The organism is Corynebacterium jeikeium, from assembly GCA_003955985.1.
Taxonomy (GTDB): domain Bacteria; phylum Actinomycetota; class Actinomycetes; order Mycobacteriales; family Mycobacteriaceae; genus Corynebacterium; species Corynebacterium jeikeium_D.
In genome coordinates this window covers 2364534-2479876 of record CP033784.1, presented here as the reverse complement: position 1 = coordinate 2479876, position 115343 = coordinate 2364534, and the positions used below count along the sequence as shown (strand labels likewise).

General features: G+C 58.8%; 88 protein-coding genes, 1 tRNA gene, 1 pseudogene and 1 CRISPR repeat array (2 of these 91 cut by a window edge). Of the genes and pseudogenes, 45 read left to right on the top strand and 45 right to left on the bottom strand.

The window, feature by feature from the left end; all coding sequences use genetic code 11:
• From EGX79_10905 to EGX79_10890, 4 genes are all read left to right on the top strand, one after another.
• Positions 1–837 carry the 3' portion of an L-lactate dehydrogenase gene (locus EGX79_10905; protein AYX82634.1) on the top strand. It extends 111 nt beyond the left edge of the window, so the window shows 837 of its 948 coding nt (coding positions 112–948); its start codon lies off the left edge, out of view; the stop codon is at positions 835–837.
• Positions 838–975: 138 nt separating this feature from the next.
• Complete coding sequence (locus EGX79_10900; GenBank protein AYX82633.1) at positions 976–2937, top strand: pyruvate kinase; 1962 nt, start codon at positions 976–978, stop codon at positions 2935–2937.
• A gap of 118 nt (positions 2938–3055) precedes the next feature.
• Positions 3056–3934 carry a hypothetical protein gene (locus EGX79_10895; GenBank protein AYX82632.1) on the top strand — a complete coding sequence of 293 codons (879 nt, stop codon included), beginning with the start codon at positions 3056–3058 and terminating at the stop codon, positions 3932–3934.
• A gap of 48 nt (positions 3935–3982) precedes the next feature.
• Positions 3983–4900 (top strand): preprotein translocase subunit SecA, encoded by a 918-nt coding sequence (locus EGX79_10890; protein ID AYX82631.1) that lies wholly within the window; start codon positions 3983–3985, stop codon positions 4898–4900.
• 104 nt (positions 4901–5004) lie between these two features.
• Here EGX79_10890 and EGX79_10885 read toward each other — a convergent pair whose 3' ends face one another.
• Positions 5005–6492: a LytR family transcriptional regulator gene (locus EGX79_10885; protein ID AYX82630.1), complete on the bottom strand. Its 1488-nt coding sequence runs from the start codon at positions 6490–6492 to the stop codon at positions 5005–5007.
• Between the two features lie 47 nt (positions 6493–6539).
• On the opposite strand from EGX79_10885, the gene EGX79_10880 reads away from it, so the two are divergent.
• Positions 6540–7349, top strand: a complete 810-nt coding sequence (locus tag EGX79_10880) for a fructosamine kinase (GenBank protein ID AYX82629.1) — start codon at positions 6540–6542, stop codon at positions 7347–7349.
• Here the strand turns inward: EGX79_10880 and EGX79_10875 are convergent.
• Entirely contained in the window at positions 7346–8734 is a 1389-nt protein-coding gene (locus tag EGX79_10875; GenBank protein ID AYX82628.1) for an amidase, read from the bottom strand. The genes EGX79_10880 and EGX79_10875 overlap by 4 nt on opposite strands.
• 33 nt (positions 8735–8767) lie before the next feature.
• Between EGX79_10875 and pheA the strand changes: the two genes are divergently transcribed.
• Both pheA and EGX79_10865 read left to right on the top strand, forming a co-directional pair.
• Positions 8768–9703, top strand: coding sequence for a prephenate dehydratase (pheA, locus tag EGX79_10870; protein ID AYX82627.1), 936 nt, complete (start codon positions 8768–8770; stop codon positions 9701–9703).
• A gap of 3 nt (positions 9704–9706) precedes the next feature.
• Positions 9707–10498 (top strand): histidine phosphatase family protein, encoded by a 792-nt coding sequence (locus tag EGX79_10865; GenBank protein ID AYX82626.1) that lies wholly within the window; start codon positions 9707–9709, stop codon positions 10496–10498.
• A gap of 34 nt (positions 10499–10532) precedes the next feature.
• Here the strand turns inward: EGX79_10865 and EGX79_10860 are convergent, their stop codons facing one another.
• The 3 genes from EGX79_10860 to EGX79_10850 all read right to left on the bottom strand — a co-directional run bounded on the left by EGX79_10860 (position 10533) and on the right by EGX79_10850 (position 12820).
• The gene (locus EGX79_10860; GenBank protein AYX82625.1) at positions 10533–11078 is read right to left on the bottom strand and encodes a DUF1707 domain-containing protein; all 546 of its coding nucleotides are present in this window, start codon (positions 11076–11078) and stop codon (positions 10533–10535) included.
• Positions 11079–11156: 78 nt separating this feature from the next.
• On the bottom strand, positions 11157–11501 hold the full coding sequence (locus EGX79_10855; protein ID AYX82624.1) for a metallopeptidase family protein: 345 nt from the start codon (positions 11499–11501) through the stop codon (positions 11157–11159).
• Positions 11502–11548: 47 nt separating this feature from the next.
• Positions 11549–12820, bottom strand: coding sequence for a hypothetical protein (locus tag EGX79_10850; protein AYX82816.1), 1272 nt, complete (start codon positions 12818–12820; stop codon positions 11549–11551).
• 116 nt (positions 12821–12936) lie between these two features.
• Here EGX79_10850 and EGX79_10845 point away from each other — a divergent pair, with 116 nt between their 5' ends.
• Together EGX79_10845 and EGX79_10840 are read left to right on the top strand one after the other, a co-directional pair.
• A complete protein-coding gene (locus EGX79_10845; GenBank protein AYX82623.1) occupies positions 12937–13587 on the top strand; it encodes a LysE family translocator in 651 nt (216 codons plus the stop codon).
• A 47-nt stretch (positions 13588–13634) separates the two neighbouring features.
• Positions 13635–14906, top strand: coding sequence for a serine--tRNA ligase (locus EGX79_10840; protein ID AYX82622.1), 1272 nt, complete (start codon positions 13635–13637; stop codon positions 14904–14906).
• Between the two features lie 334 nt (positions 14907–15240).
• Here the strand turns inward: EGX79_10840 and EGX79_10835 are convergent, their stop codons facing one another.
• From EGX79_10835 to EGX79_10810, 6 genes are all read right to left on the bottom strand, one after another.
• Entirely contained in the window at positions 15241–16083 is an 843-nt protein-coding gene (locus EGX79_10835; protein ID AYX82621.1) for a hypothetical protein, read from the bottom strand.
• Entirely contained in the window at positions 16080–16415 is a 336-nt protein-coding gene (locus EGX79_10830; GenBank protein ID AYX82620.1) for a PadR family transcriptional regulator, read from the bottom strand. The genes EGX79_10835 and EGX79_10830 overlap by 4 nt, the downstream gene beginning before the upstream one ends.
• 258 nt (positions 16416–16673) lie before the next feature.
• On the bottom strand, positions 16674–17846 hold the full coding sequence (locus tag EGX79_10825; protein AYX82619.1) for an alpha/beta fold hydrolase: 1173 nt from the start codon (positions 17844–17846) through the stop codon (positions 16674–16676).
• A 142-nt stretch (positions 17847–17988) separates the two neighbouring features.
• Complete coding sequence (gene glpK, locus EGX79_10820) at positions 17989–19545, bottom strand: glycerol kinase (GenBank protein ID AYX82618.1); 1557 nt, start codon at positions 19543–19545, stop codon at positions 17989–17991.
• A gap of 84 nt (positions 19546–19629) precedes the next feature.
• On the bottom strand, positions 19630–20370 hold the full coding sequence (locus EGX79_10815) for an aquaporin family protein (protein AYX82815.1): 741 nt from the start codon (positions 20368–20370) through the stop codon (positions 19630–19632).
• Between the two features lie 250 nt (positions 20371–20620).
• Positions 20621–22357: a glycerol-3-phosphate dehydrogenase/oxidase gene (locus EGX79_10810; protein ID AYX82617.1), complete on the bottom strand. Its 1737-nt coding sequence runs from the start codon at positions 22355–22357 to the stop codon at positions 20621–20623.
• 441 nt (positions 22358–22798) lie between these two features.
• Here EGX79_10810 and EGX79_10805 point away from each other — a divergent pair, with 441 nt between their 5' ends.
• Together EGX79_10805 and EGX79_10800 are read left to right on the top strand one after the other, a co-directional pair.
• The gene (locus tag EGX79_10805) at positions 22799–24448 is read left to right on the top strand and encodes a 1-acyl-sn-glycerol-3-phosphate acyltransferase (GenBank protein ID AYX82616.1); all 1650 of its coding nucleotides are present in this window, start codon (positions 22799–22801) and stop codon (positions 24446–24448) included.
• 6 nt (positions 24449–24454) lie between these two features.
• Positions 24455–25288, top strand: a complete 834-nt coding sequence (locus EGX79_10800) for a Cof-type HAD-IIB family hydrolase (protein AYX82615.1) — start codon at positions 24455–24457, stop codon at positions 25286–25288.
• A 53-nt stretch (positions 25289–25341) separates the two neighbouring features.
• On the opposite strand, the gene EGX79_10795 is transcribed toward EGX79_10800, so the two are convergent.
• Together EGX79_10795 and EGX79_10790 are read right to left on the bottom strand one after the other, a co-directional pair.
• Positions 25342–27765 carry a hypothetical protein gene (locus tag EGX79_10795; GenBank protein ID AYX82614.1) on the bottom strand — a complete coding sequence of 808 codons (2424 nt, stop codon included), beginning with the start codon at positions 27763–27765 and terminating at the stop codon, positions 25342–25344.
• Positions 27766–27849: 84 nt separating this feature from the next.
• The gene (locus EGX79_10790) at positions 27850–29355 is read right to left on the bottom strand and encodes an N-acetylmuramoyl-L-alanine amidase (protein AYX82613.1); all 1506 of its coding nucleotides are present in this window, start codon (positions 29353–29355) and stop codon (positions 27850–27852) included.
• A gap of 329 nt (positions 29356–29684) precedes the next feature.
• Between EGX79_10790 and glf the strand changes: the two genes are divergently transcribed.
• From glf to EGX79_10735, 11 genes are all read left to right on the top strand, one after another.
• Entirely contained in the window at positions 29685–30881 is a 1197-nt protein-coding gene (gene glf, locus EGX79_10785) for a UDP-galactopyranose mutase (GenBank protein ID AYX82814.1), read from the top strand.
• 93 nt (positions 30882–30974) lie between these two features.
• A complete protein-coding gene (locus tag EGX79_10780; GenBank protein ID AYX82813.1) occupies positions 30975–31847 on the top strand; it encodes an EamA family transporter in 873 nt (290 codons plus the stop codon).
• A 182-nt stretch (positions 31848–32029) separates the two neighbouring features.
• Positions 32030–33043 carry an esterase family protein gene (locus tag EGX79_10775; protein ID AYX82612.1) on the top strand — a complete coding sequence of 338 codons (1014 nt, stop codon included), beginning with the start codon at positions 32030–32032 and terminating at the stop codon, positions 33041–33043.
• Between the two features lie 200 nt (positions 33044–33243).
• Positions 33244–35304, top strand: coding sequence for a glycosyltransferase family 2 protein (locus tag EGX79_10770; protein AYX82611.1), 2061 nt, complete (start codon positions 33244–33246; stop codon positions 35302–35304).
• Positions 35288–35878, top strand: a complete 591-nt coding sequence (locus tag EGX79_10765; GenBank protein ID AYX82610.1) for a phosphatase PAP2 family protein — start codon at positions 35288–35290, stop codon at positions 35876–35878. Before EGX79_10770 ends, EGX79_10765 begins: the two co-directional genes overlap by 17 nt.
• A gap of 29 nt (positions 35879–35907) precedes the next feature.
• Positions 35908–36927, top strand: a complete 1020-nt coding sequence (locus EGX79_10760) for a decaprenyl-phosphate phosphoribosyltransferase (protein AYX82812.1) — start codon at positions 35908–35910, stop codon at positions 36925–36927.
• 473 nt (positions 36928–37400) lie between these two features.
• Positions 37401–38444, top strand: coding sequence for an esterase family protein (locus EGX79_10755; protein ID AYX82609.1), 1044 nt, complete (start codon positions 37401–37403; stop codon positions 38442–38444).
• 547 nt (positions 38445–38991) lie between these two features.
• The gene (locus EGX79_10750; protein AYX82608.1) at positions 38992–41103 is read left to right on the top strand and encodes a hypothetical protein; all 2112 of its coding nucleotides are present in this window, start codon (positions 38992–38994) and stop codon (positions 41101–41103) included.
• A 37-nt stretch (positions 41104–41140) separates the two neighbouring features.
• The gene (locus EGX79_10745; GenBank protein AYX82607.1) at positions 41141–41629 is read left to right on the top strand and encodes a DUF732 domain-containing protein; all 489 of its coding nucleotides are present in this window, start codon (positions 41141–41143) and stop codon (positions 41627–41629) included.
• 5 nt (positions 41630–41634) lie between these two features.
• Positions 41635–42558, top strand: a complete 924-nt coding sequence (locus EGX79_10740; protein AYX82606.1) for a cutinase family protein — start codon at positions 41635–41637, stop codon at positions 42556–42558.
• Between the two features lie 213 nt (positions 42559–42771).
• The gene (locus EGX79_10735) at positions 42772–43329 is read left to right on the top strand and encodes a TM2 domain-containing protein (protein ID AYX82605.1); all 558 of its coding nucleotides are present in this window, start codon (positions 42772–42774) and stop codon (positions 43327–43329) included.
• 18 nt (positions 43330–43347) lie between these two features.
• Here EGX79_10735 and EGX79_10730 read toward each other — a convergent pair whose 3' ends face one another.
• The 7 genes from EGX79_10730 to trmB form a co-directional block, all read right to left on the bottom strand.
• Positions 43348–44712, bottom strand: coding sequence for a PFL family protein (locus EGX79_10730; protein AYX82604.1), 1365 nt, complete (start codon positions 44710–44712; stop codon positions 43348–43350).
• Between the two features lie 14 nt (positions 44713–44726).
• Positions 44727–44996, bottom strand: coding sequence for an ACT domain-containing protein (locus EGX79_10725; protein AYX82811.1), 270 nt, complete (start codon positions 44994–44996; stop codon positions 44727–44729).
• 252 nt (positions 44997–45248) lie between these two features.
• Positions 45249–46775 (bottom strand): peptide MFS transporter, encoded by a 1527-nt coding sequence (locus EGX79_10720; GenBank protein AYX82603.1) that lies wholly within the window; start codon positions 46773–46775, stop codon positions 45249–45251.
• A gap of 87 nt (positions 46776–46862) precedes the next feature.
• Positions 46863–47234 (bottom strand): DUF3054 domain-containing protein, encoded by a 372-nt coding sequence (locus EGX79_10715; GenBank protein ID AYX82602.1) that lies wholly within the window; start codon positions 47232–47234, stop codon positions 46863–46865.
• A gap of 62 nt (positions 47235–47296) precedes the next feature.
• Complete coding sequence (locus tag EGX79_10710) at positions 47297–48268, bottom strand: UPF0104 family protein (protein AYX82810.1); 972 nt, start codon at positions 48266–48268, stop codon at positions 47297–47299.
• Positions 48269–48399: 131 nt separating this feature from the next.
• Complete coding sequence (locus EGX79_10705) at positions 48400–49083, bottom strand: NYN domain-containing protein (protein ID AYX82601.1); 684 nt, start codon at positions 49081–49083, stop codon at positions 48400–48402.
• 4 nt (positions 49084–49087) lie between these two features.
• Positions 49088–49873, bottom strand: coding sequence for a tRNA (guanosine(46)-N7)-methyltransferase TrmB (trmB, locus tag EGX79_10700; protein ID AYX82809.1), 786 nt, complete (start codon positions 49871–49873; stop codon positions 49088–49090).
• Positions 49874–50261: 388 nt separating this feature from the next.
• Here trmB and EGX79_10695 point away from each other — a divergent pair, with 388 nt between their 5' ends.
• From EGX79_10695 to EGX79_10670, 6 genes are all read left to right on the top strand, one after another.
• On the top strand, positions 50262–50801 hold the full coding sequence (locus EGX79_10695) for a hypothetical protein (protein ID AYX82600.1): 540 nt from the start codon (positions 50262–50264) through the stop codon (positions 50799–50801).
• Positions 50783–51811 (top strand): hypothetical protein, encoded by a 1029-nt coding sequence (locus EGX79_10690; GenBank protein AYX82599.1) that lies wholly within the window; start codon positions 50783–50785, stop codon positions 51809–51811. Before EGX79_10695 ends, EGX79_10690 begins: the two co-directional genes overlap by 19 nt.
• A gap of 34 nt (positions 51812–51845) precedes the next feature.
• A complete protein-coding gene (locus EGX79_10685) occupies positions 51846–52271 on the top strand; it encodes a hypothetical protein (GenBank protein ID AYX82598.1) in 426 nt (141 codons plus the stop codon).
• Positions 52272–52569: 298 nt separating this feature from the next.
• The gene (locus tag EGX79_10680) at positions 52570–54405 is read left to right on the top strand and encodes a phosphoenolpyruvate carboxykinase (GTP) (protein AYX82597.1); all 1836 of its coding nucleotides are present in this window, start codon (positions 52570–52572) and stop codon (positions 54403–54405) included.
• A gap of 112 nt (positions 54406–54517) precedes the next feature.
• Complete coding sequence (locus tag EGX79_10675) at positions 54518–54991, top strand: transcriptional regulator, BadM/Rrf2 family protein (GenBank protein ID AYX82596.1); 474 nt, start codon at positions 54518–54520, stop codon at positions 54989–54991.
• Positions 54992–55182: 191 nt separating this feature from the next.
• The gene (locus EGX79_10670) at positions 55183–56379 is read left to right on the top strand and encodes a hemin transporter (protein ID AYX82595.1); all 1197 of its coding nucleotides are present in this window, start codon (positions 55183–55185) and stop codon (positions 56377–56379) included.
• Between the two features lie 115 nt (positions 56380–56494).
• On the opposite strand, the gene EGX79_10665 is transcribed toward EGX79_10670, so the two are convergent.
• Together EGX79_10665 and betA are read right to left on the bottom strand one after the other, a co-directional pair.
• The gene (locus EGX79_10665) at positions 56495–57601 is read right to left on the bottom strand and encodes a 2-nitropropane dioxygenase (GenBank protein AYX82594.1); all 1107 of its coding nucleotides are present in this window, start codon (positions 57599–57601) and stop codon (positions 56495–56497) included.
• A 109-nt stretch (positions 57602–57710) separates the two neighbouring features.
• On the bottom strand, positions 57711–59450 hold the full coding sequence (gene betA / locus EGX79_10660; protein ID AYX82593.1) for a choline dehydrogenase: 1740 nt from the start codon (positions 59448–59450) through the stop codon (positions 57711–57713).
• Between the two features lie 348 nt (positions 59451–59798).
• Here betA and EGX79_10655 point away from each other — a divergent pair, with 348 nt between their 5' ends.
• From EGX79_10655 to EGX79_10645, 3 genes and pseudogenes are all read left to right on the top strand, one after another.
• Positions 59799–61979, top strand: a complete 2181-nt coding sequence (locus tag EGX79_10655; protein AYX82592.1) for a BCCT family transporter — start codon at positions 59799–59801, stop codon at positions 61977–61979.
• On the top strand, positions 61980–63548 hold the full coding sequence (locus tag EGX79_10650) for an aldehyde dehydrogenase family protein (protein ID AYX82591.1): 1569 nt from the start codon (positions 61980–61982) through the stop codon (positions 63546–63548).
• A gap of 188 nt (positions 63549–63736) precedes the next feature.
• Positions 63737–64459 (top strand): annotated as a pseudogene (locus tag EGX79_10645) (phosphatidylcholine synthase).
• Here EGX79_10645 and EGX79_10640 read toward each other — a convergent pair.
• Positions 64446–65411: a hypothetical protein gene (locus EGX79_10640; protein ID AYX82808.1), complete on the bottom strand. Its 966-nt coding sequence runs from the start codon at positions 65409–65411 to the stop codon at positions 64446–64448. The pseudogene EGX79_10645 and the gene EGX79_10640 sit on opposite strands and share 14 nt — an antisense overlap.
• 249 nt (positions 65412–65660) lie before the next feature.
• Between EGX79_10640 and EGX79_10635 the strand changes: the two genes are divergently transcribed.
• Positions 65661–67145 (top strand): hypothetical protein, encoded by a 1485-nt coding sequence (locus EGX79_10635; protein ID AYX82590.1) that lies wholly within the window; start codon positions 65661–65663, stop codon positions 67143–67145.
• Positions 67146–67233: 88 nt separating this feature from the next.
• On the top strand, positions 67234–67893 hold the full coding sequence (locus EGX79_10630) for a DUF1541 domain-containing protein (GenBank protein ID AYX82807.1): 660 nt from the start codon (positions 67234–67236) through the stop codon (positions 67891–67893).
• A gap of 201 nt (positions 67894–68094) precedes the next feature.
• On the opposite strand, the gene EGX79_10625 is transcribed toward EGX79_10630, so the two are convergent.
• The 11 genes from EGX79_10625 to EGX79_10575 all read right to left on the bottom strand — a co-directional run bounded on the left by EGX79_10625 (position 68095) and on the right by EGX79_10575 (position 84081).
• Positions 68095–69777, bottom strand: a complete 1683-nt coding sequence (locus tag EGX79_10625; protein AYX82589.1) for an ABC transporter ATP-binding protein — start codon at positions 69775–69777, stop codon at positions 68095–68097.
• A complete protein-coding gene (locus EGX79_10620) occupies positions 69774–70772 on the bottom strand; it encodes an ABC transporter permease (protein ID AYX82588.1) in 999 nt (332 codons plus the stop codon). The genes EGX79_10625 and EGX79_10620 overlap by 4 nt, the downstream gene beginning before the upstream one ends.
• Positions 70765–71691, bottom strand: a complete 927-nt coding sequence (locus EGX79_10615) for an ABC transporter permease (GenBank protein AYX82587.1) — start codon at positions 71689–71691, stop codon at positions 70765–70767. The genes EGX79_10620 and EGX79_10615 overlap by 8 nt, the downstream gene beginning before the upstream one ends.
• Before the next feature lie 4 nt (positions 71692–71695).
• Positions 71696–73441 carry an ABC transporter substrate-binding protein gene (locus EGX79_10610; protein AYX82586.1) on the bottom strand — a complete coding sequence of 582 codons (1746 nt, stop codon included), beginning with the start codon at positions 73439–73441 and terminating at the stop codon, positions 71696–71698.
• Between the two features lie 499 nt (positions 73442–73940).
• Complete coding sequence (locus EGX79_10605) at positions 73941–75569, bottom strand: hypothetical protein (protein AYX82585.1); 1629 nt, start codon at positions 75567–75569, stop codon at positions 73941–73943.
• A 140-nt stretch (positions 75570–75709) separates the two neighbouring features.
• Positions 75710–77941: a 3-hydroxyacyl-CoA dehydrogenase gene (locus EGX79_10600; protein ID AYX82584.1), complete on the bottom strand. Its 2232-nt coding sequence runs from the start codon at positions 77939–77941 to the stop codon at positions 75710–75712.
• Between the two features lie 74 nt (positions 77942–78015).
• Positions 78016–79251, bottom strand: a complete 1236-nt coding sequence (locus EGX79_10595; GenBank protein AYX82583.1) for an acetyl-CoA C-acetyltransferase — start codon at positions 79249–79251, stop codon at positions 78016–78018.
• A 670-nt stretch (positions 79252–79921) separates the two neighbouring features.
• Positions 79922–80635: a type I-E CRISPR-associated protein Cas5/CasD gene (cas5e, locus tag EGX79_10590; GenBank protein ID AYX82582.1), complete on the bottom strand. Its 714-nt coding sequence runs from the start codon at positions 80633–80635 to the stop codon at positions 79922–79924.
• Complete coding sequence (gene cas7e, locus EGX79_10585) at positions 80628–81749, bottom strand: type I-E CRISPR-associated protein Cas7/Cse4/CasC (protein AYX82581.1); 1122 nt, start codon at positions 81747–81749, stop codon at positions 80628–80630. Before cas7e ends, cas5e begins: the two co-directional genes overlap by 8 nt.
• Positions 81750–81796: 47 nt before the next feature.
• Positions 81797–82477, bottom strand: coding sequence for a hypothetical protein (locus EGX79_10580; protein ID AYX82580.1), 681 nt, complete (start codon positions 82475–82477; stop codon positions 81797–81799).
• Positions 82477–84081, bottom strand: coding sequence for a type I-E CRISPR-associated protein Cse1/CasA (locus EGX79_10575; protein ID AYX82579.1), 1605 nt, complete (start codon positions 84079–84081; stop codon positions 82477–82479). The genes EGX79_10580 and EGX79_10575 overlap by 1 nt, the downstream gene beginning before the upstream one ends.
• Positions 84082–84300: 219 nt before the next feature.
• Here EGX79_10575 and cas6e point away from each other — a divergent pair, with 219 nt between their 5' ends.
• From cas6e to cas2e, 4 genes are read left to right on the top strand one after another with little or no spacing between them, the layout of a single operon-like run.
• Positions 84301–84984, top strand: a complete 684-nt coding sequence (gene cas6e / locus EGX79_10570) for a type I-E CRISPR-associated protein Cas6/Cse3/CasE (GenBank protein AYX82578.1) — start codon at positions 84301–84303, stop codon at positions 84982–84984.
• Positions 84981–87722: a CRISPR-associated helicase/endonuclease Cas3 gene (locus tag EGX79_10565; GenBank protein ID AYX82577.1), complete on the top strand. Its 2742-nt coding sequence runs from the start codon at positions 84981–84983 to the stop codon at positions 87720–87722. The genes cas6e and EGX79_10565 overlap by 4 nt, the downstream gene beginning before the upstream one ends.
• The gene (gene cas1e, locus EGX79_10560; protein ID AYX82576.1) at positions 87722–88660 is read left to right on the top strand and encodes a type I-E CRISPR-associated endonuclease Cas1; all 939 of its coding nucleotides are present in this window, start codon (positions 87722–87724) and stop codon (positions 88658–88660) included. Before EGX79_10565 ends, cas1e begins: the two co-directional genes overlap by 1 nt.
• A 17-nt stretch (positions 88661–88677) precedes the next feature.
• Entirely contained in the window at positions 88678–88992 is a 315-nt protein-coding gene (cas2e, locus tag EGX79_10555; GenBank protein AYX82575.1) for a type I-E CRISPR-associated endoribonuclease Cas2, read from the top strand.
• 18 nt (positions 88993–89010) lie between these two features.
• Positions 89011–90992: direct repeats of the CRISPR family, unit length 29 nt; unit sequence CTCTTCTCCGCACACGCGGAGGTATTTCC.
• Between the two features lie 50 nt (positions 90993–91042).
• On the opposite strand, the gene EGX79_10550 is transcribed toward cas2e, so the two are convergent.
• A complete protein-coding gene (locus EGX79_10550) occupies positions 91043–91879 on the bottom strand; it encodes a class I SAM-dependent methyltransferase (protein AYX82806.1) in 837 nt (278 codons plus the stop codon).
• Between the two features lie 120 nt (positions 91880–91999).
• Here EGX79_10550 and EGX79_10545 point away from each other — a divergent pair, with 120 nt between their 5' ends.
• The gene (locus EGX79_10545; GenBank protein AYX82574.1) at positions 92000–93178 is read left to right on the top strand and encodes a glycosyltransferase family 1 protein; all 1179 of its coding nucleotides are present in this window, start codon (positions 92000–92002) and stop codon (positions 93176–93178) included.
• On the opposite strand, the gene EGX79_10540 is transcribed toward EGX79_10545, so the two are convergent.
• Entirely contained in the window at positions 93158–94990 is a 1833-nt protein-coding gene (locus EGX79_10540; protein AYX82573.1) for a hypothetical protein, read from the bottom strand. The two genes, EGX79_10545 and EGX79_10540, sit on opposite strands and share 21 nt — an antisense overlap.
• 81 nt (positions 94991–95071) lie before the next feature.
• The gene (locus EGX79_10535; GenBank protein AYX82572.1) at positions 95072–96232 is read right to left on the bottom strand and encodes a DUF3068 domain-containing protein; all 1161 of its coding nucleotides are present in this window, start codon (positions 96230–96232) and stop codon (positions 95072–95074) included.
• Between the two features lie 196 nt (positions 96233–96428).
• Here EGX79_10535 and EGX79_10530 point away from each other — a divergent pair, with 196 nt between their 5' ends.
• Positions 96429–97709, top strand: a complete 1281-nt coding sequence (locus EGX79_10530; GenBank protein AYX82571.1) for an acyltransferase — start codon at positions 96429–96431, stop codon at positions 97707–97709.
• Between the two features lie 6 nt (positions 97710–97715).
• Here EGX79_10530 and EGX79_10525 read toward each other — a convergent pair whose 3' ends face one another.
• The 3 genes from EGX79_10525 to EGX79_10515 all read right to left on the bottom strand — a co-directional run bounded on the left by EGX79_10525 (position 97716) and on the right by EGX79_10515 (position 102205).
• Positions 97716–101306, bottom strand: a complete 3591-nt coding sequence (locus EGX79_10525) for a DUF3367 domain-containing protein (protein AYX82570.1) — start codon at positions 101304–101306, stop codon at positions 97716–97718.
• A gap of 29 nt (positions 101307–101335) precedes the next feature.
• Positions 101336–101530 carry a DUF2613 family protein gene (locus EGX79_10520; GenBank protein ID AYX82569.1) on the bottom strand — a complete coding sequence of 65 codons (195 nt, stop codon included), beginning with the start codon at positions 101528–101530 and terminating at the stop codon, positions 101336–101338.
• A 195-nt stretch (positions 101531–101725) separates the two neighbouring features.
• Positions 101726–102205, bottom strand: coding sequence for a universal stress protein (locus EGX79_10515; GenBank protein ID AYX82568.1), 480 nt, complete (start codon positions 102203–102205; stop codon positions 101726–101728).
• Positions 102206–102390: 185 nt separating this feature from the next.
• Here EGX79_10515 and EGX79_10510 point away from each other — a divergent pair, with 185 nt between their 5' ends.
• Genes EGX79_10510 through EGX79_10500 form a run of 3 tightly spaced genes read left to right on the top strand, consistent with a single transcriptional unit; the run spans position 102391 to position 105586 of the window.
• A complete protein-coding gene (locus EGX79_10510) occupies positions 102391–103722 on the top strand; it encodes an MFS transporter (protein AYX82567.1) in 1332 nt (443 codons plus the stop codon).
• A gap of 56 nt (positions 103723–103778) precedes the next feature.
• On the top strand, positions 103779–104948 hold the full coding sequence (locus EGX79_10505) for a histidine kinase (GenBank protein AYX82566.1): 1170 nt from the start codon (positions 103779–103781) through the stop codon (positions 104946–104948).
• A complete protein-coding gene (locus EGX79_10500) occupies positions 104945–105586 on the top strand; it encodes a DNA-binding response regulator (GenBank protein AYX82565.1) in 642 nt (213 codons plus the stop codon). Before EGX79_10505 ends, EGX79_10500 begins: the two co-directional genes overlap by 4 nt.
• Positions 105587–105707: 121 nt before the next feature.
• Here the strand turns inward: EGX79_10500 and EGX79_10495 are convergent, their stop codons facing one another.
• Together EGX79_10495 and EGX79_10490 are read right to left on the bottom strand one after the other, a co-directional pair.
• Positions 105708–108098: an MMPL family transporter gene (locus EGX79_10495; protein ID AYX82564.1), complete on the bottom strand. Its 2391-nt coding sequence runs from the start codon at positions 108096–108098 to the stop codon at positions 105708–105710.
• 170 nt (positions 108099–108268) lie between these two features.
• Positions 108269–108342, bottom strand: a tRNA-Gly gene (locus EGX79_10490).
• A 265-nt stretch (positions 108343–108607) separates the two neighbouring features.
• Here EGX79_10490 and EGX79_10485 point away from each other — a divergent pair.
• Together EGX79_10485 and EGX79_10480 are read left to right on the top strand one after the other, a co-directional pair.
• The gene (locus EGX79_10485) at positions 108608–109189 is read left to right on the top strand and encodes a dCTP deaminase (GenBank protein AYX82805.1); all 582 of its coding nucleotides are present in this window, start codon (positions 108608–108610) and stop codon (positions 109187–109189) included.
• A 201-nt stretch (positions 109190–109390) separates the two neighbouring features.
• Positions 109391–110773: a UDP-glucose/GDP-mannose dehydrogenase family protein gene (locus tag EGX79_10480; protein AYX82563.1), complete on the top strand. Its 1383-nt coding sequence runs from the start codon at positions 109391–109393 to the stop codon at positions 110771–110773.
• Here the strand turns inward: EGX79_10480 and EGX79_10475 are convergent.
• The 3 genes from EGX79_10475 to EGX79_10465 form a co-directional block, all read right to left on the bottom strand.
• The gene (locus EGX79_10475) at positions 110770–112257 is read right to left on the bottom strand and encodes a YibE/F family protein (GenBank protein AYX82562.1); all 1488 of its coding nucleotides are present in this window, start codon (positions 112255–112257) and stop codon (positions 110770–110772) included. The two genes, EGX79_10480 and EGX79_10475, sit on opposite strands and share 4 nt — an antisense overlap.
• A gap of 496 nt (positions 112258–112753) precedes the next feature.
• Complete coding sequence (locus EGX79_10470) at positions 112754–113995, bottom strand: pyridoxal phosphate-dependent aminotransferase (GenBank protein ID AYX82804.1); 1242 nt, start codon at positions 113993–113995, stop codon at positions 112754–112756.
• A 277-nt stretch (positions 113996–114272) separates the two neighbouring features.
• Positions 114273–114809 carry a polyisoprenoid-binding protein gene (locus EGX79_10465; GenBank protein ID AYX82561.1) on the bottom strand — a complete coding sequence of 179 codons (537 nt, stop codon included), beginning with the start codon at positions 114807–114809 and terminating at the stop codon, positions 114273–114275.
• A gap of 303 nt (positions 114810–115112) precedes the next feature.
• Between EGX79_10465 and EGX79_10460 the strand changes: the two genes are divergently transcribed.
• A protein-coding gene (locus EGX79_10460) for an LLM class flavin-dependent oxidoreductase (GenBank protein ID AYX82560.1) crosses the window boundary here: on the top strand, positions 115113–115343 show its beginning. It continues 891 nt past the right edge of the window; the window shows 231 of its 1122 coding nt (coding positions 1–231); its start codon is at positions 115113–115115; its stop codon lies off the right edge, out of view.

Below are 115343 nucleotides of genomic sequence, written 5' to 3'. Positions count from 1 at the left end.
GACATCGACGAAAAGAAGACGATGGGCAACGTCATGGACTTAAACCATGGCGTCGTGTGGGCGTCGTCGCGCACCAAAGTCACTCAGGGCACGTACGCCGACTGTGACGATGCCGCGCTGGTAGTCATCTGTGCAGGCGCAGCACAAAAGCCCGGCGAGACTCGCCTACAGCTGGTGGACAAGAACATGAAAATTATGAAGTCCATCGTCGATTCCGTCATGGCCAGCGGTTTTGATGGGCTCCTACTGATCGCCTCCAACCCCGTCGACGTACTCACATACGCCGCGTGGAAGTACTCCGGGCTGCCACACAACCGTGTCTTCGGCTCCGGCACCATCCTGGACACCGCACGTTTCCGTTACATGCTGGGTGAATACTACGATGTTTCCCCGATGAGCGTGCACGCATACATCATTGGTGAACACGGCGACTCCGAGCTGCCGGTGTTGTCCAGCGCCAACGTTGCAGGCGTCAGTCTGTCCAAGCGCCTCGCCGCCGACCCCACGCTTCACGACGAGCTGGAGGACATCTTCATCCGAACCCGTGATGCCGCCTACGAGATTATCGATGCCAAGGGCTCCACTTCCTACGGAATCGGTATGGGGCTGGCCCGCATTACGCGCGCCATTTTCCAGAACCAAGAGGTAGCTCTGCCGGTCTCCGCATACTTGCAAGGTGAATACGGTCATGAGGACGTGTTCATCGGAACACCAGCCATTGTGAACCGTCGAGGAATTCGCCGCGTTATCGAGCTTGAGCTGGACGAATACGAAAAGAAGCAGCTGGACAAGTCCATTCAGACGCTCCGAGATGTGCAGGATCCATTCTGGAAGTAACTGCTGGTAGCGAGAGTAGATGTCTTCTCGACATGCGCTTTCGGCCGTCTCATTTGAGAATGAGAATGCCCACCTTCTATTGGCCCGCGTGGCCGACTCTGGCCAACGCTTCGTCTTCAACACAGGAGTGCCTTCTCTATGGCAGCGCAGAGCCCTCAAGACACAGCAACTGACAACACTGAAAGCGGCGCGGCCGTACCGCGTCTGGATGACCTCATCAGCAAGGTCACTGATCTGATCACAGAGTTGGACGACGTCTCGGTGGAGGCTTCTGCACTGCTCGCAGAGGTGCCGGAAGAGCGCCGTCGGCACGCGGAAAACCTGCTGCACTACGCACACCTGCGCACAATTGACATCCGTGAGCTGCAAAACAGCTTGCACGACCTCGGCGTGACCAGTCTGACCACGGTGGAGACTTTCACCCGGGGGCGCCTTGAGCTCGCTCTCAACGCGCTGTTGGCGCTGGCGGGGCGCACCTCAGACATCGATGTCGCCCGCATTATTGCCGACGATGAGCGCGCGGATATTGCCCTGGATAACAACGCCACCGAGCTGTTCGGTCAGGAGCGCGCGGATGTCACTTCGCACATTATGGTGACCCTGCCCGCCGAGGCCGCCGACGATGCAGAGTTGGTGGAGAGCTTCGCTGCCGCTGGCATGGATCTCGCTCGCATCAACTGCGCCCACGACGGACCTGAGCAGTGGAGCCGCATGATTGACAACGTCAATGCTGCAGCTGAGAAGGCCGGTCGCCGCATCTTCGTGTCCATGGATCTGGCTGGTCCGAAGCTGCGCACGGGCGATATCGAACCGGGGCCGCGTGTGGGGCGCGCCCGTGTTGTGCGTGACGACGCTGGCACGGTCATCTCCAAGTCCAAGATTTGGCTGACTCCGCGACTGGATGAGCACCCCAAGCCAGCTCCGAGCGATTTGCCGGGGCGTCCCGCACTGCCGTTGGAAGCAGATCAGGGGTGGTTGGAACAGCTGCAGCTTGACGATGTCATTACGCTGCATGACTCCCGCTCGGCGAAGCGTCACTTCACTGTTGTGCGCATCGACACCGACTCCGAGGGCGAGGTCGAGGCTGTCCTCGCCGAGGGCGAAAAGAACGCCTGGATTGCCGAGGGAACACACCTGCGCAGCAACTACGAGGTCACGCGCGCTGGTGGCGTGCCACCGACCGTGCAAAAGCTGCGCTTCCACACCGGTGATGAGTTTATTCTCACCAGCCGCGAGGAAATCACCACCATTCCACGCACTGACGATGAAATTCCACGCGTCTCCTGTTCGCTGCCGTCTGCCGTGGCGGCTCTGAAGCCGGGCAATCCGGTGCTTTTCGACGACGGTGCGCTCGGCGCTGAGGTGGTTGAGGTCTCCGAGACGTCGTCAAGCGAAGATAGTCACGTCGATGCCCGGCTGCGTGTCCTGCGTACGAAGCCGAATGGTCAGCCGCTGGCGGCGCATAAGGGCATCAATCTGCCGAACACCGACCTGCCACTCAATTCGCTTACCGACGAAGACATTGAGCACCTGCGCTTTGTGGTGGAGCATGCGGATATTGCTGCGGTGAGCTTTATTCGCACGCAGGGGGATGCTGAGTACGTTTACAAGGTGCTCGATGAGATTGCGGCGGAACATGAGGCTGCGGGCCGCGAGGACCTGGCGTCGAAGGCTCGGAACCTGGGTGTTGTGCTGAAGATTGAGACTATTCCGGCATTCCAGAATCTGCCGGGAATCATCATCGCCAGCATGAAGCGCGCCAAGTCCGGTCTGATGATTGCTCGTGGTGACCTGGCTGTGGAGCTGGGCTTCGACCGTATGGGTGAGGTCCCAGGCCAGATTCTGACGCTGGCGCAGGCAGCCGGTGTGCCGACCATTCTGGGTACTCAGGTGCTGGAGAACATGGCCAAGGCCGGCCTGCCGTCCCGCGCGGAGATTACCGATGCGGCCTTCGCCCTGCGTGCCGAGTGCGTGATGCTGAACAAGGGGCCGCACATTACCGAGGCCATCGCGATTTTGAACAACCTGGCCCGGAAGATGGGACGTTCGCAGCGTAAGAGCCGCATCATGCTGCGGAAGATTCGCAGCTGGTCGGACTAGTGGCTGGGGTAGGGGCCGGGCTAGTTTAGGTAGGTTAGGGGGAGCGCACTTAAAAACACCGTGGGAGAAAAGACTGCGGAAGAAGCCGGCCGCGCGTACGAGAGGAGCCCTGCGGAAAATGTCTAATGAACAGGCAGAAAACGCGGGGTGGGCTGTGCCGCCGCAGTCTCCAAAACAGCAGCCACAGCAGTCCCCACCTCAGGTGGTGCTGCCACCGCAGCAGAGCTGGCAGCCGACTGTCTCGGATTCGGCCATCACAGGTGCGACGCCGCGCTGGAAGGCCGATGAGATTGTTCGCAAGCGTGCGGACAGTGTCTTTCGATGGGCAATGAGCGGCGCTGGCGTATTCGCCGCATTTACCGTATTCATCTGGATGAGCATTCTGAGTCCAGGTCAGGATCTGGTGGTTTCCCTCCTCGGCGAACTGGGAGCATGGGCTTTCGGTCTCTGCGGAATGGTTTCCCTCATTGGGCTGGGTTTTTCGGTCTACAAGACCCTCCAGGTGCTGCGTGACCGCGCAACGTATGCCCGCCCACTGCTGTCGCGCACGGCAACGGATGTGCGCACGATGCACATGTGGCCAGTGCGCAACATCACGGGGCCCGTGGTCGCGTTGGCTGAAACAGGAGTCACTGCCGTAATGGGGCCAGGTCGCTTTATCTGGTATCTGGCCTGCGTTTTGTGGCCCCTTGCAACGGGTTGGTTTATCGCTGCCGACGTGTCCAGGACGTACTTCCAGGCCGGAATCATCACTGTTTTAGCTTGTGTGACAACTGCCCTTACGGCGCGGCTACTCCGCTACGTGTTGGCTCCCGAGGAAGTGCATCGCAACATTCCCGTTGGGGCAGGTCGCGAGCGCACCCAGCCCGGTTTTTGGTCCAAGGGCTTCATCCCCAGCGAAGCTACCGATGAACAGGGGGAGGCGGGCGCGTTGGCCGTCGACAAGCAGCTTTTCGAAGGAACGGCGAGCGAATTCGTCGACGATTTTTATAAGTAGCCCAGGCAGTCGCGAATTACGGACTGCGAATAGGTATTCTGTGGCCTTGTGGGAAAGAAATCTCGTAAGAAGAATAATCAGGCCCCGGAGGGCATGAGCCGCCGTCAGGCGAAGCTGGCAGCCCGCGCTGCTGAGCGTGCAGCGTTGCTGGGCAATCCGCGTCCGTTCAAGGACTTCGACGAAGAGGCTGACATCGTGGCTGTCCGCGAGTTCGCACCGGCTGTGGTCATTCCGGTCACGGTCGCTGACGCTGAGCGTGACATCAAGGTCTGCACCGTGCTGCCGGGTGGCGTAGCCGCACTGACGCGTGCCGCTGACCAGGGCAATGAGGCTTTCGTCGCGCTGCAGACGCAGACTCGCACCAATGACGGCGCTGCGGATCTCTCCCGTGCGCTGGCGTGGGCTCGCGACGCAGAGTCGGGTCAGCAGCTCTCCGCCGCTACTGACGGCGAGGCTGCACCGCTTACCGACGTCCTGACCGCCGTGGATCTCGACAACATGGAGGTCCACCAGGACTTCGAGTGGTGGATTCCCAAGGGCATTGAACGCACCCCGATGATCGAGCAGAACCTGGCCGTGGCTAACGACGCGATTCTCCCGTCATACCGCCTGGACGCGAAGGTCGCTGGCGCTGTGTGGTGGATTGATCCGGGCGAGCGCGCTCACATCCGCTGGGTGCGCCGTGAAGATGAGAAGCCACTGCTGGACGCCTTGGCACGCGTGCACGCTGCGGACAACCTTTCGCTGGGAGAGGGCACTAAGTTCGCTGGTGTCTTCCGCACCGATGGCCTGCTGGTGCCGGTCTGGGACCTGGATAACACCAAGCCGCACGACCACTGGATTGCTGCCGTGGAAGAGGCCGACAAGCGTATCGCTGAGGCGCTGGCCAGCGAAGAGCCGCTGACCGCCGAAGAGCGCAAGTCCCGTGAGACCATCGTGTCCCGTCAGGTGACCATTCGGAACTAGGCGTAGCTGGTTTAAGAACTAACGCGTGTGGCTCAGCAAAATGCTAAGTCACACGCGTTAGTTGTCTCGAAAGCTATCCGAAGCTGTTTTAGCTGCCCTCTTGGCTATCTCAGCTCCGCAAAAAGTGCTGGCGCTTCGACTTCGTCCCAGAGCAGCACATTGCCCGCATAACCGGTATCCATGGCGCCTGAGGTAGGCACGGTAAGGGAATCGGAACCGAAGAGCATGCGCAACATCAGCCAGGTCAGATGCCAGACATGGTCACCATCGCCGACGAACACGGCCTTAGTGCCAGCATTGGCCAGGCGAATCCAGCGGTAGGGGTTGAGCCATACCGCAGGTGATTTCAGCCGTCCCATCAGCGCACTCATGAATTCACGCTGCCGCTCTACGCGGTCCAAGTCTCCCTGGGCGGTAGCACGCGTGCGCACGTAACCCAGGGCGCCCGCGCCGTCGAATTTCTGGCAACCGGCCTGGATATTCAGGCCTGCCAGCGGATCGTCGATGGCTTCTTCAGGGCACATCTCGATACCACCGACAGCGTCGACGACACCGGCGAAACCGCCAAAGCCAATTTCGGCGTAGTGGTCGATGTGAATTCCAGTGTTTTTCTCTACAGTGTCGATGAGTAGCTGGGGGCCACCAAATGCGAATGCCGCATTGATCTTGTTCTTGTCATTGCCCGGGATATCCACGAAGGAGTCACGCGGGATACTGACCAACTTCGGCTTACCGAGCACCGGAATGTGGGCAATCATGATGGTGTCGGTGCGCTGGCCGAAATCACCACTGCCCGTCGACAGCTTGGCGGCATCTTCCTCTGACAAGCCCGTACGAGAGTCCGAACCGACAAGCAACCAGTTGGAGGACATCGTATTGGCAGGGCGATCTGCCAGACCGGAGAACGCATCGACCCTGGTCAGGCGGATGTCGACAAGTGCCATTGTGACGACAAGGAAGATGACGAGAAGCAGGATGATGGATTTAAAGCGCAAGCGTGGCAGTCGCAAGCGTGGCATGCGGAACCCAGACCTGACGCCGGCGCCGCCACGACTGCCACGGCGTCCACCACGGCCAGAACTCGCTGCTTGTGGGGCACTGTAGTAGTCCTGTGACGAGCCGTGCGAGGAAGATTGGAAATCCGCATCCGGGTTATATCCGGGCGGGGGAAACCGCGGATCGCTGCCAGCGCGTCCGCTACCGGCCCGGTTCACCGGTGGACGGGACTCAATGCGCGTTTCGTTCAGTGGCGCCTGCCGACGTTCCGGTTGCGGCCTAGACCTGCGCGGAGGCATAGGCGCTGGGCGGGCTGCCCCTGCCCTAGATGGGCGGTCGGAACGGGGCGGGATGGGGCGTCGTGAAGCGCCACGCGAATCGGCCTCACGGGGGCGGGCATGCTTCGGCGACGCCTCGTCCACACGGCGGTAGATGGGGCGGCCATAGCGATCTTTAAGCGGCCTACCGTATCGGTCGCGGGCAATGCGCGAGTCGTCGAAGTTGCCTTCCATACCAATAAAGAATAGGCAACGACAGTGGACTAAGAGAACCGAGACAGCAATACAAGTCTTGGTAGCGCTGGCGTTACCCTGCATGCGACGTGCTGAAAGGGGTTGGGAACGAAGAAGAATATGCTGGAAATATGTCCGCAATGAACCAGAACAACGAACGTGCAGTCAACGAGTCGGATGTTTATGTCAAGAGCCGGCATGGTGTCCCTAGGGATTTCTTCGCCTGTGAGGCGGCGGGGCTGGGTTGGCTGCGCGAGGGTGAAGCTGACGGCGGTGCGCGCGTAGTGGAGGTGCTGGGCGTGAGCGGGCATGCGCTGAAATTGCGTCGAATTGAGTCGACGGTGCCGACTCCGCAGGCAGCGTACGATTTCGGAAAATCGTTGGCCATTACCCACAATCTGGGCGCTGCTGGCTGGGGTGCCGGCCCCGATGGGTGGGAGGGGCACGGTTACTTCGGTCCACTGGATCAGCCCCTGCAGATGGACCTGACTCCACGGGAGAGCTTCGGTGAATACTGGGCCAAAGGGCGTCTGCTGCCAGCGCTGGGAAAGTTGGAAAGCTCCTACAATAACCGTCAGCTAGATATCTTTGACCAGCTCATTGAGCGCCTCTTGGCTGGGGATTTCGACAACGAGCCAGATGCTGCGCGTGTCCACGGTGACCTGTGGTGGGGAAACCTTATGTGGGATGCAGACGGCGCGATCTTGATTGACCCCGCGGCGCACGGCGGAGCCCGCGAGGAAGATCTGGCACTGCTGGCGCTATTCGGGGCAACGCATTTCGACGAGATCTTGCGTGGCTACGAATCCGTACATCCGCTGCCGGATTTCGCCGAGAGCTGCGAACTCCATCAGCTCTACGCCGTGCTCATGCACGCGGTGCTTTTTGGTGGCGGATACGCCGGACAGGCGGCGGCAATGGCGGCGAAGTACGTGCGCTAGTTGGCGTTAGCAGCCTCCAGCACGCTAGCCATCTCCAGTAGCTCTGCCTCGCCGCAGCGCACCGCACCGATATTGACGCTGGTGGCGGGGTGCACTGTGCTGGCGCTGGCACCGCTCGTACCCGGCACAGCAATCGGCACCGACACACTCGCCCACCCAGTCAGATTCCACAGCGACAACCACGGTGTCCACCGGGTTTGCTCGTCAAAGTCCTCCGACGGCGCCAACGCAGAGAAATGCCCAATACGCGGCGGATCAAACGCCAGCGTTGGCGTAATCACCGCATCGACTTCCCAACGCGACCGAATCGCGCCGGGCAGAGCCATCCGCTGCTGATGTGTCGCCGTCGCCTCCGCTGCGGAAATCTCCTGGCCACAGGCTCGAATCCACTGCACAATCTCGGAGTAGTCCGCGCGCGGCAATTTCGTGGCCATTCGCGTGATGGTCCGTCGAAAAATCTCGAACACGTCCGGACCTGCCGGATCGTAGGGGCTGGGCACTTCCACCACGTCGTACCCGGCGTCGGCAAGACGGTCAGCCGCCGCCCACGCACCGTTTGCCCAGCGCTTATCGACGTCCACCTCAGCATGAAAAGGGCTGACAGTGACACCGATGCGAAGGGGACGCTGGAAACGTCGGAAAACATGCGGGGTTGAGGAAAGTGGCACCCCGGCCAGTAGCGCTGCGTCATCGACTGTGCGAGTGAGGAAGGCGGGCGTGGAGAGATTTCCACCCGCAATATCGTGTGCTGGCTTCAACCCAACGAGGCCACAGCAGGCGGCGGGCACACGGATAGAACCGCCGCCGTCAGAGCCCAGAGCTGCGGGAACGACACCAGTTGCGACAGCCACCGCGCTGCCGCCCGAGGAACCGCCGGGAGTGCGTGGCGTGGTATCCGGCTGATTGGACAGCTGATTGGGCGTGGCGAAGTAGGGGTTTTCTGGGGCCGGGTAGCCAATCGGCTCGGTGTAGGCCGTCATCCCGACCTCGGAGGTGTGCGTTGTCGCCGTGAGGACCGCGCCGCGAGCCAGCAGTTTCGCCACGGGTTCCGAGGTTTCGGTGGCGGTGAAAGCCAAGTTGGTCGAGCCCATCGTGCATTCGACACCAGCGATGGTGAATAGGTCCTTGATTGCCACTGGCAGACCTAGGAGGTCACGCGGGAGTCCGTGGCTAGCGCGCCGGGCGGGTTCGGATTCGGCAGTGAGGCTGCGCGCGCGGTCGACAGCGTGCTCGGCCAAGGACGTGGCAATACCGAAACGGGCGGGATTGGTCGCGGCGTCGTCGGCAAGCGTGGCGAATTCCGAAACGATCTCCGATACCGAGATTGCGCCACTGCGCACGGCTTCAGTGAGGGCGCGGGCGGGCATCTCGGAAGAAAAGGTCATGCAATAAGTGTAGAAGCCCTCTAATCTGAGCTTATGACGACGGTTACTTATTTGGGTCCTGCGGGCACATTCACCGAGCAGGCGCTGTGGGACATGGCGCGTGCTGGCGAGATTGATCCGGCAGGGGAATCCGCGGTCAATGCGGTGCCGGTGGATAGTCCCGCGGCCGCGCTTGGAGCCGTGCGCCGAGGGGAAGCGGACTTTGCCTGCGTGGCTATCGAAAGCAGCGTGGACGGTCCCGTCACACCAACTTTTGATGCCCTCGCTGCTGGGCCGGAGCTGCAGGTTTTCCGTGAAACCGAGGTCGGGGTGGTCTTCTCTATCCTGGTCCGTCCCGGTACGACGGCGGAACAGGTGCGTACTTTTACGACACATCCTGTGGCGTATCCGCAGGTCAAACAGTGGGTGGATGCCAACCTTCCGGGCGTGGAAGTTCATCAGGCCAGCTCCAATGCGGCGGCGGCTCACCAGGTCGCCGAGGGTACCCACGACGCTTGCGCTGCCCCGGCCCGCGCGGGTGAGCTGCTCGGACTTGAGGCGCTGGCCACTGAGGTCGCCGACGTGCGCGGTGCCCGAACCCGTTTCCTGCTGGTGGGGCGCCCTGGTGTGCCGACGCCGCGCACCGGTGCCGACCGGACCTCGGTCTCCTTCACGCTGCCGAACCAGCCCGGCACACTGATGCGCGCCATGAATGAGTTCGCAGTGCGACAGGTCAACCTCACCCGCATCGAGTCGCGGCCGACACGAGAGCTCTTCGGCCTCTACCGCTTCTACATTGACTGCAACGGCCACGTTGATGATGCACAGGTTGCGGCGGCTCTCGCGGCACTGCACGAATACGCCGAAGACCTGCGGTATCTGGGATCTTGGCCGGTCGCTGAGGGCGGTCGCCGCAGCATTATGACCCCGCCGCCGGATATCTCCCAGTCAATTGAATGGGTCGACGCGCTCAAGGAAGGACGAAGGTAAAACATGACACCCGCCGCGCCCGAAAATCCAGTTGGACAGCTGCCTTTCCTCGATGACCGCCCAGACCGCCCTGAATCTGTCATGCCGGTTGATTCCCAGCGCATCATTTTCATCCGCCACGGGCAGACCACCGGCAACATCAACCGCCGCCTGGATACCGCATTGCCGGGCGCACCGCTCACCGACCTCGGTGTGAGGCAGGCGCGCAGTCTGGGACGTCTTTTGCTTCCCGACGTCCACAGAATCGGTGACATCGTCACATCCCATGCCCTGCGTGCACGCCAAACTGGTGCAGGCGCGGTCGCGAGTCTGCACCGCCTGGGAGAGACTTCCGTTCGCATCCGCCATGAGGGTGGTCTCCACGAGATTCAGGCCGGCGACCTTGAGGGGCGCAATGATCGCGATGCGCACATGGAGTACATGCGCGCCTTCTACCAGTGGCTCAATGGGGAGCTGGAGTATCGTCTTCCCGGCGGTGAATCCGGTGCTGACGTGCTGAACCGATACCTGCCGACGCTACAGCAGCTGCTGGAGCAGGCAGGAGCGACAGGTGGTGAATCCAAGGAGTCCAGGGAGGGCAGCAGCAAGGATGTCGTCATTGTCAGCCACGGCGCGGCTATTCGTCTGATTGGGCAGTATCTGACCGGGGTGGATCCGGAATACGCACTGCGACACCGCATTGCCAATACCGAGCGAATTGAGCTGGTTCCGAACGCAGCGGCCGTCGGCAAGCGTGCTGGCATTGAACCGCGCGCGTGGGATGTGCGTCGCTGGGGCGACAGCGAGTTGCCCTAGAAGGGAGCGAAACGGCGACCGTTACTGCTGACCGTTACTGCTGGCCTTCCTGAATCTCGCGGCGCTTCTGCGCTGCCAGGCGTAGGCGTTCCGTGCGACGCTTGGATTCCTCTTCGTTGATTTCGTTGAGGAGCTCTTCTTCGTCATCATTGATGTTCAAGGCGGCGCGCCCGATAAGGGCAACGGCCGCAGCGACGATGAAGCCGAGCCACGCGTTATCGATATTGGTGAAAAACATCAGAACGATAGTGACACATACGATAACGCCTGCAGCAGAATCAACAATGTTGAGCTGGCGGCCCTTTTTCATCAGGTTTTGCAGCTCTTGATCGACACTTTGATGCTGCGGATTAGCCGGGGTGCCCTGTGAACTCTCGGGGGAGACCTCAGCGGGCAGGTCCGCGAAGAGAGTTTGCAGTTCTGCCCGAGTTTTAGCGGAAGCAGCACTTTCGGCGCGTTTGGAGAACTCATCGACATCCAAGTAGCCATCAGCGAAATGATTGCCGAGACGCTCCATGGCAGCGTTGCGCTCCCTGTCGCCGACCCTGATTTCTGGCTTCTCGCTCGAGTTGTCGCTCATGGTTATTAAGGCTACAGGGAAGAAGAGGGGAGGGGACAGCATCGCGAGAGGGACGAGACCGTGCACGGCGGGACAAACTTATCCGTAGCCGAGTCGGTCCAGATCCTCCTCCTCGAGGCCGAAATAATGCCCGATCTCATGCAGGAGAGTGACCCGAATCTGCTCCACCAGCTCCTCTTCGGTGCGGCTGATGCGGCAGAGCATGTCGCGATACAGGCTGATTTGGTCAGGCGGACCCCAGTGGTTGTTAGAACGCTCGGTCAGAGGTATGCCCTCGTAGAGGCCCAGCAGTGTGGGTTCGTCGAGGTTATACGGGTGGACCTGGATGATGACCTGATCGAGCTGGTCGAGAAACTGCGTGGGGATGCGGTCGATGGCCTCATCGACAAGTGCATCGAACCGCTCCGGGCTAACGTCAACCATTTATGGTGCTGCCTCGCAATGTCCTCTTGTTTTACTGGCCGATTGTTCTATTGTCCGGCGGGAGCGACTGCGTTATCCGCAGCGCCTGCTCCTGCGCCAGTACCGTCGGCACCGACCTCACCGACGTCACCTGTGCCAGCGCCAGCGCCAGCGTCACCCTGCTCCTCCCGCAGCGGATTGCGCGGTGGCGGAGCTACGGGCGGCTGGCCGTCGATAGTGAAGGACTCGTTAGCGTGGCCGTTGAGAGTGGAGAACCCGCCCTGGCCATTGTCCTTAATCAACCAGCAGTTCACACTGCGCGAGCCGGCATTGAGCGACTCCTGCGACAGTGATGTCCAAAATGGCAGCAGCGTGGAGTTATACAGCGGGTCGTCACCGCCGAGGTAATTCTGCGCGAGAGTCACACACTGTTCCGCGAGCACATCATTTTGCTCCTGGTCAGTGGGGACGTTGTCACCGAAATGGTCGCGGAGATTGACAACTCCCGTCGACTCCATCAGATGATCTTCCACGCACGGCACCTGGCGGATGGCGCCGTTTTCGTCCAATGTCACGCAGCGGCCGCCCTCGAACACGCGGGACTGGTCCTGCCCGGCCGCAGGACCGGACATGTGCGCCGTGTTGCCGTCTTCATCGACGACCTGGATACCGCACAGGAAGGTTCGGTCACCCTTTTCCCACTGGCTAGGTGAAGGAATGATCGGCGCCGTGATAAATCGACCGTCTGGATCGTACTGGCCGCCCAGGTATTCAGTCACAGTGTTGCGACACACGCCATTTTGCAGAGCCACCAAATTGTCCGCTGTCGGGTAGTTGGCAGTTTTGGCGTATTGCCCCGGATGTTCCTCGTAATCGGCGAGATTCAGTTTCTTGGCGACCTCATAAGCGTGCGGCTGCTCACAGGGCACGACGCGGAAGTCAGAAACATTCAAATCTTCTGCCAGATTCCAGTCCAGACAGTTGCCCGCGGTTGCGCTGGTGAACGCCGTCGTCTCCTTGTCGACGATGGTCGTCGTTGTCGACGATGACGCGCTTGCCGACGAACCCTTGCCCCCAAGTGGCCCACTCGGTGGCTCGATGACTCCCGCTTGCAGCGCGAATGCCATTCCCGCGGCGCCAACCAGCATTGCCGTCGACAAAGCGCGCATTCCCCAGCTTCCACGGGAGTTATTCGAAGCGTTGGCATCGTTGCCGGCTGCGGAGGATGCACCAGCGCTGGCATCTGCGCCAGTACCTGCACCGGAGTCAGTGTCTGTGGCGGCAGCGTGCTCGCGATCCTGGTTCATATTGTCATCAGCCATAGTGACCCCATTGTGCACCGCCAATGAGCCTGTGGACAAGGTAACGCTCTGTCCGAGTTTGCGGTCCGAGTTTGCTCAATAACTTCAGGCACTACAATAGTCCGGTATTTGTTCGCTACCCGAGGACACGAGTCTTGACCTGGACTGCACTACTCAGCCTGCTGGGCGTCCACATTATTGGTATGGCCTCACCAGGGCCTGACGTCTTCTTAATCCTGCGCCTTGCCACCAAATCCCGAAAGCACGCGATCGCAGCGGTTGCGGGTATCAGTACTGGCGCCACTATCTGGATGACCCTCACAGTTTTTGGGTTCGCAGCTGTCATCACCGCCAATCCTTTGCTGATGGGCGTAATCCAGCTTGTCGGTGGCTGTTATCTCATTTACATGGGTATCAGTATGGCCAAGGCAGGCATCAATACTCTCCGCGAACTGCGCGCCGGTGCCGCACCAGCCCTGGGAAGCGAGGCGCTCCGGTCGCCGAAGGCGACGTTCCGCCAGGGCTTTTTCACCAACATGTCGAACCCGAAGATTGTTCTCTTCCTCGCGGCAGTGCTTTCACAGTTCATTCCCGCAGGCGCATCCGTGGGGACGCTTGTGCTTTGTACGTTGGTGCTAATCGTCTCCCAAATCGCTTTCTTCCTATTTATCGCAATCGTGGTGTCGACGGATGCCGTCGTCAAGCGAATGGTGCTGGCAGGGCCGTGGATTGACACTGTCGCCGGCGTGATCTTCCTCGTCCTCGGCGCGCTGCTGGTCGCCTCAGGAGCGGAAGCGGCACTCTAGCAAGCCTTGTGCCTGCTTGCCGACGTAAACCAGGTACTCTAGGGGACGTGATTGATCTCAAATTTCTTCGCGAAAACCCTGAAGTAGCCCGCGAGTCCCAGCGCACCCGTGGTGAGGACCCGGCATTGGTCGATCAGCTGCTGGAAGCTGACGCTAAGCGCCGTGAGGTTATTGCCTCCACCGACGCGCTGCGTTCAGAGCAGAAGGGCTTCGGCAAGAAGATTGGTCAGGCGTCGAAGGAAGAGCGCCCGGCCATGCTGGAGAAGGCCAAGGAGCTTTCCGACGCCGTGAAGGCAGCCGAAGCGGAGCAGAAGGAAGCCGAGGCTGAGGTCGAGCGCCTGCAGTACCTGATTGGCAACATCGTTACGGGTGCGCCCGCCGGCGGCGAAGATGACTTTGTCGTGCTGGAGGAAATCGGTGAGATTCCACAGTTCGACTTTGAGCCCAAAGATCACCTGGACCTCGGTGAGTCGCTGGGTCTTATTGATATGGAGCGTGGCGTCAAGGTCTCCGGTTCCCGCTTCTACTTCCTGACCGGTTACGGTGCCATGCTGCAGTTGGCCATGATGAACCTGGCTGCTCAGAAGGCAACTCAGAATGGCTTCCAGCTGATGGTGCCGCCGGTGCTGGTTCGTCCGGAGACCATGTCGGGTACTGGCTTCCTCGGTGCGCACTCCGATGAGATCTACTACCTGCAGGAAGATGACCTCTACCTGGTCGGTACCTCGGAAGTCGCGCTGGCCGGCTACCACTCCAACGAGATTATTGACCTGTCGGAGGGGCCGCGTCGCTACGCTGGTTGGTCTTCCTGTTTCCGTCGTGAAGCGGGCTCTTACGGCAAGGACACCCGCGGTATCCTGCGCGTACACCAGTTCGACAAGCTGGAGATGTTCTCCTACTGTCCGCCGGAGCAGGCGGAGGCAGAGCACCAGAAGCTGCTGAACATGGAGCGCGAGATGCTGGCCGCGGTCGATGTTCCGTACCGCATCATCGATGTTGCTGGTGGTGACCTGGGTGCATCGGCTGCCCGCAAGTTCGATACCGAGGCATGGGTGCCGACGCAGAACACCTACCGCGAGTTGACCTCGACTTCGAACTGCACGACTTTCCAGGCTCGTCGTTTGAAGACCCGCTACCGCGATGCCGATGGCAAGTCTCGGTACTGCGCCACCCTAAATGGCACGCTGGCCACGACGCGTTGGCTGGTCGCCATTCTGGAAAACCACCAGCAGGCCGATGGTTCTGTGGTGATTCCGGAGGCGCTGCGCCCGTTCATGATGGGCAAGGAAGTTCTCGAGCCGGTTAAGCGAGCCGGTTAAGCGAGCCGGTTAAGCAGGTGCGGCCCCGCCCCAGTTCATCCGCGACTTCACGACACCTATGTCACCTCATGCCACCTCCACAGCTGGCATGAGGTGACGCCTGTGTCGTGAAGTGGCTTTTTTCAGGCGTGACTTGTTTAGCTGCGCTAAAAAATTAATTGGGGGATTGAGAAGGTAAAAACACCAGGAAGGTTGAGAGTAGAAACACAACCGAAAACACAACTGAACCAGGGGGATAGCCTCACTCGAGGTGGTAGAGGTTGTGTACAACATTCGGGATTACAGCAATTTTGCTGATGTGTCTTTCACCTGCTGATGTATCCTGCACCGTGATTTAAGCTGCTCCAGCTTTCTTCCACGCAGCCTTCAGCCCAGCTCGGAGGGGCAGGACGAGGCAGGCAGACGAAGCCACGGCCGAAGTGAGGGCAACGCCAGCTCGCACAAATGCTGGATTGAGCTTGGAGTTTTCTTCCGTGAGAATGCCGATCAGCTGAGATGGCGCAATTGTGCTTGCGAGCGCGCCTAGGGACGCAACGCGCAGCGCGTCTTCACGGTCATCTGCCTTGAGCAGCGAAGCAGCTGAAAATCCAGCTCCGACCGTAGAAACCACGAAGGGAAGAAGCAGAGTTTCCTTCGGTGCTGTCTTCTGAACTGCCTCGCCGTTTAGCTTCCATTTGGTGTGGACTTCTGCAGGCAACTGCTTCCAGGACATAGCCAGTGCGACTCCGTGCGCAACCGTCACGGCCGCGGGGAGAAGAGCGGTCGCCTGCAGTGTGCGAGCTGGAATTTCAGAGATAACCTCACCGTCAATATCGTCCGGTCGGACAATCCCCAGCTTGGTCGCTACTGCGGCCCAGTTGATAGACCAGCCAAAACCCAACAGGTGAGGTTGGAGGATCCGCGGGTCGTCCATGTTCCACAGGGAAGCGCGACCGCTTTTGGTAAATACCCGAAGCGGTTTGGAGAGGTACCTGCGCAAGGTGTTTGGTTCGCCAACTTGTTCGGCTACGCAATTTGCGTAGTCGGTCGCCGTTCCCAGCTCTTCGGTCAGGTCCGCGTGGACGTCGTTAAGCTCTTGCAGAAGACTCTCCTGCTCGGCGATGATCGCCTTGCGTTGTGCGTGCGATATGCCGATTTCGCGCAGTTTGTGGTCAATGGCAGTGAGGTAGGTGTTCATTGGGGCTCCTCGGAAAATAGTGCGGTCATGTCGGCGGATAGGTCGATGAAGTCCTGATGCAGTTGCGTGAGTGTTTGCTTTCCTTTGGCTGTCAGTGAGTAGTACTTGCGCGGCGGCCCTTTGGGGGATTCCTCCCAGCGATTGCTAATCAAGCCGTTGGTGGTCAGCCGCGAGAGTAGGGGGTAGACGGTTCCCGCGGGCGCGCTGAGGTGGGGGTAGGCGTTGAGCTTTGCGACGAGTGCCGCGCCATAGAGCTCTTCGCGAGAAATCAGCTTGAGAATGGCGAGCTCAAGTACCCCTTTCTTCAGTTGTGTCTGTGGACGTTTGGGCATAGCGTTGTGCTTTCTTTCCGGCGGTATGGAGGAATCTGCCCAGGCAGAATACTTTTCATACCTAGTACCTTGTAATACCAACTATACGCACAGTAGTTTGTATTGCCAAGTACTGCATGCTTTATACGGCGCGGAGAGGGCAGGGCAAAGAAAATGAGGGGCAATTGCCAGAAGGCAATCGCCCCTCATTCCACCGGGTTAGCTCTATGGAGAACTCGTAACTGCTAGGAAGCGGTTCGGTTCCTATTTAGCGTTCAATTAGATACGCGCATCAAGCCAGGCAATAGCCGTCGCAATGGCCTCGTGCTGTGCCGGCTCGTTGAAGGTCTCGTGGAACTGGCCTTCGAACTCGATCAGCTGCTTGTCGGTGGACGAGATGCCGTTGTACCAGTCGCGCGAGAAGAACGGCGGCACAATCTCATCCTGGCCGCCCATCATGACCAGGGTCGGCTCAACAAAGTCGACGGAGTTGGTGCCGTTGTAGGTGGCGGCAAAAGCCATCTGCTGAGCCATGCCGAGCGAGAGCTTGGAGTTGTTGTACGGATCAGTTTCGTACTCATCACGCACTGCCTGCGAAGAAGAGGTCTTCGAACCCAGCGGGTTGCCAAGCTGAATCAAGTCGCTGCCGGGTAGTGATGGCACGCGCATCTCGGTGCGGTTCGGCACTTCCTTGAGCATGCGAGTGTTGAATGTGGTCATGTCCTGGAATGGCAGGCGCTGGTAAATCGTCGGCTGCGCCTCGCGCTGGACATCGGTCATGGCCTCTGGGGTGATGGTTTCGCCCTCGTCCGTGCCACCGTAGGGGTTGAAAAGAGCGCCACCACCGTTGGCGACAATGCCATCGACACTGCCCGGGTACTTGATGCCGTGGAAGTCCACGGCAAGGCCGCCCATGGAGTGGCCGAGCAGGAAGGTCTTCGTGCTCGGGTTCTCCGCCTTGGCCTTTTCGACGAGCATGTGCAGGTCATCGACAAGCGAGTGGAAATCATCAATATGGCCACGGGCAACTGGGGTTCCTTCGACCTGGCCCGAGTGGCCGTGCCCACGGTGGTCAATGCGGTAAACGTTGTAGCCGGCGTTCAGCAGCTTGCCGGTTACCCACTCGTAGCGACCCAGGTGTTCTGCAGCGCCATGCACGACGACGACAGTGGCTTTGGCATTCGGGATGGTGTTGGACTTCCAGTAAATCTGGGTGCCCTTGCCATCCTGTGAGGTCATGTAGCCGTCGGTGACCGTAACGTGGCGTCCGTCAACCGTAGTGGTTGGTGCCGGGGTGGTGGGCAGCTCGACCATTGCAGTGGACTGCGGGTCGGGAGTTGGTTCCAGCGGGTTCTTGATGAAGTCCGTTGGGGCTGCTGATGCTGCCGGGGTGGCCAGGGCCAAAGTCAGGGCGGTGGTCACACTCGCAGTGAAAATTGATGCGCGACGCATGATTGCTCTTTTCTGTTTTCAATCGAGGAGTGGATGATAGTTATAATAATTTTATTATAACAAACAAGCCCTGAATTTATAATAAAAATAGCCCGGAAAACCGAATAGGTTTTCCGGGCTATTTTTCGGCTCTTACGAGGACTTATTCAGGCTTCGGTGCCTCCTCAGCATCCGTATCCTCGACCCAACCATAGGTGCGCTCAACGGCACGGTTCCACTGGTGGAACAGGCGATCGCGCTCTTCGGCCTCCATCTTCGGACGCCACTTCTTGTCAATCGTGATGTGAGCCTTGACCTCATCCAGGTTCGACCAGAAGCCAATGCCAAGGCCCGCAGCGTATGCCGCACCAAGGGCCGTGGTTTCAATGTTGTTCGGGCGTGTGACAGCGACATTCAGGATGTCGGACTGGAACTGCATGAGGAACTCGTTCATGGTCATGCCACCATCAACGCTCAGCGTTGTGATGTCCGTGTCGGATTCTGCGACCATGGCGTCGAGGACCTCGCGGGTCTGGTACGCAGCAGCCTCCAGCACAGCACGGGCAATGTGGTTTCGGTTGACGAAACGGGTCAAACCGACGATGACGCCACGAGCGTCCGGCTGCCAACGAGGAGCAAAAAGACCGGAGAAGGCCGGCACGATGTACACGCCGCCGTTATCCTTGACGCTCTTTGCCTTGTTCTCAATGGATGCCGCATTCGGAATCATCTGCAGCTCGTCACGCAGCCACTGAACAAGTGCGCCGCCCATGGAGACGGAGCCCTCGAGCGCGTAGACCGGCTTCTCTCCCTCGACCTGGTAGCAGACGGTGGAGATGAGTCCGTGGTCAGACCACTTCGGCTTCTCACCAGTATTCATTAGCATGAACAGCCCAGTGCCGTAGGTGTTCTTGGTGTCGCCCTCGCCGAAGCAGCCCTGGCCGAACATGGCGGCCTGCTGGTCGCCGAGGATGCCAGTAATCGGTCGCTCCGCAAGAGAACCGCGGGCGCGGATACGGCCGAAGTCGCCTACCGACGGTCGGATGTCAGGCAGCATCGACATCGGAATGCCAATTTCACGGCAAATGTCCTCATCCCACTCGAGGGTCTTGAGGTCCATCAGGAGAGTACGGGAGGCGTTGGTGACGTCGGTTGCGTGAACTGCGTCTTCGCCGTTGTCGCCCTCTGCACCACCGGTGAGATTCCACAGCAGCCAAGTATCGATGGTGCCGAAGAGTAGATCGCCAGCCTCAGCCTTTTCGCGAGCTCCCTCGACGTTGTCGAGAATCCAGCGCACCTTCGGGCCAGCTGGGTAGGAGTTGATACGTAGGCCCGTGGTCTCACGCCAGCGGTCAGCGCCTTCATCCCCCATGAGTTCCTTGCAGATCTCATTCGTGCGGGTGTCCTGCCAGACGATGGCATTGTAGACCGGTTCACCAGTGTTCTTGTCCCAGACGACAGTGGTTTCACGCTGGTTGGTGATACCGATGGCATCAATATCCTGGGAAGCAATGTCGACATCGGCGAGAGCTTCGCTGACTACTCGACGAGTGTTGGTCCAAATCTCCTGAGCGTCGTGCTCGACCCAGCCCTCTTCCGGGAAAATCTGCTTGTGTTCCATCTGTGCAACAGTGACGATTTCTGCGTCATGGTTGAAGATGATGCAGCGGGTGGAAGTAGTTCCCTGGTCAATGGCGAGGACGTATTTGCTGTGCGTCATGGGGGATACTCCTAGCGAAATTGTGTGTAAATGTGAGTGTTCAGGCTTGCGATATTTTATTGTGCGATATCTCTCATATTCCCGTTATCCGATGGCAAAGGCAAGAGCGCCTGCAGCCACGGCTGCCAGCATCGGTGCGACAATCGGAACCCATGCATAGGCCCAGTTCGCATCGCCCTTGCCCTTAATCGGGAGCACGAAAGCGTAGGCCAAACGCGGGCCGAGGTCACGAACAGGGTTGATGGCGTATCCGGTCGGGGAACCAAGGGAAAGACCAATCGACACAATGATGAACGAGACACCGAAGTAGGTCAGCGGGCCAAGTTCGCCGCCGGCTGGGCCGAACAGGATGAATGCGAGCAGAACGAAGGTCGCGATGAACTCGGTGACGGCATTCCAAAAGTTATTTGGGTGAACCGGCGCGGTGAAGAAGTTGCCGCCAGTTTCGGCATTCGCATTGGTTGGGTTGCCGTTTTCGTCGACACCATTGGCGTCGAACAGCTGCTTAAAAGCGGCCCATGCCAGGATTGCACCTACGAATGCGCCCAACAGCTGACCTGCGACATAGTAAGGGACCAGGCTCCAGGCCAGGCTGCCCTTGATTGCTAGGGCAACGGTTACCGCTGGGTTCAAGTGGCCACCGGATACGTCGGCAATCGATGCGCCAGCGAAAACTGCCATACCCCAACCGAAGGCGATGCCCATCCAGCCAGCGTTTGCTGCGCGAGTAGTCCGGAGGTTGATAGAGGCACAGACTCCGTTACCGAGCAGAATTAGAATGGCGGTTCCGAAAAACTCCCAGAGGAATGCCTGGGATCCTGTGATTGTCTCCATGAGATGTGAAACTCTCTGTGCGTCGTGACCGGGAAAGGCCACGAGGAATCGTGCAACGTAAACTTTTAGGTATAAGAAATGCCGGCGAGAACTGATTCTTTTCGCCGGCACTTTTATTTCGAGCCCATTAGCCCCTTGAAGTGCAAAGCCGTTTTCCCAAGAGGGAAAGCTATTTCGTTATGGCTACAGCGTTGGTGGCCATCTAAGAACTAACTAGTACGGCCACCGGGGGAGGGGCAAACTAGCGGTCGAGGCTGACATCGACGTCCGCGCGAGTCTCCACTGCATGAGCAGCAATCTCGTTAGCGGCCTTGTCAGTCAGCTCACGTTCAGCTGCCAGAGTTGCTTCGACACGCTCGATGAAGACCTTAATCTCCTTCTCCATCGTGTCCTTGTCCCAACCCAGAGCTGGGGCAACCAGTTCAGCGGTGGCCCGGGCGCTGTCGACACCGCGGTGTGCGTACTCCATGGAGACACGCAGGCGGCGCTCCAGGATGTCGTCGAGGTGCATTGCGCCTTCGTGAGTCACGGCGTAGAGAACCTCAGCGCGCATGTACTGCTCAGCAGCCTCCAGCGGCTCGAGCAGGGACTTGTCCTCGGCTGTCGGAGCCAGAACCTCGTAGATGAGGGAGCCGTAACGGTTGAGCAGGTGCTCGACCTGCTTCTCGGTGATACCGAACTGCTTGGCCAGGGCTGGCTTCTGGTTGTTCAGTGCGTGGTAGCCGTCAGCGCCGAGCAGCGGGACATCTGCAGTGACGGACTCCGGTACCTTGCGGGGGACGTCCTGGACTGCAGCGTCGATGGTGTCAGCACCGATGACGCGGTAGGTGGTGTACTTACCGCCTGCGACGGAAACCATGCCCGGGGCAACGTGGGCAACAGCGTGGTTGCGGGAGAGGTTGGTGGTGGAGTCGGAGTCGCCTTCCACCAGTGGCCGCAGACCCGAGTAGACACCGACGATGTCGTCGTAAGTAATTGGACGGCGAACCTTGGCGTTGACGTGATCGAGGATGTAGTCGATGTCAGCGCGGGTAGCTGCCGGGTTGGCCAAATTCATGGTCCAGTCGGTGTCGGTGGTACCGATAATCCAGTATTCACCCCACGGGATAACGAACAGGACGGACTTCTCGGTCACGAAGGTCATTGCCACCGAGCCCTCAAGAGCGGACTTCGGAATAACAATGTGGACACCCTTGGAGGTGTGGACGCGGAACTTGCCCGTGACGCCAGCCAGCTTCTCAATCTCATCGGACCAAATACCGGTGGCATTGACGAAAACGCTGCCGCGGATGGTGGTGGTGGCGCCGGTGTCGGTGTCAAGGAGCTTCGCGCCGACGATGCGCTCGCCTTCCTTCACGAAGTCGACAACCTGAGTGGAGGTGCGGACATCAGCGCCGAAGTGAGCAGCGGTGCGCAGGACAGTCATGGTGTGACGGGCATCGTCAACCAGGGTGTCGTAGTAGCGAACGCCGCCAACCACGGCATCTTCCTTCAGGCCCGGAGCCTGCTTCAGGGTTCCCTTGCGGGAGTAGTGCTTCTGCATTGGAACCTGCTTGGCGCCACCCATGACGTCGTAAAGGAAGAAGCCCGATGCCATGAACGGGCGCTCCCACACGCGGTGGGTCAGCGGGAAGACGAAGCGCAGTGGCTTAACCAGGTGCGGTGCCAGGTGCGACATGGACAGTTCGCGCTCGCGCAGGGATTCAGCTACCAGGCGGAAGTCCAACATCTGCAGGTAGCGCAGACCGCCGTGGAACATCTTGGAGGAGCGGCTGGAGGTACCGCCTGCGAAGTCACGAGTTTCAATGACCGCAGTCTTCAAACCACGGGTTGCGGCATCGAGTGCAGCGCCAGCGCCTACAGAACCGCCGCCGATAATGACGACGTCGTATTGCTCGGTACCGAATTTCTCCCAGGTCTTTTCATGCTGTTCCTTATTTAGAACTGCAGATGGGGCGAGAGATGAAGAGGACGACATTTTCCAATCCTTCCCGGTGGGGGCGTTGATTTTTCGTCGAAGAGAATTTCTCGGCTCACGGCTCAGGTTACCAAAACTCGGCTTACTTGTGAGCGCCAACCTACGGTTACGTAGATATAAATAATGGGGCAAAAAGTCACGAAAATCGCGCCAGTAATGTTGTCCGATTTTCCGCAGGTAGATGGCTATGTTAATAGAGGTTTTCCACTTTTAGACTGAAAGTCGGCTGGCAATGAACCCCCCCATAATGGGGGTATCAAAGATGGCTGATGGGTGGGCAATGGGTGCACGGCGGGCGTGTGGCGTATTTGAGAGGCGATGACTGGAACTGCGCTCGCATTTACACATGAATATGAGCCTGTAACGACATTTATTCACGAGTCTCAGATACCAGTACATATTGCCCCGCTAAGGGGTGCGAAAGATTGTAGAGTAAAGGCCATGTTCAAGGATCCTGTGTACTTAACGATTATCGGATTGGCGCGCACCGTCTTCTTTGCCCAAGGTTTGAAGTTCACCGTTAAGGGCTGGGAAAACGTGCCGAAAGACTCTGGCGCCGTTCTCGTTACTAACCACACCGGATACATGGACTTCACCTATGTCGGTCTTCCATTCCGCAAGCACCGCCGTTTTGTCCGTTTTATGGCGAAGAAGGAAGTCTTCGACCATTCGATCGCAGGACCAATCATGCGTGCTTGTAAGCACATTCCGGTCGACCGCACCGACGGCTCCAAGTCTTTCGAAGAGGCCTGCGCAAAGTTGGAAAACGACGAGTTGGTAGGCATCTTTCCGGAGTCGACTATCTCGCGCAGCTTTGAAGTCAAGAATCTGAAGTCGGGTGCGGTGCGTATGGCGCAGCGCACCGGCAAGCCCATCATCCCAGTGCTGATTGTGGGATCCCAGCGCGTGTGGACGAAGGGGCACCCCAAGCATCTCGGCCGCAGCAATACTCCGATTCATATTACGGTTTTGCCGCCGTGGACCCCGGAGGGCGATCCGGCAGAAGCCACCGAAAAGCTACACGAAATCATGGATCAGGGTGTCCGTCAGCTCTGGGACGAGTACGCAGCTGAAGAAGGTCCCCTGCCGAAGGGCGCCTACTGGGTACCGGCTCGCCTTGGCGGCGGCGCACCGACTTTCGAAGAGGCCCAGGCAGAGGACCTGAAAGTCGAAGAAGAGCGTCAGCGTATCCGTCATTTGCGCGGTGATCTGGCCGCATTCAAGGAAAAGCTAGCTGAGTCGGCACGTGAATTCGGCGATAGCGCTCGTGAGTTCGGCGATCAGACCAGGCAGCAGTTCCTCGATGCCTCGCAAACGATGAGCGCGGAATCTGCTCGCCGAAGGGAACAGACGACCGCCTTGTTGGCGCAGTTCCGTCAGTCTGTGGAACAGATGGCTGATGATGTCGTCGCCGGTGCCAAGGAGAGCAAGGAGTCCGTGCGTACTGCCACGGATTCGATGCGCGTGACGTTCCGCGAAGCGTACGTGCAGCTAGAGAAGGCCTCCGCCTCCGGTGTCGAACAGACGCAGCAGACCGTTTACCGTCTTATCGGCCAGTCGATGATGATCCGCGACAAGCTTCCACAGCGCTTGAACAGGCTCATCACCGCTCAGCCGGAGACGTTCATCTTCGATTACCCCGCATCGCTTGCCGACGACGCGGGCAATATCAGCGAAGAAAACATGAAGGCCTTGCAGCAGCTCGGCGATGCCGGAGCCACAATCGTTGTTCTGCACGAACCGGGAGATAAGCCGAATCTATCGGCTTTGGAGTCGGTTGACCTGCAGGTCGTGGAACTCCCGGAGGGCGCCAGCAAACTGGACGTCACAAATGCGGTGGTTAGCACGCTGCGCAAGCAGGCTCGCAAGGAAGAAACCGCGATTCTTTTTGCCGGTCGCTCGAACTTTGAGGAAGCCACACAGCGTGTCGGCATGCCGGTAGTTATGGCCGATGCGGACTGGTCCCTGCTGAAGAACGCGGATTGGGTAATCGACACGGTCGAGCATGGGGGAGTAGCCGCAACGCTGCAGTTGTTGCACGACCGGTTCTGCGATGACGGTGAAGATGACAACAGTGAGGACGGCAAGTAGTTCGAAGTGACCGAGAGACTACATCCACTACTCGTAGCTTCGGATATTGACGGGACGTTCATCGACTCGCGGGAGCGGGTAACTCCCCGCCTGCGACAGGCCGTCACGCGAATGCTACGCCGCGGAACCCCGTTGGTGCTGGCCACGGGAAGGCCGGCTCGGTGGTTGCAACCAGTGCTCGAGCAGCTGCCGGTTCAGCCGTTGTGCGTGTGTGCCAATGGCGCCGTGATTTACGACTCCGGCCGTGATGAAGTGGTTGCCGCCAACACACTGAAGCCGGAGACGCTGCGATACGTCGTCAAGCATGCGCGCGAAGCGGCGCGATCCATCGGTGGAATCGGCATTGCGGCAGAGCGCGCTGGGACGTCGGCGAATGATGCCATCGATGAGCTTTTTGTGGTGGCGCCGTCCTATGACCATGCGTGGGAATCGGATGAGCACGGTGAGCTTGCTGAAGAGGCCGTGTTGTCAGAACCCGCGACGAAACTCTTGCTGCGAAACTCAGATGTGAACAGTGCCCAGCTATATGAGCTGGTCACTCCCGCAATTGACGCGAGCTTGGCGCACGTGACCTACTCCATGCCGGACGGGCTGTTGGAGGTGTCCGCGCCGGGCGTGACTAAGCGCGCCGGGCTGGAATACGTGTCTGAACTGGTCGGAGCGACCGCGAAAGATGTGGTCTGCTTCGGTGACATGCCGAACGATATCGAGATGCTGTCGTGGGCGGGCACGGGTGTGGCCATGGGCAATGCGGCTGACAACGTCAAGGAGATTGCAGACGAAATCACCGCCACCAATGATGATGACGGTGTTGCTCGTGTGCTGGAGCGCTGGTTCTAGCTAGCCTCGAGGGTTTCCTCGCGCCAGCTAGCTCACCCAGCGCTCGACAGCGTTTACTTCAGCTCGGTCTTGACTTCGCCGGTGGTGCGGTCGAAGGTGATTGAACCGTTCTGGAACTCAGCGCGCTCGATGTTTCCATCGACCACCTGGGTCTTCGTCGGAGCGCCCAGCTTGCCGACCTCGAAGCCCTGGCGGGCCCACTCATCAGCAATCTTGCCCCAGATAGCGTGAGCGCCGGTGGTGTCGGAGTCGGTGATTACGCCGTTGGAGAACTTCACGTAGCGCAGGGCATCGGCCTGGCCAGCATTGTTCGCCACGGTAGAACCGCTCTGGATACCGGACATTGCGTAACCGAGAACGGAGCCCATTTCCTCGGAAACTTGGCGCCATTCGGCAGCCAGGTCGTTCTGCTCATTGATAGTGATGATCTGGTCAATCAGGACCGGCAGGTCAGCGATCGACGGGCCGTTTTCAATCGAGCGTCCAACGGCACCCAGAATCGCATCGGCGGTCTGTCCGAGCCCCGGTGCGCCGAGCATGCCCAGCGCCGAGGCCAGCATCGAACGTGCACCCGAGACTGTCTCCAGAGCTTGTGCCTTCTGCTGCTCGTCGGATGCGCTCGGCGAGGAGGAGTTGCTCTGCTCGCTTGCCGACGGTGCGGAGGAGTCAGCCGTAGCAGTGTCACTGGTGTTCGTGGCGTCGGTTGGCTCCGAGGTATCCGAAGTGCCCGAGGTGGTCGAGTCGGAGCTCGACGTTGTCGACGAAGTGGTGCTCGATGCGCTCGATGCGCTCGAGGACTTCTCGGAGGACGAGGTCGTGGACGTACCCGTCGATGCCGAGGTGGTCGAAGTGGTCGAGGTAGTAGAGGTCGACGTGCTCGACTGCGAGTCTGTGTTCTCGGTGGTCTTATCGTCCTTTTCATCCTGCGGAACGAGGAGATCAATCAAGCCGTCAGGGCCCTCATTATCAATCTTTCCGCTGGTGAGAGAGTTGTACTTCTTCTCGGCAATCGAGCGGATCTTGCTCATCTGGGCGTAGCCAGCATCACCTGGGCAGGTGGTGTTACCAACGTCGCGGTGCGCGAAGATTGTCGGCAGAGTGACCTGCTGGCCGTATCCATACTTGGAGTAGCTGGTGCCACCCGAAGTCATCTGAATCTGGCCGGTCGGCTTGATGCCGGCGACCTTCAGGCGCCAACCGATCATATTGCCCACCGAGTTCAGTGCAGCCTCACTGGGAGCAACCGAAGAGTAGTTACCCATCATGGAGATGCCGAAAGTACCGGTGTTGAAGCCACCTGCGTGTGCGCCCTGGACATTCTTATCCAGGCCACCGTAGCGGCCCTCGTAGATGTTGCCGTACTTGTCGACAAGAGCGTTGTATCCGATGTCGCACCAGCCCAGAGTCTGTGCGTGGTACTGGTAGATGCCGCGGACGATACCAGCGGACTGGCTCTCGGTGTAGTTGTTTGAACCAGCGGTGTGGTGCACGGTGGCACCGACAAGCTTGCTGTCGTAGTCCGCGCCCTTACAGCGGTTGTTTTCGTTGGCGCCCCAGCCGGCACGGGTAATGACCTTCGGCATGCCCGTGACATTCTTGGCATCCACAATTGGGTCGATGCCGGATGCAGCAGCCTGGCCGTCGATTAGCACTGCGTCGACCTGGTCGATCGGCAGTTCATCGGCGACCGGTTCGATGTCCGTCCACTTCACTGGGAGATTCGGCGAGTCCAGATTTGCAGCGTCGTTAGCGCTCGGAGCAGTCGGGTCATCGAGTGCGTCCCCAGGAGCTGCATCCGGAGTCAGCTGGTAGTCGGAAGCGGCCTCGGCGACATCCTTGGCCGCATCCGTAGCGGAATCCTTTGCATCCTCCACGGCCTTCTTCGCGCCCTCAGCATTAATTTCGTCGAGGTTGAGCTTGGATAGATCCAGCTTCTCAGCGCCCTTGATGTCCTTCAGATCCACGCCGGAACCCGGACCGAAGATGTTAAGTCCGTGGGTGGAAACCTGAACGCGCTTGGTTGGCTCGATGTAGATGAGCTCCGTTCCGTTCAGGCCGTTGCCATTGCCTTCAGCGGGGTAGTCCGGGTCAACGCTGAACCAGTCGGACCAGGAGCCGTCTGCTCGCTCGGCGCGGACGAAGCTGGCGATATCAGGGTCACCGGCCCACGTCAGCGCAAACTGGGAAAACTCGGTATCGGAGGTAATTTCCTTGACGACACCGCGGTTGGGATGAGCTTCGTCGGCAAGCGACTGCGTTGCGATTGCTGCATCTTCGACGAGAACGGAGACGCTGTCTGCAAGCGACTTGCTCTGGACAACCGGGTCGATGGGGCCGGCGCCGTTTTCCTCAATGAGGTCATAAGCGGCACCTGCGCCGACAACGGCAACGGGTGTCAGGGCAAGGGTCGCCACGGCAGCGAGTACCAAGGATTGCTTGGCACCTGCGCGGCGATTGATGCGGCGGCGACTAAACACGGTAATAACTCCTGGGTGATTACGAAAATCTGGTGTTACACCACAAATGTGATGTGGTTATGCCTGGATTAGATAAGCGGGGGCTTAGTTCTGAGGTGCGAACCAGGCCTGCGTAGCTTCGGCAGGGTTGGTTGGCAGGGATTCAGTTAGAAACTCACCAACAACCTCGCCTGGCGTGGGCGTTTCCACGTTTCCGAGGGAACCGCCGTTGTCGCCCGACTCGCCGGTGCCCGGAATCGGCGGAATGCTGGCGGCCTCTCCGTCCTGGTTGTTCGGATCCGTCGAGCGGCCGGCGATATCCGCTCCACCGGCACCATCAAACTTGGCTTTGGCTGCAGCGCGGATGGCATCCATCTGCTGGTAGCCGAAGGTGCCCGGGCAGGAGGTGTAGCCGGTGTCGCGGTGACCGAAGATGGCCGGGAGGTTCACGGTCTGGCCGGAGCTGTAGCGTGCCTTCGAGTAGCCGGCGCTGGTCAGCGCGGCGGTGGACATCGGATCGACGCCACCGACCTTCATGCGCCAGCCGACCATCTCGCCGAGTGCGGTGACGGCCGCATCCGGAATCTCCAGCTGGTCGTGATTGCCCATCACCGAGATACCGAAGGTGCCGTTGTTGAAGCCACCTGCGTGTGCGCCCTCGATGTTCTTGTCCAGGCCACCGTAGCGGCCCTCGTAGATGTTGCCGTACTTATCGACCAGCGCGTTGTAGCCAATATCGCCCCAGCCCAGCGTATTTGCGTGGTAGGCATAAATGCCACGGACAATGGCTGGTCCCTGGGACTCTGAGTAGTTATTGGAACCCGCGGTGTGGTGGATGCACGCGCCCTTGAAAGTGCTGTAGGAGCTCGAACCGCTGCGGATGGACTCATCTGCGCCCCACGCTGCACGGCTGATTACATTTGGCGCGCCGGCAATCGACGACTCGTACGCAACTGGCTGAATAACCTCGCCGACCTGCTCTACGCCGTCGATGAAAACTGCCTGGACAGCGTTGAGGGACAATGCGGCCGTAGCGCTGACGAGGTCCTGCAGGGAACCGCCGATAGTGGCGGGGTCAAGGTTGTCGATACCAATGATGTTGCGGGGATCCAGGCCTTCGAGGAGGTTCAGGCCGACAGTCGACACCTGCACGCGACGGGTGGGCTCAACGAACAGCAGCTCGGTGCCGGACTGCCCGGAGTTATTCATCGGACCGTGTGAATCAGCGTGGAACCACGGGCCAAAGCTGCCGTCTTCGCGCTCGGCGCGAACGTAGAGCTGCAGATTGTCATCGCCCGGCCAGGTGAGTGCGAACTGGGAGAACGGTTCGTCGCGGGTGATGTCCTTCACGAATCCGCGAAGCGGGTGCAGGGCATCGGTAATGGCATGGGTGCCGACGGCTGCGTCGTCAATCATCATCGTGACAGCGTCAACCAGCGGCGATGTTGAGATCTTGGCCGCGATGGGGCCTACGCCTGGGCTTTCAACCAGAGTAGGGGCCTGGCGAATACCCCATGTTGCTAGCGGAGCTGCGGCAGTAGTAGCTGCCAGTCCATAGAGGAAGGTGCGACGGCCCATCGACGGGGCATTGATGCGACGGCGAGTTGGCACGGTAAAAGCTCCAAAAAAATGGGGTACAGGGTTATCGACCCGAGGTCTACCCGGGGTCGAAAGGAAGGAAAGTTGCAAAGCAACAGAAAATTCTGAGGAGGATGTTACCAGTGTGACTAAAAAAATCTAGTGAGACATCTGTGTTTCTTCGTTAATTTTGGGAAAATTATCAAATAATGTGACCAAACGAACGTTGGGCTGGGCTCACGTGGACGTCGTAAAGCCCGCGTGTACACCCGCAAACCGGATGGAAATGCAATAGGTTTTAAGGCGTGAGTAGCGAAAAGAACACCACTGCCAATGAATTTGCTCCGAAGTCCCTACAGGACATCAAGGACAACACCTACGACCTCATCGTGGTCGGTTCGGGTTTCTTCGGTTTGACCGTTGCTGAGCGGACCGCCACTGAGCTGGGTAAGCGCGTGCTCGTTGTCGAACGCCGCAACCACATCGGCGGCAACGCCTACTCGGAGGCAGAGCCGGAGACTGGCATCGAGGTGCACAAGTACGGTGCGCACCTGTTCCATACCTCTAATAAGAGGGTGTGGGACTACGTCAACCAGTTCACGGACTTCACCGACTACCAGCACCGCGTGTTCGCTATGTACAAGGGCACCGCGTACCAGTTCCCGATGGGGCTGGGGCTGATCAACCAGTTCTTCGGCAAGTACTACAGCCCGGACGAGGCGCGCCAGCTGATTAAGGACCAGACCGATGGTCTGGATCCGCGTGACGCGAAGAACCTTGAGGAAAAGGCAATCTCCCTGATTGGTCGCCCGCTGTACGAGGCATTTGTCAAGCACTACACCGCCAAGCAGTGGCAGACCGACCCGAAGAACCTGCCGGCCGGCAACATCACCCGCCTGCCTGTTCGCTACACCTTTAATAACCGCTACTTCAACGACACCTACGAAGGTCTGCCTGTCGACGGCTACACCGCCTGGCTGGAAAACATGGTGACCTCCGACAAGATTGACGTCGTTGTCGATGCCGACTGGTTCGAGGTGCGCGACGAACTGCGCGCTGTATCCCCGGACGCCCCGGTCGTCTACACCGGCCCGCTGGACCGCTACTTCGACTACGCCGAGGGCAAGCTGGGTTGGCGCACGCTGGACTTCGAGATGGAGGTTGTCAACACCGGCGACTTCCAGGGCACTCCAGTGATGAATTACAACGACGCGGATGTGCCGTACACCCGTATTCACGAGTTCCGCCACTTTCACCCGGAGCGCGATTACGTCAAGGACAAGACGGTAATTGTTAAGGAATACTCCCGCTTCGCCGACGATGGCGACGAGGTCTACTACCCGATCAACACCCCGGAAGACCGCGAGATGCTGGAGGCATACCGCAAGCTCGCCGCAGCAGAAGCGCAGGAGAACAAGGTTCTCTTCGGTGGTCGTCTGGGCACCTACCAGTACCTGGACATGCACATGGCCATCGGCTCCGCACTGTCGATGTTCGACAACAAGATTGCGCCGTTCTTCAACGACGGCGAAGCAATCGAGCAGGAGCGCGGGCACTAATTTGCCGCTTCCGGCTCCCGCGCTAGTATTGCGCGAGTGTCGCGTGAGAAAACCCAAACCGAAGTTCCCCAACAGGGGCCATTGCTGCAGCGTGTGAACAAGTTTCTCACCCTGCCAGTGGCACCTGTCATTCTGGTTCTTATCGGTTCTCTTGGTACCCAGGCTGCAGCCGTGCTGGTCACTGGCATGCTTTCCACGGTCGGCGCGCCGGGCATATCGGGCCTGCGCATGACCGCCGCCGCCATCATTATGGTGGTTCTGTTCCGGCCAAAACTGTCCGGGATGACCCGCGCCCGCGCCATCAACATCGTGGTCTACGGCATCGCCATGGGCATGATGAGCATGATGGTGTACGCAGCCATCGCGCGCCTCCCGCAGGGCGTCGCCGTCACCATCGACTTCCTCGGCCCCTGCGTCGTGTCCTTCCTGGGGCTGAAAATGTGGCGCTCCCGCCTATGGGCCATCGTCGCTTTCATCGGCGTTGCCCTGATTGCCCAGCCCTCCAATGACCTTGACATTATCGGCATTGGTTACGCCGCAATCGGTGCAATCTTCTTCGGCGCTTACACGCTCTTCTCCGCCCGAATGGGCAGCACCGAGGGCGGCGGCATGCCCGACCTGGCGCTGTCAGTGGTCGTCGCAGCAATCGTGCTCGCGCCATTTTCTGTTTCCGCTGCACCGCTTGTCGACGGTTCGATGTGGGCCACCATCGTTATTTCCGGGTTTATTGGCGCTGTTATTCCCTACGTGATGGACACCATCGCTGCGGGGATTGTCTCAGCGGCGGTCGTCGGCACGCTCTTTGCACTGGACCCGGTCATCGGTGCAATCCTGGGCTGGGCGTTTTCCGGTGACCGAGTGACTTGGTCCATGGCGCTGGGCATCGTGCTAATCGCGGCGGCTGGCGCGATTATTACCTGGCGCGGGGCGCGGGAGTCGCGCGAGCTGCGGGGGCTTGCGCAGTAAAAATGCGGATACCAGAACCCGCCGAAAAGTGGGGTCTCGACGTGTTCTGCTGGAAAACGACAGTGAATGCGGGTAAGTTTGTCGAAGATTTATTGTTTCTTAAGGTAATTCCCTGAAGCGGAAACACGCCTGATAGTTCCCACCGGCCGTGGGGAATCGCACATTGTGAGGAGAATGCACACGTGAAAATCACCTCTACTTTCCGTGGTTGGCGTCGAAAGGTTGCAGCCGTTGCGTCCGCGGTAGCTGTGGCCGCGTCTGCATTGACCATGGCGCCGGCCGCGAGCGCGGCGGGTGACCGAGGCTCGCTGCGCCCGGGTTGTGAGTGGGATTCGTACCAGTACTTCACCCAGAAGTGCCAGGTTTATTCGCCGGCCATGGACCGTAATATTCCGGTTCAGATTGTGGCCTCTGCCAATGGTGGTAACAAGGCTCTCTACCTGCTAGATGGCCTGCGTAGCCCGGCTGATGCCTCTGACTGGGTGGAGCACGGTAACGCCCCACGTACTTTTGAAGGATCCAACGTCAACCTGGTTATTCCAGGTGGTGGCGGCGGTAGCTTCTACACCGACTGGAAGCGTCCGTCGGTTAGTGTGCACGGTCCGTTTGTAAACATGTGGGAGACCTTCTTAACTCAGGAACTGCCGGTTTACCTTGAGCGTGAGTTCGGCATTTCTCGCACTGGTAACTCCATTGCAGGTCTGTCCATGGGTGCATCTGCTGCACTATCGTTGGCATACAACCACCGAGACCAGTTCGGTCAGGCTCTTGCCTTCTCCGGTTACCTACACACCACTGCGCCGGGTATGACCACTGCAATTGAGGCCGCTCAGCTGTCGGCTGGCTACAGCTCCTTCGACATGTGGGGTGCGCCTATGTCAGCGGAGCGTGTCCGCAATGATCCGTACCTGAACGTCGAGAAGATGAAGGGGCTGGATCTGGTTATTACCTCGGCAAATGGTGTTCCGGATGAGGTTCGTGACCCGAAGAATCTCTACCGGGTCGTCCCGAAGGCCGGCGGCGTTGCGCTGGAGTCGCTGTCCCGCTTGTCCACCCGCGAGTTTGAGTTGCGTGCTCGTACCTCCGGTCTGGATGCCACGTTTGAATACGAGCAGACCGGTATCCACGATTGGCCGACCTGGGATCGTAACCTCCAGAACTCCAAGGCCCGCATCGAAGGTTTCCTCGGAGCTTAAAACTACAAACTGAACGAAAAAGCCCCTATGTGCAGCAGATAGTCCGCAGCGCGTAGGGGCTTTCACATTCTGGGCTGTCGCTAGCGTGGCAACAAGAGGCAATCCGCCACGGGCACTAGGATGCTATGAGATAGAAACGTCGGTAACTTATCGGCGGCAACACCCCCGGTAGACCTTTCGGAAAGTGGTTGATACGTCTCATGGCATCACAGCCTGAACAAAAGCGGACACATACCCCGACAACGTCGTCAAGCCTTGCCGTTGAACGCCTGCAGCGGATTTTGCTGCCAAAGTTGGGTGAGCCCCGTGATGTCCGCTCGCTCTACTTGGTTGAGCCGGAGACTAATGCCGGTCGTGTGCAAGCGCATTCGCGCACGTCAGCCACTGTTCCGGCGGGTGATGAAGTTAGTTTTGAAACCTACTTCAATGCTTTTCCGGCCAGCTACTGGCGCCGGTGGACGAATCTGGACAATGTTGTCCTGCGCCTGGAGCTGTCCGGTACTGCGCGCGTAGACATCTACCGTTCGAAGATTGACGGTGCGCGCATCGCCGTGACCGGCGAAGTTGTCGGTGATCTGGGTGCGGCGGCTGAAGGCGCGGAAGCCAAGGTGGACGGCAAGGATGTGCACGTCTGCGAAATCCCAGTACCGCTGACGCAGTTTGAAGACGGCGGCTGGATTTGGTTTGACCTCACCTGTGAGACGGACGTGGTAATCCACTCCGCAGGTTGGTACTCCGATATCGAGGCACCGAGCCAGACGTACCCGGACGGCACAGAGCATCCGGCGCCGGAGGGGCGCGTCACTATCGGTATCCCGACGTTCAATCGCCCGACCGACGCAGTTGCTGCTCTTGAGGCGCTGTCCTCGGATTCTGAGGTCGATGCCATCATCGATGCTGTTTTGATGCCTGATCAGGGCACTAAGCACCCGGCAGATGAGCCGGGCTTCGATGCTGTCGCCGAGCACTTTGGTGACCGCCTGCGTATTTTCCCGCAGGGAAATCTCGGTGGTTCCGGCGGGTACTCCCGCATTATGTATGAGGCCCTGGGCGGTCCGGATTCGGATTCGAAGCGTGCGACCGATAGTCCGTTCATTCTCTACATGGATGACGACATCGCCATCGAACCGGATTCCATTCTGCGTGCGGTTGCTGTCGGCCGGTTCGCGAAGTCCCCGATGCTGGTCGGCGGTCAGATGCTGAACCTGCAGGAGCGCAGCCACTTGCACTCGATGGGTGAAGTCATCGGCCGCCATGACTTCATGTGGACTTCCGCTCCGCACGTCCACTATGACCACGACTTTTATGCGCACCCACTGCGCGATCGCGGGGAGCACGGCACTAACGCAACCGGTGAGGTTGTCGATTCGAAGGATCTTCACCGTCGCATCGATGTTGAGTTCAACGGCTGGTGGATGTGCCTGATTCCACGCGTCGCCGCTGAGACAATCGGTCAGCCGCTGCCACTGTTTATTAAGTGGGACGATGCCGAATACGGTTTGCGCGCAGGCACGGCAGGCTTTCCGACGGCTACGTGGCCGGGCGTAGCAATTTGGCATATGGCCTGGTCGGACAAGGACGACGCCATTGACTGGCAGGCGTACTTCCATCTGCGCAACCGCTTGATTGTCGCGGCTCTTCAGCACGAGGGCGATGCTGCCGGTATCGTGCGTTCCATGCGCAAGGCCACTTTCAAGCACCTTCTGTGCCTGGAGTACTCCACTGTTGCCATCCAGAACGAAGCCATGAAGGACTTCCTGGCAGGTCCGGAGCACCTGTTCGATATTCTCGAGTCCTCGCTGCCGCGTATCAATGCCCTGCGTAAGAGCTTCCCCGACGCGGTTGTGCTGCCGAGCGCAGGCGATCTGCCAAAGCCCTCCGGTATTCCGGGGGTTCCGACAAAGGATGTCGGTGGTCGTCTGGGCAAGCTGAAGAAGGTCGGTTGGCTGGCCAAGGGTCTGCTGCACAGCGTGCGCCCGGAAAACTCCGAGCACCATGCGGTGCCGCAGGCAAACCTGGCGCCGCTGGAGGCTCGTTGGTTCTCCCTGTCGCGTCTGGATGGCGCAACGGTCACCACCGCTGACGGCCGTGGCGTGGTGTATCGCCAGCGTGACCGCGACAAGGCCAAGGCTCTGCTGGAAGAATCCTGGGAGCTGCAAAAGCAGGTTGAGGAGCGGTTCGAGCAAATGCAGGCACGCTACCGCGCAGCCTATGACGATCTGACCAGTAGGAAGGCCTGGGCGAATGTCTTCGAAAATTAAAGGCGATCCGTTCGGCGAGTCCGACGTTCTCGTTAATATTCAGCACACGCTTAACGACGTCCCGGGTGTGCTGCCCACCGCGCGTGCCATGAGCTATTTCGGTGAGCACGCCCTTGGGTGGATGGGGCTCGCTGCCCTCGGGGCGGCGGTGGATAAGGAGCGACGCATTAGCTGGGCAAAGGTCGGTGTGGCCGCCTTTACCTCGCATGCGGCATCGGTGGTGCTTAAGCGCATTGTCCGTCGCCCGCGTCCCCATGACCGTCGTATAGCAATCGGCGTTGGTACGCCAAGCAAGCTGAGTTTCCCGTCCTCGCACGCGACGTCGACGACGGCGGCGCTGGTGGGGATTGCAAAGTTGGGTTACCCGGCAGCACCGGCCGTGGGCGTGCCGGCGATTATGCTCTCCCGCCTGGTGCTGGGAGTTCATTACCCAACCGATGTCGCTCTCGGAGCAGCGCTGGGTACAGCCACTGCTCTTGCGGTGGACAAGATAGGTGATAAGGTCATCGAGCCGAAAAAGGCGCAGCATAACCAGGGTGGACAGCCCTCCATTGCGGAAAGGAATGCACAGTGACACAGGCGGAGAACGACAACTTGGCCAATGTGTCGGCCAACCAGCGGCAAGCTTCTCAATCAAGGATTGGGTCCGAGCCGCACACTTCCGGTATCGATGAGCCTGCGCACCCGCAGGGGCATCCGCCGAAGAATCTGCTGGACGGCATGATCAAGGCGCTTCGCCCGAAGCAGTGGGTGAAGAATGTCCTAGTCATTGCGGCTCCACTGGCAGCCGGCAACGAGATCATGGACTCGGGACGTTCGATCGGCACGCTGACCGTCGACATCCTGGTGGCGTTTGTGGCCTTTTGCTTGGCAGCATCGTCGATTTACCTGATTAATGATGCCCGCGATGTCGAGGCTGACCGTGCGCACCCAACCAAGCGCTTCCGCCCAATTGCCGCTGGCGTACTGCCGGTGAGCATGGCGTACATTATGGCGGTCGCGCTGATTATTGGTTCGATTGCGGTGTCCTGGTTTGCCTCTGAGGGGCCGGGGCTAGCAATTGTTGTGGCTGTATACATTGCGCTGCAGCTCGGTTACTGCTTTGGTCTGAAGCATCAGCCGGTGATTGATATTGCGCTGGTGTCCTCGGGTTTCATGCTGCGTGCAATGGCCGGCGGTGTTGCTGCCAACATCAACCTGTCCCAGTGGTTCTTGCTGGTTGCCGCCTTTGGTTCGCTGTTTATGGCAGCCGGTAAGCGTTACGCTGAGCTGCTGTTGGCGGAGCGTACAGGTAAGAAGATTCGTAAGTCGTTGCAGGGTTACACCGCGACTTACCTGCGCTTTGTGTGGACCCTCGCTGCGACCGCCGTGGTACTGAGCTACGCGCTGTGGGGCTTCGAGATGGGGCGCGCACCGGGCACTTCGTCCACTTCGGCTATTTGGTACGAGATTTCGATGGTTCCATTCACTGTGGCCATCCTGCGCTTCGCAGCCGACGTCGACCGTGGTGATGCGGGAAGCCCGGATGAGATTGCGCTCAAGGACCGTCCGCTGCAGGCACTGGCCGTCCTGTGGCTGCTGTCCATTGCCATCGCTGTCTACGCTGTTCCGGCTCTGGGGTAGTTCCTTGTTCTTTTCCCATTAAGCGAACTACGGTTTCCGTCGGGTTCTCGTCGGTTTCTCGTCGGTTTCGGTTGGTAGCTGAAGGCCCATGCATCGAGGGGTGCATGGGCTTTTTTCTGTATCTCGTTAGTACTTAGGTTGTGTTTGGGGTTCTTGTAGGCGTGTTTTAGATGTCTCAGTCAGTCCTACGGGTCAGTCGGGGGCAGAATTACAAATCTGTAATTCCTCGCTGGTAAACAGTGTTTCTCCTTGTGGCGAATAGTTTTGTCGGGAAATGTGAGAAATATTACGGAATGGTTACGATTTTAACTTGGTTGTAGGGAAACGATTGAGTATCGTTACATACTCGAGATTCTTTTGTGGAGTCTCCAGTTGTCGCGTCACAACTGGAAGCAGAAAAGCGAAAGCTCGCGCAAGCGACTGCCTCCGAGAAGTCTGGCGCGGAGGTAAGTCCGAAAGTAAAGAGGAGAACGATGAGCTTTACTGCAGTGAGTCGTAACTTCACGGTGAAGGTCGTAGCTGCCCTCGTAGCGGTTGCGATGGTCTTTGGCGGCATCATGCTCGCATCCGCGAAGGACGCGAGTGCTGATCCAAACCGTGATCGACTGCGCCCAGGCTGTGAGTGGGATCCATACAACTGGTGGGTTCAGTACTGCCAGGTTTTCTCGCCAGCTATGAACCGCAATATTCCGGTTCAGATCAAGGCGGCTACTGGTGGCGGCGATGCCTCCCTGTACATGCTCGACGGTCTGTGGGGCTTTAATAAGGGTGCGTCCGGTTGGATTTGGTCGGGCCATATTGCTCAGACTTTTGCCAATGACAACATCACTCTGGTTGCGCCGGCTGCTGGCGACGGCTCCTTCTATGCCGACTGGAACGCTCCGGCAGTGACCGCTGAAGGGGTCAAGACCCAGAAGTGGGAAACCTTCCTGACCCAGGAGCTCCCGGTCTATTTGCAGCGTGAGTTTGGTGTCAACCCGAACCGCAACGCAATCGCTGGTCTGTCCATGGGTGCGGCTGCGGCGGTTTCTCTGGCGGCCCGCCACCGTGATCAGTTCAAGCAGGTTACTTCGCTGTCCGGTTACTACCAGATGTCCAACCCAGTTGTTGCGACCGGCGCTACTGCAATGGTGGCTAGCACTGGTGTAGTGAATCCGACTGGCATGTGGGGCCTTCCGGTTCCTGCTTCGGAGCAGTGGCGTGCTCATGATCCATCGCTGCAGCTGGACCAGCTCCGGGGGCTGCCGATGTATGTTTCCTCCGCCCAGGGTGTTCAGAGCCTGTGGAGTGACCCGGAGGTTTTGAACCGTCCGGTGCCGCAGCTCCCTGACACTGTCTGGCGTGCCGTAATGGAGTCCGTCTCCCGCGCTTCGACGCAGCGCTTTGAGCAGGACGCTCGCGCTGCCGGCCTCAATGCGCAGTTTGTCTACAGCCCGAACGGTATCCACTCGTGGGAGCTGTGGGGCCGTGATGCCGCGCTTGCTCGCCCGCACATTCTTGGGGCGCTGGGGCTCTAGGTCGGTAGTTATTTCAGGGCGCTCTGGCGCGCTGACCTAGCTCTGGTGCTGGATGGCTTCTTAAAGGGGCTAGCTTCTTAAGAAGTCTCAATTTTGAAAAAGACCAATCCTTTTGTGGGGTTGGTCTTTTTTCTGTGTCGAGTCCGGGTTTGGATGCTGAGTGGAAGGTGTGGGTAACGGCCTACAGAGGGGCGCAAAGAGTTGCGCTGTCAAAGCTTGAATTCAGTTCCTTTTGCGTGTGTCTCCACGGTTTTTACCCGTAAGAGGGTAAACATGAGAGTCGAACCTTAAAGTAAAGGGTGAAGCTATTCAGGTAGCTATACCGTATGTTTCGCAGATCGTGTGTGAGATTCTTCTTGCAGCGGCACGCCGGAGGAGGGGAACCTTCGGATACGTTGCTGGTCACTACGTAATTCTGCGAAGCCGAACGGTAAACGCATAGCTCAAGCGCCGCGTGATGCTATCTGCAGGTGCCTAATCGGTGCCGGTGCAACACTCAACGTCTCAAATAATTTCAACCAGCGACTTTGTAAAGGGAAGCCCTCTTATGCGCGTAACCGCTAGATTCCTCCGTGGTGGACTCGGCAACAGCCGGAAGTCATCACGGGCGTTGACCGCACTTTTGGCACTACCGTTGACTCTCGCTCTCGGTGCCCCTGCTGCAGTGGCGGCTCCCGAGCCAGCTCAGCCAGGTCTGCCTAGCTACGAGGAACTTCAGGCCGTTCAGGGGCAGTTGGCGCAATCTGGAGACCTGGGAGACCTTGCTAAGGCCGCTGAAGCAGCGCAAGCTGCTGGTGCGCAGCTACCTGGCCTGGGTATGCCGAAGCCGATGCCAGGGCCGGAGCGTACGCCATTTAAAGTCGATACTCCCGCAGTGGCGAACCTCCCCAGTGGAGTCAGCGTAGACAAGGTCGAGTGGTACACAGATCACCACGTCATTGCGCACATTCGCTCGGCTGCCATGCCGGAGAAGCCAATCCAGGTTGAGATTTTGCTGCCGCGCGATTGGTACCGCGACAAGGAGCGCACATTCCCGAGCGTCTACCACCTTGACGGTATGGCATCGTTTGATGACTACTCCGGTTGGATTCGCGCTACTAATATCGAACGCTTCTACGAGGACAAGAATGTCCTGGTGGTTATGCCTGCCGGCGGTACATCGTCCTTCTACTCTGACTGGGATCAGCCGGATAACGGTCAGAACTACAAGTGGGAGAGCTTCATCACTAAGGAGCTCGTGCCGGTTATCACCAACGGCTTCCGCGGCAACGATGAACGCGGCATTATCGGTATCTCCATGGGAGCTACCGGTGCTTACAACGTTGCAGCACACTCTCCGGAGCTGTGGAAGTTTGCCGGTAGCCTCTCTGGTTACCTGGATATGACTTCGCCGGGCATGCCGCAGGCAATCTCTCTGGCGATGAAGAACACCGGTGGCTATGACGCGACGAAGATGTGGGGCCCGCTCGGTTCGCAGCGTTGGAAGGACAATGATCCGAAGCTGAACATCGACAAGCTCAAGGGCATGTCGCTGTACATCTCGGCGGGTAACGGCAACACCGGTGAGTGGGACGTGCCGTCGCAGATCGATCCGACGAAGCCGGACAATCCGACCGGTTACGCATTGGAAGTGCTTTCCCGCATGACCAGTGAGACCTTCATCCGAAATGCTCGCGAAAAGGGCGTCGAGCCGGTTGTGAACTTCCGGAGCTCGGGTACTCACACTTGGCCGTACTGGCAATTCGAGGTCAGTCAGGCCTGGCCAACGCTGGCCGATGCACTGCAGTTGCCGGAGTCCGATCGTGGCGCGGTCTGCCGTGTAGGCGGCGAGATTGAGAAGGCCGTCGCATCGCTGCCAGGAATTGGCACCTGCCTGTCGGATGAGTATGGCGTCGCCAAGAATGGCGTGGCTCAGGACTTTACCGGCGGTACCGCCTACTGGCACCCGGATTCCGGGGCACATGTGGTCTGGGGGCGCATCGGTTCGCGTTACAACGAGCTCGGTGGTCCGTCCTCGCCGCTCGGCTACCCAGTGACCAACGAACTGGCTACGCCGGATGGCTCGGGACGCTTCGTTCACTTCGAAAAGGGTTCGATTTACTGGACTCCGGAAGGCGGAGCCCACGAAGTCACCGGCGACATTATGAACGTCTGGGGCAAGGCCGGCTTCGAGACCGGTCCGCTGGGCTACCCAGTCGCCAACCACCGCGATATTCCGGGCGGTGTCGCCCAGGACTTCCAGGGTGGCACCATCGTCAAGATCGGCGGCGAAGAACCTCGCATCGTGCGTGGTGAAATCGGCCGTGTCTACAAGGAGCTCGGTGGCGCTGAGTCCGATCTGGGTCTGCCTGTCGACGGCGACGAGGTCAAGCTCGCCCGCGGCGCTTTCCAGCGCTTCGAACACGGTGCCATTTACTGGACTCCGGAAACTGGTGCACAGCCGGTGCGCTCCAACGACATCACTGACCACTGGGGCAGCACTGGCTACGAAAATGGCCCGTTCGGTTACCCGGTCGGCCCACTGCAGCCAGTCAAGGCCGGCGGTCTTGAACAGCAGTTCGAGGGTGGCTGGATTCGCCAGCTCAACGGCAAGATTGTTGAAGAGCGCAATAAGCCAGAAGCACCAGCCCCAGCCGCCGACAACGGTGATGACAAGTAAGCCAACCAAAGCAGGGCACTGAATAAGGGATAGACAAATGTCCATGAACAAGTCCTTCCGGACACTGGCTACAACCACAGCTGTTGCGCTGCTGACCTTCGGAGTGGCCGCCTGTGGCAGTTCCACAGTGGAGTCTTCGGAGGTCACCTCGTCGACGACTACGAAGACCTCCACGACGTCGTCAAGCACGAAGACTTCTGCGCCGAAGTCGAGCGAAAAGTCTGCGCCGGAGATCACAGATCCCCAAGCTAAGCGCGTGGACGAAGCGCCCGATGGACAGATGAAGCTCAGTGAGGCGGATGATTCATACCTCGAAGCGCTGGAAAAAGCGGGAATTGATGTTGCTGGGGTGGAGGATCAGCTCATCGGCACAGGTCGCGCGGCATGCGCAGACGCACCGGAGGAGGAGCGTCAGGTCATCGCGCTGGCGATTGCCGGACAGCTGGTCGCACAGGGGCGCTCACAGGAAAGCGCTGAGGAAGTGGCGAAGACTATTGCAAGCTCCGCTAAAAAGGCGTATTGCTAGCACTCATGCGTAAAGTGGTGACAATTCTGGCGGTCATTGTGCTGGTGGCCGCTATTGGCTTCGGCGTAGTGCAATGGCTTAACGACGACCAAGGCGGTCAAACCCCACCGACCCCCGGTGACGATGGTGGGGTTCTGGCCGAACAACCCGAGTGGTGCCCGGCGGTAGAAGTTATCGCGGTGCCCGGAACTGCGGAATCGCGTGCTGACGATGATCCGATGGCCCCGACCGCGAACCCGCATTCGCTGCTGCTTGGCCTGACGAACTCGATCTCAGGGTCCTACTCGGAGGGCGATGTCAAGGTCTGGACTACGCCGTACCCGGCACAGATTAAGACGCATCAGCTGCCCGACCAACTCACTTACGATGATTCGCAGGCAGTCGGGCGCGATGTCACCGCTAAGGAAATGGCTGACTTGCACGGGCAGTGTCCGCTGACGGACTTCGTCCTGATGGGCTTCTCCCAGGGGGCAGCTATCGCAGGTGATTTGGCCTCTGACATCGGCAATGGCCGCGGTGTAGTTCCGGCCGAGCGCATCGCGGGCGTGGCTCTGTTGGGCGACCCGCGGCGTGACCCCAATCAGGGCGTGAACCAGGGCGTTCCGCTGGCTGGTGTGGGCGTCGAGCTGTCATTGCAGCCGCTTGGCGGCATTGTGCAGGCTGTGGTTCCGGGCGCAACGATGCGCGGTCCACGAGACGGCTTTGGGCCTCTTAATGACAAGGTCCAGAATGTCTGCGTGCCATCGGACTCCTTCTGTGATGTGCCTCCGGGAGTGGCCGATGCGATTGCACGAGCGCAGGAGATGATTACCGGCGCGGGTGCGCACGCGACCTACGCCACGAATGATGTGGCAATTTCGGGGACGACTCCGCTGGCCTGGACTGAGGGCTGGACTCGCGAACTGATTGAGCAATCGCTGGCGCGGTAGGGGGCAGCTCAAAATGTGCGAGACGCCCCCGACGGGGACTTGCTGTTAGAATCTTGCTCAAGAACTGGTGTTTAATGTTTCAAAACAACAGTTTCGCTAAAATTTCGAAAGAAATTGACGAAGTTGCAGGAAGCAGTCTGACGGAACCGGTTATTATCGCCCAAGGAACTGCTGTTCATGACCGGGGAAATCTAGGCGAAAAGGTAGGGTGCAATGACGAATCCGACAAACCCATATGGAGATTTCGACGAAGACGGTATGCCGAGGTCCAAGGGGAAGTTCGCTAACAGCTCGGGTGCTTACAGCTCCGGTATGCCGTACTCGGATCCGTACCCATCGCAGCAGCCGAACATGGGGCAGGGCTATCAGGACCCGAGCCAGCACAATTTCCACAACGGGTACTCGAACCCGTATCAGAGTGGTTACCCAAACCAGCAGGCGCCGGCGTATTCCGCTGGCTTCGGCGGCCCGAACCCGCACCAGGGCTACGGGGTCGTAGGGTCCCCTGTCTCGGATAAGTCCAAGATTGCAGCGGCTCTGCTTGCTTTCTTCCTGGGCACCCTGGGTGTTCACAATTTCTACCTGGGGCACAACTCGCGTGGTGCTATTCAGCTAGCACTGACGGTATTCGGCTGGATTACCGCCATCTTCCTGGTTGGCTTCTTCCTCATTATCGGCGTCAGCATTTGGGCATTTATCGAGTTCATTTTGATTCTCGTCGGTAGCGGCTCCTACGCCTATGACGCAAATGGGCGCCGCCTGCAATCGTAGGAGCCTCGTCCGAAGCCGCTAGTTCCTGAACCCGTGCACCGGGGCGGGGATGTAGCCGCCACGGGCAATGAACTCGGCATTGCCCTTGGCATTGACATCAATGACCGGCGCGTAGCCGAGCAGACCACCGAAGTTCACCTCATCGCCCGGCTTGGTACCCGGCACCGGAATGAGGCGGGCGGCGGTGGTTTTGTGGTTCATCACACCGATGGCGGCCTCGTCGGCAATCATGCCGGAAATCGTGGTCGCAGGCGTGTCACCAGGAATTGCAATCATGTCGAAGCCCACCGAACAAATAGAGGTCATCGCCTCCAGCTTGTCCATGCTGATCGATCCCGCACGGACAGCATCAATCATGCCCTTGTCCTCAGAGACCGGGATGAACGACCCGGACAGTCCACCGACGCGTGAACAAGCCATCAGGCCGCCTTTCTTGACGGCGTCGTTAAGCAGCGCGAGCGCGGCAGTGGTGCCGTGCGTGCCGACCTGCTCCAATCCCATGTGTTCGAGGATGTGAGCGACGGAGTCACCCATCTCAGCGGTCGGCGCGAGCGAGAGATCCACGATGCCAAAAGGCACGCCCAGGCGCTCCGACGCCATCGTGCCGACCAGCTGACCCGTGCGCGTGATCTTGAACGCCGCCTTCTTAATCTCCTCGGCGACTTCGTTGAAGCTGGCGCCCTGTAGATCGCCGAGCGCGCGATCGACCACCCCCGGACCCGAAACGCCGACGGATACGACACAATCGGGCTCCCCGACGCCGTGGAACGCGCCGGCCATGAAGGGGTTGTCGCCCACCGCATTGGCGAAAACCACCAGTTTTGCGCAGGCAATCGAGCTGCGGTCGGCGGTCTGCGCCGCAGCTTCCTTCACCACTTCGCCCATGCGGCGCACTGCATCCATGTTGATGCCCGCGCGTGACGACGCTACGTTGACCGAGCTGCACACCAATTCGGTCTCGCTAAGAGCGTGGGGAATGGAGTCGATGAGCCGCTTCTCGCTGGTCGTCGCGCCCTTTTCGACGAGCGCCGAGTAGCCGCCGAGGAAGTTCACGCCAGAATCGCGGGCGGCGCGGTCCAGTGCCTTGGCCACCACGGTGGGGTCGCCTTCGCAACCGGCCGTGATGAGGGAAACTGGTGTGACGGAGATGCGCTTATTGACGATCGGAATGCCCAGCTCCGCCTCGATACCCTCGCAGACCTCCACGAGGCGAGCGGCCTGCCTGGTTACGCGGTCATACACCGCCTGTGCGGTGGCTTCCATTTCAGAGCGAGAGCACTCGAGCAGGGAAATGCCCATGGTGACCGTCCGGATATCCAGACGGTACTTCTCGATCATGTCAATAGTGTCGAGGAACTTAGATTGCGCGAAGTTGAAATCCATCCTGGTCGCGCCCTTTAAATCTCGTTGACGGCGTTGAATAGCGCCTCAGACTGGATTCGAATGACAAGCCCCTCCCGCTTGCCGACGGAATCCATGTAACCCTGCAGCGTGCTGATGGGGGTGGCCTTCTCGTTGAACTCCACCCGCAGGATCATGGTGAACCATTTATCCATGAGGGTCTGGGAAACATCGACGATGTTGACGTCCTGCTCCGCCAGAGCAGTGGTGACGGCGGCGATGATGCCGGTGTGATCCTCGCCGGTGACGGTAATGATGGCAAACATGGCCTCAATTTTAGCCGGTGGGGAGGTGGGGAAAATCTGTGGATGGCGGTTGTGCTGGTGGCGAGTTTGTGGCGAAGCATGTTCAGAGCCACCCAAAAAACACTTCACGACACCTATGTCACCTCGTGCCATCTGTGGAGGCGGCATGAGGTGACATAGGTGTCGTGAAGTGGGGAGGAGGGGGAGGGGCGTGGGCGTGGGCGTGGGCTGTGCCAGAGCGGGGGCCAGCCTTACGGATCCGGCCCTACGGCCCTATCGGACGTCGACGAACTCCTTGACAATCCACTTGCGCAGGGCGAGCAGAATCAAGCCCAGGACAACCGAGGCGATACCCAGGGTGATGAAGAAGGTGTTCTCAGCAGCGGCATCCTCATAGTTGTAGAAGCCGGCCAGGGTGCCTGCCAGTGAAGTACCCATAGCGACTGCCATCAGCCAGACGGCCATCATGCGCGACGGGAATGCTGCCGGAGCGACCTTGGTAGCAAGGGCGTTGCCGACCGGGCTCAGCATGAGCTCACCCATGGTGAACAGGAAGAGAATCCAGATAATCGCATACAGCGGAGTGGAGTTCTCACCGCCACCGGAGAATGGGATGAAGAAGAACAGCGAGATACCGATGATGATGTTGGCGACACCGAACTTCACTGGGGTGGACCACTGGCGGTCACCAAGCTTGGACCAGGCGGCTGCAAAGACCATCGAGAAGGCGATGATGAAGATCGGGTTGATCGAGTTAATCCAGGCCGGGGACATTTCCCAACCGAAGATCTCGCGGTCGAGGCGGATGTCCGAGTAGATGGCCAGCACCGTGAACTGCTGCTGGAAGATACCGAAGAACAGCACGCCTGAGACGAACATCGGGATGAAGCCGACCAGGCGAGTCTTCTCCGATTTCGTCGTAAGTGGCGAGGAGTACATCTGCCACCACAGCACCACAGCGGCGATCAGTGCAATCACTGTGACCACAGTGGAAAGAGTCGTGACCGGAACAATTCCGGTGGAAACCAGCGTAACCGAGACAACAGTGATGACCACTGCGATGCCAATCCATACCGGGTACTGCTTCTTCGGCAGCGGGTTCGGAATCTCATGGCCAGCCTCGGCGATGGTGGACTTGCGCATCAGGATGTACTGAATCAGACCGGCAGCCATACCGATAGCGGCCAGGCCGAAGCCCCAGTGGAAGCCCTTCATTCCCCAGATCCAGCCGGTGAGCAGTGGGCCGAACAGGGCACCGATATTGACGCCCATGTAGAAGATGGAGAAGCCGGCGTCACGACGCGGGTCGTCCTTTGCGTAGAGCTGACCCAGCACGACCTGTGCGTTGGTCTTCACGCCGCCGGAGCCGATTGCGATGGAGACAAGGCCAATAGCCAGGCCAATCACGCCGGGGATGAATGCCAAGGAGATGTGGCCAAACATGACCAGGATGGCGGAGTAGAACAGTGTCCGCTCCGAGCCAAGGATACGGTCAGCAACCAGAGAGGCAACGAGTGCGGCCATGTAGACAAGACCGCCGTAAGCACCGACGATAGAGGTAGCAGCACCCTTGTCCAGGCCGAGACCGCCCTGAGTGGTCTCGTAGTACATGTAGAAAGCCAGGATGGCCTGCATGCCGTAGAAGCTGAAGCGCTCCCACATTTCGATGCCGAAGAGATTGGCGAGACCCCACGGTTGGCCCATGAAGGTGCGGTCTTCGCTGGACCCTGCGGGGTTATGAGTTCGTTGGGTCTCAGCAGTTGGTTGATTGCCGAGAGCCTCGTCTGAAGATTTGTCCATTCTTCAATTATCGAGGCGGAGTGCAAAAATTAAAAACCAGATTTAGTCAGTGAACTAAACCGAAGGGTTAGGGACGGGTCCGAAGGCTTAGTCCAGAGACTTACGAGCAACCGCATTCGACGCTGCTCGCCAACCCAGCAGCAGCAAGGCGCTCATGACTGAGGCAACCAGAATGAAGGACCAGTGCGGGACTGCCGAATTGCGGGTGGCCCACACAGCTAGGCCGACGACGACAGTGCCGAGCCACACAATTGCGCCTGAACTCACTGCACGCGGGTTCGGCTCGTTCTTAATCAGCGCGGTGCCCAGGAGGACACCGAATGCGAACGGCCACCAGGTATCGAGGATATTGATGAAGGTAAAAGGATCCTCGGGAGTGTTGTGAGCCAGACGTGCCAACACGGCGAAAATAAAGATGGCGAGGATGTCAATCAAGAACGTCGATACGCGTGTGTTCATGCTTCTTAGTCTAGCGACCCCTCAGATTGGTGGGTGACCAGCGACCAGCGGCGAGGAAGCCATTAGCGGTCAGCGACTGGCTGATGCTCGGGCTGATCCTTGTGGTCGAAGCCGAGGGCGTAGATAATCCAGCCCACAATTGCCACCAGGACGAAGGAAACGATGCGGTAGACCAGCACCGCTGCAAAGGCCTCGGCGCCGGTGGTGCCGCCTGCGATGAGAGCCGCGGTCAAAGCGGCCTCGACAGTGCCGATGCCGCCCGGTGTGGCCTGGATGAAACCTGCGAGCTTGCCGGTTACGAAAGCCAGCAGCACCTTCGTAGCGGAGATGTCATCGACACCAACGGCACGGATGGCGGCGTAGAGACAGACAATTTCCGCGACCCAGTTGATAAAGGACCAGGTGAAGGAAAGAGCCAAAGTTTGCACGGGCAACTTCACGCTGGTCAGCTGTTTGACGGACTCTTCAAGTCGGTCGACATCGGTGTCCGCGGGCTTCTTTCGAATCTTGTTAAAGACACGCAGACACCACGCGCCTGTCTTGTTGAGAAAAGCCGGGTTCTGCGAAATCCGCCACAGCAAAATGGTGGCTAGTAAAACCGCAATTGCCATAGCGATGAGCACTGCGGTCGTGCCACCCTGTCCGACGAAGAAGAGGCTGCCAAGCCCCAGAAATGCCAGACCTAAAAACGACAACGCGCCCGAAAAAAGCACGAACCAGCTGACAAGGACCGCGGATGCGCCCCACTGCATCATGCGCTTAATCTGCAGCGCCGTGGAGAATGCGGCACCACCGGGAACGGTGACCGCCCACGCGTTGGATGCGAGGGTTAGCGCATTGGTGCTACGGCGAGTGGCTGCTTTTACGCCTCCAGCTCGCAACAGCAGACGCATCACTTCCGCCATCGCGTAGAGCGAAAAAGCCACGGAAAAAATGGCGATGAACAGCCACTTAGCATCGACATCCGCAAGGATTTGGAGCCCCTGGACGACGCTGTCCCAGTTTCTTACCGTCAGGACGATACCGGCAATCACGAGGGCCACGAGGATTATCGATCGTAGCCAGCTCGAATTGCCGGTTTTGAGGACTTTTTTAAGTCGTGACATAAATAAGAAGCCTGTTCGTCTTCCTGTTCGTCTCCCTAGACGTCGCCGCGGTGGTCTCCCTAGTCGTCGTTCTTACCGTCGCGCTCCTTGAGCAACGACGTGAGCGGACGGAACGGCTGCAGCCACGCACCGCCATCTGGCAGGCGGTCGAGGTCGATACGCGGTAGCGGCTCGCGGAAGACGCCCTTGATTTCCTCCAGGTCAACGAAGCGAATCGCATCGGAGGTCAGCGCCCAGGAAGCATGCTCGTGAAAACCGATGACGGTTACCGGAATCCCTTCGGAGGCGAGCTTTTCCAGCAGCTCCTGGAAGTTCTGGCCATCGGCGGACGCAACGACGACGCTGCGCAACACGCCCTCGTCGTAACGCCGTTGGATGTGCGCAATCATGTCGGGGTCAACGTCGGTGTCCTCTTCGATCTTCGGCTTTGCGAAGACCGCGAAACCGACATTGCGCAGGGCCTCGACCCAGGGGCGGACAATCTCCGCAGAGCCCGGGTTGACGTTGGTGAAGACCGTGGCTTCGGGGAGGACATCGGAGCCGATTTTCTTGGATACGCGCTCGGCTTCGTCGATAAGCCATTTACCCACGGCGTCGAAGCGCGGGCGGTGCGCGGCGGTCGGGCGGGAGCCAAGGATAGCGCCGAGCCCCATGTCCAAGTTCGGGGCGTCCCATACGAGCAGTGCGGTGGGGTGCGTCTCGGTGGTGTTGTAGCTGGCAGAGGTGTTCTGGGTAGTGCTCATGTTCCTATGCCTCTTTCTTGCGCCAGATGAACTCGTGGATGTCGTGGTCGAGGTTCAGGCCGCGGGCTTCGAACTTGGTCGTCGGTCGGTCGAGAAGCATGGGGGATTCCGGCCACGGCCAGGCGATGGGCTCGAGCGTCGGCTCGACCTCGCGGAGTTCCTCAATCCATTCCGCGTAGTCCGCGTGGTCGGTGGCGGCGTGGAAAATGCCGCCGGGCTTCAGACGCGAAGAGATCAGGCGCAACGTGCCGGACTGCACAATGCGGCGCTTGTGGTGGCGTGCCTTCGGCCACGGGTCCGGGAAGAACAGGCGCACGCCGGCCAGCGACTCCGGCTCGATCATGCGCTGCAAAACCTCGACGCCGTCGCCGCGGACCATGCGGATGTTCGACACCTCATTGCGCACGGTGGCAGAGAGCAGTTTCGCGAGGCCAGGGCGGTAAAGCTCAACTGCGATGATGTTGTGGTCCGGTTCTTGCGGAGCCATAGCCACGGTGGACGTGCCGGTGCCGCAGCCAATCTCGACGATGGTCGGGCCCTTGCGGCCAAACCATTCCTCCACGTCAATGACTTCGTCGGAGAGGACCTTGCCGTAAGTGTCCCAGTTGTCTTCCCAGATTTTTTCCTGGTTGGGGGTCAAAGTGCCGCGGCGGAAGGACAGATTGCCGATGCGCGGGTAGTCAAGACCGTCGTCGAATTGGGTCTTTTCCGGACGACCTGCAGGCAATTCGCCCTTCTTCGGCTGGCGCTCATGCGGCTGTTCCGCCTGCTCGTCTCCGCGAGTTGGCAATGGTTCAGATTCCTGCGAAACCGCAGGCTGTTCGATATTTTCAGAAAAATCAGAAGTAGTCACGTTCCCTATTGTCCACGACATCGGCCAACTATCCAATCATTGCCCCTAGGATTTTTGTTGTTGTCCTGGCGGTTTCACTTCGGTTGACGATGCCGCGTCGTCCCGAACTGGCGGCATGGCGGGACAAGTTGTTTTGTCGACTTGCCGAATCCGCGGTCCGCTGTAGGCTGAACGCGAAGCCGCGCTTATTCGTTGGTTGAAGCCGTGCTTGGGGTCTGCCTAGCGCAGTGTTTCAGGGCGCGGATTCTGGCCTACGGGCCGTATGGGGGTTACGCAGGTTTTTAACTAAACTGCGCAGGGGATTTATGGGAGGGGACTAGGCCGAATGGACCTTATTTCCGCAAGTGACGTCACGGAAACAACACAGCCGTCAACAGGATCTACATCGTCGTTGCGCGCCGCTGTGGTGGACTGGCTGTCAGCACGGCAGGTCGCGCACTCGGACACCACACACACGAGCGGTGCGGAGGTGTGCGTCGCCAAGGCGCTTGAGCGTGAGAAACGGCCATCGATAATCTGCGCGCGATTGCGCAGGGGCGTGCGCGAAACCGCTGTGCGCGAGGCATTTTCGCAATGTCACGCGGAGCTGGCCGACAAGCTGTCCGTCCCTGTCGCGCTGGTCATCGAGCAACAACCGATTCGCCATTCGCTTGCCGACGAGTATTGCGACATCACCACAAACGAGACAGCTGAACACACCTTTTTGTTCAGCTCCGCGTTGCGGAAGATTGCTGAACGCCACGGGGCGAAAGGCGGATCACGCAATGATGACGGGCTACTCGCAGTGCAGTTGACTGAGATTGCGGCGGCCTTTCCCGCGGCTAGAGACAGCCTGGAGGAGCTGTTATGGCAGCACCGGACGTAGTTGAGCCACTCCCGGTCTCGGCCGAGGGGCCGGAGCAGCCACCGCTTCTTGTCACCAAAGCCGGGGACGCAGCGGACCGCGCGGACTTCTCGCAGATTGTTGATACTGCGACTCCGCCACGTCGCCTGGAGTTTGTGGATAAACGCAGCGCCGTCGTGCTCTATGTTGCAGACAGCGAGGTGCAGCCCACGCGGGAGTGCGTCAGCACGGTTGCAGCCATTAGCCAAGCCACCGGCCGTGTTGCAGTTGGCCTGATTGGCAATGGTGAGTATGCCGAGGCCTGGCGTCAGGAAATCGACAGCACAATCCCAATGGGAGCGCTGGACGAGAGGATGGCCAGAACCCTGGTTCTGCTGGCAGAAGGTCCGCCCAGAAACCCGGGGGAAACACTGAGTGCGCGCCGGGCTCGAAATGTGCGAGCTCAGCTGGCACAGGAGCGATCGCGCGGAGCCGGGGCGGCGGCGCGATTGCAGCGGAAGATGCAGTTGGCAGCTGAGAGCGCAGTGCGGGATGCACTCCAGGAAGTGGCTGACGGCCCCGCAGGTAATCAGGCGGAACTTCAGGGTCGTGCCGAGGTCGCAGCGACGCGGCTGCAACAGCGGTGTGGCGACGAATTGGGCCTTCGTGTGGAAATTTCAGTGCCCGCTCCAGCAAGCCCGGCTCGCCCCAGTTATGTCATGGACACTCTGGTGGCGGTGGCATCGCTTGGCGTGGCGGTCGGCGCAGTGCGGATCGTCCACGGATTGCTGATGTGGATTGGGGTGCCGACGCTTGCGGCGCAGCTGGTCGCACTCGCAATAGGCCTCGGTGTTGCGGTGGTGGCGGTGAGCGCAACGATTCGTCGTAACGCACGCCAACGCACCTCGCAGTGGCGGGCAAATTACCTTGCCCATCTGCGGCGAAAATGGACACAGTCCGTGGAGATGACGGTGCGCGAAGCCATTGGTGCGCGGGGTCCGGGATGGCGAATAGAGCAGCTGGCGGAGTACACCGGAACGCCTGCACGATAGCTGTGACAGCGAAGAGAAATAGGGGGATATCACGATGGATGAGTTTTCTTTACTGCAGTACTTTTCCGATCAACCCGCGTCCGATGGCGGGGTGGAGGCGCGTTCGCCCGCTACGCCGTGTGGTTTGGAGGCGGCGACACCGATTGATGGGCAGTCGGCGGACGTTGGTGGTGCCGGGCTGGTTGTGGAGGTCGATGGGCAGCTCTACGACCTCGGCGACGACGAGGGGTCAATTACGCTTGCCGACGATTCCGGGTTGTCAATCTATTCAGATCTGGACGGTGACGGCACGGTGGATCACGTTACGACGGTCCGTTTTGACGGCACTTGGGAGTCTTGGAGCAGTGATGATGTGAGGGCTGCTGACGCGATGGGCGGAGCAGCAGTGGAACCGGCATCAGCCGCGGGGAAGTGGGATGCGTATTCATGGGAGCAATCCGCTCGGGGCAGCTGGGACTAACGACTTTGGAACCACGGTGCGCGGGGGTACCCGTGTCTCGGTTGCTTACAAATGGGGGTAACTGCACCCAAAGGGTTAATGGTTTTAGATTTATGTGGTGAGGCTGGCCTTATTCACTGGTTATGGCCGTAAATGAACAGGTCGCAAGAATGGGGCGGGGAAAATTATTTGTTGTAAAGCTGTGATGTAACGGCTTGCAAATGCGGGAACGAGCCGATTGTCGATGTGGGGCCCGGCAACTTTCGGTATCCCCCGGTAGCCTTAAATTAAGACGCGAATCAATGAGTCAGGAGAACTGATGTCCGCACCTTCTATTCCTGGTCTCGAGGGCCAGGCCCCGACCGAGAACGCCGAACTGCTGCGCTGGATTGCTGAGGTCGTAGAACTGACCCAGCCAGACAAGGTTGTCTTTGCTGATGGCTCGGAAGAAGAGTGGAACCGCCTTACCCAGGACCTGGTTGATAAGGGAACTCTTATCAAGCTGAATGAGGAAAAGCGCCCGAACTCTTTCCTTGCCCGCTCTAACCCGAAGGACGTTGCTCGTGTGGAGTCCCGCACGTTCATCGCTTCTGAAAAGGAAGAGGACGCTGGCCCGACCAACAACTGGGCGGATCCGGTCGAGCTGAAGAAGGAAATGACCGAGCACTACCGCGGTTCCATGAAGGGCCGCACCATGTTCGTCGTTCCGTTCTGCATGGGTCCGATCACCGACCCGGAGCCGAAGCTGGGCGTTCAGCTGACCGACTCGGAGTACGTGGTTCTCTCTATGCGAATCATGACCCGCATGGGTCAGGATGCCCTGGACAAGATTGGCCCGGACGGAGACTTCGTCCACGCTCTGCACTCCGTTGGCGCTCCGCTGGAGGAGGGCCAGGAGGACGTTGCATGGCCGTGCAACGATGAGAAGTACATCACCCAGTTCCCGGAGACCAAGGAGATTTGGTCCTACGGTTCCGGCTACGGCGGAAACGCCATCCTGGCCAAGAAGTGCTACGCACTGCGTATCGCTTCGGTCATGGCCAAGGAAGAGGGCTGGATGGCTGAGCACATGCTCATCCTGAAGCTCACTAATCCGGAGGGCAAGGCCTACCACATCGCCGCTGCATTCCCGTCTGCATGTGGTAAGACCAACCTGGCTATGCTGACTCCGACCATCGAGGGCTGGAAGGCCGAGGTCGTCGGCGACGACATTGCATGGCTGAAGTTCGGTGAGGACGGTCGCCTGTACGCTGTTAACCCGGAGAACGGCTTCTTCGGTGTTGCGCCGGGCACCAACTACTCCTCCAACCCGAACGCCATGAAGACCATGGAGGCCGGTAACACCCTGTTCACCAACGTCGCACTGACCGACGATGGTGACGTCTGGTGGGAAGGCATGGAAGGCAAGCCGGATCACCTCATTGACTGGAAGGGCAATGACTGGACTCCGGATTCCGACGAGCTGTCCTCGCACCCGAACTCCCGTTACTGCACCCCGATTTCGCAGTGCCCGGTCGCCGCACCGGAGTACGACGACCCGCAGGGTGTCCCGATCGACGCCATCCTGTTCGGTGGCCGCCGCCCGGACACTGTGCCGCTGGTAACCCAGGCACTGTCCTGGAACCACGCAACCTTCATCGGTGCAACCCTGGCTTCCGGCCAGACCGCTGCTTCCGCTGAGGCCAAGGTCGGCTCCCTGCGTCACGACCCGATGGCAATGCTGCCGTTCATTGGCTACAACGTCGGTGACTACCTACAGCACTGGATCGACATGGGCGCCAAGGGCGGCGACAAGATGCCAGAGGTCTTCCTGGTCAACTGGTTCCGCCGTGGCGAAGACGGCCGCTTCCTGTGGCCGGGCTTCGGTGACAACTCTCGCGTTCTCAAGTGGATCATCGACCGCATTGAGGGCCGTGTTGGTGCCAAGGAGACCGTTGTTGGTCACACCGCTAAGGCAGAGGACCTGGACCTGACTGGCCTGGACATCGACTTTGAAGATGTCAAGGAAGCCCTGAAGGCACCGGCTGCTAAGTGGCAGGGTGACCTGCCGGACAACGAGGAGTGGCTGAAGTTCCTCGGCGACCGCGTTCCGCAGGAAGTCTGGGACGAGTTCGAGGCTCTGAAGGCTCGTATCGAGAAGAGCCTGCAGGACTAAGATCTTGCTAGCTAGCCTTGCTAAAAGCTAGAACATAGAACCACCCCCTTGTTGCCCGAAGTGGCTGGCAAGGGGGTGGTTTGTGCAGTACAACGATGAAGGGTGACACGCAATGCAATTAACGCTTTTCTCTGATTTGAGCCTGCGTGTCATCACTTTGATGGCGATGGGGGAGTCGGGGCGCAAGTACACCGCTGCCGAGGTGGCGGAGTCTCTCAATGCGTCTCGCGCGCATGTTTCCAAGGTTGTCTCACGACTTGTGGAGCTCGGCTTCTTGGAGGCGGTCAAGGGGCGCAATGGTGGCATCTATCTGCGCGAGTCGGCTACGGAAAAATCCGTCGGCAAGCTGCTGCGCACTTTGGAAAACAACGAGGTCGTCGATTGTGTCGGCACTGACTGCCCATTACTGCCGACGTGCCTGTTGCGTGGCAAGTTAGCGGCTGCGCAGGAGGCGTTCTTTGCCGCACTGGATCCAGTGTTGATTGCTGATCTCATTCCGCCCAAATCGGCTAATGGTGTGGATGCCAATCGCCCCGAGGGAGGCGGTCCGCAGGGGAGTACCCAGCTCAATATTCGTCCGGTTTAGGTGCAGAGCTGAAGGCCTGACCGCGGGTTGAAAAAGCTAAAAATGGTGCTGTCGAAGTTTTCTGGTGAAGTTTTCGACATTGCCATTTGTGCAGTTCAAGACGGGTAAAACTCAACCGCATAGAGTAGTTAGGGACACCATTGGGTGATAATACGCAAACGGAATGCGCAATATGGTGTTATTGTGAAGTCATGCCAAACCTGAATGTCAACAAGAACGGCCTGACCCCAGAGCAGGCTGAAGTCATCACCCAAACCCTGCCCGTTGTCGGTGCCAACATCGAGAAAATCACGCCGAACTTCTATAACCGGATGTTCGCTGCTCACCCGGAGCTCATTGCCGATACCTTCAACCGCGGCAACCAGAAGCAGGGTGCTCAGCAGAAGGCGCTGGCGGCATCCGTCGCTACCTTCGCAGCTACCCTGGTCGACCCAGATGCTCCCGCCCCGGAAGAACTGCTTTCCCGCATCGGCCACAAGCACATCTCCGTTGGTATCAAGCCGGAGCAGTACCCAATCGTACACAAGCACCTCTTCGATGCCATCGAGGAAATCCTCACCCCAGAGGTCTTTCAGGGAGCTGTCCGCGATGCGTGGGATGCCGTCTACCTGGAGATGGAGCGTGTTCTCATCAACTTCGAGAAGGGGCTCTATGACGACCTCGGTGTCGAAGCAGGCGATGTCTTCCGCGCCGCTCACGTCGTCTCCCGTGAAGAGCGCGGTGATGACGTCGCAGTGTTCTCCGTCAAGCTTGACGACGAAACCCCCGTTTCCTACCTCCCGGGACAGTACATCTCTGTGCGTCAGACCATGCCGGACGGCGCCGGCCAGCTACGGCAATACTCTCTGGTCGGCGGCGAGGAAGGTGTTCTGACCTTCGCGGTTCGTCGTGTCGATGCCTCCGAGGACCTGCCGGCTGGCGAAGTTTCCACACAGCTGTGGGAAAAGGTGCAGCCGGGCGATGCCATCGAAATTTCTCTGCCTGCAGGTGACCTGGTGTTGGATACAAAGTCCGATGACCCGGTAGTGCTCATTTCCGCAGGTATTGGCGCCACCCCCATGATCGGCATGCTGGATGCCCTGGTGGCCGCCGACTCTAAGCGTGATGTTGTCGTCCTCCACGCGGACCGCGCCGAGAACACCGACGCACTGCGCGCAGAACGCAATAACGCAGTCTCTGCACTGGTCAATGCCCGCCAGCAGGTGTGGTACGAGCCGGATCTGATGGATTTGACCGATGTTGACCTGCCGGAGGGGGCGCAGTTCTACCTCTGCGGTGGCAATGGCTTCTTGCAGGCCGTGCGTGATCAGCTTGCCAAGCGTGGCGTCAATCGCAATAACATTCACTTCGAGCTGTTCAGCCCGAACGATTGGCTGCTCGACGCCTAACGCCACAACTGCGCCGTCGGCATAAAATCCATCGTCACAAATAAAGCCAAATGACCAGCCGCGATATATGCCCGTGGCTGGTCATTGTGCTGTTTGTAGCTTCGGTGGCTTCGTATTACTCGGCTGAGCAGGAAAGCTCCGCAACAACCTCGCCCGCAGTTTGGTTCTCGCACTGAGAAAAAGCAATACCCGCCCATAAGTTGAGATATTCAGGGTCACCGGCCTGATTCGCGGCACCACGGATTGGCGTGGTCAAGTAGTGCAATTGCGGATAAAGTTCCGGCGCGACCCTAGAAAACGCCCGGGTAAACGTGTTCTCAATTGCCCGCGCGGGCTTGCCGGAAAAGGCGTGGGTCAAAACGGTGTCGCGCTCCGTGAGCTCACGCAATGCCCGTCGGTGCGTCTCCTTCGTACCCGCCTCTGCGGTGGTGAGGAACCGTGTGCCAACTTGTATAGCTGTCGCACCAGCACCCAAAAGCTTGACGACGTCCTCTCGGTGGCCCACCCCACCAGCGGCGATGATGGGTGCATCGGTAACTGCACTCGCCTCGGTGACTGCTTGGGCGAGCTCTTCTACAGAGGCCCCAATGTTGTCGGACGAGTCCTTGCCCTTCACGAATGCGCGGTGTCCACCCGCAGCTAATCCCTGCAGAACAATGCGATCAGCGCCGGCTGCAGCCGCCGCCCGCACCCCCTCAATTGAGGTCGCATTCAGCACCACTTTGCGGCCAGATTCCTTTACCCGAGCAATGACCTCTTTATCTGGATAGCCAAAGGTGAAGGAGACGAACTCCAGCGCGTCGGGGTTGGGCAGAAAATCATCAGCGAGAATTGCCTCGACTTTCGCCGAGAAGTAGTCATCTGACCAGGTCGGAGCATCGGGCAAGTCGATGTCGAAGTGGTCTGCTGCCGGTGCTAAGTGGCCGCGAAACGTGGTCCACTGCGCAAGCCCCTCCTCGGAGGTTCCGCCACCGGCGTCAGCCGTGTTGGGGCAGAAGAGGTTGATGCCGAAACCTTTGCCGTCGTCAAGCAGTGCGCACGTCTGCCGTGCCTGTTCAGTGAGCTTTTCAACAGTGAGATAGCCGGCGGCAAGCGTGCCAACCCCACCAGCATTGGAAACTGCAGCGACGAGTTCGGGCGTGGATGGACCACCGGCCATCGGAGCCAAGATGATTGATGAGCGTCGTAGGTTTTCGGGTGATTGCGAGGTTGTGCTGCTCATAGGGCGAGAGTAACACTAAGGCCGGATTCCCCCATGTGGGAGAACCCGGCCAATGCCGACGAACGGCGTTGCGCAATAGACGCCGCGCTACCCGCTACCGCCTCAAGAACTACTTATTGTTCTCCGGTGGATCCAGCGGCATGCCCTGGCCGGCGCGGTAGAACGGAATGTCCTGCGGTGCCAGCGGAGTCTTGTCGGCGATGAGGTCAGCGGCCTTTTCGGCAATCATCATGGTCGGTGCGTAGATATTGCCGTTGGTGATGCCCGGCATGACCGAAGCGTCAACCACGTAGAGGCCCTCGGTGCCGTGAACCTGCATGGTTTCCGGATCGACCACGGCCATCTCGTCGGAGGCCGGTCCCATCTTGCAGGTGCAGGATGGGTGCAGTGCGGTCTCGGCATCCTTGCGGACCCACTCGAGGATTTCCTCGTCGGTCTGCACATCTGCGCCCGGGGAAATCTCGCCGTCGGTGTACTCCTTCATTGCCGGGGTGTCCAGCAGCTTACGGGAGACCTTGACAGCCTCGACCCATTCACGGCGGTCCTGATCAGTGGACAGGTAGTTGAACAGAATCGACGGCTTGACCTTGATGTCCGAGGAGGTGATGTGGACATGGCCACGGGCATCCGAGTACATCGGGCCAACGTGGAACTGGAAACCGTGCGGGCTATCGATCTTTGTGCCGTCGTAACGCATGGCCAGCGGCAGGAAGTGGAACATCAGGTTCGGGTAGGGCTCGTTGTCGTTGGAGCGAGCGAAGCCGCCACCCTCAAAGTGCGACGTCGCCACCGGGCCCTTGTGGGTGAGCATCCACCACAGGCCAATGAACGGCCAACGCCACTTCTCCAGGTACGGCTGTGAAGACACCGGCTGGGTGGCGTTGTACTGAATGTAGACCTCCAGGTGGTCCTGCAGGTTCTCGCCGACACCAGGCAGGTGCTTGACGACGTTCACTCCGGCGGCATTCAGAATCTTCTCATCGCCAACGCCGGAGACCTCGAGCAGCTGCGGAGAGTTGAAAGCGCCACCGCAGAGGATGACCTTGTCTGCTCGCACCTGGTGTGTACGACCCTTCCAGGTGTACTCGATGCCGACGGCCTTGGTGCCCTCGAAGAGGATGCGGGTGGCTTCTGCGCGGGTGCGGAGCTCCAGATTTGGACGCTGCAGGGCTGGGTGCAGGTATGCGCGGGCAGCGGAGAGGCGACGGCCCTTGTCGATGTTCGCGTCGAAGGGACCGAAGCCCTCCTGGCGGTAGCCGTTGACGTCCGGGGTGTAGTTGTAGCCGGCCTGCTGGACAGACTTGAAGAAGGCCTTGAACAGCGGAGAATCGGCCGGACCGCGCTTCATGCGCAGTGGGCCGTCGTGGCCACGGCGCGGGTCGTCCTTGTCGGAGCCGAGCGCATTTTCCATGCGCTTGAAGTACGGCAGAACGTGGTTCCAGCCCCAGTTCTCCAGCCCCTTGGTGTCGCCCCACTTGTCGTAGTCCATGGGGTTACCGCGCTGGTAAATTTGGCCGTTGATGGAGGAGGAGCCGCCGACGACCTTGCCGCGGGCGTGGTAGATGCGGCGACCGTTCATCTCCGGTTCCGGCTCGGATTCGTACTTCCAGTCGTAGTACTTGTTACCGATTGGGAAGGAGAACGCCGAAGGCATGTGAATGTAGAGATCCCAGAGGGAGTCCATGCGGCCGGCCTCGAGTACGAGCACCTGCTGAGTGTGGTCTGCGGACAGCCGGTTAGCCAGCACAGAGCCGGCAGAGCCCGCGCCAACGATGACGACGTCGCGGTGTTCGACTGTGGTGTTGCCATTCTTTTTACCGAAGTTGAAGACAGCCGGGAAAGCTCCCATGTTCTGGTGTACCTCCGTAGGTTGTTTGCCGATGCATATCGGAATGGTTTTCAAGGACTGTGATAAGCCCCGATAAGCCCCAAGTAATATTTAAAGGCGGGCCCTATATATTGATATTGGAATAAGTGGCCGGAGGCGTATCTCAAATCCCCTTCACCTATATAGAATGCCACACAATTGGTATTCAATTCCAGTTGGAATGATCTTAAACGTCTTGAAAACTGGGTAAATATGCAGGTGAAGGTGTTGATGTTGGTATTGGAGAATTCTTCTGAATCGATTCTTAAACTTGAGGGATTATTCAAACTAGGTATGCTGGGTTAGTTCCCGAATCTGAAGGATTTTCCTATGTCTGATACTCCGCCAACTGAGAAGGTAACGGAGGAAAAATCTGGATCGTCGCAAGGAATGCAGCGATCGCAGTCGGCCCCTCCACAACAAGCGCAAGCGAGTGTGACCTCCGAGCCTGAGGTCAACTGGCCTGTATTTATTATTTCAGGTGTTGGCATTCTTGCCATTGCCCTGTGGGCTATTTTTGCCCCGGACAATGCAGCGGACACCCTAGCTGGCATTGTCGCCTGGGTATCGAAGAACTTCGGCTGGTTCTATATCGTGACCGCGACGGTGGCAGTGCTCTTCATGCTCTACGTCGCTATCTCGCGAACGGGACAGATTAAGCTCGGCCCCGATCACGCCAAGCCTCAGTTTGGTCTGTTCTCCTGGGCCTCTATGCTCTTTGCGGCGGGTATCGGCATTGACCTGCTCTTCTTCTCGGTAGCGGAGCCGGTGGCACAGTTTTATGGCCCGCCGACCGGAGACGCGGAGACCATCGAAGCTGCACGTCAGGCAGTGGTGTTCACGCTCTTCCACTATGGCGTGACCGGTTGGGCACTCTACGCCCTGATGGGTATGGCATTCGGCTACTTCGCGTATCGCCTGAACATGCCGCTGACCATTCGTTCGGCGCTCTATCCGATTATCGGCAAGCGCATCCACGGCCCCGCTGGTGAAGCGGTCGAAATCGCGGCGATGCTGGGTACCGTTTTCGGTGTCGCAACCTCGCTGGGTATCGGCGTCGTCCAGCTGAATTACGGCCTGCGTGTGCTGTTCGGGGTGGATGAGAGTACGTCCTGGCAGATCGCTCTAATCGTCGTGGCCGTATCGGTGGCTATCGCCTCCGCAGTTTCCGGTGTCGACAAGGGAATTCGTCGTCTCTCGGAGCTCAACGTTGGCCTGGCCATCTGCTTGATGCTCTACATCCTGGTTACCGGCCGCACCGCGTTCCTGTTTGACGCACTGGTGATGAACGTCGGTGAGTACGTCTCGAAGTTCCCGTCCATGACTATGGATACCTACGCGTTCTCCGGAGCGCAGGAATGGTTGAACTCCTGGACCCTGTTCTTCTGGGCTTGGTGGGTGGCCTGGGCACCGTTCGTCGGTTTGTTCCTGGCTCGCATTTCCCGTGGCCGTAGTCTGCGTCAGTTTGTCGTCGGCACGCTGACCATTCCATTCCTCTTCGTTCTGATGTGGGTATCGGTGTTCGGTAACTCGGCTCTGGACCTGGTTATCGGTGGCGATTCGGAGTTTGGGCAGACTGCATTGGATTACCCGGAGCGCGCCTTCTACCTTCTGCTAGAGCAGTACCCGGCACCGATGTTGGTGGCGGCAGTCGCCTCCCTGATCGGTCTGCTGCTCTACATCACCTCGGCTGACTCGGCAGCACTGGTGATGAGTAACTTCACTTCGAAGATCACCGACACACAGCAGGACGGTAAGAAGTGGACCCGTATTTTCTGGGCTGTCGTGGTCGGTGTGCTGACCATCGCGATGCTCTACGTCGGCGGTATTCCGACACTGCAGTCCGCGACGATTGTGATGGGCCTGCCGTTCGCCTTTGTCATCTATCTGGTGATGTATGGCCTCTTTAAGTCGCTGCGACTGGAGCTGCTGCAACAGGATTCGACACGTCGAGCCCTCCATGGGGCGATGTCGGGCCGCGCCGTAGATGGCGAACAGGGCGACTGGCGTAAGCGACTTGCCCGCTCCATGTCCTTCCCGGGCAAGAAGCCAGTCATGCGCTACCTCGACCGAGTGGTACAGCCCGCGCTTGAACAGGTGGCAGAAGCTATCAGGGATCGTGGCGGCGAAGTGACGCTGCACCGTGAACCAGCAGAAGAAGTTGGCATCGACCAGATTGACCTGCAGGTCGGTTTCGGCGAGGAGATGAGCTTCCGCTACCAGGTCTATCCGGTTGAACACTTGACGCCGTCTTTCGCTGGCCTGGTACACCTGGACAGTGATGCTGATATTTACTACTACCGTCTCGAGGTCTTCACGCTTACCGGCTCGCTCGGCTACGACGTCTATGGCTACACCCAAGAGCAGCTGATTTCCGACGTCCTCGACCTCTACGAACGGCACTTGGAGTTCCTGCATATGCAGTCTGATCTCCCGGGCACCTCAGATCTGTCCGATAATGCCGAACCTGTCCGCGAATGGTCTGATGACTACGCCAAGGAGGATTCCTAAATGACCTTTAAGCCTTCCACTACTGATAAGGCTCTCGCAACCGAGACCGCCAAATCTCACGAAGGGGCCGCCACGCTGTTTATCAACGGCACCTGGTCCGCTGCAGCCGCTGGCAATACTCGCACCATCGAGTGCCCGGCCGACGGCTCTTTCATCGCCGAGGTCGCAGAAGCAGACGCAACCGACACCGAGCGCGCCATCGCCGCCGCCGACGCTGCTTTCCGACGTACCGGAGAAGGTTCCTGGGCATCCTGGAGCACAGCTGAGCGCAGCAAGTTGGTACTCGATATCGGAGCTGCCATCAGGCAGCGCAAGGACGAATTTGCCTGGGCAGAGGCTATGGATACCGGCAAGCGCCTGCCTGAGGCGGCAGCCGATATGGATGACATCATTGCCTGCTTTGAGTACTTCGGGAAGCTCGCGGGCAATGATGCCGGTCGTCTCGTGGATGCGGATGACCCGTCCGTCGTCGCGCGTATTGTGCGTGAACCTGTTGGTGTCTGTGGCCTGATTACGCCGTGGAACTACCCACTGCTGCAGACCGCATGGAAGGTTGCACCGGCGCTGGCCACGGGCAATACCTTTGTGCTCAAGCCGGCGGAGCTGACTCCGCACACAGCAATTCTGCTCATGCACGTCATCGATGATCTGGGTGTTCCGGCAGGCGTTGCCAACCTCATTACCGGAGCCGGTGCCGAAGCGGGCGCACCGCTGTCCTCGCATCCGAAGGTGGACATGGTCTCCTTCACTGGCGGTCTTGTCACTGGCAAGATTATTGCTGGTGAAGCGGCTAAGTCTGTGAAGAAGGTCGCGCTTGAGCTCGGCGGCAAGAACCCGAACATCATCTTCGCCGACGCCGATTACGAAGCCGCTTTGGACAATGCCCTCAATGCTGCGTTCCTGCACTCCGGTCAGGTGTGCTCGGCGGGCGCTCGCTTGATTGTGGAGGAGTCCATCGCCGAGAAGTTTGTCGACGATCTGGTCGAGCGCGCCGGACACATCCAGCTCGGCGGTCCGCTCGACGAGAAGGCCGAGACCGGTGCGCTGATTTCGAAGCAGCACCTGGATAAGGTCGCGGCATACGTCGATCGGGCCCGTGAACAGGGCGCTCGCGTGCGCGTTGGCGGCGAGATTGCCACCGGCGCCACCGCTGACGGTTCCGCCTCGCTTGCCGACGGCTACTTCTACCTCCCAACCGTGATTGACCAGGTCACCCGCGAAATGGACTGCGTTCACGACGAAGCCTTTGGCCCGGTGGTGACGGTGGAGACCTTCACCACGGTTGACGAGGCCATCGAGATTGGCAACGACACCGAATATGGCCTGGCCGGTGCGGTGTGGACATCCAACCGCGAGGTTTCTGAGCGCGTTTCCCGCGGGCTGCGTCACGGCACCGTCTGGATTAATGACTTTGGCCCCTACCTGCCACAGGCCGAATGGGGTGGCTTCGGCCAGTCCGGTATTGGCCGCGAGCTGGGCCCGACCGGCCTGGAAGAGTACACCGAAGCCAAGCTGGTCTACGAGAACACGGCGCCGGCTGTTACCGGTTGGTTCGAGGATCGTCGTTAAATAACTCGGCACAAGCCCGAGCAAAAATACGGGAAAACGACCCATCAGCCGTTATACTCACCGATTGAAAAAAATCGACTCTGCGCACAACTGCGATAAAGGTTTGCAGTTGTGCGCAATTTGTTCTCTAAAGGACATCTGCCGTGAACGCTTCTACTAGCTCTGACATTGCCAGTTCTGCTGCTCCCCAGACCTTCACGCGGAGGCAGCATGCTATCGCCTGGGCGGTTCACGGGTTCACGCTGACCGGTTTGGTGTGGGCAACGCTGGCGGTAGTGGCGCTTCTCGACGGCAAGCCGGAATGGATGTGGCTCTGGCTGGGTATCGCGCTTGTCGTCGACGGTGTCGATGGCAACATGGCGCGTAAGCACCACATCAAGGAAGTCGTGCCCTGGTTTAACGGTGCGGTGGTGGACAATATTGTCGACCACCTCACGTGGACGGCCATTCCTGCAGCGTTCATGGTTATGTACCTGCCGCTGGGGCCACGTCCGCTGGCGATTTTCCTGGCCATCGTAGTGTTGGTCTCCTCGATGTTCTGTTATGCCAACGAAGCCGCCAAGTCTGGGGACTACTACTTTGTGGGCTTCCCGGCGGCGTGGAATATTGTGGCAGTCCTGCTATGGGTGTGGAATGCGCCGATGGCAGTGTGTATCGCCGCAATCGTTATCTTCAGCACAATGACGCTGGTACCGCTGCACTACACGCACCCGTTCCGCGTGCAACGCGGCAAGGTGGGCAACATTGCTGCAACGTTTGTCTGGATTGTCACGACAGGCCTGCTTATCGCAATTGTGACGAAAGCGGCGTCGTTAAGCCTGACGGTGAGCCATGCGATGGTGGCCGTCAACGTTGCCGCCGGTGCGTGGCTGATTGTCGGTGGTGTGCGTCGCTCGTTTACCGGCCGGTAGCGGCGGGCAGTTGGTGCAGGATTGTGTGGATGAGGCGGTCGCGTAGCCAGCGGATGAATTCGACGGCGAAGGCGCCCACGATCATGGCGATGACGAATGCGGTGACCCACACGGGATAGTCGCGGCCGTTGAACCAGAAATAGACATACGGCGAGATAAAAGTCACCAGTGTGACCAGCAGTCCCAGCATTCGGCGCCAGAATGAGCTGCCGGTGAACATCTCCACAATTCCCCAGGTGTAGGGGATTGCCGTGATGATGTCGATAGTCCAGAGCACCCAGACATTGCCGTGGAAGCCGGGGACAAAAACTACTGGTAGCGCGCGCAGAGATGAGTAAATCAGCACCACCAGATACGCGAGCACCTTGGGGTTGTAGAGCAGCCGCCAGATCAGGTTGCGCTCAATGAGGTTCGCCCCGACTTTGCGCAGCGCATGCAGATTTTTGCTCTCCATCACCAATGTGTTGGTGCCTTCGAGCAGGTACGCCAGCATTTTTTGCTGCTCATGCGTGCCATGTGCCCACGCGTGCACTAGCGCAGTCGGCGAGAGTGCAATGGGAACAAGCGGTTCGCCACGGCGCTTCAGTGCGTCGGGAACCTCCAGGATGTCGTCGTTGAGCTTGTCGACGGCCAGTGCTGGGCCCACCACGTGCACCAAGTCATCACCGAGGATTGCGCGCACCTTGTCCACGTCGCTTTTGGGAAGCGAGCTGAGCCACAGTAGCTGCCTGGAAGACACTGCCATGCGAAGCGCGGTGCCCAGCGCCTCGGCGGCATCATCGATGGCGTAAAAGTCCTGTGTGTTGGTGTGGGCGAGTGAACGCAAGCTGTCGATTATTACGGCATTTTTGGCGTTGAGCTCGCTGAGTCGAGCGACGCCGGAGATTTCGACGACCTGCTCCGCGTCGATGGCGAATGTCCGGGTAAAAGGCAGATCGATTATGGAGCGCAGCACAAGGAATCGCTGTACCGGGGTCATCGCGAAACTTTTTGCACTCACAACTTTCCACACTGCCACAAAGTGGAACTCGGAGTGGTGAATCCTTCCTGGACGACAGTGTTATATACGGTTCGGTCTGTCTAGTGGGGGTGCGGTTATCCTGCAAAAACGCAATAAACTTGGACTTTTCTCTGCGTATAAAGTAGTTTCCTAAACACCAGATAGACAGGTCTGTCCACAAAACTTAGGAGAACTACTTTCATGCTCATCTCAGGACTAGCGCTGGGCGCCGTGCTCGGCTTTGTTATGCAGCGAGGACGTTTCTGCGTCACCGGTTTCCTGCGCGATATCTTCACTCAGCGCAGCTGGCGCGGCTTCGTCGCCTTGCTGATTGTTATTTCCGTCCACGCCATCGGCCTGGCCGCACTGACCAGCGCCGGCGTGATTACTCCCGAATACAACGAACTGGCACCGGTGGCCGTTATCGTCGGTGGCGTTATCTTCGGGCTGGGTATCGTCCTGGCCGGTGGCTGTGCCTCGGGTACCTGGTACCGCTCCGGTGAGGGCCTGATCGGCTCTTGGATCGCACTGGTCTTTTACGCCCTATCCGCTGCTGCTATGAAGACTGGCTTCCTGGGCGGCCTGCAGAATTCCCTGAAGGACCGCACCGTCGGCCTGACCAGCATTCATGCCTCTCTCGGCATTAGCATTTGGCCACTGGTCATCGCGCTGAGCGCCGTCACGGCATACTTCGCCGTCCGCTTCCTGCGCGAAGAATTCTCCGGCCCGCGCCCGGTAACTCTGGCACCGCGTAAGTCCGGTCTCGCGCACATCCTGGCTGAGAAGCCCTGGCACGTGTACGCCACCGCCGCCATCGTCGGTGTACTTGGCGTTATCGCATGGCCGCTGTCCGCAGCTACCGGCCGCAACGATGGCCTCGGCATCACCACTCCGTCCTCCAACCTCGCTAACTACGTTGTCACTGGTGACACCGAGCGTTTCGACTGGGGCGTCCTCCTCGTCCTCGGCATCCTCGTCGGTTCCTTCATCGCGGCCAAGGCCTCCGGTGAATTCCGTCTCCGCGTCCCGGACGCTACGCAGGGCGCTCGCTCCGTCGTCGGCGGCATCTTCATGGGTGTCGGCGCTGCGTGGGCCGGCGGCTGCACCGTCGGCAACGGCATGGTCCAGACTTCGCTGTTCAGCTACCAGGGTTGGCTCGCGCTGGCGTCCATCGCCGCAGGTGTCGCTATCGCCGCCAAGCTTTGGCTGAAGCCGTCCGCGCCTTCGCTTAGCGACGTCCCGAGCACCCCTTCCACCACCAACGACACGGCGGTATCGGCAACTGCTCCGGTCGCTTCGGCTGCTACTTCTCCTGTGTCCCTGCCGGGTAGCGAAGGTGCCGGTGCCGCTGGCACCGAGGCCTCCCCGCTGGCGGGTGCCTTTGCGGTCGCGCCGGTGGCGTTGCTCGACCGGAGCGTCGTAAAGCAAGAAGACGGCAAGCTTAAGCCACTGGGCGATGGGCGTTACGAGCTCGACACCGTCGGCGCGGTGTGCCCATTCCCGCTGATCGAGGCCAAGGACGCGATCAACAAGATTGAGATCGGCGAGGAGCTGGTGATCCCATTCGACTGCACCCAGGCCACGGATGCGATTCCGCGCTGGGCTGCGAAGGATGGCCACGAGGTCACCAACTTTGAGCAGACCGGTGAAGCTGGCTGGACGATTTCCGTCCGCCGCGGGCGATAAGCCCTGGTGAAGCTGGGGGAGCGTTGTTAGGGTGAGGGCATAGATTGATTGACATCAACAACAAAGGAGCTCAACCATGGCAAAGAATATTCGACCACTAGATGCTCTCGTAGCCGCGGGTGCCGCCAGCGTCCTTGTGCTGGCCGGTTGCTCCTCCGATGATTCGGCTAGTACTGAGGCAAGCAGCACTGTTAGCGAAACCAGCTCTTCCGTGTCGGCCACCAGCTCTGAGGGGCATGACGACATGGATGATATGGACGATGCCGATGAGCATGGCGGTCATGGTGACCATGGTGATGACGCGATGGCCGGCCATGACCATCCGGCCGATGGTGGTCCGGCTCCAGAGGGAATGATTGCGGCGGACAACGCGAAGTTCCCGGTCGGCAGTGAAGTGCAGGTTCTCGCCGATCACATGCCGGGCATGAAGGGTGCAGAAGGCAAGGTTGTTGGTGTTTTCAACACCACTACCTACTCCGTTTCCTACACCCCGACCGATGGCAGTGAGCCGGTGAAGGACCACCGCTGGGTCGTTCATGAGGAGCTGGAGAACCCAGGCGAAGCACCGCTTGCCGACGGCTCCGAGATCACCATCAACGCCGAGCATATGGCGGGCATGAAGGGGGCCAAGGGCACTGTTGACTACTCCACCCAGGAGCCGGTGTACATGGTCGACATTGACGATGATGGTATGACCATGAAGAACCACAAGTGGGTTACTGAAAGCGAGCTTGCTCCGGAGGACTAGCAGGCTGTCTGGACGGTCTTTCCGGATAGCTTTCTCTCTTCTCCCGCTCAATCCGCTCCGACTCAAAATCGCCCAGCCACTTCACGACACCTATGTCACCTCATGCCGCCTCCACAGCTGGTACGAGGTGACGCCTGTGTCGTGAAGTGGCCCAGAGGGGGGGCGGAGCGAAGTGCCCTGGGGAAACAGGCCACTGCCCAGCTACAGATCCAAATCCAACGACGCACCTGGGATGGCGTCCAGCAGCCGCTGGGTGTATTCCTTCTCCGGGTGGTCGAAGAGATCGTCGGTCGGACGGTGTTCAACCATCTTGCCGTGCTCCATCACGATGACCTCATCAGCCACCTGCCGCACCACAGCGAGGTCGTGCGTAATAAAGAGGTAGGCCAAATCCATCTCTTCCTGCAGCTCAGCGAGTAGTTCGAGCACCTGAGCCTGCACCACCACGTCGAGGGCCGATACTGCCTCGTCACAGACCACAACCTCAGGGTTCAGGGCCAGCGCACGCGCAATCGCCACACGCTGACGCTGACCACCCGACAGCTCACCGGGGAAGCGGCGCCCCATCTCCGCGGGAAGTGCGACGCGGTCGAGAAGCTCGAATACGCGCTGCTCACGCTCCTTCTTGGTGCCAATCTTGTGAATCCGCAGCGGCTCCTCGATGGAGGAATGCACCGTGCGCATCGGGTCCAGCGTCGCATACGGGTTCTGGAAAATCGGCTGAATGCGACGCCGCAGCTCCAGCTCCTCTTTACGATTCCGGCCCTGGACGCGTTTGCCGTCGAAAAGCACTTCGCCTTCGGTCGGATCGAGCAGCCCCAGCGCCATGTTGGCGACAGTGGACTTACCCGAACCGGATTCGCCCACGATACCGATGGTGCGACCGCGACGCAGCGTAAAGCTGATGTCATCGACGGCGCGAAAGGAATCCTTGCGCCACGGACGGTCGCCGGGGATGGCGAAGTCGCGCACCAGATTCTTCGCGACCAGAATTTCCTTCTGCTCGTGATCCGCAGTCGTCGGTGCCGCCACCACGCGGTCACCGCGCCGGGCAGCCAGCGACGGCGCGGCCGCGATCAGCTGCTTGGTGTACGGGTGCTGCGGGTGCGTGAGGACTTCCAACGCAGGACCAGTCTCAACGACATGTCCTGCTTGCATAACGACGAGTCGGTCGGCGCGTTCGGCAGCTAAACCGAGGTCATGGGTAATCAGAACCACGGAGGTGCCGAGTTCGCTAGTGAGCTTGTCGAGGTGGTCGAGGATCTTCTTCGCCACGGTCACGTCGAGAGCGGAAGTGGGCTCATCGGCGATCAGCAGCTTCGGGTGGGCGGCCAGACCCATCGCGATGAGTGCGCGCTGGCGCATACCACCGGAGTATTCGTGCGGGTACTGGTCAATGCGCTTTTTGGCGTCCGGAAGACCGGCCTGTTCCAGCAGCTCAATAGCCTTTTTGTGAGCCTCAGAGCCGGTGGCAATGTTATTTGCGCGCAGGGCTTCCTTGATTTGGGCGCCGACGGTCCACACCGGGTTCAGGTTGGTCATCGGATCCTGCGGCACCAAGCCGATGCCGCTTCCTCGGATGCCGACGAATTCGCGGTCGGTCAGGTGCGTGATGTCACGGCCATCGAAGGTGATGGTGCCACCGGTGACTTCACCATCACCGGGCAACAGCCCCAGTGCGGCGTGGACAGTGGTGGACTTACCAGAGCCGGACTCGCCGACAATGGCAACCGTCTCGCCGGGGAAAACCTCCAGGTCGACGTCATGCACCACATCGGTCAACGATTTACTGCGGCGGCCGGACGCTGTGGTCGTCGGAAAGCCAATGCAGACATCCTTCAAGGTGAGAATGGGCGCTGCGGAAGTATTGGTGTCGGTGCTCATCGACGACGCTCCTTCGGGTCGAGAGAATCCTTCAAAGCGTCACCCATGAGGATGAAGCCGAGAACGGTAATCGCCAGGGCGAGTGCTGGCCAGAACAGGTTGGACGGGGCCTGGCGGAGCACCTGCTGTGCGACAGAGATGTCGTTGCCCCAGGAAACGGTGGTCGTCGGCAGGCCAATGCCCAGGTAGGACAGCGTGGCCTCGGCGACGATGTAAATACCCAGTGAGGTCGTGGCCATGACGATGACAGGGGCGAGGCAGTTCGGCAGCACATGGCGGAAGAGAATGCCGGTGCTGGACAGACCGAGCGCCTTGGAGGCGGTGACGTATTCCTCGTTCTTCACCGAGATCACCGAGGAACGCACCACGCGCGCCATCTGCGGCCAGCCGAAAGCAGCGAGCACGAAGACCACGGACCAGATGGTGCGTTCGGTAAACAGCTGCATCAGCACGATGCCGGCGAGAATCAGGGGGATGGCAAAGAACATGTCCGTGATGCGGGAGAGCACCGCGTCGACCCAACCGCCGAGATAGCCAGCGATGGCACCGAGGATGATGCCCACCACGGTCACGGCCAGGGTGACGCCGATGCCGACGATGACCGAGGCGCGGGCACCGTAGATGACACGGGCGTAGACGTCGTAGCCCTGCTGAGTGAAGCCCATCGGGTGGCCGTCGCGGGCTGGGGCCAGCGAGTCACGCAGGTTTGCCGCCGTCGGGTCCACAGAGGTGAACAGCGACGGGAATGCGGCCACTGCGATGGAGAGCAAAATAATGAATGCGGAAACCCAGAACAGTGGGCGGTAACGCAGGTTCTGCCAGGCCGAACCCCAGAGCCCCAGTGGCGGGGTATCCGGCAACTGCTTGTGGTCGGGGTTCGTCGCCTGTGCGGCGGGGGCCTGCGCGGTGTTGGCCTGCGCGGTGCCGGTATGCACGGCGTTGGCCTGCTTTTCTGGCTGAGTCGAATCTAACTGCGTCGAATCTGGCTTAGGCATAACGAATCCTCGGATCCAGGACTGCGTAGAGCAAGTCGATGAGCAAGTTGGCGAACATGTAAATAACCACCAGGATGGTCACGATGCTGACCACGGTGGGAGCTTCACCAATCTGGACGGCGTGGAAGATCAGGCCACCGATACCTGGCACGTTGAAGATGCCCTCGGTGACAATTGCGCCGCCCATCAGAGCCGCGAGATCAGCGCCGATGAAGGTCACAACGGGAATTAGCGAGTTGCGCAAGATGTGGCGGCGGGTGACTTCAGAGGTTGGCAAGCCCTTGGCGCGGGCAGTGCGCACGAAGTCGGCATGGCGTGCCGACGAGACCTCGGAGCGCGTCAGTCGCAGAACATAAGCAACCGAGACGAGACCCAGCACGAATGCCGGCAGCAGCAGGGAGGTAAAGGAGGCATCGCTACCAACGGTGGGGGAGACAATCTCCCAGCGCACACCGAAGAGGTAGCGGGCCACGAAGCCGAGCACGAAGGTCGGAGTTGCGATAACCAGCAGGGACATCACCAGAACGGTGGAGTCGAAGAAGCCGCCCTTGCGCATACCGGCAATAACGCCGAGGCCGATACCGAAAATGGCCTCAATGGCAACGGCCATCAGAGCCAGGCGAATTGTAATAGGGAAGGCCAGCGCGATTTCCTCGCCGACCGAGCGACCGGAGAAGGTCTCGCCCATATCCAGGGTGAACAGGCCCTTGAGATACTCCCAGTACTGGACGAGGAAAGGCTCATCCAGGTGGTAGTGGGCGCGCAGTGCTGCGACCTGCTCCGGTGGCAGCTGCTTATCGCCAGCTAGTGCGGCGATGGGGTCGCCTGGCATGGCGAAGACCATTGCATAAATCAGCAGTGTGGCACCGAAGAAAACCGGCACCATCTGCAGGAGTCTCTTTCCGATATACCAACCCATGGTGCTAGTCCTTCTCAATCATTGGGTAGTCCAAGATGCCGTCCCACATCACTACGGCATTGCGCAGCTTCGGGTTCCACGCCACCGAAGCATTGGGGTACCACAGCGGAATCGCTGGTAGGTCCTCCATCAGCACAGACTGAGCCTTGACATAAATCGGCTTGGCATCTTCTGCGCTCTTTGCCGAGGCCGCCTCCTGAATCAGCTTGTCGAACTCCGGATTGGAGTAGTGGTTGTCATTCGAGGAACCACCGGTGACGAACTGCGGGATCATGTAGTTGGCCACAGATGGGTAGTCAGCTGCCCAGCCAGTGCGGTAGCCGCTGGTGATGGTCTCGTTGGAGATTTCATCGCGCAGCTGCTTGAAGGTCGGGTAGGCCTTGCCGTGGGAATCGATGCCGAGGGTCTCGCCAATCATGTTGGTCACCGCTTCGACCCACTGCTGGTGTCCGCCGTCGGCGTTGTAGGCGATGTCGAACGAGCCGGTAAACGGCGCAATTTTGTTGGCTTCGGCCCACAGTTGGCGGGCCTTCTTCGGGTTGTATTCCAGCACCTCTTGGCCAGGTACGTTCGGGTCAAGGTCACCGAGCGTCAACGAGCTGAACTCGCGCGCCGGGGTGCGGGTGTCGAAGAAAATCTTCTCAGTGATTAGTTTCCGGTCAATCGCCATAGAAATCGCTTGACGACGAAGCTTGCCCTCTTCACCCGAAAAACCTGGCAGATTTCGCGGAATTGCGAAGTACTGCGAAGACGAGGTCGGGACATTTGCGCTGGAGTCGGGGAAGTCGGTTTGGAAGCTGGCGAGAGCCGTTGGTGGAATTGTGCGTGGCAGCGTGTCCAGGCGGCCGGCCTGGAGGTCTGCATATGCGGTGTCCACGTCCGAGTAGAAGCGGTATACCAGGCCGTTGTTACGGGCCTTGTGCTCACCGGCGAAGTCATCATTGCGAACCACAGTTAGCTGGTTGTTGTGCAGCCAAGCGCGGCCTTCGGCCATCTTGTACGGTCCATTGCCGATTGGGTGTTCACCGAAAGCCTTCTTGTCTTCGAACGCGGCCTTCGGCAGCGGCATAAACGCGACATAGCCGAGGCTGAGCGGGAAGGAAGAATCTGGGTTGGTCAGATCCACGGTGAACCTCAGGTCATCGACCTTTTTCAGGCCGGAGAGTGTTTTCTCCGTGGCCTTTTCTCCCGAAACAGCATCAAAACCCTGCACGTTGGCGAAGAAGGACTGCTGCTTCTGCAGGTTCGGGCCGTAGGCAGCGTAATTCCAGGCATCGATGTAGCTCTGCGCGGTGACTGGTTCGCCGTTGTGGAAGGTCCAGCCCGGTTTTAGCGTGATGTCGAAATGGGTCGAGTCCTCGTTGGGCTTAATTTCTGCCGCATGGTCCAGGATCATCGAGCCGTCGGTGTCGTAGCGCACCAGACCTGAGTAGAGCATGCGGAGGATATCGCCACCACCGGTTTCATTGGTGTCAGTGGTGTACAGCGGCGACTGTGGTTCGGAGTTCTGGACCACAATGAACCCCGCGCCGACCTGTTGCTGGTCAGTGCTGCAGGCAGCGAGCGCGCTTCCTGGCAAGGCGATTACCAGCAAAGCCGCCAGGATCTGGCGGACATGCAGCGTGAACTTTCCTTTTCCGCTGAGCGTTGTTGCGTGCAGTTTTGTGGCACGGGACTTCTCTCGCTGTCGGAGCTTCCGCCGGAGTTTCTGCCGGGTGTGGAAGGGGCCGGAGGCAACGGGTCTATGCATCGCGAGCCTTTCTAGATTCTGCCAGATAGGCGATATGAATTTGGTGATCGGCTCACTCCAAATGACTTAGATACCCACCTCCCACCTGCATAGGCAATGGTGGTGGTGACAACTTGGGTGTGGTGGGCTCTAAGGTTTGGATACGACCGTTCAATACAGTCTCTAACCATACAAGTCCAAAAAACATATGAGTATTAATCAGGCGAACCATCCCTTATTTGACGGTGTCTTTTACCCTCGATTGGGGAGTTAATCCTGTGCAGTGGTGCAACGTTGTAACATCCTGGCACCCCCGCAGGGGTTGCCCTTTGGTTCTCCGCGCCGCTGGCACTCAGTCAGGGCCCTACCCGCGTTGGGCCCGTCCGCGGGCCCCATCCGCGACTTCACGACAGCTATGTCACCTCATGCCACCTCCACAGTTGGCACGAGGTGACACCCGTGTCGTGAAGTGGGTTTTGGAAGAGGAAGTGGACTTTGAAGGAGGCGGAGAGACAGCGCATTAAGTCCCGCAGTACGAGTGGAAAGCACCCAACTCCCGCGGTGCCGGCTCCGTGAACCCCGCTGGGACGTCTTGCGACTCAAAGGGGTTGGTTACCGCCTCCAGCAGGTGCCGGTAGTCGGTCAGATCCCCCGCCCCTGCCGCCGCTAACGCTTCCGTGACCAGGTGGTTTCGCGGAATATACAGCGGATTCGTTTCCTCCATAAGTGCCAGGGCCGTCGTCCGGTCGATTCCCAGCTCCTTCCGCGTCCGCTTCCACAACTGCCCCCACTCAGCCGCGGCGGCGGGGAACGCAGGATCAGCGGTCAGCCTGGTCAGCGCAGCCAACGCAGCAACTGTATCCCCATCACCATCGGCCAGAACCTCAATCAGCGCCCGATGAGCATTCGTATGGTCGAGCCCAAACTTCGCCAGCAACGCCTGCCACTGCTGCACCAGGGGGATGGCCAGCGGGTCGTCGTAAAGCGAGGGGAGAATCCCCAACTTGGGCAGCCACCTGCGGCTGAGCGCATCGGTGAACTCGTCGGCGAATTCGCCCAGGAGGTCGCGGGCGCGTGCGAGGGCTTCCTCCGGGGTGCCTGCGAAATGCGGTAGCAAAGTCTCCGCAAGCTTCGACATGTTCCACCCGGCAATCGTCGGCTGCGCGCCGAACGCGTATCGACCGCCTCGATCAATGCTGCTAAACACCGCCCGCGGATCGTGCGCATCCAGAAACGCACACGGCCCAAAGTCGATGGTCTCGCCCGCGATGCTGGCATTGTCGGTGTTCATCACGCCGTGGACAAATCCACAGGCCAGCCACGCCGCAACGAGATTAGCTTGCCGCTTGACGACGTCCCGGAGAACCGACTCCGCCGAACCCTCGTAGCCATGCCGCTGCGCGGCGAACTCGATGAGCCGATCCATGATTCCGGTGTCCGTTCCGGAGCGAGCGACCAGCTCGAACGTGCCAACTCGCAGGTGGCTGGATGCTACGCGCACGACGATGCCACCCGGTTGAAGTTCGGTGGTGGGGTCGGTGTTGTCGAATGGGGTTTGCGAGCCGCGGTAAATCTCTTCGCCGGTTTTGATGACCGCCAGCGCGCGGGTGGTGGGGATGCCGAGTGCATACATGGCTTCGCTGATGAGGTACTCCCGCAGGGCGGAGGTCAGCGTGGCTTTGCCGTCACCGCCACGGGAGAAGGGCGTGGGGCCGGTGCCTTTCGCCTGAATCTCGTAGGCCTGGGTGTTGTCGCTGTGGGTTGTCTCTTTGGGGCAGTCGGGCTGGTTAGGCGGACAGTGCAGCCCAGTCAGCCCCGGTTCAGCCTCAACTGTGGCAAGCAAGAGCGCGCGACCATCACCGAGTAGGCCTGCGAAGTTGCCGAACTGGTGGCCGGCATAGGCCGTGGCCATCGGGGTTGTGTATGCGCCGAGTGGGGTATCGGTTTCCTGGCCGACTCCGTGATCGGCGCCGCGGCCAGTGAGGAACTTCAGGCCAGCGTCTGACCGGAGCCACTGTGGGGAGAGACCGAGTTGGGTCGCGAGCTCGTCGTTAAGCATGACCAGCTGCGGTGATGGGGCGGCGAATCCCTCCTGGGAGATAGCGAGTTCAGGCAGTGCGGTGGGAAGATCAGCGACATTTCGAGCCATGTGCGCAGTTTAACGGGTAGGCCGAATTGGGGTTGGTGCGCTGGTGCGTTCAGCGGTGCTACGCCGTTGACGTGGCCTCGAAGGCGAAAAACCCCGGTTACTGGAACAATTCCAGCAACCGGGGTGCGCTCGGGGTAGTCCTACTTCTTCAGGGACTCCGGAGCGTTGAAGCGCTCACCGTGCTTAGCGGCCAGCTCTTCGGCGCGCTCGACGAAGCCCGCGACGCCGCGGCGCTCCGGGTGAGCTGCGGCCGGGTCGACAACAGTGGCGCCGTCGTAGTTCTTAATGAACTGGCGAGTACCACCGGTCCAGGCCGGGTAGCCGATACCGAAGATGGAGCCGATGTTGCCGTCGGCGTCGTGAAGCAGAACGCCCTCGTCGACGCACTTCTGAGTCTCGATGGCCTCGATGAAGAGCATGCGGTCGACCAGCTCCTGCAGGTCGGTGTCCTCCGGAGCGATCGGGGCGATGTTCAGCTCCTCACGGAGCTCATTGAACAGGCCCGGCCAGAGACCGGAGCGCTTGCCGTCGACGTACTCGTAGAAGCCCTTACCCTCGAGCTTGCCCGGGCGCTCGAACTTGTGCAGCATGGCCTCGACCAAAGCCGGTACGCCGCCCTCGTCCAAGGTCTGACCTGCAGCCTCGGCGGCAGCGCGGGTCTCGCCAGCGATCTTCTCCATGAGTTTGAGGTTAAGCTCGTCGGCAAGCTGGAGCTGCGGTGCCGGGTAACCAGCCTGGCGACCAGCGGCCTCGATGATGGCCGGGTCGTAGCCCTCAGCGACCATACGCAGGGCCTCGTTGATGACGGTGCCGATGACGCGGGAGGTGTAGAAACCGCGGGAGTCGGTGACAACAATCGGGATCTTGCGGATTGCAACAGCGAAGTCCAGCGAAGCGGCGAGGATTGCCGGGTCGGTGTTGTCGCCGGAGATGATCTCAATCAGCTGCATCTTGTCCACCGGGGAGAAGAAGTGCAGGCCGATGAAGTCCTTCTCACGCTTGACGTGGGAAGCCAGCTCGGTGATCGGAAGGGTGGAGGTGTTGGAGCCCAGGATGCAGGTCTCCGGAACTGCGGCCTCGATCTCGGCGTGAACCTTGTGCTTGAGGTCGGTGTTCTCGAAGACGGCCTCGATGACCAGGTCGACATCGGACAGGTCGTCGTAGGACTCAGTCGGCTTGATGCGGTTCAGCAGCGCTGCGGACTTCTCCTCAGTGGTGCGACCGCGCTTGAGAGCCTTGGCCTCCAGACCTTCAGAGTAGGACTTACCGCGCTCGGCGTTCTCCAGGGAAATGTCCTTCAGGACAACTTCCATGCCAGCCTTTGCACACACGTAGGCGATACCTGCGCCCATCATGCCGGCGCCGACAACGGCAACCTTCTTGAACTCGCGCTTCGGGTACGGGGTGCCGTCAGCCTGCAGTGGACGGGAGCCGCCACCCTGAGCGTGGTTGAGGTCGAAGAAGAACGCCTGCATCATGTTCTTCGACTGGGTGCCGGTGACCAGCTCGGTGAAGTAGCGGGACTCGATACGCAGTGCAGTGTCGATGTCGACCTGAGAGCCCTCGATGGCAGCCTGCATCGCAAGGCGCGGAGCCTTCATCGGGGAGCCCTTGAGCTGCTTGGTCAGGTTTGCCGGGAAGGACGGCAGGTTCATTGCGAACTTAGGAGTCTTCGGATCGCCGCCCGGGATCTTGAAGCCCTTCTCATCCCACGGCTGTGCGGCCTTGGCGTCTTCGCTGGTCAGCCATGCACGAGCGGTGTTGATGAGCTGCTCCGGAGCAACAACCTCGTCAACGAGGCCAGCTGCGAGAGCCTTGCCCGGGTTCATCTGAGCGCCGGTCAGAATGACCTTCATCAGCGCGTCCTGAATGCCCAGCATGCGCACGACGCGGGAAACACCGCCGCCACCCGGCAGCAGGCCGAGGGTGACCTCTGGCAGGCCAATCTTGGAACCGCGGGCATCGGCAGCAACGCGGTGGTTAGCAGCCAGCGCGACCTCGAGGCCGCCGCCCAGTGCTGCGCCGTTGATGGCAGCAACAATTGGCACCGGGAGCTTCTCCAAGCGACGCAGGGAGGCCTTCATGTCCTCGACCATGTTGAACATGTCAGCTGCATCGTCCTCAGTGGCCTTGGACATCTGCTTGATGTCGCCGCCTGCGAAGAAGGTCTTCTTCGCAGAGGTGATGATGATGCCCTTGATGGAGGTCTCAGAGCCGTCGCCAATTTCGTTTTCCAGGCGCTCCACGGTGGCGCGGATGTCGTCCTGGAAGGTCTTGTTCATGGTGTTGACCGGTGCGTTCGGGTCATCCATGGTGAGGGTGACGATTCCGGCGTCGTCCTGATCCCACCGGAACATGTTATCTGTGCTCATAAATCAGTCAGTCCTTTGTGGTTATCGCGGTGTGACCGCGGTAATTGTCGCTGTGAGTTTCGTTCCGGTTTGCTTTAGACGCGCTCGATGATGGTTGCAACACCCATGCCGCCAGCCACACAGAGCGAGATGAGGGCGTAGCGGCCACCGGTGCGGTGCAGCTCGTCGATTGCGGCGCCGGTGATCATGGCACCGGTTGCACCCAGCGGGTGACCCATGGCCATTGCGCCACCGTTGATGTTGAGCTTCTCGTAGTCGATGCCCAGGTTCTGCTGAGCATGCTTGACGACGGCGGCAAACGCCTCGTTGATTTCCCAGACGTCGATATCGTCGACGGTCAGGTTGGCCTTGGCCAGTGCCTCGCGGACAGCCGGCTCGATACCGGTGAGCATGATGGTCGGCTCGACACCATTAACGGCGGTGGCGACAACGCGTGCGCGTGGGGTCAGACCCATGTCTGCGCCGGCCTTCTCAGAACCAACCAGGGTCAGTGCAGCGCCATCGACGATGCCGGAGGAGTTACCTGCGTGGTGGACGTGATTGATGCGCTCAAGCTGCGGGTACTTCTTCAGTGCAACTGCGTCGAAGCCACCCTGCTCGCCCATCATGGTGAAGGCTGCGCGCAGGCCGGAGAGGGACTCTGCGGAGACGCCCTCGCGAATGGTCTCATCGCGGTCGAGGATGGTCAGGCCGTTAGCGTCCTTGACTGGGACGACCGAGCGGTCGAAGCGGCCCTCAGACCATGCATTTGCGGCACGGGCGTGGGAGAGCGCTGCCATTTCGTCGAGGGACTCGCGGTCAAAGCCGTCGAGCGATGCAATCAGGTCAGCGGAGATACCCTGCGGGACGAAGTCGGTCGCGAACGAGACCTGTGCATCCATCGCCATTGCGCCGCCGTCGGACATCATTGGCACGCGGGACATGGACTCGACGCCGCCGGCGAGGACGAGCTCGTCCATGCCGGAGCGGACCTTCTGAGCAGCCAAGTTGATGGCGGAGAGGCCGGAAGCGCAGAAGCGGTTGATCTGGACACCGCCGGTGCGGTACGGCAGACCTGCGGTGAGTGCTGCGGTGCGGGCAATGTCCGCACCCTGGTCGCCGACCGGGCTGACGCAGCCAACGATGAGGTCGCTGATGCGTTCTTCATCCAGTTCTGGGAAGCGGTTGCGAATTTCGTCGATGAGGCCGACGAGAAGTGATACCGGGCGTACCTCGTGGAGGGAGCCGTCCTTCTTGCCCTTGCCGCGAGGGGTGCGAATTGCCTCGTAGATGAAGGCTTCGCCGCCCGGCTGAATGGTGGCGGAAGTCATGTGTTTTTACCTCACAGATTCGTCGTAAAGTGTCGTGCGTCACTCTATAACGAATGGCGGATTGCCGGGGGTGATTTGAGGGGTGCTGGGGAGAAAGTTGACTCGCTGTAGTCTCTCACCTGCGGTTATGGGAGAAACCGGGGGTAATTACATAAGTAGTTTTGGTGATGTGGCGCGAGAGTGGGGCGCGTTGCAATGTGGCAGGCGAATGGCGGGGGCTCGATTCTGCCTTAGGATTAGTTCGTGACTGGCGCACTCTTTGATGACATTGAGTTTCCTGTGTCGTCCGTCGAGGAGCTGAGTACCGTTTGCGACTTCGTCTCCAGCGTATTCGGGTGGAATTACGCCATGTACGGCGACGACTGCGCCGATACCAGCGATTCTGGCATCGTCAGCTGAATCAACGCCGAGGATCCCACCCGCGCAATCATGCCCCCTCATTCGAGCAGCGGATCTCGATGCCGCCTACGAGCAGGTCACGTCCGCGGGTGGCAAGATTGTCAAGGAACCATACGACTTCCCAGGTAGTTTTCGCTTTTGCTTCACGACGCCCGCCGGCCACGAACTCGGCGCGTGGACTCCGGCGGCGAAATTGACAGATACGCGAGATACCGTTAGCCACGCTCGTGCGTTGTGAATCAAAATCCCACTGTGCCGAAGTTCGGTGCTTCTAGTTTTCTTGAATCGTTGACCGTAGCTTCAAACCCAGTTGGCCGACCCTGCCCATCCATTCCGCGCGAGTTGAAACACGAGGAACAACAACTGTTGCGGGGCGTGTGCCCGCACCTTTTGCTAAAAAGTACTGATTAACTGTAGTGCTATCTCCGAGTTGGGTGTCCTTCGAAATATTCGGAATTCGTTGGAGAAGCTCGGGTTTTCCCGTGCCTAAATAGAACGGGAAAGTTGCCGAAAACGCTTTGCGGCCTAAGTACGTAACAAATACCGGGTCTGAAACAGCTCGGTCAATGTCCTCCGTGTGTCCCTCGCAGGTTATGCGGACGATGAATTCCGCATCGGCCAAGTATGTTCGGCGGACGACCACAGTCGCTCCGACACCGGGTTTGTAGGCAACCGATTTTGCTGACTTGGCTTTAAGTCCTTGGCTAATCGCTAGACGACGCCGAAAGTCCCACTCATCTTCACGCGAGCCGATGGTGTGGAAGTCGTCCACGAACGTAGGTCGGCGTTCTTCTCGAACAGTGAACTCGATATCAGAAATCCAGTCCGGCCATTCATTTCGGCGGTATCCAAGGCCACCAGCAATCAGTCCGCGGAGTGCAGTGGTTGTAGGCATTTTGTCAGTTTTGACGAAATTACCGGTGATGGCTGGTTTGCCCCAACTTTGAACTGGCCCAGCCAGCCGAATGAACACTGAATCAGTCATCAAAAACCCACTTCACGACGGTGTCGATGAGGTCGTCCAGCTGAGTCGGCTCGAGTTTGCCGAACTTGCCTTCAAGCCCTGGGAAAGTTCCAGCGAGGGCTTCAGTGGGGCCGAAGTTTCCGGCGTCAAAGCTTCGTGCTGCGGAATACTGTTGAGAAAGGGAAGTGATTGTAGCTGCGAGGAATCCTCCAGCTCCTTCGGGGATGACCGGAGTTTGGAAGTCATATGCAGTCCGGTAGCGCTGTTCTTCAGCGAGTACTAGGGCTGGAAGGACGTATGGGGCTGTGCTGTGCTCTTTGCCGCGTGGCTGGCCATAGATAGCTGATCGAATCAATTCCCGGACGTTTTCTCGAGAGTCTTCTGCATCGAAAGCTGACCAGCTTTCACGCAACTGTTTCTTATCGATACTGACTGTGCGGTAGAAAACGCCACTGGTGTACTGGCTAACTCCGAGATATGTTGCCCCAGTTCGATGTTGTGCCTCGTGTCGATCATCGACAGTTGAGAAGTAATCGGTATCGATGCTGGTCGCATGAGTTGTTACTGCTGGGGAGACGCTGAGGGCCGCTTCCGTTGTGTTTTGAGGGGAATTGGCGAACATTCGACCAAAGGCAGCGATTGCTAGTGATCCTGTTCGGTGCTCCTGAATAAAGTCGTTGACATCGGTTTTCTTGATGTCCTTTCCGCTCGTCAGGCTGGCCAGCACAGTCTGGGCGGCAGTATTGATCTCTTCATTTGACATCCACGTCGAACGAGCGGATTCAGCCTTTTGGGTTTGCGAATCAACGTCGCCAGAAGTCTTAGCTGGTGTTTCAGCTTTGGTGAGCTTGCCGACGATTGATCTCGCGTTTTTCAGTGCAGCCTTCCGGTCAACGTCGGGGTTCAGTTCAAGGACTCTTTCGACGATTTCTTCGGCGAGTTCACCCGAGCGGATGCTTAGGTCCATTGACGCGTTTTCGTAGCGTAACCGGATGCTGCGCTTAATCGATTGAGAAGAATGGAGGGCTCGAAGAACTCCGCCCTGGTTAATTCGTTTTGGGGTTCCGGTGTCATCACGGTTTAGATTGCTGAATGGGATTGCGGTGACGATGCTGAGGGTCAAGTTATGGGGCATGGAGTTTAGGCCTTTCTCGGGGAGTTGTTTATGCCTCTACGACAGAATTATGTTGTTGCGTTGTCTTTGTTGTCGTTATCTGCGTTGGAGGAGGTCTCTGGAATTTCAGCGAAGTAAGAGAAATAGTCTCGCAGCATTCGGCGCCTAATGTTCTGTGACTCAGGCGTGAATCCATTGCCCCAATATAGGAAGGTCCGGAACAGGTCGTAGTAGTCGAGCGCCGGAATAGGTCCGGGCAGGGCAGTTGCAATTTTCAAGATACGCGAAACGTTAAGAATTGCCTCTTCCGCATCGAGTGAATAGATGAATTGCAGGCGCTGGCCAACGGAGTCGAGGTCGTCGGGATTAGCCTCAAATTGTTCGCCAGTTTTCTTCGCTTGAGCAATTGAGACTTGTCGAGCCCAATGCCCGATCCTCCGAATCTTCTTTTGTCCATTTGTGTCTGTTGTGTTCGGTGGTCGGTAGTGAGGAACTTGGTCGAATTCTGCTACCAAAGCAAAGAGACGAACGAGTGATGTTATTTGATGGTCGGAAAGTGTCGGATCTGCATACGGAAGAACATGCGGATAGGCATAGTGCTCGGTTGCTGGTGAGGCTCCGCGACGCAGCTCTGCTCGAGTCTTTCTCCAACGGGGTGACTGGATATTTGCGTCGTCTCGTAAGGCGAGAACGCTGGCTAACCGCGTTGCCCACATTGTGTGGACACTATTAGCTTCGGAAGATGTCATTAGAAACTCTCCTCGGTACTGGCCGGCTTGGGTATTAAGGCTTGTAATCCATTTCGGAGTTGCGCTCGGACATATGCGATTCGTGCTGGCTCCTGAATGGAATGGGGATTGACAACTTCATCAAATGCGCACAACGACGCGTCAATACAGCGGTCTCTGAGGTCGGTTGGCATCTCGTAGCTGTGCGTAAAAGGTGAAGGAGACTGAGCTTTATAGAATCTGCGAGCGTCGTTCAATATGTCCTGGTAAACCGCTGAAATATTGCGCCAGAAAGCGTTTGAAGCGTCCTGCTTTCGGTCAATCATGTCATCTAAAACTGCGGGTGGGTACTTAGATTTCGTGGGTTTCCTGCTAAACACTTGACATACCCTGCGATGCAGCTGGTTGATAAGTTTAGCTTGAAGCTGAATGTCCTCTTGTAAGTCTTCGTCGACATCGAATGCCCATTCCGCAGATGAGGGAAAGAAAACTTCGCTGGCGCGAATATTTGGTGAGCTAGCTGTACCTGCAATTAGGTGTTGTGCGAAAATGAGCGGCGCGTCGTTGGGTAAGCGGGATAATGCGCGGCTTGAGATTCGAGCATGCACTTTGTTTGAACGGTTATTTGCGGCCCACTCAACGGCAAGGTCAGTGTTGTCTCGCCCCAAGTCGACACGAACTAAGGTTTCGCCGCCTTTTTCACGCGTTTCATACAGGTAGAACGGGTCAAGTGTATTGCGCTGATCCCACCATTCTTTGTATGTCGTTTTATTTGTGCCCATCTCGGGTTTGAAGTACCACTCTTCGGGGATGCCGCCTGTGCGAACTCCATTAAGTACCCCATCTTCCCAATGGCATGCTGGAGCATTGGAGCTCCATGTGGCTCGCCAAAGTGGATGCGCCTGATTTGGAGCATCCGGGAGTGTGGAATTGTTGCACGTTCGATCTGCCCAAGCCGGAAGGCCACTGCCTTTTACCCATGATGTCGGTATTTGGTACAGCAAGGTTTCCAGAAGGGTATCTCCGGTTTGGATAACCTCAGTCGCGGTGTAATCGGCGCCCACAAAACGCATGCCTGGAGCTCCCATTTGGCATTTGTCTCCTGCGTAGTTGTTATTTCCCGCCATTGAGAGGTGGTGGTACACCACGAGGGCTAGCAGAGCGTCGGGCAGTGCTAAGGCTGGAGTCCCGTCATTGATTAGGTTCCAGTACGTCTCGCCCTCGTCGGGGAGCATTGCCGGTGAGAGCTTTTTAATAGGGAAATGTCCAGCCATCAGTAGGTGGGCTTTGTCCTTTGGGCCATCGCATGGCAGTGGTGGACGTTGAAGAAAAGGCTGAATTGAATCAAAGGGGTCGCAGCCCGGAGCTAAATCTGTAATTGCCTGGTCGACAGCATTTTCTGGTAGGCCGCCCTGAACAATTTCTTCGATTGGGGTTGATGTGTGACGTAAAGCCACTGCTGTGATCGCAGCGAGGAAACGTAACTGCGCCGTGAACTGATATGCGGCGCCATCGACGCTGATGGCGGTGTCTTGCTTATGTGATGAAAGAAGGAGGTCTCGAACGGTTGAGCGACCGTTCGGTGTTCTTAGGAAGGGTGAATCCGTGAGAGCATTTATCTTCATTCGTAGTTCACTTTCGCTAGGTACTGCTTTATGGTACCGATGAGGTTAATACGTCGCAAGCAATTGCCGAATATAAGTATTAATAAAACTGGTTGGCTATTTGAGAGTGCCTCCACGAGCGCGGAGAAGGTGTGCAAATAGCCGAATATAACGAAGTACCTCCACGAAAGCGGAGACCAGTTTCACTGTACCGTTGATGCTGTAAATAGAGAGGTTTTCATGACAGCAACAGTATTTCTGACTAAGGTTCCAGTGCATTCTTTGCTTTCGCGAAGAATAAACAAGAAAAAGAGCTTTGTCCCGTCGTCGATTGACTCTCCGTTGTTCCGACACAGGGCTGTGATGAGCCTCTTTGGGGAGTTTGATGCAAATCCCAGACAGACAGGAAAAATTCTTTTCCGAGTTGATTTCACTGCAGGTCACCCCCCGTACTTCCTTATCCAGTCTTCGGTGGAACCTGTACATCTCGGTGAGCTTCGAGGGGCTGAAAGTCGTACTGTGGAATTATTCGACCTTGAGCCCGGTCAGCCAGTTGTCTTTCGTGTAGCTGTCAATGCAGTTCGTCGAAAGCGTGAACAGCATGATGGAAAGATGAAGACCATCGTGACGCCCGTGCCATATGACCAAGAGATAGACGCAATTGAGCAGGGGCGGACAACAATTACTCCGTGGATTCAGAACAAACTCGCTGGAGCCTTGAAGGAGGTGCAGTTGGTTAACCATCAGCGAGAGGTGCTGAAGGCCACCGAACGGGAGTCTTCCCGAATGGCCATTCAGGTTGATGTTTTGGATGGTGCTGCGCTTGTCGACGATCCAGAGGCTCTAAACAGATTGATTCTCGAAGGTGTCGGCAGGGAAAAGGCGTATGGCTGCGGGATGCTAAGCGTGAAGGCAATTCCATGAGTGACTCACTTGTCCATTCCGAGCTTTGGGCAAAGAAGGGTGAGAACGCTGAGACGTATCCGCTTTTAGCACACATGCTTGATGCAGCTGCGGTAGGTACTTACTTGTTTAGGCATTGGCTTCGACCCGAGCTGCGCTTCCAAATAAGCGATGCACTGGGAGAAAATGCGGAGTGCATCGTGGCCTGGGTAGTGGGTATGCATGATTTAGGAAAAGCCAACCCGCTATTTCAGTTTCAGCACATGCGGGACGATGAATCGTGGCGAAAAGTCCGATCCGAGATTCGTGACAGTGGAAATTACGAACCCGTTCCACGGGAGAAGATGGAGCGCTGGAATAGGTACAGCGATCTTCGTAGGCATGAACGCGTATCTGCAATCGGTATCGGCGGAATGAATCTCGGGGATTCAACCATCGGAGAACAGTGGGCGACACTGCCAGCTTTAGGTCATCATGGCTACTTTACCCTTCCCTTCCGTGGAAAGATGCATTCATCCTCCATGAAACGTGCCGATGAGATGCTCAAATGGGAAGGATGGAAGACTGCGCACGAGAATATTCAAGAGTGTTTTGAGAGGGCCGTCGGGGTATCGCGAAACGAACTTCCCGAAGAGTGTGACCCTGCGGTTTCTATCCTTTTATCTGGACTGACCGTGCTGGCTGATCGTTTGGCATCAAATAATGAGTGGGTTGAGAACGCGCAAGCAGCCACAAGCCGAGGTGAGCTTAATCTCAATGACCCAACCGAGTGGTATCGAGTTCAGCTCGAGAGGGCAGACGAATACGTCCGTGAAAACCTTGGCATCTACTCTGGCTGGGAATCGCAGGAGCACGCAGAGTCAGTTATTCTGCAGCAACGTAGTCCACGGCACATCCAGAAAATAGTTCGTGACGCTGGTGACGGGCTTGTCGGAGTCATGGCTCCGACTGGAATCGGGAAGACAGAGGCGGCTCTGCTTCGCCATGCGCAGAAGAATGAGCGCCTCCTGTTTTTACTGCCAACCCAAGCAACAACGAATGCATTAATGAGACGTGTGCAGCGTGCTTTTTCTAGCACGCCGAACGTAGCGTCGTTGGCTCATAGCCTCGCGAGTGTTGAGGATTTTTACGACACCCCAGTAAGTAGCTTCCATGATGATACGGAAGGGGATCCTAGCTGTAGAGAATCTGGCGGACTGTATCCCGCATCATTCGTGAGAGCCGGGATGTCACGACTGATGGCAGCTGTATCGGTGGGAACGGTTGATCAGAGTTTGAAAGCCGGACTCCGTACAAAATGGCTACATTTACTATTATTGTCCTTGGCCAATGCCCACATCGTTGTTGACGAAGTTCATACGCTTGATCATTATCAGACAGAGCTGCTGAGCACTGTTCTTGAGTGGCTTGGCAAAGTTGGTGCACGAGTAACTCTTCTGACTGCTACCTTCCCGAGCTGGCAATACAGACGACTTGTACATGCATACTCAGGAGTGAATGTTGACAAACCTGCTGAGTTTCCCGCAGTAGCGGTTGTTCGTCCTCGTCGCCAAGTTCAAAGTGTGCAGCGGGAGGAATGCGCACTAGAGCATAATTCTGGGGGCGAACGGGTCAAGAAGGCTGAGGAGTCTAAAGTAGTTTCAGTTCTGCCGTTTGATGTTCTACGACGAGATATAGAACTTAATCACACAAAGATCAGTCACTCCGACAATTGCCGTGCTCATGCGGAATGGGTAATCCAACAACGCTTACGGTTCCCGCAAGCACGTATTGGAGTAATTGTGAACCAAGTGGATTGGGCTCAATCAGTAGCGAGACAATTGTCCGATGCAGGGCACAATGTAGTCGTGCTACATTCCGCGATGACTTCGGAACATAGACGTCGTAACGCAGAGTTGCTGGAAAAAATAATCGGACCTAACGGTAACGCCACTGGTGTGACCGTCGTAGGTACGCAGGCGATTGAAGCCTCGCTCGATATTGACATGGATATTTTGACTACGGATTTGTGTCCTTCAGCTTCGCTGATTCAGCGAATCGGTAGGGTGTGGCGAAGGCAAGATACGTCAAGAAGCGAAAGAATTCCTGGGATTCACACTCCATTGATTCGAGTGGTCGATGGTGTTGAAGTAAGCGAAAAACTGCGATATCCGTATTACAAAGCGGAGATGCTTCGCACATCGCGGTGGATCCAGCAGCATCGAGTTCTGAAGATGCCGGAGGAGTGTCAGGAATTCGTGGATGCTGCTTCAGTGAGTTTTGACGATTTGAAGAACCCGTCTGCAACGGATGCTGATTTCGATCAGGTTGCAGCTGAAAGCCTAATGGCGCGTAAGGGTAAAAGCGTCTCTTACGAAGTCGAAGAGATCCTAGACCCGGAATACCGCATGGCCAATCTCCATGAGAACTTTAGTAATGAGTCTGCTCTATCTTTGGATGGTGGTGATGCTAGAACTCGCCTTATCGAGGAGGAGTCAGTGCGAGTTATTCTCCTGGATTCCGGGGACAGCATTCCAGGCGGATGGCAAGGAGATGTCGAGGAACTGAGATCGATTCGCAGCGGGGATCGTGAGCGAATCCGCAAAGCGCTAAGGGCTTCTATGCCGATGAGACAGAGCAAGTTTTCGCAGATTGAGTCTCCAATCTCACTGGCCGATGCTAAAACCCTCTTGAGTCAGTACTATGCCGTCGAGGCGCATGAACTCTACGATTCTTTGGTTGGTTTCCTAGGATTCAGCGGGAAAGCGACCGGTGCGTAGTGACTTATTCAGAGGAAGCTATTGCATTCTCTCAAATTCCAGCAGGACACCAGGTTCGTTTTGAAGATAGAGTTAGTTTCCTCTACCTCGAGCGATGTAGCGTGCGCCAGGACAAGACCGGTGTTGTCGCTTATTCGAAAGTCGAAGGCGAGTCGCTGATTCAGCGTGTGCAATTACCGGTTTCAGGTTTGGCTGTGCTGCATTTAGGGCCTGGGACGAGCATTTCAGCGGCGGCCATGACTTCGTGTACCCGTGCAGGGGTGACAGTCATGTTCACCGGTGGGGGAGGAGTGCCTTCTTATTCCTACTCTGTACCATTGACGAGCTCTGCTCGATGGGCGATTGCCCAAGCCAAGCTTGTATCATCGGAACGTAACCAGAGGAAAGCTGCGGTTATCCTGTATCGGCGCCAGCTTGGGTTGGACATTGATTCCGAAGAGACCAGCATCGCCGTGATGCGTGGACTCGAAGGCCGGATGATGAAACAGACATATCGGTCTTTAGCTCGAGAGCATGGTGTCAAGGCTTTTCGGCGTGATACTACAGCTGAAGATTCAGTGAACTTGTGCCTCAATTTGGCGAACTCAATGTTATACGGCTGTGCCGCTTCCGCCTGCCAAGCTTTGGGGATTAACCCTGCGCTGGGAGTAATCCATCGTGGCGATGCCCGTTCTTTGTTGTTCGATCTGGCTGATTTATATAAACCTGAAGTTTCGCTTCCGTTGTCTTTCCGATGCTCGAAAAGTGGTGACGCTCTAAAAGAAGTTCGGAAGGAAATTCGCCGTGAGATTCATCGAAGGGGCATGTTGAAAGAGATGATTGGAGTATTAATGGAGATTCTCGAACCGTATCTGCCAGAAAGAGACGATGACCGGTTGATTGCGGGACGGGGCGACGAAGTGGCTGGGCATACACAGTATGGAAATCGACCCCAGTAACAGTAGGCGCATCCCTTATGTTTTTGGTACTTACTGCATCTAATTTGCCGGAACATCTCCGAGGGTATCTAACTCGTTTCTTAGTTGAAGTTGATACTGGAGTTTTTGTAGGTAACGTGTCGAGACGCGTTCGTGATAATCTATGGAGCCGGTGCAGCCGAGCTATAGGGGAGGGACGTCTAACGATGATTAATAATGATCCCACCCGAGAGCAGGGGTTCGCCGTAAATACGATGGGGAGTAATCGCCGAGTGATTCAGGACTTCGATGGTCTGTTGCTGCCTGTGACCTTATCTGCCGAAACTCGCGGACTTGAAGAAACTTCTTCGTAAAACCGCAGGTCGGGAACTCTCTTCTCCGCACACGCGGAGGTATTTCCGATTCCAGCCAAGGAAGATTGACGTATATCGCCTCTTCTCCGCACACGCGGAGGTATTTCCGACTAGGCCGTGGCATGAGCGGGCGAAATGCGCTCTTCTCCGCACACGCGGAGGTATTTCCAGAGTGCAGAGCGCCTTTAGCCATGTATGCACCTCTTCTCCGCACACGCGGAGGTATTTCCAAATTCGACCGCACCGGAGAAGCAACCCCCAACTCTTCTCCGCACACGCGGAGGTATTTCCTGGAAGAACTCAGACAGCAACAGCAGCAGGAGCTCTTCTCCGCACACGCGGAGGTATTTCCATCAGCCATGCCCTTAACAAACGTCAACAGCACTCTTCTCCGCACACGCGGAGGTATTTCCAAGGTGGTGGGGTAACGATGAAGATTGAGTGGCTCTTCTCCGCACACGCGGAGGTATTTCATGAAATTCCCGGCTCATCGGTTCTCCTCCTTCCCTCTTCTCCGCACACGCGGAGGTATTTCCTAAGCCGCCTTTTCCTTCGTGAGACGCTTTTCCTCTTCTCCGCACACGCGGAGGTATTTCCCACAGTCACTGTTCGTAAAAATGCTCCGAGCACTCTTCTCCGCACACGCGGAGGTATTTCCGAACGAGCCGACGTTTCCGCCCACTTAACCTCCTCTTCTCCGCACACGCGGAGGTATTTCCTGAACCCACAACGTTAAAGGGCCACGCACCCGCTCTTCTTCGCACACGCGGAGGTATTTCCAGCATCCCCGCCGCCATCAAAGCCAGACGAGACTCTTCTCCGCACACGCGGAGGTATTTCCATGATGCCGCCGACACGATTCACCCGGATATACTCTTCTCCGCACACGCGGAGGTATTTCCGCTCATGCCGCAGCCGCTCCCACACCTCATCGCTCTTCTCCGCACACGCGGAGGTATTTCCGTGTTCACCCCGGGCGCTGACCTGCCGCCGGCCTCTTCTCCGCACACGCGGAGGTATTTCCAAGCGCATCAGGTTAATGAACAGGGCGAGCTTCTCTTCTCCGCACACGCGGAGGTATTTCCACAATCTGGCGGGCAAGGTTCGGCAACTGCTGCTCTTCTCCGCACACGCGGAGGTATTTCCAAACAAACCGGCGCAGTCGAACGCTCACTCCCCTCTTCTCCGCACACGCGGAGGTATTTCCGGAGTTGAAAATCTGGCCCATCTCACCCATCGCTCTTCTCCGCACACGCGGAGGTATTTCCAGCAATCCCAGAAGGACAAGCCGGACTCGTATCTCTTCTCCGCACACGCGGAGGTATTTCCAAATACAAGCTGTTTACCTTCGATCTGCTGCACTCTTCTCCGCACACGCGGAGGTATTTCCGCGTCAATCGCATCATTCATCGGCTTACCCAGCTCTTCTCCGCACACGCGGAGGTATTTCCGCTGAAAACCATCCTGAGAATCAGGCAACGGCCTCTTCTCCGCACACGCGGAGGTATTTCCCATGAGATGGTCTGCCACATGAGGTACTTGCCCTCTTCTCCGCACACGCGGAGGTATTTCCTTGCCCTACGCTAACCCGATTCACTGGGGTTGCTCTTCTCCGCACACGCGGAGGTATTTCCGAGGTTCTAGCGGACGCGGTTGATAAGCGGGTCTCTTCTCCGCACACGCGGAGGTATTTCCATCGGAGTCTTTCGGCGCGAGGGCTGAGTCCGCTCTTCTCCGCACACGCGGAGGTATTTCCGATTGGTGACCGTATTGGCTGTGAGGAGCCGGCTCTTCTCCGCACACGCGGAGGTATTTCCAGAACCAATAGTGAAATACGGGGTAACACCGTCTCTTCTCCGCACACGCGGAGGTATTTCCAAGGTCAAAGGCGTGTACCGTGGCAGCGCGCTCTCTTCTCCGCACACGCGGAGGTATTTCCCGAGCAAGTGGGATATAAGCCTCGCCGCCGGTCACTTCTCCGCACACGCGGAGGTAGTTCTCAGGTACCAAGCGTCAAGCGCGGCACCCACCTTGTGGCTCAGCCTCACCCCTACCGCTTCCGCAGCACCAACACCAGGTTCGACACCGCGAACTCGCGCAGCACCGGCACGTGCACCATCCACCAGGCCCACCACGGGTGGTAGCGCGGGAAAGCGGCCAGCAGCTCGCAGTCGCCGGCCTCCGCGGCAGCGCGCGCCCACTTCAATCCTTCACCGCAACCGACCTTGAACAGGGACTCGCCAAAGTAGTTCTTTGGTCGCTTGCCGTGCTTCTTCTCATACATGCGCCGCGCGCGGTCGCCACCCAGGTAATGCGTCATCCCCATCTCGTGGCCGCCGAACGGGCCGTACCAAATGGTGTACGAGTAAACGACCAGTCCGCCCGGCTTGGTTACACGCAGCATTTCCTCGCCCATCGTCCATGGCTCGGGCACGTGCTCGGCGACATTCGACGAGTACGTCAGGTCAAACGCGTCATCGCGAAACGGCAGTTCCAGCCCCGATCCGCGTACCGACGACTCCAGCTTGATACCCGCCGCCGCCATCTCGCCCACATCGGGTTCGCAGGTGTAATATTCCACGCCACGCTGGGCAAATGCTCGGCCAAAGTACCCGGGGCCGCCGCCGACATCAAGAATGCGCTTGCCGCGCAGTGCGGTATTCGTCGTAACGCTTGACGACGCGCCCGTTGTCTCCCCGGTGTCCGCCGACCCCGCCGCACCATCCGCCCCAGCTGCGATGCCTTCTAGGAGACCGATGGTGTCCTCGGCCAGGTGCCCGTAGAAGATATCGGGATCGGTTTGCTCGTATTTGAAGTCGTTGAGCAGCCCGAATGAGCGCGACAGCGTAGCAAAGCTGCGCAGCTCTTTCAGAGCGGGCGGGACGATAAAAGCGGGAAAGCGAAAGCTGGTCACGTCAAACAATCTAATGGACTGGTTGGGTTTGGGAGTATGGATTTGAGCTAAAGCGGCAACGAAAGCCGCGCCGAGCGTTAGGCTCATATTGTTATGAAAATCTTACTGTTGTGTTGGCGCGACACCGGCCATCCCGAAGGTGGAGGTAGTGAGCGCTATTTGGAGCGCGTCGCAGGTTACCTTGCCGACCAAGGCCATACTGTGGTGTTCCGCACGGCCAACTACCCAGGCGCACCAGCCCTTTCGCGTCGTGATGGCGTGACTTTCTCCCGCGCTGGTGGAAACTTCTCCGTCTACGTGCGATCCTGGACCGCGATGCTGGGTGCGCGATTTGGCGTGGGCCCAATTGCCAAGGTGCTCGGCGGCAAGCCGGATGTCGTGGTCGATACCCAAAATGGCGTCCCCTTTTTCGCTCGGATATTCTCCGGCGCGCCGACGGTGCTGCTGACACATCACTGCCACCGTGAGCAGTGGCCAGTGGCAGGGCCGATTATCAGCAAGCTGGGGTGGTTCATCGAATCGCGGTTGTCGCCGATGATTCACCGCCGCTGCCGCTACATCACCGTTTCCGAGCCAAGTGCCGCTGAACTGGTAGAACTCGGAGTGTCGCCGGGGCGCATCGCGGTAATCCGCAATGGTGTGGACCCGATTCCGGAGGAGTTGCAGTCGACCGAAATCATGGCGGACCTATCCGAGTGCGACGGTCCAGCACCGCATTTGGTGACGCTGTCGCGATTGGTTCCGCATAAGCAGATTGAGCACGCCATCGATGTGCTTGCAGATCTTGTACAAGATCGTCCAGGTGCGATTCTCGATGTTATTGGCTCGGGATGGTGGCACGACAACCTGGTGGAATATGCCCGTGACAAGGGCGTTTCGGACCACGTGGTATTCCACGGGCAGGTCACCGAGGCGGATAAACACCGCATCCTCTCCAAGGCGTGTCTGCACCTGATGCCTTCGCGCAAGGAGGGCTGGGGGCTCGCCGTCATCGAATCGGCGCAGCACGGCGTGCCGACGGTCGGTTACCGTTCCTCGGCGGGCTTGCGCGATTCGGTCAACGACGGTGAAACTGGCCTGCTGGCCAGCGATGAAGCGGACCTAATTACCAAGACGCGACAGATTCTCGATAACGGTGAACTGCATCGCGCAATGTCCAAGGCCTGCGTCGCCCGTGCCGCGGAATTTGGCTGGGACAAGACCGGTGAGGCAGTTCTGAATGTCTTGGAAAACCCAACACTGGACAAGCTGCTACCTGCGGCGGGGCAGTAGCGCTTCCATTACTCCAGTCAGTAGTCCCGCCAGCAGCCCAGCGAGTAGGCAAAGAGTCCAGATTCCAAAGGCTGTCCACGCAGCTGCATAGGCCCCCTGGCTTGGTTGTGTGGCCGGCTCGATTACACCGGGGACATGGTATAGCTGCAGGTCAGGTGTTTCATAGACGGGGTCTAACGCCGCCACAATGTCAGCGGAGTCGCCGAAGTTGCCGGGCGAATTCTCCACTAGGACCCAGCCAACGCCTTGGTTTCGAAGACCCTGGAGCGCAGACTCAAGCTCCTCGTGTCTCTTCGCACCACCGAGCAGCGTGCGCTCAACGGTTGTGGCTCCCTCGCCAGACACCGACTGCCCAGAGACAATCAGTTCGCCAGAGCTCACCACCGGAGCGGGCAAAATCTTCGTAGCCGGGTCGAGGACAGGACGCCCATTAATAATGCGGTAAGAACCGGCAGGTAGAACCGCAACGCGATCGTCGTCAAGCGCGACCACACCGGAAACCGCCGACCAGCCCTCCCATGACGGAATGGGGCGGAGCGGAGCGACATCGGCGGGCAGCGTGGGGACAGCGGCGATGATGATAAGCGCGCTGACGCCAGTAGCCAACCACTGGCCGATATTGGCGGTGGCGCCGCGAGCGCGGCGTGCCAGGTACTCCGCACCGCTGGCGGCGAGGATGACATACGCGGGGACAGCGAGCGCGATCCACTTCTGCGCATCACGAAGCAGGCCCGCCCCCGGGATGTGCTCGAGCGCCCAACCCATCATCAAAATGCCCGGCGTTGTTGCGGCGAGAGCCACCAGCACGATGGCCGTGGCGCCAGTGATAATCAGCCCCCGCCAGCGCTCCTGCGAATGCCAGACCCGACGGAATCCCAGACCCATAAGCACCAGGAGTGCCAGCACCATAATCGCCGAAAAACCAACCTCGCGCGTCAGTGGCACAGCCTGCTTATTCCAGATGCCACCCAATCCCAACAGGCTGCCGAGCGTGCCGACGTGTGCCTCTGCTCTGGCCGCAAATGCGGCAGCGCCAGCCGCATCGGAGGACCCAGCTGCACTCGGGTTCAGCAAAGATGCCACTAGCCACGGTGAACTGACTGCTACTGTTGTGGCCACAATCCAAGCGCGGTCGCGGTTATTGCGAGCGGTAACAATGCCGGTGATACCAGCCAAAAGGGCACCGGTCGGCGTGAGACCCGCAGCGGCAATTGCGCTGGTGCGCCACAAGGCACTACCCATCTGCGTTGCCAGAACAACTGCCGGAAGCAGCAATACGGCGATGACCAGTGACCACTGTCCCTGGAGCAAACGCTCGACCACAAACGGGTTCCAGAGCAGCATCGTCGGTGCAATCAGCTGGCTGGCTAAGCTCGGAGTCATGGGTACAAGGCCCGCACCGGATGCGCTACTGGTGCCCGAGCCGTGGCGAGTGAATCTGCGGGCGAGCTCAGCAGCTGCAAGACCACCAATCAAACAGGCGCCCACCATGCCGAAGCGCACCCAATGGCTGGCATCCACAAAGTAGCCCAGTGCCCACAGTGCGGTGTCCTGCGGAACAGCTCGTGCCGCAGCGGGGCCGAGTCCCAGGGCTGCGTCGGTAAGCGGTGGGTGATTGGGGATGACCATGTCGCGCAGCAGAAACATCGGTGCCCCAAAGCGACCATCGGCCGGGGCCTTGTGGGGCACAAAGAGCGGCCAGCACACGGCAGCGGTCAGCAGGAGAATCCACGACAACACAAAAACCCAGGCGACTCGCTCCGAATGAGAGCGAGCCGACTGGGTCAGAGTAGTGCGGAAACGTTGTGTCACGTGCCCTATATTAAATTATTTTTCGCTTTCCTCAGTGAAACTTAGGGTAAGCGAGAGCCTGTGGCACCGTAGTTTGGCGTCTTAGGCGGACTTGCTGCGAACACGGAAGCCAATCACGATGAGAACCAGGCCGAGGATACCGAGGATCCACGGTGCGACAGTGCCACCGATAGTCAGCGACTTACGTGCTTCCTTAGCGCGGTCCATCTGGCGGCCCTTGGAGCCTTCGTCCCACTGAGCGGTGTACTTCATCGCGGTACGGTTCTGCTCCTTGGCTTCCTTTTCACGGCCAGCCTTGGAAGCAATTTCTTCCGCTTCCTTGTCGTCCTTGGCGTAGAACATGAACATCTCTTCAGTACCGTTGACGATCACGCCAGAAGTCGGCTCGACGCGGACAGTACGGACGTTGGTGTAGTAACGATCCAGCTCGACGTCGTCGTCACCCTCCAGGCCCCACTTGTGAGCCGGGAAGCTCAGGCGCATGGAAGCCAGCGAGGACTTGTCAGCCTCGGTGAGCTTGCGGCCGTCGCGAGTGAAGTGCTCGGTCAGGGACTCGTAGAGGTTCTGCGGCGGAATGGTCATGGAGTACTTGTAGACCTTGACGCCATCCTGAGTTTCCTCACCGACAAAGTCAATCTCGAAGTTACGCATCGCCTGGACGTCGTAGTACGGGTAGGACTTCTTCTCAGCACCAAACGGGAACTGGTACTGGATGCCCGGACGGGTGAACGTCGGCGGCTTGGTGTCCGAACCACCCTGCGGTGCGTTAATAGCAACGCTGGAGATCGGGTCATCTACCGGGTACGCAGTGCTGCGGTCAACAGTGATGCGGTCGAGGGTCGCATTGATGAGGTTCTTCGGCTCTTCGCGGTCATCGCGCAGCAGAGTGGTACCGACCTGGAGAGTTGCAATCTTGTCGTCAGCCGGCTCCTCAATCTCAACGTGGCGCTTCGACTGCATCGGAGTCTTGTCGTTGATGAAGCAGTGGACCGGGAGATCGCGCTTCTCTTCGTCCGTCTCTGCCTTGCAGCGCGGGTCATTCTTGCGGTTTGGCGTTGGCTCATTCTTGCCCAGCTGGCTGGAGTCCAACAGAGTGCCGTCGCGCACCTCCGTGATGGTATCGCTCACAGTGTCAAGTGGGATGACCCGGAGGCGAGGCACCAGGAAGGTTGGCAGAAGGACGGCAATGACAATCAATGCAGCACCGATAATAATCAGTGCATGTCCGAGAGTTCTCTTCATCAGCGGATAGTCCTTTAACTGTACGTAACTTTCTGCTGCAAAACCTAGCAGGAAGTTAGGAGTTATGTGGTGTGTTTTTTAAAAATAACTTGTCGGGAAAACAAAAGAGTTTTGGAAAAACCGGCCTGAACAGGACTTATTTCATAATAAAATACAAGTGATTTTACTCATTCCGGTATCCGTGTAAGAAAGTACTATGACGTCCAAGGCATATGCGGCAGCGCCAAACGCTGGGCAAGACACAGTGTCGAGCTCTGTGCCGAACTCTACGCCGAACACTGTATCCAGCTCGGGATCCAGCACTGCATCGAGCTCTGCCACCACATTCCGCCCAGGCTTCCTGCCTTCGCTGGAGGGCCTGCGAGCTGTGGCTTCGATGGGCATCATCGGCACGCACGTCGCATTCCAGACCGGGCATGATGTGGGAGCCCTGTGGGAGCGCATCCTCGGCCGCTTCGACTTCTTCGTGGCCGTTTTCTTCGTGCTGTCCGGATTCCTGTTGTGGCGTTCTCACCGCTCGGGTTACGGCGGAATTCCCCGTCGTAAAGCATTGTCCGATGCCGACGGCGGACGGAAGAAGAGCTGGGCGAAGTACTACAAGAAGCGCGTCGCGCGCATTATGCCCGCGTACTGGGTGCTAGTGCTTATTGTGCTCATCGCACTGCCGGTGGGGCGCGGCGCGGATCTCAAGATTTGGCTAACAAATCTGACGCTGACACAGGTGTATTTCTCCGGCTCGCTGCACGGTGGGTTGACGCACCTGTGGTCGTTGTCGGTGGAGGTCGCGTTCTACATCTCGCTGCCGCTGTTTGCCATTGGGCTTAGCCGGTTGGACCCGCATCGCCAGCAGGGGCGCCGCATAGTGGCAATTTCCCTGCTTGCGATCTTGAGCTTCGGCTGGCCCTACCTGCCACTGCCGTACCCAGAAGGCGTTAACCCGCATATTCAGCCGATTGCCTACTTTTCCTGGTTCGCAGCTGGCATGATTCTCGCCGAGCTGGAATCGCTCCAGGGCGTCGATACCGATGCCGCCCGCGCGAAGGTGGAGACCATGCAGCGCTGGGCACGCCGCCGTTCGCTGTGGCTGGCGATCGCCGTTGGTGCGCTGGTTCTGGCTTCCTACCTGGGTCCCGAAGGGCTAGTCGAGCTCACCAACTGGGAATTCACCCGCCGCCTGCTGTGCGGTCTGGTCTTCGGTGCCGCCATCATCGGCCCCTGGACGATAGCGCCGGAGTCTCGCTTCCTTGAACACCCCATCATGCAGGCGCTAGGGCGCTGGTCGTACGGTATCTTCCTCTGGCACGTGGCGATGCTCTCCATTGCATTCCCGCTGCTTGGCGTGAAGCTGTTCACCGGACATCTGCTCAGTGTCACCATTGTCACGGTCGCACTGTCGATTCCGGTGGCCGCCGCCTCCTACGCGCTCGTCGAGGAACCTGCCCGCCGCTTCTTCGCACGCGTCTGGGTCAACCGCTAACGGCTTTTAATCAGCGGTGTTGTCGGTGTCGTCATCAGCACCGCCACCGGAAAGCATCGAGCAGCACGCCACGATCGTCAGCGCCGCCGTCAGCAGTAACTGAAGCGGCCAGCCGGCACCGGCGTAGTCATCCTTTGGCCATGGGTTCGCCGCCAGCACCAAGCCCGCAATCGACATCATCGCAGCAAGCGCCACAATTAGTGCATTTCGCACGTTCAGCCATGGTTTGACGACGTCCCCACGCTTCCGTGCCCAGAAAACCGCACCAAGGGTAGTGGCAACCACTACGAGGGCAACGACCACGCCAGGCCAGCTGGATACCAGCGTCACTGTCGCGGCAGCCGCAATGCCAATAGCCGCCCGCGGCAAGTCATTGCTCAGCGAAGACGCGGGAATCGGGGTGGTGAGAGCGAAGCGTCGCCAAGCGAAAGCCAGCCCCACAGTGACCAGTGCGTACACGGCTGCGAGTGCGCCGCCTGCGAGGATGCCAGTACGCCAGGTTTGCTGCGGTGGGTAGGTCAGCTCGACCGCACCACCAATACCGGCCGGAATCGTCCAACCCTGCTGCCAACCAGAGACCGTTACCGGCTTCATGGCGGCGCCTCCGACACGGAGCTCATGGCCAGCATTGACAGAGATTGGCAACCACACGATGCGATCGTGGTCGGCAGCGTCAATGGGATTGTTCAGATCGATTGGCGTCACTTTCTGCTGCTCAGCTGACGGCGCGAAGTAGTCAGTCGAGGTGAGCGACACCCAATCGGACTTGGCATCGATGCGCCATGGCCCCGGTGAGAGCTCAATCTCTTCACCACAGGTCAGCTCGCGGTGATCAGAGCCGTCACCGCGCTGGAGGCTGGCCCACGGGGCTCCGATGCTGCTGCGACAGGTATCAGCATCGACCTTTACGTTTACCGGCTTTGGAACGGTGAACAGGCGCACCAGCGTGCCCTCATGAATCTCCTGGCCGAAGACCCAACGCTGAGCCAGCGACGAGGAATTCGGCACCACCGGGACACGAACCGGCGTGAGGTCCTCCGCTATATCCTCGGTGGAAAACTCTGTATCTTCATCGGAATCGGGGCTGCTGGATTCGAATGCGTCGAAGCCAGTGTCCCGCTTTGGAATCACCAGGCCTAGCTCGGAGATAGCAAAGCCTACAGGAGCAATCTTCGCTGTGATGAGCACCGATGTGGTCTTGCCGCCGGGCAGCGGAATACGAGTCGTCTCACCCGGGACCAACTGTACGGAGCTCGAAGCCGTATCAGTCTGGATGCGCAGTTGCACTGGAACGCGAGCACCGGTCAGGCTGAGCACTGCGTTATCGGTCGGTTCCTTCCACGACAGTTTGACCCACTCAGCCTGGCTCTTGCCCGCCAAGGGTTCCCACCAGGTGGAGGTGTCGCCGTCGAGCATTGCGTTGACCGAGTGGTCAGCCGATGCACCACCGACGTTGTATGGCTCAGAGGCCGACGACGAAACCTCAATTGTGGCGCGACCCGTTGCTGTCTGCGTCAGTGGCAGTCCCACGACGGGGTAGTCCGGAACGAGGTTGCGGACATATGAGTCCTCGTCTTCGGCCAGGATTGCTGACTCCGCACCGACGACTTCACCATAGTTGCGGCCGCGGCGGGCGGGTGTGTCGGTGACAGTGCCGGCATCCTTGCCAGACAGGATGCGCACCGGAGCATCGGAATCGACTTCGTCAAGCCGCGGGAGCACTTCGGGGCCGCCGGCGACCAGCGGTACCTGGGTAGTGTCCACCAACCGCGGTGAAAGTGCGTGATTGCGCAGCTCCTTCGGGCCCGCACCCCAAATCTGGATAGCGGTATGGCCGTCCTCGTCCGCGAACTCCGCCACCTTTTCCATGGTCGGAGAGTCCTGCAGCGTGGAAGTGATGGCGCGCAGCGAATCGCCCCTCGAGGTAACTCTCAAGTCGTGGCGGACCAGCACGTAGCCGATACCGTTGTTGCGCAGGGTGGCATCCAGTGCCGGTACCTCACGGCCCCGAGCCAGTGAATTGCGCAGACCATCGAGGCCGCGAATCGCCTCTGGGGGCACTAGCGGCACCGTATCGCGGACGGCCCAGGGCACGTCGGCAAGCGGCTGGAGCGGTTCGTCGCGAGTATTGCCCCATGTCTGATCAGCAAACGGCGATGACGGCACCACCAGCGTGCGGGTGTCCTCGCCCTGCTCATTCAGCCAGTCGGCCGCTTCGTGCCAGTAGCCCGGAACCTCGGAAAAACTACCTGTCGGGGCGAGGCGTGCGCTCCACGCAGGGGCGGTGGCACTGGCGATAACCGCCAGAACCAGCATCGATGCGATAGCGCGCGGGTGCTTCTCCGGGTGTAGCCACTGCTGCCAGCCAGTGGTCGCTGAATCGCTCGCCGTCTCGTTCGTGTGCTCGTTCGCCGGCTCTCGCCACGGCCATGGCAGCTGGGCTGTCGCATGAGCGAAGCCGATAACAAGTGGCAGACGCACAATAGTGTCAAATTTGTGCAGGTTGCGCACTGCTGCGAGCGTGGAATCGAGCACCTCTCGAGCCGATTCCCACGCCAGTCCGAACGGCTCCGTCCAGGCCGCCATGATGATAAGCCCGATGAGCAGCATCATCAGCCACATTCGACGCAGCGGCAGCGAGCGCATGACCAAGCCAAGTAGTCCAATCGCCGCTACAGCCAGGGTGGCGTAAATGAGAATGGGCTCCGCGACCAGCGCATTTCCGCCGACTCGTTCGAAAGAGACAAACGGCGTCCACGAGGTGGAACCGCGGAGCGTCTCGCCGAGACTCAACCAACGAGTGGTCACACCGGAGGACTCAATGTAGTCCGTAAACGGTGGTGAGTACTTGCCCAGCAGGAGTAGCGGCACAATCCACCACATGCTGACCGCCGCACACGCAGCCAGCCAACCGCCGAGCATCGCCCACGCACGCCCGCGACGAGGCCCCGTAAAAGCGAAGAAGAGCAGCATTAGACCTGCGGGGATGCAAGCCGCCGCTGTACTGACCGCATTGACCGCGCCAGTGCACAGTACCGCTAGACCGGACAGCAATACGGCGCGGGCAGTCGCGCGCCAGGGCAGTTCCTCGCGCCGGGCCGCGACCCGCAGGAGCGGAAGCAGAATCCACGGTGCCAGCGCTACGGGCCAGGTCTCGGACGAAATCGCGCCCAACGTCGTAATCACCCGCGGCGACAACGAGTACAACAACGCCGCCAGTACGCGAGAGGTATGCGTGCCGACGCTTATAGCTTCAGCCACGCGATATGCGCCGGTAAAAGCCAAGCAGAGAGTAAGACTCCACCACAGCGCCTGGATGATCCAGCCGGGCGCTAATACATCGGGCAGCAAACTGAACAGGGCGAAGAATGCGCCCTGTGGAAAGAGATAGCCATATGCCTGGTTTTGAAGCTGTCCCAGCGGCATGGTGTCTGACCACATGTTGAGCGAGGCGGACAAAAACCCGATGGGGTCTTCTGTCAGGTCGTGCTTTGTGTCAGCGACAGTCTTGCCGGGGGACTGGATGAATGCCAGCAGGCACAGCAAAACCCACCAAGGTACAAGCACGCGCTTACGCGCTCGAACAAAGGTGGGCATAGCGTTAAAGGAGGGTTAGCGTTAAAGACTTAACGCTGACCGTACTCGACACCGCCAAGCAGAGCGTCATCGGTGGAAACAGCCTGTGCTTCCGGAATTCGGTCTTCGGTCAGAGCCTGGCCGATGCCGAAGATAGCGGCACCACCGAGAAGGGCGCCAATGAGCGCCGAGGCCAGGGCAGGGCCAACGCTACGACGCTGCTCGGAATCAGTTTCGTATGCCATGTTGAGGACTCCTCGTGTGCATTAAGTCAATACTGTTTATAAAACTACACTCTGTGACATCTGTAAACCAGTGAAACAGCTGGGAATCTCTCCCTGCCTTGAATTTTGGGTGGTTTCAGCGGTCATTGAGTTTCTTAGTTGAGAGATTAACCCATTTTCTATCAGCTAAGTAAGTTTTTAAAAATTTTCTAGAAATTATTCCTTTTCCCCGGGAACGACGAGGACCGGGCGGCCAGCATTCTTCAGCAACGCGTCAGAGGTCGAGGCGGTAAACAGACCACGCAAGCCAGTCACACCGCGAGTGCCGGAGATAATCACGCCCGCATCGAGGTCGTGAGCTGCATCGACGATGGCCGACCAGATAGTAGTTTCAGTCTCTACCAAGTAGGGCTCCGCGACGAAGCCGGCCTCAGCGGCAATCTGCACACCCTCACGGCAAATACGGACGGCCTCGTCGTGAGCGGGATCGCCGTCTTCAGTAGTGGCGTCCCAGTCGGGCTGCATCATGCCAGAGGCGCCAGCAGTGCGTGCTGCAGCACGCTGTAGAGGCTCCCAGGCCGTCAGAATGTAGGCCTTCTTAACGCGCAGCAGTTTTCCGGCGTAGGCCAGCGCCCGCTTGGCTTCGTCGGAGCCGTCGTAGGCAATGAGCATGGAATCAGAAATCGGTTCAACCATTTTCGAGTTCAATCCTTACGTCAGAGATAGCCGAAAAACTGTCAATAGATACAGAAAAAGAGATGTCGCTGTAATCCAGGATAGGACAACAGCGACATCGAGTACGTCAATCTTTAAAGCTACTCCGAACGAGCGGCTTGAATCAGCTAGAGAGTCATTAACAGGAAGCGGTAACGTCCATTGTTATGGCAGCAGAACAAAATCCAGGGCAACCTCAACCAAAAGCTTCTGGGGCCTCGAAGAATGTCATCGCGCTCAGCGTTCCCGTTCTTGTTATCGCCGTAATCGTTGCGGCGCTGAACTTGCGCCCGAGTATTGCGTCGATTGGTCCGGTGCTCGATCAGCTCCTCTCCGACCTCGGCGCATCCTCCGCCTTTGGTGGTCTGATTACGGCCATTCCGGGGCTCGCGTTTTTCGCGATTGGGTTGTCCGCGGTGTCCGTCGGCAAGCGGATGGGCTTAAGCGGCGCGCTTACACTGTCTGCGACGTTGCTATTCGTCGGCCTTGCGGTGCGCCCGTGGGTGAGCAGCATCTGGCTATTCCTGTTGTTTACCGCGTTGTCGGTTGCGGGCATTGCACTGGGAAATGTGCTGCTACCTGCGTGGATTAAGGTGCACGGCGGTCGCCAAACGGTCGTGCTGATGATGCTGTACTCCAGCATGCTTGCCCTCGGCGGTGGACTGGGGCCGGCGACGGCATTTTTGATTAGCGATTCTCCCGAGACATCTGCAGGTGGTATCGAAATGTGGCGCTGGGCGCTTGCCGCATGGGCAATCACCGCCCTGGTGCAGCTCGTCGTGTGGTTGCCGCTGTGTGCACGCATCGGATTCGACTACCCGAAGGCGCCGGTCAGTGCCTCGGCAAGCACACCAATCTGGAAGTCACCGACAGCCATTGCGCTGGCAGTTTTCTTCGGCGTGCAGTCGATGAACGCCTACGTGCTCATGGGCTGGATGCCGAAAATGCTTATCGACGCAGGCATCAGCGTAAACATAGCCACTGCAGCGTCCATGATTGTTCAAGGGCTGGGCATCATCGGCGGTTTGCTGATGCCGCCGCTGATTGCACGGCTCCGCACCATGTCCTACGTCGCCTTTGGTCTCGGCTGCCTTTTCTTCCTCGGGTATGCGTTGATGATTCTGATCGACCAGCGGGGAGCGGCGGAAACTGGTGTGGGGTACGCCATTGGCGCTGCATTCCTGCTGGGTGTAGGTGGTTTTTGTTTCCCCATGGCCATCGCGCTGATTCCGGGCCGCACGCGCAGCCATGAGCTGACCGCGCGACTGTCCGGCTTCGTGCAGCCAATCGGCTACATTTTCTCCGCAGTCGGGCCATTCCTGGTGGGTGTGGCCGCTGGAACGACGGAAGCGTGGACGCCGATTCTGGTCGTGCTGCTTGGCACCACGGTGGTGCTAGCAGTGCTTGGGTTGATTGTCGGTCGGCCAACGTACATTGATGACGAACTGGCCGATCGAGGTATCGGCGAAAAGAAGCCGGGACGTATTCAGCTCGACTGAATTTAGGGGAGTTAGCTCCACTGTATTTGGACACGGGCCAACTTAGCTTTGAACCTATGACAAAGAAAACGAATTTAATCGCGCTGGCCTGGAGTTTTATTCTCGGACTGCTGTTCATTCCGGGATTGATTGTCTCCGCTTTTCTTCTGCCCTGGATTCCGCTCATTGGCCGCGGTGCCGATTGGCTCTCCCGCTGGGCAGCATCGTGGTCCGGCACCCCAATCGCCAACCGCGTGACCAATCGCTGGTTCGACATCCGCAACTTCGTCAACCTGCTCGTGCAGTTGGCCATTGGCTTTGTCACCTTCACAGCGTGGGTCGGCGGCGGGTTCACTGTCGGAGTGCTCTTCGCTGCACCATTCCTGGTTGATGAAGTGCAGTTTTTCAGCTGGACTCTGACTGACCCCACACAGAAAATCGGGGTTGCCTGGGTTTTCGCCATCGTCTTTTTGGTGCTGACCATCGCCATCAACCTCGGTGCCGGCCTGCTGTCCATTTGGCTCTCTCGCGTCATCCTCGCACCATCCAGTGAGGAAGTCAGCCAGTCCCGCGATGTGCTCATCGACTCCTTCTCAGGCGAGCGCCGTCGCATTGAGCGCGAGCTTCACGACGGTCCGCAGCAACACCTGACCGCCTTGAAACTCAACATCGCTGCTGCTCGCATGGGTAAGACTGAAGAAGAAGTAGCCGAGGCGCTCTCCGCCGCCGACCGCAATGCAACGCAGGCTCTTGCGCAGCTGCGCTCCGTGGTGCTTGGCATTGCCCCGCCAGTGCTTTTCGAAAATGGCTTAGTCGCAGCAGTAGAGGAATTGGCAGCGCACTCTGGCATGGAGGTTTCTGTTCGTGAGGACGGTGTCTCCGACTTCGGCCCGATTGATGAAACCACAGCGCTGCTCGCTTACCACTGCGCAGCGGAGGGGCTGACCAACGCCACCAAGCATGGCCATGCCGATCGAGCTGATATCACTCTCGCGGTTCAGGCTCCGAAGAAGGCGCTCGTGTCCCATCTGGGTACGCTTACGGTCACTGTGCACGACAATGGCGAAGGCCTGGAAAAACCAACGAGTGCAGACGCTGTAGACGTCGTAAAGCATGACAGTGGAACCGGCATTGCGGGCCTGCGCGAACGGGCGGCAGCGCTCGGTGGAACCGTGGAACTCACCAACGCCGACGGTGGAGCCCAATTGCTGCTGGAACTGCCGATTCGCCAAGGAAGGACGCGATGAAAGTACTGCTGGCAGAGGACTCCGTACTCCTGCGCGAGGGGCTGACCGGCCTGCTGCGGGCACTGGGGCACGAGGTCGTCGCCGTCGGCGATGCAGATCAGCTGCTCGCCACCGCCGAAGAGCAGGCGTTCGATGTCATCGTCACCGATGTCCGGATGCCGCCGAACATGCGTGACGACGGACTGCTCGCGGTCTCCACACTTCGCCAGGTCAACCCCGACCAGCCGGTTGTCGTGCTCAGCCAATACGTGGCGGCCAGCTACCTGGATTGCCTGCTGCAGCATGGTGGCTTTGGGTACTTGCTGAAAGAACGTGTCTCAGATGTCGAGCACTTCGTCGCAGTACTGGAAGAGGTCCGCGGCGGCGGTACCGTGGTCGATCCTGAAGTGGTTTCGACGCTACTGGCCGCAAAGCAGGACGGCATCGCCGAGCTGACTCCACGTGAGCGCGAAGTGCTCGACCTGATGGCGCAGGGGCTCAGTAATAAGGAAATGGAAAAACGCCTGGTACTAACCGCAGGCGCTGTGAGTAAACATGTGGCGAATGTGTTTTTAAAGCTCGGCTTCCAACCGGAAGATAACAACCGTCGTGTCAAAGCAGTGTTGCGGTGGCTGAGATATACCGCGCCATCGACTTAGGCTTTGCCGTTGTCTTTGGTATAAACCGTGCCCGCGCAAAAGCCCCGCACGTAGGCAAAAGCCCCGCACCGACTCCTCCGAAACTGGAGTCGAGGCGGGGCTTATGGCTGTCTAGCTGGTGCTACTTGGCTTCAGTAGCTACCTCAGTTGTAGTGGTCACCTCAGCATTTCCGAACTGCTTATTGAGGTTCTCACCCTCCACATCCACGGATGGGAGGATCTTGTCCAACCAGCGCGGAATCTTCCAGGCGCGCTCGCCGAGCAGGAACATCATGGCCGGGATGAATGTCATGCGGACGATGAAGGCATCGAAGAGAACTGCGGCTGCCAGGGCAAAGCCCATGACCTTAATGAACGGTTCATCCATCAGGATGAAGGCGGCGAACACCGAAATCATAATCAGTGCCGCAGCGGTGACCACGCGAGCACCGTGTTTGAAACCGTTGGACGTTGCATTAGCAGCTGTCTTGCCGTGCGCCCAGCCCTCACGCATACGGGTAACCAGGAACACCTGGTAGTCCATGGCCAGGCCGAAGACGATACCAATCAGCATGATCGGCAGGAAGGAAATCAGCGGCTGCGGGTCATCGATGATGCCCAGGGCGCCCTCCTGCCACAGAGCCACCGTGACACCAAAGGTTGCGGCCACAGACAGTGCGAAGCCGAGAGCTGCCACCAGTGGTACCCAGATGGAGCGGAAGACGAGCATCAACAGCAGGAAGGCCAGGACCAGCACGATGCCGATGTAGGGCAACAGCACGTCGGAAAGCCGCTGCGAGATGTCCTCGTACATGGGCGAAACACCGGTGATGGAGTAGCGGGCGCCCGTGTCCTCGTTGTACTTGTCCTCTGTATCGCGGATGGACTGCAGCAGGTCAGCAGCGCGGTCATCGGTCGCGCTGTACGCCGGGGTGATTAGAACCTGGGCGGCATCACCGAGATCGCTCGGATCCTGCGGATTGCCATTGGTGGCGATGACCTGAGCATTTACCACACCATCGACGCTCTGCAGCTCCGTCAGGGCAGCCATCATGGCGTTCTGCTTTTCCGGTGCGGCGAGATCCTTGTAGTCCACCAGCGCAATCATCGGGGAGTTGCGGCCGGGGCCGAAAGCGTCTTCGGTCATTTCGTAGGCCGTGCGGTTAGGAGTGCCCTTGGCCATCATGCCGTCAGAAGGCATGGCCAAACGGAGGTTGGTAGCCGGGATGGCCAGCAGGATTAGGACAACTGCCGTGCCCAGGACGAACGCCAGCGGACGCTTGCGCACGATGCGGACCCACTTCAGGCCCATGGTCGGGGTGTCGTTCTCCGGGTCCGGTGCCTTCACAAATGGCGCGCGACCGGCGAAAACCTTGGTGCCGAACAGGCCGAGAATAGCCGGCAGCAACGTGATGGCAACGAGCACCGCCATAGCGACGGTAAATGCTGCGGCCAGCGCCATTGCGGTCAGGAACGGGATGTTGATGATCGACAGTGCCGCAAGAGCAATCAGCACGGTGAGGCCTGCGAATACCACTGCGGAACCAGCCTTGCCGACGGCCAGGCCCGCCAGATGTGCACGCTCCTCGCGTGGGATTTTCTTGAGCTCGGCGGCCAGTTCCTTCGGCTCAAGGTTCGAGCCATCGACGTGTGCAACCAGCTCGTTGCGGAAGCGAGCCACGATAAACAGCGCGTAGTCGATGCCGACAGCCAGACCAATCATCGACGCCAGCGTCGGTGTCATGGTGGAGATGGTGTCGGTGAAAGCGGTGGCGGCGAAGATGCCCGCCATGCCAATTCCCAGGCCGATGACAGCCGACAGCAGCGGCAGTCCAGCGGCGACGAAGCTTCCGAAGGCAACAATGAGCACGATTGCGGCCACGATGATGCCGATAATCTCCGCAGTGGCGGAAATCTCGCTCATTTGGAACGCGTTACCGGACCAGGCGACGTTCAGATCGCCCTTGTGCTTTTCGACGGTTTCCGTGAACGCATCCCGGACTCCACTTTCGATATCCATGCTGGTCGCAGCATCGAAAGTCACGGAAATGGTGCCGGTGGTCTTATCGGCACTCAGTGGGGAGACGGCCTCCAGGTTCGAATTGATCTGCTCCTCAGGGAATCCCTGAGCTTGCATTGCCGGGATGGCCTGCTGCTTCATCCCCTCAGCCGCCATGATGGGCGGGACAATTTCTTCGGTCTTCGTCAGCCCTTCGGTGCTCCGCATTGCGGCGACGAGCTCATCGACCTCGCCTGCAATAGCTGGGTCCTCGAGGGTCTTGCCTTCTGGAGCTTGAATGACCACAGTGCCCGTGGGTGCGCTTAGCTGATCTTCATCGGTGGCAAAGCGCTGCTGAATCTCTTCTTGAGTTTCAACTGACTCAAGGCCGGGAAAGGTGAAGTTCTCAGACGTGCCGCTGTACAGCGTTGCCGTCGCGGTACCCATGCCCGCGATGAGCAGCAGCCATACAATGAGGAATCGCCAGCGGTGAAGATAAGCGGATCTACCGATTTTGTACAAAAAGGAAGCCATAGCAGTAACACTTACATGATTTCAGAAGTAGTTTCTAATGGGTTTGTGCTGTGCAAGAGTGTTACTCGGATGTGCTAATCGGAGTTGTTTGGTTGTTGTGGTACCGCGGGATGTAGCTGAAAACAGCGGAAACAAAAATGAGGCTCAGCTTGACGCTGAGCCTCATTGGGCGGAGCCGATGACGGGAATCGAACCCGCGCCGCCTGCTTGGGAAGCAGGAGTTCTACCATTGAACTACATCGGCACACAGTAGGCGGAATGATTAAAAGCACGCCACGGGATTGGCACAGTAGGTGTGGCATGCAGGCAATCAGTCGCCCTCTGTAACTTCAATGTAGCACTCTCGATTCGTGTCGAAAAAATTGGTCTTGAAGACCCTCTGTCCGTCTTTTCGGGTTAATCGCTGATCTCCTTGTAGGACCTTATCCAGTCCTTCCCGGGGGATTCAGTGCGGGCATATCCTGTAACCCGCACACGCTGTGTATTACAGAGCGGTTAAGCTGGTCTATGTGTTGCTCTCAGATCGTGATATTCGTGCCGCTATCGATGCCGAAGGCTCCGGCCATCTCGGCATTGATCCTTTTGACCCGAAGATGATTCAGCCTTCGTCCATCGACGTGCGTCTGGACAAGTTCTTCCGAGTTTTTAACAACTCGCAGTACACGCACATCGATCCGAAGTTGCCGCAGGAAGAACTGACGTCCCCGCACGAGGTTCCAGAAGGGCAGCCCTTCATTCTTCACCCGGGCGAATTCGTCCTGGCATCGACCCTGGAGTACTTCACTATTCCTCCGCACCTAGCAGGCCGCCTGGAAGGTAAGTCTTCGCTGGGGCGTCTGGGCCTGGCAACGCACTCGACCGCCGGCTTTATTGACCCAGGGTTTTCAGGCCACATCACGCTGGAGCTATCCAATGTGGCGAACTTGCCTATCGCACTGTGGCCGAACATGAAGGTCGGCCAGCTGGCACTGTTCAAGATGTCCTCGCCGGCAGAGGTGCCTTACGGTTCCGGCAAGCTCGGTTCGAAGTATCAGGGGCAGCGCGGCCCGACGCCGTCGCGTGCGTACCTGAACTTCCGCGATGAGGAATAAGGCACCTGAAACTCGGGATATGAACTCGGAATATAAATGAATTGTGAATAGCCCCGAGTGAATTCTCGGTGAAGAAATGGAAACAATTGTTCAATAAAGAGTTTTCGCAGGTGAAAAGCCTAAATATGGGCCTTTAGTTCACACCATTTAAGGGTTAAATCGGCTTGATGGCCTTTTATCTTTCGATAAATAATAGCCCTTATGCGTATTACGGTTATTGGTACGGGTTACCTAGGCGCCACTCATGCCGCGGCGATGGCGGAGTTAGGCCACGAGGTTCTCGGCGTAGATGTTGATCCCGCCAAGATTGAGGCATTGTCCGCAGGCCAAGTTCCTTTCTTTGAACCCGGCTTGCCCGAACTGCTAAAGAAGCACGTTGAGTCGGGGCGACTACGTTTCACCACTAACTACGACGAGGCTGTTGAATTTGCGAACGTCCACTTCGTAGGTGTCGGAACTCCGCAGGTCAAGGGCTCGTACGCAGCCGATGTTCGCTATGTGGACGCGGCTATTACCGAATTGGCTAAGCGCGTCGTCGGCAAGCATCTAGTGTTTGGTAAGTCCACTGTGCCCGTCGGTACCGCACCGCGCCTGCAGGAGCTAGCTGCGAAGATGATCGGTGAGCGCGCCGCAGCCGGTGATGAGCAGTTGAAGAACACCAGCCTCGAGATCGCCTGGAACCCGGAGTTCCTGCGCGAGGGCTTCGCGGTAAAGGACACCCTGGAGCCGGACCGTGTGGTGCTGGGCACCCAGAAGCCGGGCATGATCCTCAATGGTGCTGGTCAGGAGGTCGAGTCAATCGCTGAGGACAGCCTGCGCGAGTGCTTCGGTCCTATCTTCGAGCGCGAGACGCCGCTTATCGTCGCGGACACTGCCACCGCAGAGCTGGTGAAGGTGTCGGCGAATGCATTCCTCGCCACCAAGATTTCCTTCATCAACGCGGTCTCCGAAATCTGTGAGGTCACAGGTGCGGATATCACCACGCTTGCCGACGCCATCGGTATGGATGCCCGAATTGGCCGCCGCTTCCTCAACGCGGGTCTGGGCTTCGGCGGCGGTTGCCTGCCGAAGGATATCCGCGCATTCATGGCCCGCGCCGGTGAGCTGGGCGTTGACCAGGCGCTGACCTTCCTGCGTGAGGTCGATGCGATTAACATGCGTCGCCGTGAAAAGACCGTTGACCTGGTGCGTGGTAGCTTCGGCGGCTCGCTGCTCGGCCACACCGTGACCGTGCTGGGTGCGGCTTTCAAGCCGAACTCTGACGATGTGCGTGACTCCCCGGCGCTGTCGATTGCTGGTTCGCTGTCTCTGGCGGGCGCTTCGGTGAGTGTTTATGACCCGCAGGCCATGGAGAACGCCAAGAAGAATTTCCCGACCTTGGAGTACGCACCGAGCATCGAAGCTGCCCTGGAAGGCACGGAGATGGTTGTCGTCGCCACCGAGTGGCAGCAGTTCCGCGACATCGACCCGGTGGCTGCGAAGAAGCTGGTCAAGCGTGCAGCAGTGCTCGACGGCCGCAACTGCCTGCCAGCCGACCAGTGGCGTGCCGCAGGCTGGGATGTCACCTGCCTCGGCCGCGGCTAAATGCTAGCCGCCCTCGAGCGCTTCGGAAACTTCATACCCTCCGGGGCCACGGTATAGGCGGCGATGAGGGTGGTAATCGGCACTGCGAGTACCAAAGCCACCGCACCGATGGTGGAACGCAGCAGCTCTGTGGCCACGACATCGGAGGTCAACGACTGCATCAGCGGCCGGTCGGAGACGCTTAACAAAATCGATAGCGGCAGTGCGGTGCCGAGGTACGCCAGTACCAGTGTGTAGACCATCGACGCGATGTGGTCGCGACCGACGCGCATTGCCGAGCGGAAGACCTCCATAGGCCGCGACCGCGGAGCTGCTTCGTAAAGCTCCTGGACGGTCGAGGCCTGGGCGATGGTGACGTCGTTAAGCACGCCCAACGCGCCGATGATGAATCCCGCCAGAAGCAGACCTGTGACGGAGACGTCAGGCAGGTAAAGCTGAATGAGCAGGTTGTCCTCGTTGCCGAGACCACGTAGCTGTGACGTGGAGATTGCGAGGTTGGCCAGGCCCGCCGCCAACACCATCGTGGTGAGTGTTCCCGCCAGTGCGGAAGCTGACTTCCAATTGATGCCATGTACGAGGAAGAGCACCGGGAAGAGGATCGCCGCGCCCGCCGTGATGGCTAAGGCCACAGGATCGCCACCGCGTAGCAGTGCCGGAACCAGGAATCCCATCACTGCGGCCAGCGTGATGCCAAGACCAATGAGGCTCAAGACTCCGCGAGTCATGCCGACGAGGATGATGAGCAGCACCGCTGCGCCGAGCCACATCCAGATGGTCGTGGTGCGATCCATGTCCAGGAAGGTGTAGGTGTTGCCGATGCTAGCGGTGTCGACAACCTGATCGGGCGCGAGGTCGACGACATTAGTGTCGGTGGCAGGAGCAGGAGCTTCGGGGGCAGCGGGGGCAGCGGGGACTTCTGCGTCGGATTCAGGTGCTGGTTCCTGCTCCGGGGCTGGAGCTGGTGCCGGAGCCTCTGCATCAGGAGCAGGCTCACCCTCTGCGCCCTCAGGGGCAGGCGCGGGAACAACGCCGGGAGCCGGTGTCATCAACCCCGGATCCGGCACGGCACCATTGTCGACAGCTCCGGTACCGGCCGCGTTTGGACGGTGAATTGCCAGGACGACCTTGTCTCCCTCCTCCAGCTCAATCTCGCCGGGAAGGCCGGATGCTTCCAGCAGAGTCTTCTTGCCCTCGTCTGGACCCGAGGTCAGCTCAATGACCGAGAGCTGGCACTTCGGCGCCGCGGGGTCATTGAGGGAGGCCGCCAGTCCTGGCCGCGGCTGGTCATCGAAGACGCGTCCGTTGTCAGGCGAATTGCACGCGCCGACGCTGTGCTTTACGACGGTTCCCTTAACCGTCTCTGCAGCTGACGTCTGTGACTGCAGGAATCCCGGCCCTGGGCTCGGAGCTTCACCCGATGGCCAGAGCCCAATCACTGCGAGGAAAGTGGCAATACCAGCAACTGTGAGAACTGTGGCCAGCAAGCGACGTGCTCTTGTGGGGTTGTGCCGCGGTTTCGTTGGTTTTGGTTTGGCTTGCGCAGGTTCGTTTTGCCGTGCCGGTGCTGGTTTTGAATGTGCGGCAGGCTCTGCATGTCGTGCTGGGGCAGCCGAAGTTGCAGAGTTGGGTTGATTCGCGGTATTGACAGCCCGGAACCGGCCGGTAGGGGAGCCGCTGTTCGAGTTCTTCAGTACGTCGAGATGCGCACCTATGTCGGAACCCGGAGCAACGCGAAAAGGTTGCTGGTTGTCAGAGTTCATTGAATCTTTTGAATGCCTGCCCACCCTTAATAACCTAATCGCTGCACCAGCACCGGAAGGCGTACCGCCATTCCGGCGCGCCGAGCCGTAGTCATCAGCGCTATGGCCCACCTATCGATGCAATACTCACTCATCGATGCGCTCCAGTGTGTCCATAAGTGAATAGCGCATCGATATGTGAGAAGGGCAGAACCAGTAGCGTGCGCAACCTTAAGTACTGCTATTGCTTGTAGCTGACCAGGAAGTTGCCTAGGCGCTCGATAGCTTCCTTCAGGTCGCGTGCCCACGGCAGGGTGACAATTCGGAAGTGATCCGGCGTCGGGTAGTTGAAGCCAGAGCCGCCGACCATCAGGATCTTCTCTTCACGCAGGATGTCGAGCATCAGCTTCTCGTCATCGTGAATTTCGTAGACGTTCGGATCCAGCTTCGGGAATGCGTACATTGCTCCCATCGGCTTCACGCAGCTTACGCCCGGAATTGAGGTCAGTCCCTCGTAGGCGACATTGCGCTGCTCCAGCAGGCGACCGCCTGGCAAGATCAAGTCCTCGATGGACTGGTAGCCGCCGAGTGCCACCTGAATGCCGTGTTGAGCAGGGACATTCGGGCATAGACGGGTGCTGGCCAGCAAGTTGATGCCCTCGATAAAGCCCTCTGCGTGGCGCTTCGGGCCAGTCAGCACCATCCAGCCCGCGCGGTAACCGGCCACACGGTAGGTCTTGGACAAGCCGTTGAAGGTGATACAGAGCAAATCCGGGGCCAAGGAGGCAGTGGAAATGTGCTCTGCATCGTCGTAGAGGATGCGGTCGTAGATTTCGTCGGAAAGCAGCAGGAGTGAGTGCTCACGAGCGATATCGACGATGGCTTCGAGCGTCTGGCGTGTGTAGACCGCGCCGGTCGGATTGTTCGGGTTGATGATGACAATAGCCTTCGTGCGATCCGTCACCTTCGAGCGAATGTCTTCGACATCCGGGGCCCAGTTATTCTCCTCATCGCACGTGTAGTGGACGGCCTTGCCGCCGGCGAGGGTGGTTGCTGCAGTCCAGAGCGGGTAATCCGGAGCTGGAATGAGGACCTCATCGCCCTCGTTGAGCAGCGCCTGCGTGGTGATGGAAATCAGCTCGGAGACGCCGTTGCCCAGCCAGACGTCGTTGACGTCGAAACGGGGGAAGTCCGGGTCCATCTCATAGCGCGTGACGACGGCACGGCGTGCGGAGTAAATACCCTTGGACTCGGAGTAGCCCTGTGCGTGGGGGAGGGCGCGGACCATGTCCTGCACGATGGTGTCAGGTGCATCAAAGCCGAACTTTGCCGGATTGCCGGTGTTGAGCATCATGATGCGGTGGCCGTCGGCCTCCATCTGTTCGGCGAGAGTAGTCACCGGACCGCGAATGTCGTAGAGGACGTTCTGCAGCTTGGAGGATTGGTCCAGTGTCTTCAGTGGAGTGCGGCGAGGTGCCCTGATGTTTCCACGACGGGCGGCAACACGGGCAGCACGGGACTGCTCGGCCTGAGCGGCCTGCGCAGCCTGAGCGTCCTGCGTTGTCTCGTTGGTGGTTTCGGTGCCCTGGGAAGTGTCTTTACTGGAACTCACCTGTCTAAGCATGCCACTTTTTTGCTCCCGCACCATGCTTTTCTCACAGCGGGGGCAGATTAATTGCACATTGATTGCGCAAAAGCGCCCTGCATGAGGATGCAGGACGCTTTACTGGGGTGCGGGCAGCTGGGGTTCTGGCTGCTAGTTACTGCTTAACTGCGGAGCCGTCGATCTGCAGGGAAATCTCGTTGCCAAGGAGCAGGCCGCCAGTCTTAATAGGAGCGTTGTAATCGATGCCGAAATCGGTGCGGTCAATCTTGGTGGCTGCCTCGAAGCCAACGCGAGTCTGACCCCATGGGTCTTCAGCGGAGCCGAAAATGTCGACATCCAGGGTGACCGGCTTGGTGATGCCGTTGATGGTTAGGTCGCCGGTAACGGTGGCCTTTTCTTCGCTCTGGAGCTCGATAGCGGTGGAAACGAATTCGAAGGTCGGGTTTTCGTCGGTGCCGAAGAAGTCCTTCGAGCGCAGGTGGTTGTCGCGCTCTTCATTGTTGGTGTTGATGGAGTTCGCCTGAATGGTCGCCTTTGCCGTGGAATTCTCCGGCTTGTCGGCATCAAAATTAATAACGGACTCAAACTCAGTGAACTGACCGTGGACCTTAGTGATCATTGCGTGACGAACGGTGAATCCAACGGTGGAGTGCTGTGCATCAAGAACGTAGTTGCCAGACTGAAGAGCCATAGTGAATCTCCTAAAAGTTAAAAGTATCTCGAATGTTTCGAAGTATTTTTGTCCGCCGGAACCAACTTCCGGTGTTGACGTGTCAACGATAACTCTAGATGTGATGATGTGTCAACAAAGGTCAAAGAAAATGCCGAATATTTTTTAGAAGCGCACATCCGGTCGGGCGATCGGTTCGGGGTTTTGTCATGGCTGGGCGAGGCTCCTTTGGTTGGAGGCGGTTCATATGGAGTCGTTTTAAGTGCTTATGCCCAGCATAACAGGCGTTGACATGTCAACAACTGCTATTTAGGATTGAGAATTATGCAATTCGGAATTTTTACAATTGGCGACGTCACAAAAGATCCCACGACTGGACAAATCCCTACTGAACATGAGCGCATTAAGGCAACTGTCGCCCTAGCGAAGAAGGCCGAAGAGGTCGGCCTCGATGTATTTGCTACTGGCCAGCACCACAATCCACCGTTTGTGGCACCGGCGAATCCGCCGATTTTATTAGCCAACCTCGCAGCACAGACCGAAAATCTGATTCTG

What these genes read in the sequence shown, in the direction of transcription:
- EGX79_10810 (AYX82617.1), bottom strand. Translation starts at nt 22,357, where the DNA reads ATGTCGTCCTCTTCATCTCTCGCCCCATCTGCAGTTCTAAATAAGGAA.
- EGX79_10595 (AYX82583.1), bottom strand. Translation starts at nt 79,251, where the DNA reads ATGACTTCCGCCACCATTCAGCCGGGCGGCGAAGCCTTCATCTACGAG.
- EGX79_10855 (AYX82624.1), bottom strand. Translation starts at nt 11,501, where the DNA reads ATGGTTGACGTTAGCCCGGAGCGGTTCGATGCACTTGTCGATGAGGCC.
- EGX79_10530 (AYX82571.1), top strand. Translation starts at nt 96,429, where the DNA reads ATGACGTCCAAGGCATATGCGGCAGCGCCAAACGCTGGGCAAGACACA.
- EGX79_10465 (AYX82561.1), bottom strand. Translation starts at nt 114,809, where the DNA reads ATGGCTCTTCAGTCTGGCAACTACGTTCTTGATGCACAGCACTCCACC.
- EGX79_10745 (AYX82607.1), top strand. Translation starts at nt 41,141, where the DNA reads ATGTCCATGAACAAGTCCTTCCGGACACTGGCTACAACCACAGCTGTT.
- EGX79_10900 (AYX82633.1), top strand. Translation starts at nt 976, where the DNA reads ATGGCAGCGCAGAGCCCTCAAGACACAGCAACTGACAACACTGAAAGC.
- EGX79_10695 (AYX82600.1), top strand. Translation starts at nt 50,262, where the DNA reads ATGGACCTTATTTCCGCAAGTGACGTCACGGAAACAACACAGCCGTCA.
- EGX79_10720 (AYX82603.1), bottom strand. Translation starts at nt 46,775, where the DNA reads ATGGACAAATCTTCAGACGAGGCTCTCGGCAATCAACCAACTGCTGAG.
- EGX79_10885 (AYX82630.1), bottom strand. Translation starts at nt 6,492, where the DNA reads ATGCAGGGTAACGCCAGCGCTACCAAGACTTGTATTGCTGTCTCGGTT.
- EGX79_10730 (AYX82604.1), bottom strand. Translation starts at nt 44,712, where the DNA reads ATGGATTTCAACTTCGCGCAATCTAAGTTCCTCGACACTATTGACATG.
- EGX79_10610 (AYX82586.1), bottom strand. Translation starts at nt 73,441, where the DNA reads ATGCATAGACCCGTTGCCTCCGGCCCCTTCCACACCCGGCAGAAACTC.
- EGX79_10740 (AYX82606.1), top strand. Translation starts at nt 41,635, where the DNA reads ATGCGTAAAGTGGTGACAATTCTGGCGGTCATTGTGCTGGTGGCCGCT.
- pheA (AYX82627.1), top strand. Translation starts at nt 8,768, where the DNA reads ATGACGACGGTTACTTATTTGGGTCCTGCGGGCACATTCACCGAGCAG.
- EGX79_10505 (AYX82566.1), top strand. Translation starts at nt 103,779, where the DNA reads ATGACAAAGAAAACGAATTTAATCGCGCTGGCCTGGAGTTTTATTCTC.
- EGX79_10680 (AYX82597.1), top strand. Translation starts at nt 52,570, where the DNA reads ATGTCCGCACCTTCTATTCCTGGTCTCGAGGGCCAGGCCCCGACCGAG.
- EGX79_10880 (AYX82629.1), top strand. Translation starts at nt 6,540, where the DNA reads ATGTCCGCAATGAACCAGAACAACGAACGTGCAGTCAACGAGTCGGAT.
- EGX79_10830 (AYX82620.1), bottom strand. Translation starts at nt 16,415, where the DNA reads ATGCCCAAACGTCCACAGACACAACTGAAGAAAGGGGTACTTGAGCTC.
- EGX79_10705 (AYX82601.1), bottom strand. Translation starts at nt 49,083, where the DNA reads ATGAGCACTACCCAGAACACCTCTGCCAGCTACAACACCACCGAGACG.
- EGX79_10895 (AYX82632.1), top strand. Translation starts at nt 3,056, where the DNA reads ATGTCTAATGAACAGGCAGAAAACGCGGGGTGGGCTGTGCCGCCGCAG.
- EGX79_10750 (AYX82608.1), top strand. Translation starts at nt 38,992, where the DNA reads ATGCGCGTAACCGCTAGATTCCTCCGTGGTGGACTCGGCAACAGCCGG.
- EGX79_10770 (AYX82611.1), top strand. Translation starts at nt 33,244, where the DNA reads ATGGCATCACAGCCTGAACAAAAGCGGACACATACCCCGACAACGTCG.
- EGX79_10620 (AYX82588.1), bottom strand. Translation starts at nt 70,772, where the DNA reads ATGCCTAAGCCAGATTCGACGCAGTTAGATTCGACTCAGCCAGAAAAG.
- EGX79_10535 (AYX82572.1), bottom strand. Translation starts at nt 96,232, where the DNA reads ATGAAGAGAACTCTCGGACATGCACTGATTATTATCGGTGCTGCATTG.
- EGX79_10690 (AYX82599.1), top strand. Translation starts at nt 50,783, where the DNA reads ATGGCAGCACCGGACGTAGTTGAGCCACTCCCGGTCTCGGCCGAGGGG.
- EGX79_10675 (AYX82596.1), top strand. Translation starts at nt 54,518, where the DNA reads ATGCAATTAACGCTTTTCTCTGATTTGAGCCTGCGTGTCATCACTTTG.
- EGX79_10655 (AYX82592.1), top strand. Translation starts at nt 59,799, where the DNA reads ATGTCTGATACTCCGCCAACTGAGAAGGTAACGGAGGAAAAATCTGGA.
- EGX79_10500 (AYX82565.1), top strand. Translation starts at nt 104,945, where the DNA reads ATGAAAGTACTGCTGGCAGAGGACTCCGTACTCCTGCGCGAGGGGCTG.
- EGX79_10650 (AYX82591.1), top strand. Translation starts at nt 61,980, where the DNA reads ATGACCTTTAAGCCTTCCACTACTGATAAGGCTCTCGCAACCGAGACC.
- EGX79_10765 (AYX82610.1), top strand. Translation starts at nt 35,288, where the DNA reads ATGTCTTCGAAAATTAAAGGCGATCCGTTCGGCGAGTCCGACGTTCTC.
- EGX79_10875 (AYX82628.1), bottom strand. Translation starts at nt 8,734, where the DNA reads ATGACCTTTTCTTCCGAGATGCCCGCCCGCGCCCTCACTGAAGCCGTG.
- EGX79_10545 (AYX82574.1), top strand. Translation starts at nt 92,000, where the DNA reads ATGAAAATCTTACTGTTGTGTTGGCGCGACACCGGCCATCCCGAAGGT.
- EGX79_10575 (AYX82579.1), bottom strand. Translation starts at nt 84,081, where the DNA reads ATGAAGATAAATGCTCTCACGGATTCACCCTTCCTAAGAACACCGAAC.
- betA (AYX82593.1), bottom strand. Translation starts at nt 59,450, where the DNA reads ATGGGAGCTTTCCCGGCTGTCTTCAACTTCGGTAAAAAGAATGGCAAC.
- EGX79_10665 (AYX82594.1), bottom strand. Translation starts at nt 57,601, where the DNA reads ATGAGCAGCACAACCTCGCAATCACCCGAAAACCTACGACGCTCATCA.
- EGX79_10495 (AYX82564.1), bottom strand. Translation starts at nt 108,098, where the DNA reads ATGGCTTCCTTTTTGTACAAAATCGGTAGATCCGCTTATCTTCACCGC.
- glpK (AYX82618.1), bottom strand. Translation starts at nt 19,545, where the DNA reads ATGACGCACAGCAAATACGTCCTCGCCATTGACCAGGGAACTACTTCC.
- EGX79_10735 (AYX82605.1), top strand. Translation starts at nt 42,772, where the DNA reads ATGACGAATCCGACAAACCCATATGGAGATTTCGACGAAGACGGTATG.
- EGX79_10805 (AYX82616.1), top strand. Translation starts at nt 22,799, where the DNA reads ATGTTCAAGGATCCTGTGTACTTAACGATTATCGGATTGGCGCGCACC.
- cas5e (AYX82582.1), bottom strand. Translation starts at nt 80,635, where the DNA reads ATGACTGATTCAGTGTTCATTCGGCTGGCTGGGCCAGTTCAAAGTTGG.
- EGX79_10835 (AYX82621.1), bottom strand. Translation starts at nt 16,083, where the DNA reads ATGAACACCTACCTCACTGCCATTGACCACAAACTGCGCGAAATCGGC.
- EGX79_10600 (AYX82584.1), bottom strand. Translation starts at nt 77,941, where the DNA reads ATGAGCACAGATAACATGTTCCGGTGGGATCAGGACGACGCCGGAATC.
- cas2e (AYX82575.1), top strand. Translation starts at nt 88,678, where the DNA reads ATGTTTTTGGTACTTACTGCATCTAATTTGCCGGAACATCTCCGAGGG.
- cas7e (AYX82581.1), bottom strand. Translation starts at nt 81,749, where the DNA reads ATGCCCCATAACTTGACCCTCAGCATCGTCACCGCAATCCCATTCAGC.
- EGX79_10510 (AYX82567.1), top strand. Translation starts at nt 102,391, where the DNA reads ATGGCAGCAGAACAAAATCCAGGGCAACCTCAACCAAAAGCTTCTGGG.
- EGX79_10625 (AYX82589.1), bottom strand. Translation starts at nt 69,777, where the DNA reads ATGAGCACCGACACCAATACTTCCGCAGCGCCCATTCTCACCTTGAAG.
- EGX79_10825 (AYX82619.1), bottom strand. Translation starts at nt 17,846, where the DNA reads ATGCGTCGCGCATCAATTTTCACTGCGAGTGTGACCACCGCCCTGACT.
- EGX79_10635 (AYX82590.1), top strand. Translation starts at nt 65,661, where the DNA reads ATGCTCATCTCAGGACTAGCGCTGGGCGCCGTGCTCGGCTTTGTTATG.
- EGX79_10520 (AYX82569.1), bottom strand. Translation starts at nt 101,530, where the DNA reads ATGGCATACGAAACTGATTCCGAGCAGCGTCGTAGCGTTGGCCCTGCC.
- EGX79_10670 (AYX82595.1), top strand. Translation starts at nt 55,183, where the DNA reads ATGCCAAACCTGAATGTCAACAAGAACGGCCTGACCCCAGAGCAGGCT.
- EGX79_10755 (AYX82609.1), top strand. Translation starts at nt 37,401, where the DNA reads ATGAGCTTTACTGCAGTGAGTCGTAACTTCACGGTGAAGGTCGTAGCT.
- EGX79_10480 (AYX82563.1), top strand. Translation starts at nt 109,391, where the DNA reads ATGCGTATTACGGTTATTGGTACGGGTTACCTAGGCGCCACTCATGCC.
- EGX79_10580 (AYX82580.1), bottom strand. Translation starts at nt 82,477, where the DNA reads ATGACATCTTCCGAAGCTAATAGTGTCCACACAATGTGGGCAACGCGG.
- EGX79_10865 (AYX82626.1), top strand. Translation starts at nt 9,707, where the DNA reads ATGACACCCGCCGCGCCCGAAAATCCAGTTGGACAGCTGCCTTTCCTC.
- EGX79_10715 (AYX82602.1), bottom strand. Translation starts at nt 47,234, where the DNA reads ATGAACACACGCGTATCGACGTTCTTGATTGACATCCTCGCCATCTTT.
- EGX79_10860 (AYX82625.1), bottom strand. Translation starts at nt 11,078, where the DNA reads ATGAGCGACAACTCGAGCGAGAAGCCAGAAATCAGGGTCGGCGACAGG.
- cas6e (AYX82578.1), top strand. Translation starts at nt 84,301, where the DNA reads ATGACAGCAACAGTATTTCTGACTAAGGTTCCAGTGCATTCTTTGCTT.
- EGX79_10605 (AYX82585.1), bottom strand. Translation starts at nt 75,569, where the DNA reads ATGGCTCGAAATGTCGCTGATCTTCCCACCGCACTGCCTGAACTCGCT.
- EGX79_10725 (AYX82811.1), bottom strand. Translation starts at nt 44,996, where the DNA reads ATGTTTGCCATCATTACCGTCACCGGCGAGGATCACACCGGCATCATC.
- EGX79_10615 (AYX82587.1), bottom strand. Translation starts at nt 71,691, where the DNA reads ATGGGTTGGTATATCGGAAAGAGACTCCTGCAGATGGTGCCGGTTTTC.
- EGX79_10685 (AYX82598.1), top strand. Translation starts at nt 51,846, where the DNA reads ATGGATGAGTTTTCTTTACTGCAGTACTTTTCCGATCAACCCGCGTCC.
- EGX79_10525 (AYX82570.1), bottom strand. Translation starts at nt 101,306, where the DNA reads ATGCCCACCTTTGTTCGAGCGCGTAAGCGCGTGCTTGTACCTTGGTGG.
- EGX79_10515 (AYX82568.1), bottom strand. Translation starts at nt 102,205, where the DNA reads ATGGTTGAACCGATTTCTGATTCCATGCTCATTGCCTACGACGGCTCC.
- EGX79_10565 (AYX82577.1), top strand. Translation starts at nt 84,981, where the DNA reads ATGAGTGACTCACTTGTCCATTCCGAGCTTTGGGCAAAGAAGGGTGAG.